Source organism: Brevundimonas sp. TWP3-1-2b1 (assembly GCF_049896165.1).
Lineage (GTDB): Bacteria > Pseudomonadota > Alphaproteobacteria > Caulobacterales > Caulobacteraceae > Brevundimonas > Brevundimonas subvibrioides_B.
In genome coordinates this window covers 55228-138460 of sequence record NZ_JAFCTT010000010.1, presented here as the reverse complement: position 1 = coordinate 138460, position 83233 = coordinate 55228, and the positions used below count along the sequence as shown (strand labels likewise).

The following is an 83233-nucleotide window of genomic DNA, read 5'->3' as shown; positions in this document are numbered from 1 at the left end:
CGCCATTGGCGCCAACGGCATGGCCCGAGGCGTTCCCGCAAACCCCTTCGAACTCGCTCTCGGCAAACCCAGCCGCAGCGGGACCGCCTAATCCCATTTTCGCCGTTCTCGCCAACATCTGATTGGGGGCACAGGTTCTTCTCGACAGAACAGGGAACTGTGAGAATCTGTCGGCCCTTCCCAACATCCATGGAGAACGTTCCTGACCAAGCGAGTGGCAATCTACGCACGTGTTTCCTCCGACAGCCAGACCGTCGAGAACCAGCTTCAGGAGCTTCAGGCCGTCGCCCAGCGTCAGGGATGGATCGTCGTCGCCGTCCACGCCGACGAAGGGATCAGCGGCGCCAAGGGGCGAGATCAACGTCCCGCCTATGACGCTCTGCTCAAGGGGATCGCCCGCAAGGAGTTCGATCAAATCATGGCGTGGAGCGTCGATCGCCTCGGCCGAAGCCTGCCCGACCTCGTCTCCTTCCTGAACGAAGCGCACGCCAAAAACGTGGACCTTTACCTTCACCAGCAGGGCCTCGACACTTCGACGCCCTCCGGCCGCATGATGTTCCAGATGCTCAGCGTCTTTGCCGAGTTCGAGCGGGCGATGATCCGAGAAAGGATCATGAGCGGCCTCCGGCGAACGACCAAGAAGAGCGGTCGTAAGCCCATGCCGGAAAACCGTCTGGAAGCGATCAGGAGGTCGTTGCAGGACGGTCAGGGCATCCGCGCCACCGCCCGGCTCCATCGTGCCTCCACGACCACTGTGACGGCCATCGCACGCACGCTGGGGAAGACGGTTCAGGAAGGCCGTCCGGAGAGCGTTGCGCACGCCTGAACCGGACGTAGCCAATCGACTATGGCTTGCTGAATGTGAGGCCCCCCAGCACGGCAGAATCGGTCGCGAGCGTCGGATCATCGCCAGCCAGAGCGTTGACCAAGAACGCTCTCAAGACGATGGCTGGACGCTTCAGATCAGGGGCACGGCATGACCGACGAAACCAGCCACCCAAACAATCCTGTCGGGTGCGCCACTCTCCAAAACATCGTTGAAAACGCTGCGGTTTTACCGTCTGGGGGACCGTCTTCGGACGATGTCTACACAACCCGTCTACACAATTCGTCCGACAGTCGGGAGCTAAACCCCTCTGATCGTTGGATTAATCGTCCAATCGACGTCTACACAAACCGTCTACACATTGTTCGAACCCACCTCGTCCAGCAGCGTGGTCGGCTTTACTATCGACGACGGGTGCCGGAGGCATTGCGTGAGGTTGTAGGTAAAAAGGAAATTTGGAGATCGTTGGGGACGGACAGCCCCACGGTGGCCAAGCGTAGGGCTGTTTCGGTGTAGAACGTGTCGTGAACGGGGATTCGCCTCGTTCAGACCCTTATGCGAGGCTTGGCTATGTCGGATGAGATCATCCTCTACACGACCGAGGACGGTCGCTCGGCCATTCAGCTTAAGGCCACGAATGGATCGGTCTGGCTTACCCAGCTTGAGATCGCCGAACTTTTCGACACCAGCGTCTCGAACATCAACAAGCACATCAAGGCGATCCTCGACGAGGACGAGCAGCCTGCGGCAACTATTGAGCATTACTCCATAGTTCAAACCGAGGGCGCGCGGAGCGTCACCCGCCAGATCGCTCATTACAGCCTGCCGATGATCCTCGCCGTGGGCTTCCGTGTCCGGTCACCGCGCGGCGCCCAATTTCGTCGGTGGGCGGCGGCCAGCCTGTCGGACTACCTGATCAAGGGCTTCGTCATGGACGATGCCCGATTGAAAGACTCCGAGGCCGACTATTTCGAGGAACTGCTCGCGCGCATCCGCGACATCCGGTCGTCGGAAAAGCAGTTCTACAAGAAGGTCTTGGACATCTACGCGACCAGCGTGGACTACGACCCCAGAGAGGATGCCAGCCAGCTTTTCTTCCAGACCGTGCAGAACAAGATGCACTGGGCCGCGCATGGCCACACTGCCGCCGAGGTGGTCTCGATTCGGGCGGACGCGGCCAAAGATCACATGGGGCTGACCGCGTGGGCCAACCAGACCAACGGCGGCCCGCCGCGCAAAGGCGACGTCCACATCGCCAAGAACTATCTGGCCGAGGACGAACTCGAGGCCCTGAACCGCATCGTCACCGCCTATCTAGAGTTCGCCGAGCTTCAGGCGTTGAGCCGAAAAGCCATGACCATGCAGGGCTGGATCACCAAGCTGGACGACTTCCTGCGGCTGGGCGACCGAGACATCCTGACACATGCGGGCCGGATTTCCGCCGACGTCGCCAAAACCAAGGCGCAGGCCGAATATGAGATGTGGCACGATCGCCAATTGGAACAACCCAGCGCGGTTGAGCGGCACTTCATTGAGGCGACGCAGGCCGCAAAGCAGATCGCAGCCACACGGCTAAAGCCGAAATCAAAGAAAGCATAGCCTTCACATCATGGCGCCTCGGCCTCACCCCTCATGAAGATGAGATAGGTCGAGGCCCGAATATAGAACGCGGTCGATGGCCTCTTTAAGCGTGGCGACGCGATAGCCACTGCCATAGGCATCAGAAACCGAGGTGGCCCCGCTGGCCGTCGTCCACCCACCGAGTGCGAGTGCGATGTCCCGGTCGATGCGCGCCTCCCGTAGGGCGTCGCGAAAGCCGTGGCGGAAGCTGTGAAAGCAGGTCTTCGGTGAGCCTGCTCCGGCTCTGGCGACGAAGCGGCGGAACCACGCGGAAAAGGTCGTGGATCGATAACCGGTGGCACCCATCCCTACTTCACCGAACAGCTTGCTTTCACCAGCGCGCTTTCGCTGACAAACGAAGTCCATGAAGCCGAGGTCGATCAGCATGACGTGGATCGGGACGACTCGCTCGCTCGATGCGGTCTTCAACCGCTTGTCGGTCGTGGCCCCCTCCGACCGCTCGGTGATGGCGAAGCAATCCACATTCTCGATCCGCCGGATGTCGGCCACATCCAGTTGGCAAGCTTCGTTCAAACGAAGTCCGCCGAACATCGACAGCAGCGGAATCCAGAACCGGGCGTTCCGAGGACGTTCCGGGCCGGGCATGGCGTAGCCGTGCCCGGCGTCACGGCAGCCGGTGTAGAGCGGCGCCGAGAAGATCGTCTTTAACTGGTCCGTCGAGAACGGAAGCCGTTTGTCGCGACGGGCGGTCGGATCGGGCACGCGCAATCCTTGGGCGGGATTACGGTCAAGCATCTCCTCCTTCACAGCCCAGTTCAGCACGCCGCCGAGCTTATTCAGGTAGGTGTTGATGTTGGCCGCGTTGATCAGGTCGGTGCGCTCGTCGGCCTTCGCCCGTTCCGCGATCTCGACGGGGCCGAGCTTGGGAAACAGTTTCGATGCATTACGGGGCTGCCAGCGGAGCACCTCAATCATCTCGCGGCACTGTGTCCGTGTGATGCTGCGGATCGGCGTGTTCTTCCCGAGGATCGCCATCACGATCCGCTTGGTCGTCAGATAGGCCATCCGGGTGGTGGGCGACCAATCCCGCGTCGGATCGTTCATGTAGGCGTCGTAGAGATCGCCGAAGGTGATGCCCGGCAGCGGCTCCGCTTCCACGACGGCTTCAGCAATTGGCACCCGTTCGGAAAATCCATCCAGCACGATCTGATCGACGATATGGCCGACCTTCAAACGGGCCACCTCGAACTCATGCTCGACCTTTGCCGCGACTCGCAAAGCCCTACGCTTGGCCACCGTGGGGCTGTCCGTCCCCAACGATCTCCAAATTTCCTTTTTACCTACAACCTCACGCAATGCCTCCGGCACCCGTCGTCGATAGTAAAGCCGACCACGCTGCTGGACGAGGTGGGTTCGAACAATGTGTAGACGGTTTGTGTAGACGTCGATTGGACGATTAATCCAACGATCAGAGGGGTTTAGCTCCCGACTGTCGGACGAATTGTGTAGACGGGTTGTGTAGACATCGTCCGAAGACGGTCCCCCAGACGGTAAAACCGCAGCGTTTTCAACGATGTTTTGGAGAGTGGCGCACCCGACAGGATTCGAACCTGTGACCCCTGCCTTCGGAGGGCAGTACTCTATCCAGCTGAGCTACGGGTGCATCCGCCGGGCCTCGCGGCCGGCCGAAGGGCCTTACAGCAGGTCGCGGCCGGCCTCAATCCCGGAAAGGCTGGACCCGGAACGGCTTGGCGAAGGGCGCGGCCCCGCCTAGCGTGCCGGGGTCTTTGCGGAGTCCGTCCATGGGTCGCCTGTTCCTCGCCGTCCTCGCCCTGCCCCTTCTGCTGGTCGCGGCCTGCGCCACCGCCCCTGCGCCCGATCCGTCCGGCGACGGTCTGGACGCCGTGGCGCGGGACTATGTCGCCCTGATCCTGGAGATCGGCGAGCGCGAGCCGGGCTATGTCGACGCCTACTACGGCCCGCCGGAATGGGCCGCGGCGGCGAAAGCCAACCCGCGCGAGGTCCCGGCCCTGATCCAGGGTGCCGCCTCCCTGACCGGGCGGCTGAACGCCCTGTCGACGCGGGGCGCGGAGCCCGCCGTGGTGCAGCGGAAGGCCTATCTGCTGGCCCATGTCTCGGCGGCATCGGCCCGTCTGCGCATGATCGGCGGGGAGCGGATGAGCTTCGCCGACGAGGCCTATGCCCTGTTCGGCGTCCGGCCCGAGCTGAAGCCGCTGACCGCCTATGATCCGATCCTGGCGCGGATCGACGGTCTGGTTCCGGGAGACGGCGCCCTGGCCGACCGGGTCTCGGCCTTCCGCAACGGCTTTGTCATTCCGACCGACCGGCTGCAGGTCGTGATGGACGCCGCCATCGCCGAGTGCCGCGCCCGGACGATCCGCCATATTCCCCTGCCGGCCAACGAGCGGTTCAGCCTAGCCTTCGTCACCGACAAGCCGTGGTCGGGCTACAACTATTTCCAGGGCGACGCGGCCTCGAAGATCGAGATCAACACCGACCAGCCGATCTTCACCGACCGGGCCATCGACCTGGGCTGTCATGAGGGCTACCCCGGCCACCACGTCTACAACGCCCTGCTGGAACGGACCTTCGTCGCCGAGCGCGGCTGGGTCGAGATGAGCGTCTACCCGCTGTATTCGCCGATGTCGTTCGTGGCCGAGGGCAGCGCCAACTACGGCATCGACCTGGCCTTCCCCGGCGACGAGGCGGCGACGTTCGAGCGCGACGTCCTGCTGCCACTGGCGGGACTGACCGGCGCCCCGGTCGAGGAAAAGGCCGAGCTGAACGCCCTGGTCCGCCAGCTGGCGCGGGCCGAATACACCATCGCCGACGACTATCTGGCCGGCCGCGTCGGTCGCGAGGCGACCATCGCCAAACTGTCAAAATACATGCTGACGACAACCGAGCGGGCGACCCAGCGGCTGCGCTTCATCGAGACCTACCGCAGCTATATCATCAACTACGGCCTCGGCCGCGACACGGTGCAGGCCTGGGTCGAACGCCAGGGTCCCGACCACTGGGACGGCATGGAGACCTTGCTGTCCAGCCAGATCCTGCCGGCGGATATCATCTGAGGCGGAGCCGACTGAGCGCGACTCCAAAAAGCGAGTCGACAGAGTCGACAGAGTCGCGCCGGCCAGGGCGGTCGGGATGGCGATGTCAAAGACCGGGAGACAGTGTCTCACGGTTTTCAGGGGCGCCTGGGATAAAGCTCTAAATCGGGGCCGGGCGTTGATCCGATTGAGGAAATCGGACGATCCGTTGATGGGTATGGTGCGCTTTCCCTCTCCCTCCCAGTCGGGGGAGGGCAGGCGCGTAGCGCCGGGTGGGGGCGGCAAGGCAAGGCCGCGAAAGCCCGCGTCTGGATCGCTCTCCCGCCCCCACCCGGTCTCCGCTTCGCTTCGACCACCCTCCCCCGAGGGGGAGGGAGAACCGCTGCGCGGCTACTGCGCGGTCATGCCGCCGTCGATCTTGAACTCGGCTCCCGTCACGAATTTGGCTTCGTCGGAGGCGAGGTAGAGGACGCAATACGCCACGTCGTTCGGTTCGCCGATCCGCTTCAGCGGGATGCCGCGCGCGAGGCGTTCGTGGGCCTTGGCCTCGTCGCCGCCGGCCATGGCGATGAAGGGATCCAGGATCGCGGTCTTGATGAAGACCGGATGGACGGAGTTGACCCGCACGTTCCAGTCCATCTTGGCGGCCTCGAGAGCGACGGTCTTGGTGTACATCCAGACGCCGGCCTTGGTGGCGTTGTAGGCGCCCATGCCTGGCCCTGCGGCCAGGCCGGCGATCGACGAGATGTTGACGATGGCGGCGGAGCCAGACGCCCGCAGATGCGGCATGGCGTGTTTGCAGCCGAACATGACCGAGCGCAGGTTGATCTCGTACTGGCGCTGCCAGTTCTCTGTCGTGTCCTGCTCGACGAAGAGCAGGACGTCGCCAACGCCGGCGTTGTTCACCAGAATGGACAGACCGCCCATGTCGGCCGCGGCCCGTGCGACGACATCGATCCACTGGGCTTCCGAGGCCACGTCGTGGGCATAGGCGAAGGCGGCGCCCGGGATCTCGGCGTTGATCCGTTTGGCCAGGTCTTTCGCGCCCGCCCCGTTGATATCGGTGATCGCGACCTTCGACCCTTCGCGCGCCAGCATCCAGGCGATGGCCTCGCCCAGTCCCTGGGCCCCGCCCGTGATCAGCGCGGCCTTGCCCGCGACGCGTCCAACCGTGCTCATTGTCATTCCCCTCCCAGGGATTTTGCGGCGGCGTCGATGAAGCGCGCCATCGTCGTGTCCAGTTCGGTGACGCCGCCGGCGTCGTGGGTCGTCAGCAGCACCGTGACCCGGTTGTAGACGTTCGACCATTCCGGATGATGGTCCATCGTCTCGGCCTTCAACGCCACACGCGTCATGAAGGCAAAGGCGGTGTTGAAGTCGGCGAATTTCAGCGTCCGCTCGATGGCGGGGCGGTCGCCGTCGTGGACGGACCAGCCTGTCAGGCCCTGGACGGCGGCTGCGGGATCGAGGGTCGGTCTGGCCATGAATGTCTCCTGATCGTCGGGGGTAGCGGCAGCGCCGCGCCCCCGCAAGGCGCCGCGACGTCAGCCAGCCGGCGCCGGAACAGACGAAGGCGCTGAGGCGTTGGGAGGCGTCGCCATGCGGAACGGAGCTATATCGTGGACAATCTCTGGATCGCTTCGCTGGACGACGCCGACCGCAAACGGCTGGAGCCGCACCTGGCCGAACGGGCTTTCACCCAGGGGCAGGTGCTGTACGACGCGGGCGAGGCTGTGGACCAGGTCTGGTTCCCGCTGAGCGGGGTCGTGTCCCTGATGACCGTCCTGGCCGAGGACAGGATGGTCGAGACCGCCGCCATCGGCCGCGAAGGCCTGATCGGCGTGACCTGCGGCCCGATGAACGCCCGCGCCTCGAGCCGCGCCATCGCCCAGATCGCGGGCTCCGCCGCCTGCTGCTCCTCCGACGTCTTCTCCGATGCCCTGGCAGAGAGCCCCGGCATGCGCACCGCCCTGTCCAAATTCACCGAGAGTCTGTTCGCCCAGGTGCAGCAGACCGCCGCCTGCAACGCCCAGCACCGGCTGGACGAGCGTTTGGCCCGCTGGCTGCTGACCCTGCACGACCGCGCCCAGTCCAACCGGTTCCACCTGACCCAGGCCGACATCGCCGGCATGCTGGGTGTTCGTCGCGCCACCGTTTCCGAAGTCGGGGCCGAGCTCGAGGGCAAACACCTGATCCGGCGCGGCCGGGGCTGGGTCGAGGTGCTGGACCGCGCGGCGCTCGAGGAGGCCGCCTGCGGCTGTTACGCCGCCATGCGCGGCGTGATGAAGGATCTCGGCGTGCCGCGGCCCAGGGCGCCGAACGCCTGAGTCGATGACCCGCGACGGCGAGGCCCGGTGACGCAGGCTTCACGGCGCGCTAGACCGCCCGGATGAGCGCTTCTCCAGATTCCTCTCAGCCTCGGGGCCCGCATTCGTCGGGCGACACCTCCTCCTTCGGTTTCCGCGACGTGGATGCCCGCGAGAAGGTGCGGATGGTGCGGGGCGTGTTCGACAGCGTGGCCTCCAGCTACGATCTGATGAACGACCTGATGAGCGGGGGCGTGCACCGGCTGTGGAAGGACGCGGCCGCCGCCAGGCTGAACCCCCGGCCGGGCGAGACCATCCTGGATGTCGCGGGCGGCACCGGCGACATGGCGCGGCGCTATTCGAAGATGGCGCGGCGGGCGCAGGAGCGGCGCGGTGGAGACGACGCCTCGGTCATCGTGCTCGACTACAATGCCGAGATGATCCTGGCGGGCGTTCACAAGGGTGGCGAGCCGGAGATGATCTGGACCGTCGGCGACGCCATGGCCCTGCCGATCCCGGACGCCTCGGTCGACGCCTATTCGATCAGTTTCGGCATCCGCAATGTGTCGGACATCGCCGTGGCCCTGAAGGAGGCGCGGCGGGTGTTGAAGCCCGGCGGGCGGTTCCTGTGCCTGGAGTTCTCGCGGCCCACGGCCGAGGCGGTCAGGAAGGCCTATGACGCCTGGTCCTTCCACGCCATTCCGCGCATCGGCGGCTGGGTGGCCAAGGATCGCGACAGCTACCAGTATCTGGTCGAGAGCATCCGCCGCTTCCCCGATCAGTCGACGTTCAAGGCCATGATCGAGCAAGCCGGGTTCTCCCGCGTCGCCGTGACCAACCTGTCGGGCGGCGTCGCCGCGATCCACTTCGGGTGGGCGGTCTGAGCTTTCCGGCCGCATATCGGGTCGCGCCCGCGGCCCCGCCGACCGTGGCCGTGCGCGATCCCGTCGGCGCGACCTGGCGGTTGATCCGCTGGGGCGCCGCCCTGGCCAGGCACGACGCCCTGCTGCCGCGCGAGATCACCCCCCTGTTGCCCGCCTGGGTCAGGGTTCTCGCGGGGTTCATCCACCTGTTCGCCGGGCGCGAGGGTCGTGACGGACGGCCGGGCCAGCGTCTGGGTCGGGCGTTCGAAACCCTGGGGCCGGTGGCGATCAAGCTCGGTCAGGTCATGGCCACGCGGGCCGACATCTTCGGCATCGAGTTCGCCCGCGACCTGGGCCGGCTGAAGGACAGGCTGCCGCCCTTCCCGACCGACGAGGCGCGACGCGAGATCGAGCGCTCGCTGGGTCGGCCGGTCGAGAGCCTGTTCATCGATTTCGGCGACCCGATCGGGGCGGCGTCCCTGGCCCAGGCACACCCCGCCTGGCTGGCCGATGGGCGCAAGGTGGCGGTCAAGGTGCTGCGCCCCGGCGTGGCACGTCGCGTGGTCAAGGGGCTGGACGCCATGCGTCTGGCGGCCGGACTGGTGCACAGGCTGATCCCTGCGGCGCGGCGACTGGAGCCCGAAGCCTTCGTCGAGACCGTGGCCCGGTCGATGTATCTGGAGCTCGACATGCGGCTGGAGGCGGCGGCGGCCTCCGAACTGCACGACATCATGGAGAAGGCCCGGGCCGACGGCGCCCATATGACCGCGCCGAAGGTGGTCTGGGACGGGGTCGGCAAACGGGTGCTGACACTGGAGTGGGCCGTGGGCCTGCCGATGACCGACCCGGCCGCGATCGAACAGCCGGGCATGGACATCAACGCCCTGGCCGACAATGTCGTCCGCGCCTTCCTGGTCCAGGCGCTGGACTACGGGACCTTCCACGCCGACCTGCACGAGGGGAATCTGTTCGCCTCGGCCCCCGCCGAGCTGAGTGCCGTCGATTTCGGCATCATCGGCCGGCTGAACCCCGGCGAGCGGCGCTACCTCGCCGAGATCCTGTGGGGCTTCCTGACGCGCGACTATCCACGCATCGCCCGGGTCCATTTCGAGGCCGGCTACGTGCCGCCGCACCATTCGGTCGAGGCCTTCGCCCAGGCCCTGCGCGCCGTCGGAGAGCCGGTGATAGGCCGCGCCGCGTCCCAGGTCTCGATGGGCCGGCTGCTCGGCCAGTTGTTCGAGATCACCGCCCTGTTCGACATGCATCTGCGGCCCGAGCTGATCCTGCTGCAGAAGACCATGGTCTCGGTCGAGGGTGTGGCGCGGCGCCTGAACCCGGACCACGATCTGTGGGCCGCGGCCCAGCCGGTGGTGGAGCGCTGGATCACCCGCGAGCTCGGCCCCAGGGCCCAGGTGCGCGACGGCCTGCGCGAGATCCTTTCGGGCGCCCGGGCCCTGTCGCGACTGGTGCAGGAGCCGCCCACCAGCCAGACGGTCATCGTAGAGAGGGTGAAGACCCCGACCTGGCTGGCCGTCTGTGTCGTCGCCGCAACCGGCCTCTCCGCCGCCGCCCTCATTGTGTCGCTTTGGCCCCGGATTGTGGGATGACACAGTCGGAGTCCGCATGACCGTCTCGATCAAGATCCCCCTTCTCGTCCTCGTCCTGGCCGCCCTGGCCGGGCCCGTGCTCGCCCAGGCGATGCCCCCGGCGCAGCTGGCCCCCCGCGGAGGCGCCGCCGCCACCCTGCCCAACACTTTCGACAACCCGACCGCCCCGGCCGCGCCCGCCGTCCGTGCGCCCGCCGCCCCGGGTGGTCAGGTCTCGGATGCCCAGATGGCCGAGGCCGCGCTGCGCGCCGTCATCGAACAGCTCGCGGCCGGCGACATCGAGGAGGCGATGTTCACGCCGGACCTGGGGCGTCGCCTGAACAGCCAGATGACCACCTTCTCGCCCCTGGTCCAGGGCTTCGGCGACCTGCAGACGATCGAGCCGTCCGGCGTCGACGATGGCGTGGCCCAGTATCTGGTCACCTTCGACAATGCCGCGACCCAGTGGCTGATCGGGCTGGAAGAGGGCGGGCTGATCGCCGCCCTGCTGTTCCGCCCGGCGCCGCCTGAATCGTCCGACCCGCCGTCGCCCGACGCCTGATCCCCTCCGCCCCTCCTTTCGGGAACCCTCCATGAAGCGTCTCGCCCCCATCGTCCTCGGCGTGGCCGCCCTGGGTCTCGTCGCCGGCGGCTGCGCGTCCGGCCCGGGAGGCCCGATCAGAGGCCCCGGCGGCGCGCAGGGACCGGGTCCAGGTCTGTTCGTCAGTCCCTTCGGCGAGCTGTTCTTCGCCGAACCGGGCGAGCCCTGGCCGGTCGCCGGCTGGTTCTCGGGCGCTGATGCCGACAGCGACGGCCGGGTGACGCCGGAGGAATTCACCGCCGACGGGATCCGCCAGTTCCGCGTACTGGACGTGCGTCGCGACGACCGGCTGACCCCCGACGAGATCGCGGCCTACGAAGCGGATCTGGCAGAGGCCCGCGCCCGTCTGCCGGGCATGGCGGGCGGGCCCCGTGAGTCCGGGCGCCGTCTGCAAGGCTTCAGCGGCGGCATAGCCCTGGGCCTGGCCGAACCCGCCCAGCAACAGGGCAGCCGCAGCGCCCCCCGCCAGCGCGCGCCGACCGGCCCGCTGGCCTACGGACCGATCGCTGCGGCCGGGTTCTTCAACTATCCCCAGCCGGTCAAGGCCGCCGACCTCGACATCAACCAGACCGTGACGGCCCAGGAGTGGGCGCAGGCGACGGACCGCTGGTTCATCGCCCTGGATACCGATCAGGACGGCGCCCTGACCCTGGCGACCCTGCCGCGCACGCCGCTGCAGCAGATGATGGATCGTGGTCCGCGCTAATCCAGCGCCGGCTTGCCGCGTCCGCTCTTGATCGTGGCGCGGCCCGACTTGGCCTGGAGGCGGCGTTCCTTCGACGCCCGCGTCGGGCGGGTCGGGACGCGGTAGGTCGGGGCGATCGAGGCCTTGTCGACGAGGTCCTGGAGCCGCTCGATGGCGTCGGCGCGGTTGCGTTCCTGGGTCCGGTGACGAACGGCGGTGATCAGGATCACGCCCTCCAGCGTCAACCGGCTGCCGGCCAGTTTCATCAGCCGCTCGCGCACGGGCTCACGCAGCGAGGGCGAGTTCTTCGCATCGAACCGCATTTGAACGGCGGTCGAGACCTTGTTGACGTTCTGCCCGCCCGGTCCGCCGGCGCGGTAGAAATGAAACTCCAGCTCGCTCTCGGGGATGGTGGTCATCGCGGCGCCCGTTTCGCCATGATCACCGCGCGGTCCAGCGCCTGAAGGAAGGCCGAACGGTCCCTGGGCCCGAACGGCGGCGGGCCGGAGGTGGCGACGCCCATGGAGCGCAGATGTTCACCGACCATCCGTCCGGCGAGGGCCGAGCCGATCGAGTCCGGCGTGAACGGCTGGCCGTTCGATTTCAGCGCCTGGGCCCCGGATTTCAGGCAGCGGTCGGCCAGCGGGATGTCGGCGGTGATGACGATATCGCCCGGTCCAGCCCGTTCGGCGATCCAGTCGTCGGCGATGTCGGGACCGGCGTCGACGACGATCTGTTCGATCCACGTCTCGCGCGGCGTGTTGATCCAGCTGTTCGAGACCACAAGCACCTGCAGGCCGTAGCGGGCCGCCACGCGATAGACCTCGTCCTTCACCGGACAGGCATCGGCGTCGATGAAGAGGCGGGGGGCGGACATGGGGTCGCTATAACTCTCCCTCCCCTTCATGGGGAGAGGACTCCCGTCTCCTCCCTGTCGCGCAGCGACGGGGAGGTGGCTCGGAGCGAAGCGGAGAGGCGGAGGGGTTCTTCGTGCGGCAAGAACCCCTCCGTCAGCTCACGAAGAGCTCGCTGCCACCTCCCCATTCGCCAAGCGGCGAACAGGGAGGAGACTTGGGGCCTAGTTCCCGTAGGCGACCGGCATCCCCCCGGCCTGACGCCCGCCGTTGCGATAGCGGTCGCGCAGGAGGATCTGGCGGCTGGACAGGGACTGTTCCTGGCCGTTGATGAACTCCGCCGTCACCGACGACAGCGGCTCCAGCGGATCGCCGGACCAGACGACCACATCGGCCGCCGCGCCCGCGCGCAGCTCGCCGAACTGGCCCGCCATGCCGAAGATACGCGCCGGATTGACCGTCAGGGCCGCAATCGCCGCCTCGAACGGCAGGCCGTGGGAGACGGCGTTGCCGGCGTTGTAGCGGGCCTCGCGCGCCCGGTGGACCGAGCCCTCGTTGCCCTTGATGGCGATGACCACCCCGGCCGCGTTCAGGGCCGCCGCATTCTCCATCCGCGCGGCCCGGGTCTCGAGATCGCCGGGCAGGTTGGAGATGGGGTTGAGCAGCACCGGCACGTCGGCGGCGGCGATGTCGGCGGCGACCAGCCAGCCTTCCTCGGCCCCGTCCAGGATCAGTTTGACCCCTTCCTCGCGGCCGAGACGCAGGACCTGCTGGATGTCGGCCGCCCGGTGGACGGTGACGATCAGCGGCATCGAACCGTCAGCCACCGGGATCAGGGCCTCGAGATCGGCGCGAGAGATCGACAGGTCGCGCAGGGCCGCGCGGTCGTAGGCGGCCTTGTTGCGGGCATAGAGGCGGACCTCGGCCAGGGTTTCCTTGAACAGGGTGAATTCGGCGCCGCGCGCGCCGCCGGCGACGCCCGCTCCGGCCTCGCCGAACGGAGCGACCATGGCCACGCGGGGCTGGACCAGGATGTCGGTCCCGGCCGCCAGGTGGATCACCGAGGCCGTGCCCGCGAACAGGCCCGGCGTCTGGAAGCCGCCCGAGCCGGCGCCGGCGAAGTCCGAGTCATCCTGATGCTGGTGACCGCCCGAGCCGCCCGGATGGTTGGGGACGACGATGGCGCGGGTGATGCCGCCCAGACGCGCGACCGGAATGGCGATCGACCAGGGGTCGAGGCCGTAGCTGACGTCGAACGAGGCCGAGATGGTGTTGGCGCCGTTGGACTGATCCTCCGACCCCTCGACAGACGAAATCTCGGTCAGGCCGAGGCCGGAATCGACGGCGACGAAACCGGGGGTGACCACCTTGCCACGCGCGTCGATGACGCGGGCGCCGGCCGGAGCGGCCCCGGTCCCGACCGAGACGATACGGCCGCCGGAGATGACGACCGTGCCGTTCTCGATCACCGACGTGCCGGTGAGGACGCGCCCCCCCGTGATGGCGGTCACCTGCGCCAGTGCGGGCATGGCCGACAGCGCCAGAGCGGTCAGGGAGATGAGGGCGAAACGGCGCATCAGCGGGCTCCCGGAACGATGTTGGCGGCGGCGATGCCGAAGCCGGGCTGGCCCAGCTCGAAGTCCGAAACAGGCTGATAGCGCGGGTCGAAGCGGTCGAACGTGAGAGCGCCGTCAATGAAGACCTGATCGGCGCGGGCGTAGACCGAGAACGGATTGGCGCTCCAGATCACCACGTCGCCGCGCAGGCCCGGCGTCAGCGCACCGGTCTCGTCGCCGATTCCGATCGAGCGGGCGGCGTTGGAGGTGATCCAGCTGATCGCGTGTTCTTCGGAGATGTTCAGACCGGCGCGACGACCCGCGGCGAGCGCGGCGGCGACTTCCTGGTTCAGGCGCTGGGTCAGCTGGGCGTCGTCGGAGTGGATGACGGCGCACCCGCCCTCGGCGGCATCGACCAGGGCGGCGTTCTCCTCGACCGCATCCAGAGCTTCCATCTTGAAGCCCCACCAGCCGGTCCACATGTCGGCGCAGACGCCGGCCGCGGCCAGTTGCGGCGCGATCTTGTAGGCCTCGATGGCGTGGTGGAAGGCCGTGACGCGGTAGCCGAACTCATTGGCGATATCGAGCATCACCATCATCTCGTCGGCGCGATAGCAGTGGTTCTGGACCAGGATCGACCCGTCCAGCACCCCGGCCAGGGTCTCGTTCTGCAGGTTGCGGGTCGGGGGCGAGCCTTCGCCCGTCTCACGCCATTTGTCCCATTTCTCGCGATAGTCCTGGGCGGCGATGAAGGCGGCGCGATAGCCGGCGACATTGCCCATGCCGGTGGCCGGCGACTGGTTGCGGCCGCCGTAGACGCGCGACGGGTTCTCGCCGCAGGCCATCTTCACGCCATAGGGGGCGCCGGGGAACTTCATCCCCTGCATGGTGATCGACGGGATGTTGCGCACCGTCACCGAGCGGCCGCCGAACAGGTTGGCCGAGCCGGGCAGAATCTGGAGGGTGGTGACCCCGCCGGCGCGGGCCGTGTTGAACCCGGGGTCCTGGGGCCAGATCGAATGCTCGGCCCAGACCTGGGCCGTGTTGGGGCTGGTCGCCTCGTTGCCGTCGCTCATGCCGCTCACGCCGGGCGAGGGATAGACGCCGAGGTGGGAGTGGACGTCGATGACCCCCGGGGTCACGAAGCGGCCGCGTGCGTCGACGACGCGGTAGCCGGCGGGGACAGGCGTCGAGGCCGGGCCCACGGCCTCAACCTTGCCGTCCGACATCAGGACGACGCCGTTCTCGATACGCTGGTCCGTGCCGGTCAGGACCGTGCCGCCGACGATGGCGACGTTGTCACGCGGCAGAGGCTGGTAGGTCGAGGGATAGGGATCGAGGTTGGTCGAGGCGTCGAGACCGCGCGCCATGGTCCGGTCGGTGTCGGCGCCGCCGCTGCTCGAACCGTCGGCGGCGGGCGGAGCGGCCCCGTCCATGGTGGCGCAGGCCGACAGGGCCAGTGCGCAGGCGACGACGGCGAGGCTGGGCCCCCGCAAGGCGTGACGGATCATGGATGGACGCTCCCCTGTCGCGCCGGCGGCGCGGAACGGGGCGGATTACAAAAGCGTCCCAGGCCGTCCGTCAAAGGCGGAAACATTACATTCCTGTAAGGCGGGCGCGAAGCGCCGCATCATCAAGGCCTTCGACCTCGATCATCTTCAGCCGGGACTGTCCGCCGCGCGCCAGGGACACGGCCGAACGGGCCACGCCCAGAGATTTCGCGAGCAGCAGGATCAGGGCGGCGTTGGCCTCGCCTTCGACCGGTCGGGCGCGCACGCGGACCTTGAGGACCGGCCGCCCTTCCGGGTCGACATCCCAGCCGTCGATGCGATCAGAGGCGGCGCCGGGGGTCAGTTTGATGGCGATCCGGGCCATGGCGTCGCCCCGATCAGGCCGCCTTCGCCCGGCTCCGCAGCGACAGGCAGTAGATGAAGGTCACCGCCATCCCGAGGATCACCGCGCCGCATCCGACCACCATCGCCGTCGTGACGGGCGCGAACACGAAGGCTCCGGCATAGACGAGGCCGCTGATCACCATCGACCAGGCGGCGACCCGCTGGGCCTTCCGGGCGCCGGCGCTGGGGGCGAAGGTCTTGGGTATGCGATTGCCGAACGAGGCGATCATCAGGCCGGTGGCGCCCAGGACGACCCGGATCGTCGTCTCCTGGTCGATGTAGCCGAGGTTGCGGGCGAGGCTTGAAGCCAGCGCCAGCAAGAGGATGCCGCCGCCCCAGGCGAGGCTGTTGATCAGGTCCTTGTTCATTTCGCAGGCTCCTCTTTGGGCGTCGGCGTTTCCGCGCCGAGGCCGAATGAATGGACGAAGCCCAGCAGGGCCTCTTCGAGCACCGAGAGCTTCAGGTGATAGATGACGGACTTTCCGACCTTCTCGGCGTGAACCAGATCGGCCTCCTTCAGCACCGCGAAATGCGCCGACATGGTCGGTTTGGAGACCTCGAACCGGGCGCTGAGTTCGCCGGCGCTCATCGGCCCCTGACGCAGGAGCTGAAGCACTCGCCGGCGGGTCGGATCGGAAAGGGCCCTGAAGACACTGCTCATAATGAGACAATTAGCTAATTATCGAAATGAGTCAACCCGACTTTGCGGCGGGCATGAAAAAGGGCGCGGACCTCTCGGCGCCGCGCCCCCGTTCGAAGCCTCCGAAGGCGTTAGCCCAGAGCGGCCATCAGCTCCGGCACGACCGTCTTGTAGTCGCCGACGATGCCGAAATCCGCGACCTGGAAGATCGGGGCGTCGGCGTCCTTGTTGATGGCGACGATGATCTTGGAGTCCTTCATCCCGGCCAGGTGCTGGATGGCGCCCGAGATGCCGATGGCGATGTAGAGGCCCGGAGCGACGACCTTGCCGGTCTGGCCGACCTGGTAGTCGTTGGGCGCATAGCCGGCGTCCACGGCCGCGCGAGACGCGCCGACGGCGGCGCCCAGTTTGTCGGCCAGGGGATCCATGACGGCATGGAACTCCTCGGCCGAGCCCAGGGCGCGACCGCCGGAGACGACGATCTTGGCGGCGCCCAGTTCGGGACGGTCCGACTTGACCATCTCCTCGCCGACGAAGGCCGCCTTGGCGGCGTCCGAACCGGCCACGGTCTCGACCGGGGCCGAGCCGCCGTCCGCCGCAGGGGCGAAGGCGGTCGGACGCACGGTGATGACCTTTTTCGCGTCCGACGACTGGATCGTCTCCAGGGCGTTGCCGGCATAGATCGGCCGCACGAAGGTGTCTGCGGCGACGACCTCGACGATCTCGGAGATCGGGGCGACGTCCAGCTTGGCCGCAATCCGCGGCATGAAATTCTTGCCGTCCATCGAGGCGGGCGACAGGAACGCGTCGTAGCCGGCGGAAAGGGCCACGACCGTGGCGGTCACGGCCTCGGCCAGCTGGTGGCCCAGCTCGCCGCTCTCGGCCAGCAGCACCTTGCGCACGCCGGTGATCCTGGCGGCGGCGGCGGCGGCGGCCTTGGCGCCCGAGCCCACGACCAGAATGTCGACGTCGGAGGACAGGGCGAGGGCCGCGGTCACGGTCTTGTTGGTGCTGTCGCGGACGGCCGAACCGTCGTGGTCGGCGATGACGAGGACGGCCATTACAGGGCTCCCGCGGTCTTGAGTTTGGACACCAGTTCGGCGGCGTCGGCCACCTTGATCCCGGCCGAGCGGGTCGGCGGGGCCGTCACCTTGACCACCGTCAGCCGGTTGGCCGTATCGACGCCGTAGTCGGCGACCGCCTTCATCGCGATCTCCTTCTTCTTGGCCTTCATGATATTGGGCAGGGAGGCGTAGCGCGGCGTGTTGAGACGCAGGTCCACAGTGACCACGGCCGGCAGGGTCGCCGACAGGGTCTGGTTGCCGCCGTCAACTTCGCGCGTGACCCTGGCCGCGCCGTCGGCGATCTCGATCTTCGCCGCGAAGGTGGCCTGGGGCCAGTCGAGCAGGGCGGCCAGCATCTGGCCGACCGCATTGTTGTCGCCGTCGATGGACTGTTTGCCCATCAGAACCAGGTCCGGCTTCTCTTCGGCCACGACGGCGGCCAGCAGCTTGGCGACGGCCAGCGGCTCCAGGTCGGCGTCGGACTGGATCAGGATTCCGCGGTCGGCGCCCATGGCCAGGGCCGTTCGGATGGTTTCCTGGGCCTGGGTCACGCCGATGGAGACGACCACGATCTCGGTCGCGGTGCCGGCGGCGTGGTGTTCCTTGCCCTCTTTCAGACGAACCGCCTCCTCGACAGCGATCTCGTCGAAGGGATTCATGCTCATCTTGACGTTGGCGAGATCGACGCCGGTCTGGTCCGCCTTGACGCGAGCCTTGACGTTATAGTCGATCACCCGTTTGACGGGGACGAGAACCTTCATGTTTGACTGTCCATAGGATCGCCGGAATGTTGCGGCAGGGAATGGAACGGGCGAAGGAGCCTGTCAACGTAACGCGACGTGAACTTGGGGCGTCGCCGGGGATGAGATTTCGATGAACCGCTTCCTGACCATGCGCCGCCTGTCGATCCTGTTCTTCGGACTGTTCGCCGTCTGCGTCGCCGGAGCCTTCGCCTTCCAGCGCTTCTATGTCGCGCCCGCCGACGCCTGCGCGCAGAGCGGCCGCTGGTGGTATGAGGAGGGGCGCGAGTGCGTCCAGCCGATCTACTTGCCCGACATCACCGGCCGCCCGGCCGGCGTGACGCGGGCCGAGGCTTCGAACGAGCAGAATCGCCAACTGCTGGCGATCGAGGACCGGCTGGCTGCCGAGCGTCTCGCCCGGGCCGCGGCGACGGAGCGCGACCGCGCCGACTACGCCGCCAAGACCGGCAAATGATCTAGACAGCGGCGTCGAACAGGGCGTCGCGCGCGATATCGGGGCGCAGCATCGGGAAGAAATGCGTGCCGCCGGCCACCGTCTCGACCGAGACCAGCGGCAGGCCGCGCGGCGCGGCCTCGACCGCGCAGGTCGAGTGGATCTCCGCCTTCAGGATGCGGATCGGCCGGCCGCAGTCGCGCATCGCCTTCCAGGGATCGTGCCCCTGGGCGCAATAGTTCGAGGCCTCCCATTCGGGCGGGCAGGTCAGGGCAAACCCGTCGCCGTCCTCGGTCAGGCCGGCGCCGAGATAGTCGATCACCATGATGTCGGACCAGCCCTTGAAGGCGCCCCGGCCGCGATAGGCCGCCAGAGCCTGTTCCCGGCTGTCGAACCGCGCACGACGTTTGAGCGCGCCCTTCACCAGCGGGATATGGCCGGGGAGACGGTTCAGCAGCGGCAGTTGCAGCGCCGCCACCATCCAGCGCTTCCAGACGACCGGATCGAGGGCGACGACCTGGGAGACCTTTTCGGGCCGTTCGGCCGTCGCGAGGATGGCGCTGGTCGCGCCCATGGAATGGCCGGCCATGACCACCGGCGGTCCGTCCAGGCTGTCGAGCAGGGAGACGAGGTCGTCGCGGTGATCCTGCCAGCCCTTCCGGCCGGTCGGGAGCGGCAGGGTGGTTGCCCCATGCCCCCTCAGATCGGGCGCGAGGATGCGCAGGGACGACGTCAGCGGCGCCAGAATCGAGCGATAGGTCGCGGCGTTGAAGCCGTTGGCGTGACAGAAGATCAGATCGACCGGCCGTTTCGGATCGCCGAAGTCGAGGACCGACATGTCTCCGGCGCCCCACCGATTGGCGATGGGCACGGTCATGCGGCGGGGCGGGGAGAGCCGGGCAGCGTCCATATCGGGAACCTAGGGAGGCGAAGACCCCGACGCCAGCATCTATCCGCCTATGCGGCGACGCGGCTTCCCGGTCATGCCGCTACACGGCAGGCGGGACAGCGGCCGTGGCCCTCGATCGTGGTCCGCTCCAGCGCATAGCCGGCGGCGGTTGCGGCCTGTTGCAGGGCTTCGCCTTCCGGCGGCGTGACCTCCTCGGTCGCGCCGCAACAGTCGCAGATCAGAAAGGCGGCGGCGTGGGCGCGGTCCCCGACCGAACAGGCCACATAGGCGCTGATGGAGGCGATGCGGTGGGCCAGCCCGGTCTTCTCGAGAAACTCCAGGGCGCGATAGACGGTCGGCGGCTTGGCGGCGACGCCGTCCAGGCCGTAGCGGGCGATCAGGTCATAGGCCTTCACCGCCTCGCCGGCCTGCAGCAGCAGTTCCAGCACGCGGCGGCGCGGCGCGGTCATCCGCTCGCCCTGCTGCACGCAGCGGGCCTCGGCAGAGGCCAGGGCGCGGCCGATCTCTCCGGCGTCGAGGCCGGTTTCGTCGTGCGCGTGATCGCAGTGGGAACCCATGGGCCAGAGCTAAGCCGCGCGAGGCCCCATCGCAACCATCGCGGCTTGACTACGCGTGATGTTATCTCATAACACTTCAGCCTCTTCCTCCCGAGAGTTTGCCATGCGTTCTGCTTACCTGTCCCGTTCCGCCCTTCTCGTGGCCGTCGCCTCGGGCGCCTTGGCCGGCGCCGCCTCCGCCCAGACCGCCCCACCCGCGCAGCAGGCCGATGCGGTCGAGGACGTCATCGTCACGGGCCGTCCCTTCGGTGTCAGCGACAACGCCAGTCTGATCGCCGTCGACGTGCTGGACGAACAGGCTCTGGCCGTCGCCCCGGTCCAGACCCTGGGCGACCTCGTCGCGGGCCTGCCGGGCGTGCGCTCGTCCAGCTTCGCGCCGGGCGCCAGCCGCCCCGTCATTCGCGGCCTGTCCGGGCCCCGGGTTCAGGTCCTGACCAACGGCCTCGGCATGATCGACGCCTCGGCCGTCTCGCCGGACCACCAGGTCGCCGTGGATCCCGCCGAGGCCAGCCGGATCGAGGTCGTGCGCGGCCCCTCGACCCTGACTTTCGGCGGCTCGGCCATCGGCGGGGTGGTCAACATCCTCGATGAACGCATCCCGACCCATGCGGTCGAGGGCGGCGTCGACGGCCATGTCTCGACCCAGTATTCCAGCGTCGACAAAGGCTATGGCCTGGGCGCAGGCCTGGCGGCCAACGCGGGACCGTTCGTGTTCACGGTCGACGGCTTCCGGCGCGACAGCGGTGACTACGACATCCCCGGCCCGGCCCTCTCACAGCGGCTGGCGGCTGCGGAAGGCGTGGCCCGCGATGACGCCGGGACCGTGGTCAACTCCTTCGCCAAGATCGAACAGGTCGGCGCCGGCGTTTCCTATGTCGACGACCGCGGCTTCGTCGGCGTCTCGATCAAGAACACCCGGTCCAACTACGGCACCGTGGCCGAGCCCGATGTCTCCATCGACCTGGAACAGACGCGCTACGACTTCCGCGCCGAGCGCGAGCTTGATGCCGCCTGGTTCCAGTCGTTCAACCTCTCGGCCGGCTATGCCGACTACGCGCACACCGAGTTCGAGGGCCCCAAGGTGGGCACCGTTTTCCAGTCCTCAGGCTATGAGGGCCGGGCCGAACTGATCCAGCGCCAGCGCGACGGATGGCAGGGCGTGGTCGGGGTCCAGGTGCTGGACCGCGAATTCGACGCCATCGGCGATGAGGCCTTCGTCCCCGCGACCTCGATTCAGGAAACCGGCCTCTACACCGTCCAGCGGCTGAATCTCGGCGCCTACGGCTTCGAGGGCGGCGTCCGCTACGACCGCCGCGAACTGTCCGCCACCCCGATCGGCGGGACGTCGGAGATCAATCGCCAGTTTGATAACTGGTCCGCCTCGGGCTCCGTCTTCGTCAAACCCGCCCAGGGCCTGTTCCTCGGCCTCAGCCTGTCGTCGAGCGAGCGAGCGCCGAGCGAGGTCGAACTGTTCTCCGACGGCGTCCACGTCGCCACTGCGGCCTATGAGCTCGGCGATCCGACGCTCAATTCCGAGAAGGTCCTGACCCTCGAGGGGACGGTCCACCTGTCGCGCGGCCCGCTGGACGGCGATCTGCACGTCTATCGGGCGGAATACGACGGCTTCATCGACCAGCGCCCGACCGGCGCTGCTTTCGACTTTGACGGCGAGCCCTTCCCGATCTTCGCCTATGTCCAGACCGACGCGACCTTCACCGGCTTCGAGATCGAGGGTGACTATGCGCTGTGGGAATCGGGCGAACGCAGCCTGAAGCTCGGCGGCTCGGCCGACTATGTGAAGGCCGATACCGACCTGGGTCCGGCCGCGCGCATTCCGCCGTACTCGGTCACCGGCCGCCTGATCTGGACCGACGCCCGCTGGGACACCCAGCTGGAGGTCCGCCACGTCGGCGAACAGGACAAGACCGCCGCGTTCGAACTGCCGACCGACAGCTACACCATGGTCAATCTGTCCGGCTCGATCCGACCGTTCGCGGACCGCAACGTCACCGTCTTTGCCGAGGCGCACAACCTGACGAACGAGGAGGCGCGCGAACACGCCTCCTTCCTGAAGGACATCGCGCCCCAGCCCGGACGGAACCTGCGGGTCGGCGCCACCTATCGCTTTTAAGCGCGACAGGCGCGCCGGTTTGCGGCGGCGGGCCGGTTCCGCTAGAAGGCCCGCCTTTCCGTCATTCCCAGAGCTCTCGCGTCCATGACCGACACCACCGCCTCCAACGACTCCGGCCTCGACGGCAACGTCCTGTTCTACAGCAAGCCCGAGCCGCTCTCGAGCGACCTGCACGGCAAGCTGGGCGTCAACCCGATCGACAAGCCCTACGCCTTCGTCGCCGCCTCGCACGTCGTGCCGCTGACGGTGACCGAGTTCGCCCCGGCCGCCCTGTCCTACCCGGTCGTCTTCCTCGGCGAGTCCAAACAGCCGGTCGCGGTCATGGGCCTGCGCCAGAGCGAAAACCTCTATGTCAGCGCCAAGGGCGAGTTCCGCCCCGAGGCCTACATCCCCGCCTACGTCCGCCGCTATCCGTTCGTCTTCGCCAACGACCCGCAGGGCCAGCGCCTGATCCTGTGCATTGACCGCGATGCGCCGTTCATCGTCGAGGGCGGCCAGGCGCCGCTGTTCGAGGACGGCAAGCCCTCCGAGTACGTCAACCAGGCCATGGAATTCTGCAACAACTTCGAGCAGGAGCGCCAGCGCACCGACAGCTTCATCAAGCTGCTGACGGACCTGGACCTGTTCGACGTCCGCGAAGCCGTCTTCACGCCGCGCAACGAGCGCGGCGAGCCGGGTGAACCCCAGAAGCTGGCCGACTATTTCGCCGTCTCGGAAGAGAAGCTGAAGCTCCTTCCGGCCGAGAAGCTGGCGGAACTGCGCGACAACGGCGCCCTGGGCCAGATCTACGCCCATCTGGTGTCGCTGCTCGGCTGGGACCGCCTGATCGCCCTGGCCTTCCAGCGCGCGAACGACAACGGCGAGATCGCCGGCAACGCCTAAGAGACACGGCCTTCTCCCTCCCCCTCGGGGGAGGGCAGATCGCGCAGCGATCGGGTGGGGGCGGCAAGGCCAGGCCGAACAAGCCTGTGTCTGGATCGCCTGGCCCTTCCCACCCCGTCGATGCTCCGCATCGACGACCCTCCCCCGAGGGGGAGGGAGAGACGTTCACCTACCGTCTGACGAACACCCCCCGCGTCAGGCACGAGAAGACCAGCCGGCCGCCCTCGTCGAGCAGGTCGTGCTGGGCGATGACGATGCCCTTGTCGTCACCCACGGGGTCCTTGCCCATCACTGTCATCCGGCCGCGCAGCAGTTCGCCCGCCGGCGGATTGCGCATGAAGCGCAGGCCGTCGACCGCCAGCAGTTTCGACTGGGCCCAGCCGGCGGCCTTGTCGGCCGCCAGCCGGCTCCACAGCGCATAGACGAGCGCATCCGGCGCGCCATAGGCCGGATCCCAGCCTGGCGCGAAATGCGCCACGAACAGCTCGATCGCCGCCTCGTCCACGGCGCAGGCGCCGAGCTGAAGCACCTGGCCGTTCTCGATGTCCTCGAAATGAACATGCAGCGGATCGCTCATGGTGTCCCTTTGTTCGATCAGGTCGGTTCTTCGGACACACGTACCAGAAGCTTGCCGTCATGGTCGCCGGTGAACAGCCGATTGAGCGATGTCAGGGCGCCTTCCAGGCCGTTGTCGACGTGGACCTTCCACTGGACCTTGCCCGACGCCAGCCACGGCCCGACCTCGGCGATGAACTCCCTGGCGCGCGGCGAATAGTCCATGACGAGGAAGCCCCGCATCGTCATCCGGTGAGTGATCAGGCGGCTGAGATCCGGCGACGGCGGCCGCTTGGTGGCGTTATAGGCCGAGACCATGCCGCAGACGGCCATCCGGGCGTGGATGTTCAGCCGGTTCCACACTGCGACCATGATGTCGCCGCCGACATTTTCGAAGTTCAGATCGACGCCGTTCGGGGCCAGCCGGTCGAGCGCCGCGCCCACGTCCTCGTTCTTGTAGTCGATGGCGGCATCGAACCCGAGCGTCTCGGTCAGCCAGCGGCATTTCTCGGGTCCGCCGGCGATGCCGATGACATGGGCGCCCTTCTGTTTGGCGATCTGGCCGGCGATCGAGCCAACCGCCCCGGCTGCCGCCGAGATGACCATGACCTGTCCCGGCTCGGGCCGCAGCACGTCGGTGACGCCGGCCCAGGCGGTCAGGCCCGTCATGCCCAGGACTGACATGTTCGCCGTCAGCGGCATGCCCGGGGCGCGATGCACCCGGCTCACGCCGCTGTCCGGCACCACGCCATAGTCACTCCAGCCGCCCATGGCCGTGGTGACGAGGTCGCCTTCCTTGAATTTTTCGGACTTCGACTGCTCGATGACGCCGAGCGTCAGGCCGCGCATCACGTCGCCCAGGCCCACCGGCGGCAGATAGCCGACCGCGTCGTTCATCCAGGTCCTGTTCGTCGGGTCCAGCGACAGATAGACGGTGCGGACCAGGACCTCGCCGTCCTTCAGATCACGAACCGGGCTCTCGACCAGTTCCAGGTCGTCGTCCTTGATCAGACCCTGCGGCCGCTGGCGCAGCACCCACTGGCGATTGGTCATGGCCATGGTCGTCATCTCCAGGTTGGTTTCTTTTGCAGACCCATCATGGGCACAGGCCGCGAGCAGAGCAAAGAAAAAGGCGACCCCCTGGGGGATCGCCTTGAAGTGGCATCATCGGGAATGAGGCGCGAAGGCAGCAGGACCAGCTGAGGCCGGTCCGGTCGGGGGGGCGTCGCCGCCTCCGCAGACTGAGAACGGCGTCATTCCATAAGCGTTCCCCGGTTCGGCGAAGTTTTTTCGCCGTTTGCGCGACAGGCCGCCCGAACGGAACGGCCACGCTCGCTGAAACGTTGTCTGACCTGGACGTTCACCGTCGGAAAGCAGCCCCATGACCCATCACGATCCCCATTCCGAAGCCGCCGACGCTGTCCACGAAGGCCGCCCCGTCGATGCCGAGTATGTGCGAGGCGCCAGACCCGGCAAACGCATGCTGGTGCTTCTGATCGTTTCGGCGGGTGCGGCGGCCATCCTCCTGCTGGGGATGTGGTTCGTGTCCAACGGCGGCTTCGCCTCCCAGAACCCCAACACCGGCGCCCAGGCGGTGGACGCCGCCGCCTTCGACAATTCCGGTCCGCCCACGCCCGATGCGCCCACGACCTCCGCGGGCGAGCCGACCTCACCGGCGGCCGGGACCGCCCCGAACGTCAATCAACCCGCCAACTGATCCCTGCACACGAAGAAGCCCCGCCGGAACGATCCGGCGGGGCTTTTCATTGCCTGAGAGGCGCCTGTGGGATCAGGCGACTTCCTTCTGGCGGGTCGGGTGGAAGAAGAGGGCCTGGCTGATCGCCGCCTTCACCGTTTCCGGCTGGAAGGGCTTGGTGATCAGGAACGTCGGTTCCGGCCGCTCTCCGGTCAGCAGGCGCTCGGGGAAGGCGGTGATGAAGATCACCGGCACGTCGAACTTCTTGAGGATATCCTTGACCGCGTCGATGCCCGACGAACCGTCGGCCAGCTGGATGTCGGCCAGGACGAGGCCCGGACGATGACGGGCGACCGCATCGACGGCCTCGTCATGCGTCGTCGCGGTGCCGGTGACGTTGTGACCCAGTTCGCGAACCAGGCTCTCGATGTCGGCGGCGATGATGGCCTCGTCCTCAATGATCAGGACGTCGGTGGCCAGTTCGGCGTCGATCTCGGCCTGGGCGTCGCCGATCAGCCGCTCGACCGAATGGGCGTCGGCCGACAGGATCTGCGCCGCTTCGGACGGGGTGAATCCTTCGAGCGCGGTCAGAAGGAAGGCCTGACGCGAACGCGGAGCGATCCGCATCAGGCGGCTGGACGCATCAATCTGCCCTTCCATGCCGCTGGTGTCTTCCAGCTGGGCGCCGGTCGTGGACCAGATGGCGTGGAACACATGATACAGCGCCACGCGCGGCGTCATATCGGGCGCCAGCTGGCGTTCGCCCGCGGCCAGAGCCTCCAGCGCCACGCGCACATAGTTGTCGCCCGTTGCCTGATCCCCGGTGAGGGCCCGCGCGTAACGGCGGACGTAGGGCAGGTGCGGCGCAAGTCTGGCCAGAAGGCTCATTTAGGAATTCCCCGACAAATCGACGATGCGCCTGTTAATCGCGGCTCGCCTGGCGAACGGAACGTATCACTACCGTCACGGTTCCAACCGTTCTGATTTAGCTTCACCATAAAATGCGCGGCGAACGGAACTCGTGTGCGCGAGCGACGTTGACGGCCTGAACAAGAAGCCCGGCGCGCGGAGCCGGCGAATACTCGCGGATGAGTTTCAACGATTGGCGGCGCAGACATACATGATCGATTCATCGGACTCCGGGCGAAAACCCGCCAATGCCCGGCCTGCAGGCGGCGAGCCGCTGCTTGAGGAAGCGCGACTGCGTCAGCAGGCCATCGGCGTGAAGCTGCGCCACCTGTTCGACGAGGTCGTCAACGAGCCCGTCCCCGACGAATTCCTGGAAATCCTGCGCCGCGCCGACCAGCGCGCTTCCGACGAGAACAAGGCGTGAGCGTCTCAGGCCGTTCGACCGCGCCCAAGCCTCCCTCCGCCGACGACGAGGGGTTCAAGCGCGAACTCGTCCAGTTGATCCCGCATCTGCGCGCCTTCGCCCGCACCCTGACGGGTGACCCGACCGCCGCCGACGACCTGGCGCAGGACGCCATGATGAAGGCCTGGGACGCCCGCGCCTCCTATCAGATGGGCACCAATATGAAGGCCTGGACCTTCATGATCCTGCGCAACCAATTCTATTCGGAGAAACGTCGCTCCTGGCGTTCGTCCCAGCTGGATCAGGAAGCCGCCGAACGGACCCTGGTCGCCGTCGATGATCCCGAAGCGCCGGTCGCCCTGGACGAACTGCGTCAGGCCCTGAACACCCTGCCAGAGGAGCAGCGCGAAGCCCTGATCCTCGTCGGCGCGGGCGGCTTCGCCTACGAAGAGGCGGCCGAGATCTGCCAGTGCGCCGTCGGCACGGTGAAGAGCCGTGTCAGCCGCGCCCGCAAGGCCCTGGCGGCGACCCTGGAGCGCGGCGGCTATGGCCGTGACGGCCGTGCGGCCGGCGACGCCATGCGCTCCATTCTTGCCGACGCCGACCGTCTGAGCGGCGCGCGGCAGGGCTGATCGTGGACGCTCCCAGGCCCGCGCGGGGTCGTATCGCCCGGCGCGCGGCCTCTTCCTTCAGTCGGTTCTGGGCGCGACGCGCAGGCGCGCCCGAAGGCCGGCGGATTCACGTCCAGGGCATCCGCTTCCGGCTGGGCCTGGCCATGGCCATCGCCCTCATGCCCATCCTCCTGCTGGGCGCCGTCCAGGCCCAGGTCGAGTTCCGTCGACAGGCCGAGGATCGCCGCGGCGACCTGCAGTTCGCCGCCGAACGGACCGCCCAGGCCGCCAAGTCCCGGCTGGACTCGGCGAGCGTGCTCCTGAGCGCCATGGCCCCTGAGACGAGCGGACCGGCCTGCGGCCCGCGTCTTGCGGCGCTGGTCCAGCGGCTCGACGGTTACGACGCCCTCTATCGCATCGGCATGGGCGGACAACCGGTCTGCGACTCCAGGCCGACGCCGATGGTCGGCGAGGGGGTTTCCTTCGCCGACGCCCCCTGGTTCCAGCGGCTGCGGCAGGGCGAGGAAGTGACTTTGGCTCGCGCCTCCCCGGACCTTAGCGACACACCGGCGCTGGTGGTCGGGGTGCGTTGGGAACGACCACGCGGCGTCTTCGCCGGAGCCATGGCTGCGATCCTGCCCCTGTCGGTGTTGCAGCCGGACATCGCCGACCCGTCCCTGCCGGACGACGCCCAGGCCGCCCTGACCGACGCGGAGGGCCGCGTCCTGATCTCTACCGACATCCGGGCCTTCACCTTCAACGAAGGCCCCGGCCTGCTGGGCTGGGTCGAACGCGCCCGCGAAGACCAGTCCTCGGTGTTCGCAGCCGACGACGCCAGCGGTGAGCATCGCGACTATGCCGGGGCGGCCCTGGCCGGCCGCGATGTCTATGTGGTCATCTCCGCCCCCTCGCCGGGTCTCCTGTCCTGGGCCCGACTGAACCCGATCGGCGTGCTGATCCTGCCGCTCGCCGCCTGGGTCACCGCCTTCGGGGCCGCCATGCTGGTGTCCGAGCGGATCGTGGTGCGCTGGCTGAACTATCTGGAGCGGATCGCCGCCCTCTATGCGCGAGGCCGCTATTCCGTCCGTCCGGTCCAGGCGGCCCAGGCGCCCGCCGAGATCCGCCGGCTGGCCCAGACGCTCGACGAACTGGCCGAGGCCATCGCCACCCGCGACCGCTCCCTGAACGAAAGCCTGTCGGAGAAGGACGCGCTGATGCGGGAGATCCATCACCGGGTGAAGAACAACCTGCAGATCATCTCGTCCCTGCTGTCGATGCAGCAGCGCGCCCTGAAGGACGAACCGGCCAGGGCGGCCCTGGGCGACACCCGCCAGCGCATCTCGGCCCTCGCCCTGATCTATCGCACCCTCTACCAGTCCGACGACATCCGCCACGCCGACGCGCGCGAGTTCATGACCGAGCTGGTCGGTCAGCTGGTGGCCTCGGAGTCCGGACGCGGCCACACCGTCACCAGTTCGATCGACGCCGACAGTCTGGTGGTCGATCCCGACAAGCTCGCGCCGCTGGCCCTGTGGCTGGTCGAGGCCATCACCAATGCCCAGAAGCACGCCTTCGCCGGTCGCGGCGGGGCGCTTCAGGTCCGCTTCCGCGTCCTTGGCGACACCAGTACGCTGGAGGTTCAGGACGACGGTCCCGGCTCTTCCAGCGAGGCGGGCCGCGGCGGGGTTGGTCGCACCCTGATGGGCGCCTTCGCCAAACAGCTGCGCGGCGAGGCCGAGCTTCTGCCCGCCCCCGGCGGCGGCACGATCGCGCGCATGGTCTTCGCCACGCCCGAGGCCGTCGTGCCGACCAACCCCGACGACCTCAAGCCCAGCGACGCCAGGGTCACGCCCGGAACCCTCAGCCGCACCTCGCGTTGACATCTCACACGGCGAGACCCCTCTCCGCCTCGAGATTTCAGGAGTTCTTCATGCGTAGGATTTTCGTACTGATCGCCGCCGCCGCCGCCCTGACCACCGCCGCCTGCAACACCATCTCGGGTGTCGGCCGCGACACCTCGGCCGCCGGCCAGGCCGTCACCGGCGCCGCGGAAGAAGCCAAGAACTGATCCTTTTTGGGGCGCGATCTCTCGAGACGCGGCCTGGATGAAGAAGGCCCGCCGGTCCCCCGTCCGGCGGGCCTTCGCTTGTCCGCTTGGCCCCCGCGAGAGACGCCGCTAGGCTGAGCGGGAGGCGTCCGGCAGACGACGCCCGGACTCACAGGCGGGGAACGCGATGACCGACACGACCACCGAGCAGGACACGGGCGAACCGGGTCTGAAAACCGTCGTGACGGCCTCGGCCGCGGGCACGGCGTTCGAGTGGTACGACTTCTTCATCTTCGGCTCGCTGACGACCATCATCGCGCGCCATTTCTACGCCGACGTCGGCGAGGCGACCTCCTACATCCTGGCCCTGCTGACGTTCGGCGTCGGCTTCGTCGTGCGGCCGCTGGGCGCGCTGGTGTTCGGCTGGTTCGGCGACAAGACGGGGCGCAAGACCACCTTCCTCGTCACCATCTCCCTTATGGGCGTGGCCACGGTCGCCATCGGCCTGTTGCCTGACTACGACCAGATCGGCATCGCCGCGCCGATCCTGTTGCTGTTCATGCGGGTCCTGCAGGGCTTCGCCCTCGGCGGCGAATACGGCGGCGCCGCCATCTATGTCGCCGAACATGCCCCGCCGAAGAAGCGCGGCTTCCTCACGGGCTGGATCCAGACCACGGCCGCGATCGGCCTGATCATGGCGCTGAGCGTCATCCTGATCACCCGCTGGATCCTGGGGACCGAGGCCTTCGACGCCTGGGGCTGGCGCATCCCCTTCCTGCTATCCTTCTTCCTTCTCGTGATCAGCCTGTGGATCCGGTTGAAGCTGAACGAAAGCCCCGCCTTCAAGCGCATGGTGGCCGAGAGCACCGAACGACAGGCGCCCTTCCGCGAAAGCTTCGGGACTTGGAAGGTCGGCAAGTTCGTGCTGATCGCCCTGGTCGGTATCATGTTCGCGCAAGGGGCCGTCTGGTACGCGGGCTATTTCTACACCCGGTTCTTCATGGAGCGGGTGCTGAAGGTCGAGGTCGCCACGGTCGACATGATGATCCTGGCCATCACCGTGGCCTCAGCCTTCCTCTATGTCTTCTTCGGCTGGCTGTCGGACCGGGTGGGGCGCAAGCCTGTGATGATCGGCGGCATGGCCCTGTTCCTCATCGCCATCTTCCCCGGCTTCCACGCCCTGACCCAGGCGGCCAACCCCGCCCTGGCCATGGCCCAGTCCTCGGCCCCGGTCACCGTCATCGCCGACCCGGCGACCTGCGCCGTGCAGTTCGATCCGGTCGGCAAGACCGCCTTCGCCTCATCCTGCGACCTTGCCAAGACCGTGCTGTCCAACGCCGGGGTCAGCTACGACAACCTCGCCGCCGAGCCCGGCTCGCTCGCCGCCGTCCGCGTCGGTACGGTCGAGATCGCCTCGGTCGAGGGCGCAGGCCTCGATGCCGCCGCACTGAAGTCCGCCCGCGCCGACGTCGAGACTCGCGTCAAGGCGGCCCTGACCGAGGCCGGCTATCCGGCCAGGGCCGATCCCGACGGGATCAACCTTCTGGCCGTGTTCGCCATCCTGATGGTCTTCATGGTCGCGGCCACTGCCGTCTACGGCCCCCAGGCCGCGGCCCTGGTCGAGCTGTTCCCTACGCGGGTCCGCTATACGGCGATGAGCCTGCCCTACAACATCGGCACCGGCTGGGTCGGAGGCCTGCTCCCCGCCGCCAGTTTCGCCCTCGTGGCCTGGTCAGGGAACATCTATTTCGGCCTCTGGTATTCGGTCGGCTTCACGGCCGTCGCGGCGGTCGTGGCCCTGCTGTTCCTGCCGGAGACGAAGGGCCGCGATCTGCATACGATCGGCGATTGAGGCGTTAGATCAGATAGCGGCTTCTCCCTCCCCCTCGGGGGAGGGTGGCTGAGCCGAAGGCGAAGTCGGGTGGGGGCGGCAAGGCAACGCCGCACCTATGCGTTGGATCTCGTTGCCTTGCCCCCCCACCCGGTCGCTTCGCGACCACCCTCCCCCGCGGGGGAGGGAGACGTTCGAGGATTAATTTCATGAACACCGCCGCCCGCAACGCCGGCCTCAAGCTCCTGCGCGAGCACGCCTTCATCGCCGGTGAGGCCATCCCCGCAGGCGCCAACGGCATCGCCGTCGACGACCCCGCGACCGGCGAGATCATCGGCCATGTCCCCGACCTCGGCGCCCGTGAGACCGGACGCGCCATCCAGGCCGCGCATGACGCCTTCCCGGACTGGTCACGCTCCGACCCGCACAGGCGCGCCAAATTCCTCCGCGACTGGGCCGCCCTGATCGACGAGAACACCGAGGAGCTCGGCGCCCTGATGGCCCTGGAGAACGGCAAGCCGTTCGAGGAGGCCAAAGGCGAGGTGACCTACGCCAACAGCTTCCTCAAATGGTTCGCCGGCGAGGCCGAGCGGATCCTCGGCGAGACCCAGGACAGCCCGCTGGGCCATGTCATCCTGACCTTCCGGGAGGCCGTGGGCCCCTGCGCCCTGATCACGCCGTGGAACTTCCCGGCCGCCATGCTGACGCGCAAGCTCGGCCCCGCCTTCGCCGCCGGCTGCACCGCCGTGGTCAAGCCGGCCAGCCAGACGCCCTTCACCGCCATCGCGCTGGCCGAACTGGCGTACCGGGCCGGTCTGCCCAAGGGCGCGCTCAGCGTCATCACCGGGGACGCGGCGACCATCGGCGGCGTCCTGACCGCCTCGCCCCTGATCCGAAAACTGTCCTTTACCGGCTCGACGCCCGTGGGCCGCAAGCTGGCCGAGCAGTGCGCCTCGACCCTGAAGCGGGTGTCGATGGAGCTGGGCGGCGCCGCCCCCCTGATCGTGTTCGAGGACGCCGATCTCGATCTCGCCGTGGCCGAGACGATCAAGGGCAAGTTCAGGAACTCGGGGCAGACCTGCGTCTGTCCCAATCGCGTCTATGTCCAGGCCTCGGTCGCCGAGGCCTATGCGACGAAGCTCGCCGAGGCGGTTTCGAAGATCCTCGTCGGCCCGGCCTTTGAGGACGGGGTCAAGGTCGGCCCCCTGATCGAGGACAAGGCCCTCGCCAAGGTCGAGGATCACCTCAAGCGGGTTCAGGCCTCGGGCGGCAAGGTCCTGACCGGCGGCGCGCGCCACCAACTCGGCGGCCGCTTCTTCCAGCCGACGGTGACCCTCGGCGGCGACGACGAACTGTTCCGCCACGAGGAGACCTTCGGCCCCCTGATCCCCGTCTTCCCGTTCGACACGGAAGACGAGGTCCTGGGCAAGGCGAACGACTCGGAGTTCGGCCTCGCCTCCTACCTGTTCACCCGCGACCTCGACCGCGCCATGCGCATCGGCCGCCGCATCGAGGCCGGCATGATCGGGATCAACACCGGCCTGATCTCCACCGCCGTCGCCCCGTTTGGCGGGGTCAAGTCGTCCGGCTACGGCCGCGAAGGCTCGACCCACGGCATCGAGGAATATGTCGACATCAAACAGGTCACCCTGGCGCTGAAGTGAAACGCCGCCGCCTGAAGCCGCTGGTCTGGCCGCTGGCCCTGCTGATCGCGGGCGGTCTGACCGCGCTTCTGGCCGATGCGACGACACGGTCGGTAGAGATCGTGGCCCTCTACGGGATGGTGAAACTGGTCAGCGATCTGGTGCTGGTGATCGGCGCGGTCTGGCTGGTCGTCGCCCTGTTCCGGGTCGTCACACCGGCGAAACGCTAGACCTTTTTCAGCCGCTCGATGAAGGCATGCACGTCGGGAGCTTCCCAATCCGCGCCGTCCCACCAGAAACTCGCGAGCGCCTCGTGGTTCAAAGCCACCCATTCCATGACCGACGGGGCCATCTTCTTCAGATCGCGATCATCGAGGCTGTTGGCGACAACTCTCGGGTCGGAGGCTACGGCGACTGAAAAGCTCGGGTTGTGGCGACCTGCCTTCAAGAAGTATTTCACCCGAGGGCCATGGCGTCCCATCACGGTGGTGATCGTCACGATCCCGACGATGCCGGTCTGCGTCTCCACCAGATTCGCCATATCGAAGATGTCCTCGTCGTCCAGCGCACCGATTTCTTCGTCGAGCGTCGGCTCACGATCGGTCCAGACGGCGATGTTGTCGCTAAAGCTCATGATGCGGATAAAGCGCGCTGTGAGGGGCTCGAGTCAAGCCTGTATTCAATCTATGCCTGTGTTGAAACGCCGTGACGCCGGAGCAATGGTAGCCGCTGCGGGCATTTTACACGCCAAGGTTACCGGACAAGCATGGGGCACAAGTCCGGTCAAACCGGCAGGGCCCCGCGCTTGACCACCGTCCGCATCGCCACGCTGGAGGACACCCGCGTCACCCCGGGGATGGTCGTCAGGGCCTTGGCATGGACCCGCTCGAGATCGTCGACGTCGCGCACCACCAGCCGTAGCAGATAGTCGGATCCCCCGGTCATCAGATAGCATTCCACCACCTCGGGCACGCCCGTGATCGCGGTCTCGAAGGCGGTCAGGGCGCTCTCGGCCTGGGACGACAGGGTCACGGTGACGAAGACGCTGATCGGAAGGCCCACGGCGCGCTCATTGATGATGGCGGCGTAGCGGCTGATCACCCCCGCCCCCTCCAAAGCCCGCAGCCGGCGCAAACAGGCGCTTTCCGACAGGGCGACCGTTTTGGCCAGCTCGGTGTTGGTCATCCGCCCGTCCGTCTGCAGCGCCCGGAGCATCTTTCTGTCGGTCAGATCGAGGGTGACGGCGGAAACGGTCTTCATGAAGCATCCAGCGCAAGTTTCTGCGACTTTACGTCGATCACTCTCGAAAAAGAACAGGAACCTGCACGACGGCCCTCGCTAGAAGATGGAGCCATCGCCCCACCGGCCGTTGCGGAGCGGGGCCTGTCTGAACCGGAGAGATCTGATGCGTGTCGGCGTTCCCAAGGAAATCAAGAAGAACGAACACCGGGTCGGCCTGACCCCCACGGCCGTTCGGGAATACATCGCCCACGGCCATACGGTCACGGTCCAGACGGGCGCAGGCCTCGGCGCCGGCTTCACCGACGACGCCTTCGTCAAGGCCGGTGCGACCCTGGTCTCCGACGCGGCCACGATTTTCGCGACCTCGGACATGATCGTGAAGGTGAAGGAGCCGCAGAAGGTCGAGTGGGAGATGCTGCGCGAGGACCAGATCCTCTACACCTACCTGCATCTCGCGCCTGACCCCGAGCAGACCAGGGGCCTGCTGGCCTCGAAATGCGCCGCCATCGCCTATGAGACCGTCACCGATGCGCGCGGAGGCCTGCCCCTGCTGGCGCCGATGTCAGAGGTCGCCGGCCGCATCGCGGTCTTCTCGGCCGCCGAGACCCTGCTCAAGCACAACGGCGGCATGGGCCTGCTGTTCTGCGGCGTGCCGGGCGTGGCTCCGGCCCGCGTGCTGGTCCTGGGCGGCGGTGTCGTCGGACTGAATGCCGCGCGCATGGCCATGGGCCTGGGCGCCGAGGTCGTGGTGCTGGAACGTTCGATCCCGCGCATGGCCTATATCGACGAGGTCACCAACGGCCGCGTCATCACCCGCTATTCCTCGATCGGCGCGATCGACGAAGAGGTGGTCAAGGCCGACGTCGTCATCGGCGCCGTCCTGGTCCCCGGCGCCGAGGCTCCCAAGCTGATCAAGAAGGCGCACCTCAAGTCGATGAAGCCGGGCTCGGTCCTGGTCGACGTCGCCATCGACCAGGGCGGCTGCTTCGAGACCAGCCGCGCCACGACCCACGAGGATCCGACCTACGTCGTCGACGGCGTCGTCCACTACTGCGTCGCCAACATGCCGGGCGCCGCCCCGCGCACCTCTTCGGAAGCCCTGAACAACGCCACGCTTCCGTTCGGCCTGGCCCTGGCCGACCACGGCCTGGAAGCGCTGAAGAAGGACCCGCACCTGGCGCGCGGCCTCAACGTCCTCAAGGGCGAGATCACCTATCCGGCGGTCGCCGAAGCCATGGGCCTGAGCTGGTCCGATCCGTTCGGCGTCTGGGCCAAGGGCTGACGGCTACTCCCTCTCCCCTTGCGGGACCCTTGCGGGAGAGGGATCAGCTCGCGTTCGCCAGCCGCACCAGCTTGCCGTCGTCCTCGTCGGTGATGACCCAGACCGCGCCGTCCGGCCCCACGGCGACGTCGCGGATACGCTCGCCGAGGCCGGTCAGCAGCCGCTCCTCGCCGACCACGCGGTCGCCGTCCAGCACCAGCCGGGTCAGCGACTTGCCGCCCAGCCCGGCGATCAGCAGGTTCCCCTGCCAGCCCGGGAACATGGCGCCGGAATAGAAGGCCTGGCCGCCCGGCGCGATCACCGGATCCCAGTAATAGACCGGCTGCTCCAGACCGGCCCGCGCCGTGATTCCCTCGTTGATCGGGGCGCCGCGGTATTCGACGCCATAGGCGATGATGGGCCAGCCATAGTTCCTGCCGGCCTGCGGCCGGTTCAGTTCGTCGCCGCCGCGCGTGCCGTGCTCGATGGTCCAGACCGCGCCGGTGCCCGGCTGGACCGCGACGCCCTGCACGTTCCGGTGCCCCAGTGACCAGATCTCCGGCAGGGCGCCGGCCTGACCAACGAACGGATTGTCCTGCGGGACCGACCCGTCCGCATTAATGCGGATGACCTTGCCCATATGACTGTCGAGCTGCTGGGCCTGGGGCCGCATCGGCGCGTCGGACCGCTCGCCCAGGGTGATGAAGAGATGGCCCGCCGGGTCGAAGGCAAGCGAGGAACCGAAATGCTTGTCCCCGTCATAGGTCGGCAGGGCGCGGAAGATGACCTGAACATTTCCGACGGAAACGCCGTCGTCCGCCAGCACGCCGCGCGCGACCGAGGTGGCGTTGCCGCCCTCGCGCGGTTCGGCATAGCTCCAGAAGATCGTCCGGTCGGTGGCGAAGCCCGGCGACAGGATTACGTCGAGCAGCCCGCCCTGACCGCGCGCGTCGACAGCGGGCAGACCCGTGATCGGCGCCCCGACCTGACCCTGGGCGCTGACGATCCGCAGGCGGCCCGGACGCTCGGTCACCAGCCAGTCTCCGTCGGGCAGCAGGGCCATGCCCCAGGGATGCACGAGGCCAGACGCCACCACGGCGTGCCTCAGCGTCCCTTGCGTCTGGACGCCCGGCGCGCGGGTCTGGCCGGCGAAGGCGGGGGTCTGGTCGGCGCCGTTGGCTGGGCGGGTCTCGACGGGCGCTCCGGGCGCGGCGGCCTGTCCAGTCTGGCCGTTGGCCCCGCAGGCGGCGCCCAGCATGAGTAAGGATGAGGCGGCAGCGAGGACGATCGGGCGCATGGGAACTCCGGGTCTGACAGGGCCGCGACCGCCCTGAAACGGCGCACAAGCTCCGCCGTTCCTGCCCCGGCTTCCACGTGACAGCAAGTCGCAGAACAAACCGGCTGTTCAACTCACTTGAACCCGAGGGGCCGCGACGATATACGCACGCCTCTCGCGTCATCCGGCACCGGCCTGAAGACGACCGATGCGCTGGGCTGGGTAGCTCAGATGGTTAGAGCGGTGGATTCATAACCCACAGGTCGGCGGTTCGATCCCGCCTCCAGCCACCAGCGCATTTCCCCTATCTGCGGACCCTGAGCTCGGCGGGCGCCGCCCGGACGCCGATGAGCCTGGCGCTTTCGATCAGGGCATCCAGGCGCTGGACCAGCTCGACGCCGGCCTCGGTCAGATAGAGGTGGCGCGACACCGCCTCGCGCCCGTTCGACGCCATCAGCAGCCAGCCGCGACCCGGCGCCCGAGCGCCCGGTTCGCCCGCGTCCAGCAAGGACCGCGACGCGCGGGACGCCGTCGCCTCGGTCGTCTCCATCAGGGCGGCCAGTTCCTTGACCCGTACCCCTGGATTCTCGGCCACATAGAGGAAGGCCAGAATCTCCGACTGAGTGATGTCGGGCGCCAGTTTCTTCAGCAAGACCAGTCCGGCCAGCAGCGTGTTTCTTCGCCGGCCGCCGGTCTCAGTCATCGGCATAGGGCGAAACCACCAGAGCCGGCGCCGTGGCGCGGCGACCGGCGCGGGGTTTCCGGCGCTGGAAGACGAGGGCGGCGGTCGGGTGGACGCGCTTCACCATCTCGAACTGGCCGCGAACGGCCTCCGACTGGCGCCCTGCGTCTTCGGCGTCATGGGCGTCGATGTTGATCGTGATCGTCGCGCGAAGGCGCATTGTCTGCGCCGGACTCCGGGCGGCAGGGGTGTTCGCGATCGCAGCAGACGGCGCGACCGACCTGGCGGCGCGGGTCGCCAGCACGGCCCAGCCGATACTGGCCTGGATCCATTCCAGCAGTTCCGCTCGTACAGGATTGATCATGCAGGATCCATCTTTCCGTGTTCGGCCACAGCGGCAGATCAGGTCGAAATTGTGTTCCCACAATGTCGAAAATCATACTTCGTTGAAAGGTTTAGGCGCCGCTATCAGGTTTCGTCAGGATTTTGACTATCTGCAGTGGATTCCCCCTCAAAGCCCCTGCCTGCGGGACGGGAGCGCCAGGCGGCCAAGCCCGGCGTCTGCCCTTGCGCCGAAGAGCCGCAGCCCCTGGCGCCGCCTGCGCCAGCGTCAGCCCGTCGGCTGACCGACCAGAAGCCCGGCTATGGCGAGGATCACCAAGGCTCCCGGAATCAACATGAACGCCGGCCTCGGTTCAGTTGGCCGTAACCGCGCCTCTGGTGCTTCGCCGCGCCATCGCCGCAACCGATCATGGCGACCGGCGTTGACGGCAAAGGTTCAACGCTGTCCGAGGGCTCCCCTATGACCATTCGCATTCCGTCGCTTCTGGCTGTCTCCGCCATTGCCGCCCTGTCGCTGGGCGTCGTCGCCTGCACCGAGGCTGAACAGGAGAACACCGAGGCCAAGGCGGAGGTCGCCGCCGACAACGCCGGGGTCACGGCCTCGGAGGCCGCCGACAGGGCTGGCGTCGCCGCCGCCCAGGCCGGTGAAGTGATCGAGTCCGGCGCGATGAAGGCGGCCCAGGCCGTGGAGACCGGCGCCGGCAATGTCGCCGATCGTCTGGAAGCCAATCAGGCCGAGGCCGCCGCCGATGGCCGCCCGGGCGCAGTCAACCCGACGACGGATCAGCGGGTGCCGGCCCCGGCGCAGTAGCCGTCCCGCAGCGAGCGACAGAGACCTAGGAAGACAGCGGCTCCGCCAGCACCGCGTCGATCAAGGCCTTCGCCTCGGGGCTGTTCCAGTCGGCCTCGCCGGCGAAGGCGGCCCGGATCCGCCCCTGACGGTCCAGCAGGATCGTCTGGGGCATCTTGCCCTTGCCCGGAAACTCGAACGGCAACTGGAATTTCGGATCGCCGTAGAAGGGCAGCGGCTCGTGCACGTCGATAAAGCTCTTCGCGTCGGCCACCGGGTCCGCGCCCGTGTCGACATTGATCGGCAGAACCACCAGATCGCCGTCCGGATAGGCCGAGGCCAGGGCCGCGATCGTCGGCATCTCGGTGCGGCACGGGGCGCACCACATGGCCCACAGATTGACCAGAACCACCTTGCCCCGGAAGTCGGCAAAACGGACGTCGGCGCCGTTGCGGGTCTTGAAGACATAGTCGGGCGCAGCCTCCAGGGCGGCGGGCGTGTCCAGGGCGGCCAGCGAGCCGACCGCGAACCGGGCCAGTTCGCTCTTTTCGGCCACCGCGGGCGCCTCGGCTTTGAAAGGACCGGCGTGCATGGCGTATAGGGTGCCGACCGCTCCGCCGGCGACGACTGCCAGCGCCGACGCTCCCACGATCCAGACGCCCCTTTTCGAGCCGCTCATGCCCAACTCCAAAGACCCGGCCCACACTACGGCCCCGGCCGGGCAGACCCTATGGGGCGGACGCTTTTCCGCCAAGCCCGCCGACATCATGCAGGCGATCAACGTCTCCATCGGCGTCGACCAACGCCTGTGGGCACAGGATCTGCGCGGCTCGCGGGCGCATTGCCGCATGCTGATCGACCAGGGCATCGTGACCGCGCAGGACGGCGCGGCCATCCTCGGCGGGCTCGACACGATCCAGGCCGAGATCGAGGCCGGGACCTTCCCCTTCCGCGACGAATACGAGGACATCCACCTGAACGTGGAGGCCCGGCTGTCGGAGCTGATCGGCGAGCCGTCGGGCCGTCTGCACACGGCCCGCAGCCGCAACGACCAGGTCGCCGTCGACTTCCGCCTGTGGGTTCGGGACGCCTGCGACCGGTCGGTGGAACAGCTGCAGGCCCTGCAGCGCGCCCTGCTGGCCCGCGCCGAACAGCATGCCGGCGACCTGATGCCCGGCTTCACCCATCTGCAGACGGCACAGCCGGTGACGCTCGGCCACCACCTCATGGCCTATGTCGAGATGGCCGGTCGCGACGCGGGCCGGTTCTCCGACGCCCGAACCCGCATGAACGAGAGCCCGCTCGGCGCCGCCGCCCTGGCCGGCTCGCCCTTCCCCATCGACCGCCATGCGACGGCGGCCGCGCTCGGCTTCGACCGGCCGATGGGCAATTCGCTGGACGCCGTGTCGGATCGTGATTTCGCGCTGGAGACCCTGGCCGCCGCCTCGATCACCGCCGGCCACCTGTCGCGTCTGGCCGAGGAGATCGTGATCTGGATGACGCCGATGTTCGGTTTCGTCTCCCTGCCCGACGACCTGACCACCGGCTCGTCGATCATGCCGCAGAAGCGCAACCCCGACGCCGCCGAACTGGTCCGGGCCAAGACCGGCCGGATCATGGGCTCGTTCGTGGCCCTGTCGACCGTCATGAAGGGCCTGCCGCTCGCCTATTCCAAGGACATGCAGGAGGACAAGCCGCCGGTGTTCGAGGCCATGGACGCCCTGGACCTGGCCCTGACCGCCATGACGGCGATGGTCAGCGCCTTCCGTCCGAATACGGAACGGATGGCCGAGGCCGCCGGCTGGGGCTTCTCCACGGCGACCGACCTGGCCGACTGGCTCGTGCGCGAGGCCGACCTGCCGTTCCGCCAGGCGCACCATGTGACGGGAGCCGCCGTGAAGCGGGCGGAGCAGCTGGGCGTGGGTCTGGCGCAACTGCCGCTCGCCGAATTGCAGAGCCTGCATCCCGGAGTGACGGAGGCCGTTTACAAGGTGCTCACGCCTGAGGCTTCCTGCGCCAGCCGCCAGAGTTTCGGGGGAACCGCGCCGGAACAGGTCCGCGCGCGCATCGCCGATTGGAAAGTCCGCCTCTCATGACCAAGGTCCTCACCCTCGGCGCCCTCGCCATTCTCGCTGTCGTCGCCGCCGGCTGCGGCCGGATGGCCGACCTGGAGAGTCCGGCCCCGCGCGAGACCGAGCGCGCGCCGCGCGACGCCCGCGCCCCGGCCCTGCCCGACCCGGCGACGATCAACCGTCCCTCCAGCCAGATGCCGATCGACGGCGGCCCCTCAAACCCCATCGGCGGCACCGCCGCCGGTCGCGAGCCTCAATAGTTTTCAATCCTCCCCCATCGGGGGAGGGGGACCCCGAAGGGGCGGAGGGGGCCGGCCGGAGACGCCGGTGTACGCGGTGAGCCCCCTCCGTCCCGTCGCGAAGGCGCGGCGCGCCACCTCCCCCGACGGGGGAGGATTTTCTGGATAGGCCTTTTGGATCACTTTGATCTCGTCAGTGGCGAACTGCACGCCGAACAGGTCGCGCTGACCACGCTCGCCGAGACCGTCGGCACGCCGGTCTACGTCTATTCGAGCGCCACCCTGACGCGGCATTACCGGGTGCTGCGCGAGGCGCTGGACGCCCATCGGTCGGTGCTGGGCGACAGTCTGATCGCCTTCGCGGTCAAGTCGAATTCCAACCTGTCGGTGCTGGCGACCCTGGCCCGTCTCGGCTGCGGCGCCGACACGGTGTCGGAGGGCGAGATCCGGCGCGCGCTCAAGGCGGGCATCCCGGGCGACCGCATCATCTTCTCGGGCGTGGGCAAGACCGACGACGAACTGGCCTTCGCCCTCGAGGTCGGGGTGCGCCAGATCAATGTCGAGAGCGTGCCCGAGCTCGACCGGCTGATCGCGATCGCAGCGGACAAGGGCGCCAAGCCCGACGTCGCCATCCGGGTGAACCCGAAGATCGGCGCCGGTGGTCATGCCAAGATCACCACGGGCGGAGAGGGCGACAAGTTCGGCGTCCCGGCCGACGAGGCGATGGCTCTCTACGCCCGCGCCGCCGCCAGCCCGCACCTGAACCCGGTGGCGCTGGCCTGCCATATCGGCAGCCAGATCACCGACCTGGCGCCGCTGGAGGCCGCCTTCAGCCTGTTGCGCAAACTGACCGAGACCCTGCGTCAGCAGGGGCTGCCGGTGACCCGCATCGACCTCGGCGGCGGCCTGGGCGTGCCCTACACCGGCGGAGCGAAGACGGCCTCGCCCGTCGACTACGCCGCCATGGTCGCCCGAGTGCTGGACGGCCTGAACGTCGAGGCGGCGTTCGAGCCAGGCCGCCTGCTGGCCGCCAATGCCGGGGTCCTGCTGACCCGGGTCATCCAGGTCACCGAACGGGCAGACGGCCGAAAATTCCTGGTGCTGGACGCGGCCATGAACGACCTGATGCGCCCGGCCATGTACGACGCCTTCCACGAGGTGAAGCCCGTGGTCCCGCGCGAGGGCGCCGAAGTCGTCTATGACATCGTCGGTCCCGTCTGCGAGACCGGCGACACCTTCGCGCGCGGCCGCTCGCTCGCCCCGCTGCAGGCCGGCGACCTCGTCGTCTTCACCGGCGCCGGCGCCTATGGGGCAGTGATGTCGAGCGAATACAACTCCCGCCCGCTCGTGCCCGAGGTGCTGGTCGACGGCGACCGCTGGGCGGTGGTCCGGGCGCGGCCGTCGTATGAGGAGATGCTGGCCCGCGAGACGACGGCGGAGTGGCTAGCCTAGAAACCGCGTCACCGCCGCCAGGAACCGCGTCGGCTGGTCGATCATGACCATGTGTTCGGCGCCCTCGATCCGTTCGAACCGGGCGGGCGCTCGCAGGTTGCGGTAGCCGGCGGCGAACAGGGCATCCAGATGGGCGCGCGGCGAGTTCCCGTCTGCGCTCCAGCCATAGACGACGGTCACCGGCGCCGCGATGTCCGGCAAACGACTGCGCAGGTCCGTGGTCATGACCTCGTAGAGGCCCTGGGCCAGAACCTGACGGTCGCCGCCCTGCCAGCCGAGCGTCCCGAACACGCTGTCGGCCGCACCGCCGAGCTGTTCGCCCAGCAGTGTTCCCTGCGTCCGCAAGGCCTCGTCGCCGAGAAACAGCAGGGCCTGATAGGCGATCTGGGCCAGGGGTTCGACATCTCCGACGGTCGCGCCCGGACTGATCAGGGAGGGGAAGAAGGGGGTGGCGTCCACCACCATGACCCGGCCGACCTGGGGCCCACGGCGGTCCCGCCCGGCGTCGGCGGCGGCCCTGAGCGCCACCAGCCCGCCCATCGAATGACCGATGACCGCAGGGCGTCGCAGGCCCTGTGAGGCGATGTAGCGCCGCAGCTCCGCCGCCACCGGCGCCACCAGCGCCCCGTCCACGTTCGCCCCGGCCGGGACGTTGCCGAAGCCCCGGATCGACACGAGGTGCACCCTGTAACGATCATCGAGCCGGTTCGCCGTCCGCGCCCAGACGTCACTGGTCGAGGCCAGGCCGGGGATCAGGATCACGTCGGGCCCCTCGCCCCGGACCGTGACGACCAGCCGGTCGGATCGGAACGACCCGCTCGACTGCGCCTGGGCGACAGCCGGGAGGAGGAACATGGCGAGTGAGATGATCAGGGCGCGCAACATGTCAGGACCCTGAACGGGGAAGTGGGCAAAGGGTTGACCGGTCGACCCTTGATCTTCGCTTCGCAACGGCGCGAAATATGGCAGACAAGTGTCCGTCTGGGGAGGCGACTATGACTATCCGGAAATACGCGATCGCGACCGCCATGGTAATTTTCGGGGCCGCTGCGGCGCAGGCCCAGACGGCGCCGCCTCAGGAAGAGGTGCTGGGCGGCGCCCCCGCGCCGGTTCAGGAAGCCACCGGGCCCGAGTGGTGGGCCTTCTCTCGCGCCGAGGCGAAACACTATCTGATCGATGTGAACAGCGTCGTCCGGACCGGCGACGAGCTGACGGTCATGGTCGCCCGCGTGCCGATGGACACGACCGCCGGCGACTATTCCCATACGGTCGACCAGTTCGGCATCCGCTGCAGCGGCCGTCAGTCGCATGTCGCCACCTCGAGCGACGCCTTCGCGGATGGCGTGCCCGAGGAACCCTACGACACCGAGGAGCCGTGGGAATCGATCGCCCCCGACAGCTTCGATGACGCCATCCGCGAGATCAGCTGCGAGGACATGCGCCCCTCGCCGCCGTCCTATGCGAGCGTGAAGGCCTATGTCGACGCGGGCCGGCCCTGAGGCCGATCCTGGACGTCGCCGTCAGACGTCCACCGCCGCGTCCAGGGCGTTTTCCTGGATGAACTCGCGGCGTGGCTCGACCACGTCGCCCATCAGCTTGGCGAACAGGTCGTCGGCGTCATCAGCGTGGTCGACCTGGACGCGCAGCAGGGTGCGGGCATTGACGTCCAGCGTCGTCTCCCACAGCTGTTCCGGGTTCATCTCGCCCAGACCCTTGTAGCGCTGGATCGACAGGCCCTTCTTGCCGGCGTCGAGCACGGCGTTGAGCAGGTCGAGCGGACCCCGGATCGTCGTCGACTTGTCCTTGCGGCGATAGGTGGCGGGCGCCGCGAACACGCCCTCGAACGCACTCGCCCGTTCGGCCAGGCGACGCGCGTCCAGCGAGCGGATCAGCGCCTCTTCCAGCACGATCGTTTCCTGCACCGCACGGCGTGATCGGGTGAAGACCACCGCGCCCTGCTCTCCGGGCTCGCCCGTCCACGCCCCGTCGCCTTCCTCGGCATAGAGGTTCAGCCGCGCGGCCGCAGCGGCGGACACCCCGGCCATGTCGGCCTCATCGGCGAACAGACCGGCCAGGGCCGCCTGTTCGATGGCGAAGGCCGGTGCGCGCTGGCTCAAACGGTCGACGCTGGCGCTATAGGCCTTGGCGTCACGCACCAGGGACTGCAGATCGAGACCCATCCGGCGTTCGCCGTTCGACAGGTCAAGCTCGGCCTCCGACGACCCTTCCTCGATCAGGTAGGAGTCCATCTCGGACTGGTCCTTGAGGTACCGGCTCTGCTTGCCCTTGGCGACTTTGTAGAGCGGCGGCTGGGCGATATAGACGTGGCCGCGGGTGATCAGCTCCGGCATCTGGCGATAGAAGAAGGTCAGGAGCAGGGTCCGGATGTGGGCGCCGTCGACGTCGGCGTCGGCCATCAGGATGATCTTGTGGTAGCGCAGCTTGTCGGCGTTGAAGTCGTCACGCCCGATGCCGGTGCCGAGCGCCAGGATCAGGGTTCCGATCAGTTCGGACGACAGCATCCGGTCGAACCGGGCGCGCTCGACGTTGAGGATCTTGCCACGCAGGGGCAGGACGGCCTGGTTCTCGCGGTTGCGGGCCTGTTTGGCCGAGCCGCCGGCGCTGTCGCCCTCGACGATGAACAGTTCGGACTTGGCCGGATCGCGTTCCTGACAGTCGGCCAGCTTGCCGGGCAGGCTGGAGATTTCCAGCGCCGACTTGCGCCTGGTCAGGTCGCGCGCCTTGCGGGCCGCCTCACGCGCCGAGGCCGCCTCGATGATCTTGCCGACGACCTGTTTGGCCTCCAGCGGATGTTCCTCGAACCATTGCGCCAGCCCTTCGGAGCAGAGCCCCTCGACCGCCGGCCGCACCTCGGACGAGACCAGCTTGTCCTTGGTCTGGGAACTGAATTTGGGATCCGGCACCTTGACCGACAGGACGCAGGTCAGACCTTCGCGCGCGTCCTCGCCGGTGACGGAGACCTTCTCCTTCTTGCCGGCGCCGGAGCTCTCGATATAGGCGCCCATGACGCGGGTCAGGCTGGCGCGGAAGGCCGAGAGGTGGGTGCCGCCATCCCGCTGCGGGATGTTGTTGGTGAAGCACAGCATGGTCTCGTGGTAGGAGTCGTTCCACCACAGGGCCAGGTCGATCTCGATATTGTCCTTCTTGCCGCGAATGACGATGACGTCCTTCAGGATCGGGGTCTTGGACTTGTCCAGGTGGCGCACGAAGGCCTCCACGCCACCCTCGTAATGCAGCAGGATATTGACGGCTTCGGCATAGCGATGGTCTTGCAGCTTGATGACCACGCCCGAGTTCAGGAAGGCCAGCTCCCGCAGACGGTGCTCCAGCGTCTTCAGGTCGAAGTCGATGTGGGCGAAGGTCGTGATCGAGGGATAGAAGGTCACCTGGGTGCCGCTCAGAACCCTGCCGTTCTCGCGCATCGGGGCCTCGCCCGTCACCCGCAGGCTCTCGACTGTGTCGCCGCGCTCGAACTTCATCTCGTGGCGCTGGCCGTTCCGGAAGATGACCAGCTTCAGCCAGTCCGACAGGGCGTTGACCACCGACACGCCCACGCCGTGCAGACCGCCGGAGACCTTGTAGGAATTCTGGTCGAACTTCCCGCCCGCGTGCAGCTGGGTCATGATGACCTCTGCGGCCGACACGCCTTCCCCGGCGTGGATATCGACCGGGATGCCGCGCCCGTTGTCTGTCACCGTGACCGAGCCATCGGCGTTCAAGATCACCTCGACGAGATCGGCGTGACCGGCCAGGGCCTCGTCGATGGCGTTGTCGACGACCTCGTACACCATGTGGTGCAGGCCGGACCCGTCGTCAGTATCGCCGATATACATTCCGGGGCGTTTGCGCACCGCGTCCAGGCCCTTGAGAACCTTGATGGATTCCGCGCCATAGGCGGCCTCTTCGGCCGTGTCTTCGGTGCGTGCGCTCAGGGGTTCGTCGGTCATTCAATCGTCCGGAGACGCGGGCGTCGCGGACCGCGCCCTGCGCCGTCCAACCCGCTGAGAAATGGCATTTGCCTGGCGACCGATTCAGGCCGCCCGGGTGCGACGTTTATATAGGAATTCGCAGGCGAAAAGCGAGCGATCAGGACGTTTTGCGGCCTTGTCCCTCGCCGGTTGAGACCCAATATCTGGCGCTCACCCATCGAGAGAGACACCAGCCCTATCCGGGAGCGCCGATGCCGCATGCCGACAGCCTGATTTCCACCCTGGTCGGGGGCTTCGTACTGGCCTTTGTGTTCGGAATGCTGGCCAATCGGCTGAAGCTGTCGCCTCTCGTCGGTTATCTGGTTGCGGGCATCGCTGTCGGTCCGCACACCGCCGGGTTCGTCGCCGACACCACCCTTGCGCCCCAGCTGGCGGAGATCGGCGTCATCCTGCTGATGTTCGGCGTGGGCCTGCATTTCTCGCCTGCGGACCTGATGAAGGTCAGAAAGGTCGCCATTCCGGGGGCCCTGGTGCAGATCGCCTCCGCGACGGCGCTCGGCTGGGCGCTGGGCCGGTTCGCCATGGGCATGTCGGACATGGAGGGATTGCTCATGGGGTTCGCCCTGTCGGTCGCCTCCACCGTCGTCCTGATGCGGGCGCTGGAGGAGCGCTGCCAGAACAAGGGCGAGGTCGGGCGCATCGCGGTCGGCTGGCTGATCGTCGAAGACCTGGTCATCGTCATCGCCCTGGTCATGTTGCCGATGATCATCCTGACCAAAGGGCAGGTCGTCGATCCGGCCGCCCTGGCCCTGAATGTCAGCTGGACCCTGCTGAAGGTCACAGGATTCGTGGTCGCCATGCTATTGGTCGGCGGCAAGGTCCTGCCCTGGATCCTGGTGCGGATCGCCCACACCCGGTCGCGCGAACTGTTCACCCTCGGCGTCCTGGCCATCGCCCTCGGCATCGCCTGGATCGCCTACTATCTGTTCCATTCCTTCGCGCTCGGCGCCTTCCTGGCCGGTCTGGTGTTGAACGGCACGCCACTGGGCCACAACGCGGCGGAGCGATCCCTGCCGTTGCGCGACGCCTTCGCAGTCCTGTTCTTCGTCTCGGTCGGCATGCTGTTCGACCCGATGATCCTCGTCGAGCGCCCCCTGTCGGTGCTGGGCGTCCTGGGCATCGTCATCGTCGGCAAGACCCTCGCCGCCCTGGCCATCACCCACAGTTTCGGCCTGGACCGGGCCACCGGCCTGACCGTCAGCGCCAGCCTGGCCCAGGTCGGGGAATTCTCCTTCATCCTGGCCGCGGCCGGAGTGTCGCTGGGGGCGTTGCGACAGGAGACCCACGACCTCATCCTGGCCGCCGCCCTGCTGTCGATCTCGCTCAACCCCCTGGTTTTCATGGTCATGGACAGGCTCGGGGGCAAGCCGCCCAACCCGCGCCTCGCAGGGGAAGCGAACCCGGCGACGGCATAGCCTCACCCTCGCTTCCTTCCTTTCGTCATCCTCCGGCAAGCCGCCCTTGCGGTGCAGACCGGGGGATGACGAAAGAAAGCAGCGAAAAAGGAAAATATTCTTCCCTTACCCTTGATCTTAACCGTGACCGCTCCCACCTCCCAGACAGGTCTTTGAAATCCTGGATACGGCGGCGTTCGTCCGTCTTGTCCGTTTCGTCACCCTGTTTTCGACGGACGAAACGGACGCGTCATCCCGGCGTCAGCGCCCCGCCCTCGACCCGCACGAAGGTCGCCCGCCCGACCAGCGGTTCGAACAGCTCGGCCTCGGTCCCGGTCATGAAGGCCTGCAGGCCCAGGGCCGTGATCTCGTCGAACAGGGCCGCCCGCCGATGGGAATCCAGATGCGCCGGCGCCTCATCCAGCAACAGGACCGGCGCGGCCTCGCCCCCCGACAGCCGCCCGACCTGGGCCAGGATCAGGTTGAGAACGAGGGCCTTCTGCTCGCCCGATGACCCCTCCGCCGCGGGTCGGTTCTTCTCCCGGTGCAGGGCGGTCAGGTCGGCCCGATGCGGCCCGTACAGCGACCGGCCCGCCGCCCCGTCCCGGCTCCGCGCCCGCGCCATCCCCTCGCGGATCGAAGCCGCCAGAGCCTCCGCGTCAGCGCCGCCCTCGGCCAGTCGCTCCGTTTCCCCGACCAGGGCCAGATCCGCCTGGGGGAAGGGCCGTTCCGAGCGTGCGTCGATCGCCGCCTGCAGCACCGTCAGCGCCCGCGCCCGCGCCGTCGCCGCCCGCGCCCCGGTCTCGGCCAGTCGGGCCTCGAGCGCATCGAGCCATAGCGGGTCGGCTTCCCTGCCCTCGGCGCCGTCGATCAACAGCCGCAGCCGCTCGCGCAGCGCCTTCTCGTATCCCGCGACCGCCGCCGCATGGCCGGGGTCGGCGGCGAACACCAGCCGGTCGAAGAACTTCAGCCGCTCGGCCCGCGCGTCGGAGAACAGCCGGTCCTGCTCCGGCGTCGCCCAGACGGGCCGCAGATAGTCCAGCAACCGCCCGGGCTGGGCCGTCTCACCGTCGATCCGCACCATCCGGCGCCCAGCCCCGGCGACCTGAACCCCGGTCCCGAGCCGGACCTCGTCGCCGTCGGCGCCGTCCAGCGTCAGGGACACGGCCCAGGCCCGCCCGCCGGCCTCGCCCGGCTCGCGGCGTCCCATCTCCTGCGCCGTCGCCCCACGCAGGCCCTTGCCCGGCGTGAACAGGCTCAAGGCCTCCAGCAGATTGGTCTTCCCCGCCCCGTTCGGCCCATGCAGCACCACCGGCCCCGCCGGAATGGGCAGGGCCGCGGACGCGTAGGACCGGAAATCGGTGAGGGTGAGGGAGGTGATCACGAGGGGCGAACCCGCCGCCTCGGGCTTAAACCCGCAGCGGCATCAGCACATACTGGACGCCAGGATCGCCCGGATCGAGCACCAGCGTCGGCGAGGCCGGATCGGCGAACAGGAAGGTGGCGTTCTCGCCGGTGATCTGGCCGGCGACGTCTAACAGGTAGCGGGCGTTGAAGCCGATCTCGAACGGGGCCTCGGAATAGCCGATCTCGACCTCTTCCACGCCCTGGCCGGCCTCCATGTTGCGGACGGTCAGGGTGACGCGATCCAGCTCGAAGGCCAGTTTCACCGAGCGGCTCTTCTCGGCCGAGATGGTGGCGACCCGGTCGACGGCGGAGGCGAAGACGGCGTTGTCGATGTCGGCCTGTTTGTCGTTCCCCTTGGGGATGACGCGCATATAGTCGGGGAAGGCGCCGTCGATGACCTTGGAGGTCAGGGAGGCCTGGCCGAACTCGAAACGGATCTTCTGCGGCGAGACCTGGATCTCGACCGGGCCCGAGCCGTCGTCGAGCAGGCGGCGCACCTGGTCGATGGTCTTGCGCGGCACGATCACGCCGGGACCGCCGGCTGCGCCTTCAGGGGCCGGGGTCTCGGCCAGGGCCAGGCGGTGGCCGTCGGTTGCCACGGCCCGAAGCAGCGGAATGCCGCCCTCCGACACCGTGTGCAGATAGAGGCCATTTAGATAGTATCGCGTCTCTTCGGTCGAGACGGCGAAGCGGGTCTTGTCGATCAGACGCGCCAGATCTTCCTTCATCAGGGTGAAGCGTGTGCCCGAGGTCTCGGTCGACATGACCGGGAAGTCGCCAGCCGGCAGGACCGGCAGATTGAATTTGGACCGGCCCGCCTGGACCGTCAGTCGCGGATCGTCGCCGTTGTAGATCAAGGCGACCTCGGCCCCGTCCGGGAGCTTGCGGACGATCTCGTAGAGGGTATGGGCCGGCGCGGTGATCTGGCCCTCGACCTGGACGGTCGCATCGGCCTCGTCGACCATCTCCATGTCCAGATCGGTGGCGGCGAAGCTCAGCTTGTCGCGCCCCGCCGACAGCAGGACGTTGGACAGGATCGGAATTGTGTTCCGGCGCTCGACCACGCTCTGAACGTGGCCAAGGGCCTTCAGGAGCGCGGAACGTTCGATGGTCAGTTGCATGTCGTCTCAGGGCCCGGGGCGAGGCTGAATCAGCCGTCGCCTAAACTTGCTTGGTTCCAGACACTAAAGGATTGGCGGCCGGGAGCAACGGGAGCTTTACGCCTCTTCGTCCCCGGCCAGACCCATCATGTGGAAGCCCGCGTCGACGTGGATGACTTCGCCCGTAGTCGAGAAGCCGAGGTCCGAGCACAGCCACAGGGCGGCGCCGGCGACCCCTTCCATCGAGGTGTCCTCCTTCATCGCCGACATGGCGCGGCCCTGGGCGATCATGCCCCGGCCGCCGGAGATGCCCGCCAGAGACAGGGTGCGCATGGCCCCGGCCGAGATGGCGTTGACGCGGATGCCGCGCGGACCCAGATCGCGGGCGATGTAGCGGGTCGCCGCCTCCAGCGCCGCCTTGGCCACGCCCATGGTGTTGTAGTTCGGGATGGCCCGCTCGGAGCCGAGGTAGGTCATGGTGATCATCGACCCGCCGTTGGGCATGATCTTCGACGCCCGCCGCGCCACATCGACAAAGCTGAAGCACGAGATGTTCATGGCCAGCAGGAAGCTGTCGCGGCTGGTGTTGTCGATGAACGAGCCCTTGAGCTCGTCCTTGTTGGCGAAGGCGACGGAGTGGACGACAAAGTCGATCGTGCCGAACTCGGCTTCCAGCGCCGCAAAGGCCGCGTCCATCGAGGCGTCGTCGGTGACGTCGGCCTGGATCAGCAGTTTGGCGCCGACGCTTTCGGCCAGCGGACGCACGCGGCGTTCGAGCCCCTCGCCCATATAGGTGAAGGCCAGTTCGGCCCCCTGCGCGGCCAGCTGGGAGGCGATGCCCCAGGCGATGGAGTTCGAGTTCGCGACCCCCATGACCAGGCCCTTCTTGCCCTTCATGAGTTCGCCTGCGGGCAGGTTCCAGCCGCTCTCGCTCGCCATGGTCGTCTCTCCTTCAGGCCCGGCGGTCAGCCGAGTCGTTCGTCACGCGGAGGGTTAGCAGGGGCGGCTCTCCCCTGCAAAGACCGGCCGGCCAGTCGCTCCAGCAGCGCCATCAGCGGCGTCGCCGTGATCCCGTGGACAATGATCGACACCAGGATGATGAAGCCTGTGATCGCCCAGAGACGCTCCGAGTCGCCGAAATCCCCGTGGCTGAGGCCGTAGGCCAGGTAATAGACCGAACCCAGACCCCGGATGCCCAGCCAGGCGAGCATGATGCGATCACGCTTCAGCAGCGGCGATCCGATCAGCGACACGTAACCCACGACCGGCCGGACGATAAACAGAAGCGCCAGGCCGATCAGGGCGTCGGTCCAGGTGAGGGCGTCCAGCAGGCCGTTGGCCAGGGCTCCCCCGAACAGCACCAGCACGAGCATCATCAGAAGCCGTTCGATCTGTTCGGCGAAGTCGTGCATCTCTTCGTGGAAATCGTCCTCGCGCTCCGAGGCCCGGATCGTCAGGGCGCAGACGAAGACCGCGAGAAATCCGTAGCCGTGAACGATTTCGGTCGCCGCATAGGCGATGAAGGTGGCCCCGATCGCCACCAGTCCGTCGGCGTGGCGCGAGATGCCGTTGTTGTGGGCCTGGAAGATCAGCCAGCCCATCGCCTTGCCGACGGCCCAGCCCATGGCCGCCCCCGCGACCAGCTTCCAGACGACATCGACTGCGGCCCAATGCGCCAGCCCCTGGCCTGTCCAGACCGCCGCCCCCGACAGCGAGACGAGAATGGCCAGGTTCACGAACGGGAAGGCCAGGGCGTCGTTCAGCCCGGCCTCGGCGGTCAGGTTGAAGCGGACCTCGTTCTCCTCGCCCGATTTCGGCGGTCCGGTCTGGACGTCGGAGGCCAGGACGGGATCGGTCGGCGCCATCGCCGCGCCCAGCAGCAGCGCCATGGCCAGGCTGAACCCCAGACCTGCGACCCCCAGCCAGGCCGTGGCCGCGATGGTCAGCGGCATGGCGATGGCGAGCAGCCGCCAGGTCGGTCCCCAGCCCTTCAGGCTGACCGGTCGATCCAGCTTCAAGCCCGCTCCCATCAGGGAGATGATGACGACCAGCTCCGTCAGCCGCTCAGTCAGCGTGTCCCAGGTGCGCGGATCCGGATCGAAGGACAGCACGTCCAGACTGAAGATCGCAACGCCCAGCCCGACACAGATCATCGCCAGCGAGATCGGGAATCGGCTTAGCCCCTTTGGAGCCCAGGAGACGAGCAGAACCACCGCGCCAAGGCCCAGAAGGAAGAGGATATAGGGGTTGGGTTCCAGGGTTTCGTCTCCAGCGGTCCCGGGGGAATGCCGGCGCGTCCCGGTCGCGTCAGACCTTCGAGAGGATCAGCGTCCCGTTGGTGCCGCCGAAGCCGAACGAGTTGGACATGACGTGCTTCAGCTCGCCGTCATGGCGTTCGCGCAGGATCGGCATGCCCTCGAACTCGGGGTCGAGGTTTTCGATATGGGCGCTCTCGGCGGCGAAGCCGTGCTTCATCATCAGCAGGCAGTAGATGGCTTCCTGCGCCCCGGCCGCGCCGAGCGAATGGCCGGTCAGCGACTTGGTCGAGGAGATCATCGGCATCTGGTCGCCGAAGACATTGCGGACCGCCCCCATCTCCTTGGAGTCGCCCACCGGGGTCGAGGTGCCGTGCGGGTTGAGGTAGTCGATCTTCGGATTGCCGGCCATGTTGAGCGCGATCTTCATGCAGCGCTCGGCGCCCTCTCCCGACGGGGCGACCATGTCGTGGCCGTCGGAATTGGCGCCGTAACCGGTCACCTCGGCATAGATGGTCGCGCCGCGCGCCACGGCCCGCTCATATTCTTCCAGCACCACGATTCCGGCCCCGCCGGCGATGACGAAGCCGTCGCGGTCCTTGTCATAGGCGCGGCTGGCGCGGCCCGGCGTTTCGTTGAAGTCGGACGACATGGCGCCCATGGCGTCGAACATGTTGGACATGGACCAGTCGATGTCCTCGACCCCGCCGGCGAAGACCACGTCCTGCTTGCCCCAGGCGATCTGTTCGGCGCCCGCGCCGATGCAGTGGGCGCTGGTCGCGCAGGCCGATGAGATCGAATAGTTGATCCCCTTCAGCTGGAACCAGGTCGCCAGGACGGCCGAGGGGCCCGAAGCCATGGCCTTGGGCACGGCGAACGGGCCGATGCGTTTGGGCGCGCCTTTTTCGATCGTCGTCTGAGCCGCCTGCAGGATGACCTGGGTCGAGGGGCCGCCCTCGCCGACGATCAGGCCGATGCGCTCGGACTTGATCTCTTCCGGGGTCATGCCGGAATCCTTCAGCGCCTCCTCGAAGGCGATATGGCCCCAGGCCGTGCCATTGGCCAGAAAGCGCGCCGCGCGACGGTCGACCAGCGGGGCCCAGTCCTCGGCCGTCACGCCCAGCGACGGGGGCGCCCAGACCTGCGAGCGGAAGCCGTATTTGATGTGATCGGGGGCCGAGACCACGCCCGACCGGGCATTGCGCAGGGAGGCCGTGACCTCCTCCTGGCCCGTGCCAATGGAGGAGACGATGCCCAGACCCGTAACGACGACACGCCGCATAGTGTTTCCTTTTGCCTTGTCCACGTTGGTCGCGGATTATGTCGATTAGCCGACTTCGGACGAGCCGCCGACCGGTTCGGGGGCGGTCTGACCCGCCCCGAACAGGCCCACGCGCATGTCCGTGGCCGTATAGATAGGCACACCGTCGGCTTCCATCACCCCATCGGCGATTCCCATCACCAGACGACGGTTGATGACCCGCTTCAGGGTGATCTTGTAGGTGACCTTCTTCACGTTCGGCTGGACCTGGCCGGTGAACTTGACCTCACCGACGCCGAGGGCGCGACCCCGGCCGGGGCCGCCGATCCAGCCCAGATAGAAGCCGACCAGCTGCCACATGGCGTCCAGACCGAGGCAGCCGGGCATGACCGGATCGCCGATGAAGTGGCACTGGAAGAACCACAGGTCCGGATGGATATCGAGTTCGGCCTCGACGTAGCCCTTGCCATGCTCACCGCCGTCGCCGCTGATCTCGGTGATCCGGTCGAACATCAGCATCGGCGGAGCCGGAAGCTGGGCGTTGCCCGGCCCGAACAGCTCGCCCCGGCCCGAGGCCAGCAGGGCGGCGTGGTCGAACGACGACGGGTATTTCGAGGCGGTCAAGGCGATTGCGACTCCGTGGTGTTGCGCCGGGGTTACACGAGGGGAGCGGGCGGCTCAACTGGTGACGGGGGCAAGCTTGGCTGTGAAGGCCACCCATTCCGAGCATCCCCGCGAAGGCGGGGACCCAGTGCTTTGGGCGACAGGCGGCGCCGATGACCTGTTCACGATGATCACAATCATCTCGCCCTTGGCAAAACCTGGGTCCCCGCCTTCGCGGGGATGCACGGCGTCTGGGTGCAGGCAAGCGTCATCGCTCTTCCGCTGTGAACGGGTGGGGAAGTCGACGGAGCCCGGGCGGTCGCCCGGAACCGAGATGGCCCCCTGCTTTCGCGTTACGGGGACCGGATGAGAATTTTCGGCTCGCGCCAGGGCTCCGTCGCGCTCGATTGGACGTGAGCAGTCAATGGTGGGCTTCGAAGCGGCCTGTCGGGTGTGCCTCTTGCGGCCCCGACGCTTGGCGCCGTTTAATCCCAGAAAGACTTAAGCCCACGACGGGCGGAGGGTTTCAGGCCCCTCCGGGCTCCACGGTTTTACGCCCCATGGACAGTCCCGCATCGCTTCCGGTTCGTGCCTCCACAAGTCCAGATTCTACGCCGGACATGGGTCCTCGGTCGGATCCACAATGCGGTTTCCCGCTCGATCGCGCCCCGCCGCACGTCCGGGTCCTGGGCCCAGGACGCCTTCCCCTCGCGACGGGACGGGAGAAGTGTACGCCCGTTTCGGACGGCGCCTGGTAAAAGGGCTCTCAAAAGTTCCGGGCATTGAAATCGTTGGGCAATTCCGGGCGTCCGTTGATGGGTATGATGGTGTTTTCCTTCTCCCCTTGCGGAAGAGGGCAACAATCAGGGCGCTTCGCCTGCCGGGCGTGACACGTCGCACAGGGGACGGGCGCCGGCGCCGAAGATCGACCCTTCCGCCACCCAGCCGCGCAGCTTGCGGGCCCGGACCTCGCACCAGCCGTCCTTGCAGTCGTCCAGGGCGACCACGGAGCGCGGCGAGAACCGGGCCTTCACCGCCGCGTCATCAGAGCGACCGGTGCGGATCGGGACCTCCTGCAGCGAGGCGTTGAAGGCTCCGCGTCGGGCCGAGACCACGCTGCGATGGACCCAGGCGACGGAGCCTTCAGGATCGCAGATCTTTCGCCATTCGCGCGTCTCGGCGATGACCTGCACCGGCAGGCCGGCGGCGCGATATTCCCAGAGGATGCGGTAGTCGAGGCCCGGTCCCATGCGGGCGCGCACTTCCGAGGACTTCAGCGTCAGCCAGCGCGGCACCTCCAGCCCCGTCGGCGTCGGCCGCCCGTCGGGCATGGTGGCGCTCGCTCCGGCGAGGACCGCCAGACCCAGCAAGGCCGCCACGCCGCCGATGCGACGCGAGAGGCTTTGGAAGCGGCTGCGAGACTTGCTAGACCCGAACTTGCTAGTCACTGGCATCGACCCGGCGCACCCGGGCCTGCCCGTGTGGCGCCCGTGAATAACCCAAGGTCCCTATGTCCAGCCCCAGGCTTAAGGTCGTCTTAACCAGAAGATTGCCCGACGCAGTCGAGACTCGCATGCGCGAACTGTTCGACGCCGAACTGAACCTGAAGGACATCCCGATGGACCGGGCGGCGCTGGAGGCCGCCGTCCAGCGCGCCGACATCCTGGTTCCCACCATCACCGACGAGATCGACGCCGCCCTGATCAACGGCGCCGGCGCGCAGCTGAAGATGATCGCCAATTTCGGCGCCGGGGTGGATCACATCGACATCGACGCCGCCGTCGCCCGCCAGATCATCGTCACCAATACGCCGGGCGTCCTGACCGAGGATACCGCCGACCTCGCCATGGGTCTGATCCTCGCCGTCAGCCGCCGGATCGTGGAGGGGGCCGAGGTCGTGGCGGCCGGCAAGTTCGAGGGCTGGACCCCGACCTGGATGTGCGGACGCAAGCTGTGGGGCAAGCGGCTGGGGATCGTCGGCATGGGCCGGATCGGACAGGCCCTGGCCCGCCGGGCCAGGGCCTTCGGCATGCAGGTCCACTATCATAACAGGAAGCCTGTCTCGGAACGGATCGTCGAAGAGCTGGGCGCGACCTGGTGGGACGACCTGGACCAGATGCTGGCGCGAATGGACGTCATCTCGCTGAACTGTCCGGCGACCCGGGAGACGCATCACCTGCTGTCGGCCCGGCGGCTGGCGCTGCTGCCGCCGCACGCCATCCTGATCAACACGGCGCGGGGCGAACTGATCGACGAGGCGGCCCTGGCCGAGGCCCTGGCGCGCCGGTCGCTGTCAGGCGTCGGGCTGGACGTCTACGAGAACGAGCCGGTGATCCATCCGGGCCTGACCGGCCTGCCCAATGTCGTCCTGCTGCCCCACCTGGGTTCGGCGACGCTGGAGGCGCGTCAGGATATGGGCGACCGCGTGATCCTCAATGTGATGACCTACCAGAACGGCCACCGTCCCCCGGATCGTGTCATTCCCGCGATGCTCTGAGGCCGGAATCCGACGTGATCCGGCCGATACTGGCGCAGAAAAGGTCATTTCCGGGCGACTGAAACAATCCGTAACGGATGTGGTTAGGTCCGTCGGCGGGCGCTCTTGTCCCGTTCCATCAAGCGACAGAAACATGATCCGCAAGACAGTTCTTCTGGCCGGCGTGACCGCTGCTTTCCTGACCGCCGCCCCGGTCCTGGCCCAGGACGCCATGGCTCCGGCCGCGCCCCAGACCGCGCCGACCGCCCAGGCCGAGGGCTCGCTCCAGCTTCAACCGGGTTCCAGCGTCACGGGCTCGGACGGCACAGTTCTCGGCACCCTCGAAGGCGTTCACAGCAATGCCGCCGGCGAGCAGGAGCTCACTGTTCGCGGCGCTGACGGCGATCTGCGCGGCGTCCCGCTGGGCGGCCTGACCCAGCAAGGGGCCAATGTCGTGGTCGGCATCAGCTCGGCCGAGTTCAACACGGCTCCGGTGGTCGAAGAGACGGCTGCGACCGGCGAGAGCGGGACTGTGCCCGCCGCCGGCGATCCGGCCGCGAATCCGAGCCCGACCCCGGCCCCGGCTGAACCCAAGACGACCGACGACGCCCGTGAGCCGGACGGCTCGACCCCGCCGACTCCCCAAGGCTAGGGCCTCGTCAGTCCAACGAAAAAGGGGCGGCCCGTCGGGCCGCCCCTTTCTTGTGTCCGCTAACGGCGGATCAGCCGCGACGCTTGACCAGACCCAGCAGGAACAGCAGCAGCACGGCGCCGCCGAACGCGACCAGCAGGGTCACCAGGTTGAAGCCGCCGACGGCCAGACCGAGCAGGTTGCCGGCGATGAAGCCGCCGAGCAGGGCGCCGACGACGCCGACGATCAGATTGGTGACGAGGCCGTGATTACGACCCATGACCTTTTCCGCGAGCCAGCCGGCGAAGATGCCGACTACGATCCAGCCGATAATTCCGAGACCCATGGTTCCATTCCTTCCAAAGCTTAGGTGGCCTGAATAATGCGCTTCGGCGGCAGAGGTTGCCTGTCCATAATCGCGGGTTCCTCGACCTGCGTTCGCCATCGCTCGCCCGTCACGAGAACGCGGCATGGTCGTTGCGGCGGTTCAGGCGAGCCGTGCCGCTTTGGCACAGCCCGCTAGACAAAGGGGACTGGGCAATGGCCACCGATATCGACCTTCACCTGGGGCGCCGCCTGCGCCGTCGTCGTCGCCTGCTGGGGCTGACGCAACAACAGCTGGCCGTCCAGGTCGGCATCCGCTTCCAGCAGATCCAGAAATACGAGTGCGGCGCGAACCGCATCTCGGCAGCGCGCCTGTGGCAACTGTCCGAAGCGCTGGAGACGCCGATCAGCTATTTCTACGACGGCCTGGCCGAAGCCATGGAACGCAAGGAACAGGCCGGCGCCAATGGCGGCGAGATGTTTTCCCGCAAGGAAACCCTCGACCTGATCCAGGCCTACTACCAGCTGGGCGAGCGTCCGCGCCGGCGTCTGCTGGACCTGGCCAAGTCGCTGCACACGGAAGGTGATGTGGTGGCCTCGTAAGACTGTGATGACGCGGGGGGGCGGCGTCTGTATGCCCTCCGCTCATGACCGAGTTTGAATCCTTCGCCGTCGAACTGGCCGCCGTGGCCGCCAGGGTGACCCTGCCCTTCTTTCGCGGCGACTACGCCGAGGAGAACAAGGCGGGCCCCGGCGCCTTCGATCCGGTCACCCAGGCGGACAAGGAGGCGGAAGCCGCCATCCGGCGACTGATCGCCAGCCGGTATCCCGACCACGGGGTCGTCGGCGAGGAGTACGGAGAAGACCGGCCGGACGCAGACCACGTCTGGATCCTGGACCCCATCGACGGGACGCGCGCCTTCATCGCCGGCCTGCCGTTGTGGACGACCCTGATTGCACTTTCGGTCGGTGGACGACCCACCGTCGGCGCCATCTCCCAGCCCTACATCGGCGAACTGTTCCTGGGCGGGCCTTCGGGCGCCGTCCTGATGAGCCGGGACGAGACCCGACCGATCAAGGTCCGGGACTGCGATAAACTGACCGACGCGGTCATCGCCACGACTGCGCCGGAGATCTTCACGGGCCCCGAACTGGGCGCCTGGACCCAGGTGATGGCGGCGGCGCGCCTGGCCCGTTACGGCTGCGACGCCTATGCCTACGCCATGCTGGCCATGGGCCGGATCGACATGGTGGCCGAGACCGGCCTGAAGCTGTGGGACTGGTCGGCCCTGATCCCGGTCGTCGAGGCGGCCGGCGGCCAGGTCACCGACTGGCGCGGCGGGCCGGTCAACGGCGACGGACGCATCATCGCGGTCGGCGACCCCCGGGTCCGCGAGCAGGCCCTGGTGGCGTTCCGAAGGGGCGCTCAGTAGTCCGAACTTGTCATCCCGGCCGTAGCGAAGCGGAGAGCCGGGACGCTGGGGCGCTGATCATTGGGCTCCCGGAAATCGCGTCAGCGATTGTCCGGGAAAAGGCTGGATACTTCTCGACTGTCTCCCGGATAGCCGCTGCGCGTCTTCCGGGAGTGCACATCAGGGGCGTCTGCCGTCCCGGCTCTTCGCTGCGCTTCGGCCGGGATGACAAGGCGTCTGCGAGATCAGAACGGCAGCAGGTTGCGCTGGCGGCTGTAGGACATGGTGCCGACATTGGCGCCGAGACGCAGGCCCACGCCGGTGCGGACCGGGGCCAGGACGATGCCGTCGGCGCGCTGATAGTTCACGCCCAGGCCGCCGATCAGATAGGCCGTGCCCTCGATGCCGGGATAGCGGCGATAGATCGCGTCGGGCGCGTAGAGGCCGTAGACCAGGGTGAAGACACGGCTGGCGTTGCCGCCGATGTCCCAGCCGATCGAGGTTCCCTGCCAGAACACGTCCTGCGAGGCGGAATGGTCCTTCATATGCAGGGCGCCGCGGCCGTAGCGCAGGCCGATGACGGCGGCGCCGGCGCCCTCTTCTCCGGCGATATAGGCGGTGGGGGCGTCGCCCTGGTCGCGGAAGATGCGTTCGATGGCCGACCCCATGGCCTCCGCCGCGATGCCGAGTTCGCGCGAGCCGGCGGCGACCAGTTCGTCAGCCGTATAGGCCTGGGCGTTGGCGTCGGAGGCGATCGGATAGTTCGGCTCGGTCGGCTGGCGCGGGCTGGTGGCGCAGGCGCCCAGCGCCGTCACGGAGGCGGCGGCGAAACCGGTCTGGATCAGTTGGCGGCGGTGCATGGCGGTGTCCCGAATTTGGAAGGCTCGTCCCCGCGAGCCTGTGACCAGCATCGCCGGGTTTTGCGTCAGCCTTGGGGCGACGAGGTTAACGAGAGGTTGCCGTTCGGGATCGCTATAGTGGGTCGATGGAATTGCCCCTGATCCCCGGCCGCGAATGCGGACCCTGCGTCGAATGCTGCCGGTTCATTCCGCTAGACCTGCCCGAGCTGTCCAAGCCGACGGGGCGGCTGTGCGCCTATTGCGTCGACGGGGCCGGGTGTTCGGTCCATGCGGTGCGGCCGCAGACCTGTCGCACGTGGTTCTGCGTCTGGCGGGTCGTGGAGCTGTCGGACGACTGGCGGCCGGACCTCAGCGGCATCATCGTGCGGCCGGACGGCCTGCTGACCGGCGAGATGACCCTGTATGTCGTGCGGCGGACCGACTTCCTGCGGTCGGCGCTACTGTTCGACACCGTGGCCCAGTGGCTGTCGGAGGGGTTGCGGCTGGCGATCAGCGTGCCGGGACCGGTGGGGACGCTGCCGGTCCGGGCGGAGGTCACCGACTATCTGCTGCCGGCGGTGGCGGCGGGGGACGACGGGCTGTTCCAACGGCTGGTGGAGGCGTGCCTGGACAGTCTGGACCGGCATGAATTCGAGGCGGACGAGATCGAAGAGCGGTACGCCGTCACCTGATCCCTCTCCCTCCCGGAGAGGGGCCCTAGTGTTTGTCCGTCTTGCCGGTCAGCCAGTCCATCAGGGCCAGAAGCACCCCGGAGGTGACGAAGGTCAGGTGAATGATGACGCCCCACATGGCCTCGACCTGATTGATCTCTCCGCCCTCGGAGAAATGCATGAAGAACTTCAGCAGCTGGATGCCCGAGATCGCCACGATCGAGGCGATCAGCTTCATCTTCAGGCCCGAGAAATCGACGGTGCCCATCCATGGCGGCCGATCGGTCTCGCCGTCCAGATCCAGCTTGGAGACGAAGTTCTCGTAGCCCGAGAACATCACGATCAGCAGCAGATTGCCGGCCAATGACAGGTCCACCAGCGACAGGACGGCCAGGATGACGTCGTTGGAGCTCATGCCGGGTCCGCCCGCGAAGGCCTGGGGCAGGTAGTAGAAGAGCTCGCGCACGAAGACGACGAGCAGCATCAGAAGCGCCGCCGCCAGACCGATGTAGAAGGGCGCCATCAGCCAGCGCGAGCGGAACAGCAGGCGTTCGAACGCCGTCTCGAGTTTCGGCTTGGGCATACGGTCCCCCTCAGTCCCGTCCGTTCTGGCTGAAAGGGCGCGAAGGTATCAAGGCCTAACCTGACCTCCGTCATCCCTGGACGAAGCACAGCGGAGATCCGAGGACCCAGTTTCGCGGGCCTTAAAGAAGCCCCGACGTCAACACCGGACCGCTGGGTCCTCGGGTTCGCTTCGCGCCCCGAGGATGACGGATAGTGGGACGGTCAGCTCCGCAGTACCGCACCCAGCTTTCCGGCCGCAGCGACGACCCGGGCCGACAGGGCCTCGATCTCGACCTCGGTCAAGGTGGCTTCGCGGGGCTGGAGGACGACCTCAAGGGCCACCGATTTCGAGCCCTCCGCTACGCCCGCCCCGCGATAGACGTCGAACACCCGGACCTCGGCGATCAGGGTCTTGTCAGCGCCCTGCACGACGCGGACGAGGTCGCCCGCCGCCCTGTCGTCCTCGACCACGAAGGCGAAGTCGCGGGTCAGGGGCATAAGGTTGGGCAGGTCGGCGTTGCCCCGGGCCTTGGTCGCGCCGGCTTTCGACCGGGGCTCCGGCACGGCGTCGAGCACGATCTCGAACGCCAGCATCGGGCCGTCAGCGTCGAGCGCCTTCAGCACGCGCGGATGGACGGCGCCGAACTCGGCGACAACGGTCTTCGGACCCAGCTGAAGGCGGGCGGAGCGGCCCGGATGCCACCAGTCGCGGTTCGAGCCTTGCGCCAATTGCAGCGAGGCGGTCGGGGCGCCGATGGCGTCGAGCACGGCGATCAGGTCGCCCTTCAGCGCGAACAGGGCGTCGTCGCCGGAGCCGGCCCAGTGGCGGGCCGACCACTCTTTTGAAGAATGGGGGCTGATCAGGCCGGCGATGACGGTGCGCTGATCGTTCGGCTGGTCGCCGAGGTAGATCGGGCCGATCTCGAACAGGGCGACATCGCCGTGTCCGCGCGCAGCGTTGCGGGCGGCGGCCTGGATCAGGTTCGGCAGGGCCGAGGGCCGCATGCAGTCGAGGTCCGAGGCGATCGGGTTGTCGACGATCAGCCTTTCGTCGCCGCCGCCGAACAGGGCGGCGGTCTCCCGACTGGTGAACGACCAGGTGACGGCTTCGGAATAGCCGAGCGAGGCCAGGGCGCGGCGGGCGATGCGGACGCGGGCCTGGCGCGGGTTCAGCACGCCCTTCGACGGCGCGCCCTGATCCGGCAGAGGCGTGTTTGGCAGGTTCTGGAAGCCGTGGATGCGGGTGACCTCCTCGACCAGATCGGCCTTGCCCTCGACGTCGCGACGCCAGGACGGCGAGGTGACGATCCAGGGTTCGGCGGAACCGGCGGGCGCGGCCTGAACCAGGAAGCCGAGCTGGCCCAGGATGGCCCCGATGCGATCGTCATCGAGCTCCATGCCCGAGAGTTGCTTCACATAGGCCGGGTCGAAGGCGAACGGCAGCGGATTGGCCGGATGCTCGCCGGCCAGCACGATCTCCGACGGCTCGCCGCCGCAGAGGTCGAGGATCAGGCGGGTGGCCAGCTCGATGCCCGGCACGACCGAGGCCGGATCGACGCCGCGCGCGAACCGGTACTGGGCGTCGGAACTGATGGTCAGGGTCCGGCCGGTCTGGGCCGTGACGATGGGATCGAACCAGGCGCTTTCGAGGAAGACGTCGGTCGTCTCGTCGGAACAGCCGGTGCTTTCGCCGCCCATGACGCCGCCGAGGCCGATGGGGCGTTCGCCGCCCGCGTCGGCGACGACGCACATGGTCGGGTCGACGGCGTAGGTCTTGCCGTCCAGGGCGATCAGATGCTCGTGCTCGCCGGTCGCGGCCGAGATCTGGCCGGCGCGGACGACGATCCCGGAGCCGACCAGCCTGGCCATGTCATAGACGTGCAGCGGGCGAGCGCGGTCGTAGGCGATCAGGTTGGTGACATCGACCAGACGGTTGATCGAGCGCAGGCCGATGGCGGTCAGCCGGGTCTGGAGCCAGGCCGGCGAGGGGCCGTTCTGCACGCCCCGGATGACGCGGCCGGCGAAGACCGGGCACATCTCCGGCGAGTCGAGCCGCACCGAGATCGGCGAGGGGAAGGCGCCGCGCACCGTGGCGACGTCATAGTGTTTCAGGTTGCCGACCCCGGCGGCGGCCAGGTCGCGGGCGATGCCGGCCACACCCAACCAGTCGGGGCGGTTGGGGGTCACCTCGAAGTCGATGACCGGCTCGGCGCCGAACAATTGGGCGACGGGCGTGCCGACGGGGATCTCGGGCGGCAGTTCCTGGATGCCGTCGCTTTCGTCGGAAAGGTTCAGCTCGGAGGCCGAGCACAGCATGCCGTTGGAGACCACGCCGCGCACCGGCTTCTCGACCAGGGTGACGCCGAGCCCGGGCACCCAGGCGCCGATGGGAGCATAGATGGTGGTGAGGCCCGCCCGCGCGTTCGGGGCGCCGCAGACGATCTCCTTCATGCCGTCGATGGTCTCGACCTGGCAGACCTGGAGCCGGTCGGCGTTCGGGTGCCGGGTCGCCGAGACGATCTTCGCCACCGTGAACGGGGCCAAAGCAGCAGCCGGGTCGGCGACATGCTCGACCTCCAGCCCGGCCATGGTCATGGCCTCGGCGATCGCGTGGACCTCGGCGTCGGTTTCCAGATGGTCCTTGAGCCAGGACAGGGTGAATTTCACGGGATCAGGCTTTCCTGGGCGTTAACAGATCGATGAAGGCATCGACGAAGGCGTCGTCGCCCGCGAAGCCCACGCCCATGAAGATGCAGCCGTCGAAATGGCTGTCGTTCAGAGGAACGCCGCCGATAATCATCGGTCCGGCCGCGCGCAGGAACAGGTTGCGGACATCGCCGGCCACGTCGCCGAGATTGCAGTTGTCGAACTTGGTCTCGTTGGCCGGGATGACGACGCAGGGCCCGTGCACCACGCAATCGACGAAGCGGCGGCCCTTCAGCGTCTGGCTGGCGACTTCCAACGCCTCAACCAGTTGAACCAGGGGGACGCGCTCCTTCTCGAACACCAGGCGCGTGCCGAGGTCGTCCGGGATGGGGCCGGTCGTGTGCAGATCGTACATCAGCCGACGGCCTTGATGGCGAGGATTTCGCTGAGGATCTGTTCGTTGCCGGTGAAGCCCAGGGCGTGGAACTCACAGTTCTGGAAGGTGCAGTTGATCACCGGGATCGCCCCGATGGCCATGTTGCGCACAGGGCGCAGGACCAGGTTGCCGATGTCGCCCTTGGACTCGCCGAAATTCACCGCGTCGAAGGTCGTGCCTGGCAGGATCAGCATGATCGCCGGGCCCTCGATGCGGCAGCCCGTGAAGCTGATGCCCTCGATCATCGAACGGCCGTGGCGAAGGTGGAAGGCGAACAGGTCGTAGAGGGCCATGTCGTCGTTGACGAAGGCGCGCTTGCCGAGGTCATCGGTGATGTTCAACGGGCGGCCGAGGCCGGTCATCGGCAGGCCTTGCGCGGGATCGATGAAACTCATTGGCCGGACTCCTGAAGGCTGGACAGGCTGGGCACGCCGGCGGCGAACATCTCGCGGAACGCCTCGGGACCGACGAAGCCGACATAGAGGAAGCGGCAGCGCACGAAACGGCAGTCCGCCACGCCGATGGCGCCGGTGACCAGGTCTCCAACCGGTGCCAGCAGCAGGTTCTGCGGGCTCGAGGCCGTGCCCATGTGGCAGTCCTCGAAGACCACGTCCCCGGCCGGCAGCATGACCGCCGGACCCTCGATCAGGCATTCGGTGAAGGTCTTGCCGCGGATCGCGTCATGACCGGCGTTCAGGTGCTCGACCGAGAGGCGCGGCAGCCAGATCGATTCGCCCTCGAACGCGGTGCGGGTCACGTCGGGCGACGGGGCGGCTGCGGTAGACGGGTTGATGTCGGTCATGATGTCAGCTCAGGCCAGAGGCCGGGTTGGGGGCGGCGAAGGCGGAGAAGCCATAGTGGGCCAGCCAACGGATGTCGGCTTCGAACATCGGCCGCAGGTCGGGCACGCCGTACTTCAGCATGGCCATGCGATCGACGCCCATGCCGAAGGCGAAGCCCTGCCACTCGTCCGGGTCGATGCCGCAGGACCGCAGGACATTGGGGTGGACCATGCCGCAGCCGAGGATCTCCAGCCAGTCGTCGCCCTCGTTCAGCACCAGCTTGCCGCCGGAGCGGTCGCAGCGGATGTCCATCTCGGCCGAGGGCTCGGTGAAGGGGAAGTGGTGCGGGCGGAAGCGGGCATCGACGCCGTCCAGCTCGAAGAACCGCGCCACAAAGGTTTGAAGGGTCGTCTTCAGGTGACCCATGTGGATGTCCTTGCCGATCACCAGCCCCTCGATCTGGTGGAACATCGGCGTGTGGGTGGCGTCGGAGTCCTTGCGGAAGGTGCGGCCGGGCGCGATGATGCGGATCGGCGGCTTCTGCGACAGCATCGTCCGCACCTGCACAGGGCTGGTGTGGGTGCGCAGGACCTTGCGCTCGCCCGTTTCCGGGTCGGGCTTGAGGAAGAAGGTGTCGTGCATCTCCCGCGCCGGGTGTTTGGGCGGGAAGTTCAGGGCCGTGAAGTTGTGGAAGTCGTCCTCGATGTCCGGGCCTTCGGCGACGGCGAACCCCATCTCGGCGAACAGGGCGATCATTTCGTCCATCACCTGCATGGTCGGATGGACCCCACCCTTGCGGCGCGGCCGGGCCGGCAGGGTCAGGTCGATGTGTTCCGACTTGAGGCGGGCGTCGAGTTCGGCGGCTTCGAGCTCGACCTTCTTCGCGGCAAGGGCGGCGGAGACCCGGTCGCGCAAGCCGTTGATCATCGGCCCCTGTTCGCGACGCTCGTCGGGGCTCATCGCCCCCATGCCCTTGAGCAGGCCAGAGACGGTCCCGGCCTTGCCCAGGGCCGCGACGCGCACGGCCTCGACCTCGGCGACGGTGGTCGCGGAGCCGATGGCGTTGATCAGTTCGAGTTCGAGGGTCGCGAGATCGGTCATGGTGCGGATCGTCTAGCGGCTGATGCGCGCGGCCAAAAGCCCTGACGGGCCGGGAGCGCCTTTTCCATCGTTGGAGCGGCGCCCATCTTATGCCCTCCCCTTACCAGACCGGAGCCATCCCATGGCCAAGCGCGACGCCGTCTTCCCCGCCAACCCCCACGCCCTGTACGAGCAGCACCGCTATTCGCCCGCGATCCGGTCGGGCGATCTCCTGTTCGTTTCCGGCCAGGTCGGAGCCCGTGCGGACGGCTCGCCCGAGCCCGATCTGGCGGCGCAGGTCCAGCTGGCCTTCGACAATCTGAACGCTACCCTCAAGGCCGCCGGAGCCGACTTCACCGACGTGGTGGACGTCACCCTGTTCATGGTCGATCCGGACGCGATCTTCGAGACCGTCTGGCCGGTGCTGGGCTCCAACTGGGGCGAGAAGCCCTGGCCGAACATCACCGCCGTCGGCGTGACCTGGCTGGCCGGCTTCCGGTTCGAGATCAAGGTGATCGCCCGTATCCCGGCCTGACGCTCAGAGGCCTGCCGTTCCCGCTGCGAGCGCGGCCGCCAGGTCCTCGACCGTGCCTTCGTTGGCCGCGACGATCCAGGCGGGCGGGTCGGGTTCCCAGCGGATCGGCCGGTCGTCGGTGACAGTCCAGCGGTGCAGCCAGGATATCCCGTTGCGGCGGACATAGGTGTCCGGGTGGGCATAGATCGGGTCGGCCAGCGCCTGTTCCAGGGTGACGAACTTATAGCCGCGCGCGCGAAAGAGGGCGTCGATCGCCGGATACCAGTCGCGGTTCAGGGTCGAGGCGTGCAGCAGGAGCACCTGCGCCGGTTCTCGCCCGCCTGTGATCTCCGCGCTGTAGGGTTCGAAATGGTCGAGCACCGTGGTCATGAAGGCGACATAGGCCTCGCCCACCCGCCGCTTCAGGGCGGCGTCGCCCAGTTGTTCGGCCTTGCGGTAGACGTCGGCGAACATCCAGTCGACGTTGTCGATGGTCACCGGGGCGATGACGTAGCCGCGCGCCGCCAGGCCTGCCGCGATGGCGTCGTGTTTCTCCGGGCTGTCGCCGGTGAACAGGTAGGGATGGCGGAAGTAGCGCAGCGTCCCGCGCCGCGCCTCCAGCGCCGACCGGAGCGCAGGCGCGCCCGCGTCGACGTCGGCGAGGTATTCCTCGGGCGTGATCCGGTGGATGTTGACGTGGTTGGCCGTGTGGTTGCCGAGATCGAGGCCCGCATCGAGCCAGGCGTTGAGCACTTCCGGCAGAAGGGTGGCCTGCTGCGGCTCGCACACCTTGCCGGTGTTGACGAAGGCCGTGGCGTGGCTGTCGAGCGGTTCCAGCATGGCGAGGAAGTCGCGGGTCAGCGCCAGGGCCTGGACCGGATCACACAGTGCTTCCGAGCTCGCCTGATAGGGCAGGTCGTCGAAGGTGACGGCGACGGTGCGCGTCTGGGCCAGCGCAGGGCCGCCCATCAGGGCGGCGGCGCAGAGGCTGAGGATCAGGCGTCTCAGGATCATGGGCGCACTCCGGATAGGCAGCGATCCCTAGCGCGCTCCGGCGCAAACGAAAACGCCCGCCCCGGAGACCGGGACGGGCGTTTCGAAAGTCTGTGACCTGAGAGGTCCTACTTCAGGGCTTCGCGCACCTTGGCGGCGATGTCCGAGAAGCCGACGCCGTCCATGGCGATCGCGGCCAGGACCTTGCGGTCCAGCTCGATGCCGGCCTTCGACAGGCCGTGGATGAACTGCGAGTAGGTGAAGCCTTCCTGACGGGCGGCGGCGTTGATGCGCTGGATCCACAGGGCGCGGAAGTTGCGCTTGTTGATGCGGCGGTCGCGGTAGGCGTATTGCCCGGCGCGATCAACGGCGGCCTTGGCCGTGCGGATGGTGTTCTTGCGGCGACCCGAAAAGCCCTTGGCCTGTTCGAGAACCTTCTTGTGACGGGCGTGCGATACGACGCCCCTTTTTACGCGAGCCATGTTCTAGTCCTTCAAATTCTTTGCGATGAGATCAGTCTTGAGCGCGCGCCGATCAGGCGTACGGCATGTAGGACTTGATCTTCTTGGCGTCGGCGTCGGCCATGACCTTGGTGCCGCGGTTCTGGCGGATGTATTTGGAGTTGTGGCTGATCAAGCGGTGACGCTTGCCAGCAACCCCGGACTTCACCTTGCCCGTCGCAGTGAAAGAGAAGCGCTTTTTGGCGCCCGACTTCGTCTTCAGTTTCGGCATTTTCCACTCTCTTTTGGGGCTACCGTCCGGTCGGACTGCTTGAGCCCGAGGGTGGATGGTGGCCGGGATTAGGAACCGCCCAGGCATGCCTGTTAGCCCGGCGGTTCGTTACGCGAAGGCGCGGCTAGTAGGGGAACCGGTGCTCAAAGGCAAGCGGAGTCTACTCCGCGGGGACCCCGGCCGTCGTCTGGCCCCGCCGCAAGGCCCGCCCCGCGTTGATGGCGATGATCGCCGCCGGGACCGTCAGGGCCGCACCGACGAGGAAGGGCCAGTTGTGGCCGAGGCCCGAAAACAGGGCGCCGGCGACGAGCGGGCCGAAAATGCGGGCGATCGAGCCCGTGGCCATGTTCAGCCCCAGCATGGAGCCCTGACGGTCCGGCGGCGTCGCGCGCGAGATCATGGCCGAGATGTTCGGCATGGCCATCGACATGCCGCAGGCCCCCAGGGCCATGATGATCGGAATGCTCCAGCCCTGGACGACCGGCAGGGTGAAGACACCGAGGTCGAGGGTGACGGCCGGGAACCAGGCGACGGGGGCGATGACCTGCAGCACCAGCGAGCCGCCGAATAACAGCATGCCGGTCGCCAGCACTCGGGTCTCGCCGAACCGTTTGGCCAGCTTGCCCGTGAAGACGCCCTGGTTCAGGGCCGAGACGATGCCCACGATCATGAAGCTGAGCCCCACCTCGCGGGCGCCCCAGGCGTAGCGGTCCTCGGCCCACAGGCCGAACACGCTCTCCATCGCCGAGAAGCCGGCCATGTAGATCAGGGTCACCAGCAGGACGCGCGATACGACGGGATCGGCCCGGGCGTCGTGCAGGCCCGACATGAACCCCGGACGGGGCACGGCGGGATCGGCCCGGGCCCGGCTTTCCTTCAGGAACACCACCACGCCGACGGCGGCGAGCGCGGCCAGGGCCGAGGCGACGAAGATCGGCAGTTGGTAGCCGATATGCCCCAGTTGCGGCTGGGTCAGGATGCCGCCGAGGCCCGGCCCTACGATAAAGCCCATGCCGAAGGCCGCGCCGATCATCCCCATCCGCCCGGCCCGCTCGGCCGGCGGGGTCACGTCGGCGACATAGCCCTGCACCGTCGAGATGTTGCCGGCCCCCAGCCCTGTGAACAGCCGCACCGCCACCGCCAGCCAGATGTTCGGCACGAAGGCGAGGGCCAGATAGCCGATGGCGTTGGACACCAGGGTGATCAAGAGAACGGGCTTCCTGCCGATGCGGTCCGACAGCCGGCCCCAGAAAGGCTCGGCGAAGAACTGGCCCAGGGAATAGGCCGAGAACATCACCGTGATCTGCCACGGCTCCGCGTTCAGGCTCTGGGCGAAGAAGGGCAGCAGCGGCACCACCAGGCCGAACCCGACCAGGTTGATGAAGACGATCAGGAACAGCATCGCCAGCGCCGGAGCCTTGGCTTTCGGAGCGGGAGCGGCGGGCGGAGAGGACATGCGGCCTTCTATCCGAGCCGTCGCCGGACCGCGAGGGACCTGATGCCAATACCGGCAAGCGCGCGATTCACACACTCCGCCCACGGTCAGATTGCTTTGAAACTGCTGCAAAAAATTCAAGAACGGCAAAGCCTGCATTAAGCCGCGCCCCCTATCAGCGGCTCCGCAAGGAGTGCGCATGGCCCGTATCGGCGATTTCGTGGACGCAGTGGAGCCGGTCTCGCCAGAGACGCCGGGCTCGGTGGTGTTCGACCGGTTCCAGAACGAACCCAACACTCTCCCCATCGCGGTCGTCGATCCTGAGGGGCGACCGCTCGGCCTGATCGAGCGCAACGCCTTCACCCTGAAGATGGCCGCCGAGTTCGGGCGCGCCCTCTATGCCCGCCGGCCCGTGTCCAGCCTGATGGACGCCAATCCGCCCCTGGCCGAGGCCGGGGCCAGCGCCGAGACCTTCTTCCATACCGTCGACGCGGCCGAACTGAACATGCTGTTGCGCGGCTTCATCGTGGTCGAGAACGGTCTCTATGTCGGCGTCGGCGCAGGGGTGCAGATCCTTCAGGCCGGGGCGGCCCTGTACCGGATCAAGGCCGAGGAGATGGGGCTGCTGGCCCGGAACCTGGCGGTCGCCGAGGCCGAGGCCCGGGCCTCCAGCCGCGCCAAGTCCGAATTCCTGGCGGTCATGAGTCACGAGATCCGTACGCCGCTGAACGGCGTCCTCGGCGTCGCGGGCCTGCTTCAGCGCAAGCTCGAACAGCCGGAACTGCGGCCGTATGTCGAGACCATTCTGGATTCCGGACAGACGCTGCTGAGGCTGCTGACCGATGCGCTGGACATGTCGCGGGCCGCGGCCGGCATCCTGAGCGTGGACCCCGCGCCCCTGCGCATCGACAGCGTCGGCGCCGATCTGGAGGCTCTGTGGCGGCCGCGCGCGGAGGAAAAGGGGCTGATCCTGACCGTCGGCTGCGACACCGACGGCGCCGACTGGGTCATGGCCGACGCCATGCGGATCAAACAGTTGCTCAACAATCTGATCGGCAATGCGCTGAAGTTCACGCAAGGCGGCGAGGTCGTCGTCTGCCTCGCCTCGCGCCGGGTCGATGGCGCGATCCGGCTCGACGCGATCGTCGACGACAGCGGTCCCGGCGTGCCGGACGATGCGGCCGCGACCATCTTCGAACCATTCAACACCGGTCAGGCGGGGCGCGAGGGCGCCGGCGCCGGGCTGGGCCTGGCCATCTGTCGCCAGATCGTCGAGCGGATGGGCGGGACGATCGGCCTGACCCGTTCGCCCCAGGGCGGGGCGCGGTTCCGGTTCTCGCTCGACCTGCCCGACTGCGGGCCCGAGACGCGCGCCGCCGCCGAGGTCGTGGCGGAGCCGACGCCGCACGAGACCCTGCATGTGCTGGTCACCGACGACAACGCCACCAACCGCTTCGTCGCCACCCGCCTGCTGGAGATGTTCGGCTGCACCCACGAGACGGCCGAGAACGGCGCCGAGGCGCTGGAGGCGGCGTCACTGCGGCCGTTCGACCTGATCCTGATGGACATCAAGATGCCGGTGATGGACGGCGTCACCGCGACCCGGGCCATCCGCCGCCTGCCCGGCGCCGCCGGGCGCACGCCGATCCTGGCCCTGACCGCCAACGCCGATCCGCGCGACGAGGCCGACTATGTCGCCGCCGGCATGAACGGCGTGGCCCAGAAGCCCATCCAGCCAGACACCCTGCTGAACGCCATCCGCCTGGCGCTGGGGTCGACTGTCGTCGAGGCGGAAGCGGCCTGAAACGCAAAACGCCCCGGACGATGCCGGGGCGTTGGAAGCTGTCGTGACGCCGGAGCCTACTTCGGCGCCAGGATCATGATCATCTGGCGGCCTTCCATACGCGGCGCGTATTCGACCTTGGCGATCTCGTCGAAGTCGGCCTGGACCTTGTTGAGCAGCTTCATGCCCAGTTCCGGGTGAGCCATTTCGCGACCGCGGAAACGCAGGGTCACCTTGACCTTGTCGCCCTCGTCGAAGAAGCGCGTCATGGCCTTGGTCTTCACTTCGTAATCGTGGACGTCGATGTTGGGGCGGAGCTTGATCTCTTTCAGCTCGACGACCTTCTGGCGCTTGCGGGCCTCGGCCTTCTTCTTCTGCTCCTGGAAGCGGAACTTGCCGTAGTCGAGAATCTTGGCGACGGGCGGCTCCGACGTCGAGACGATCTGAACCAGATCCATGCCCGCCTCTTCGGCGGCCTCCAGCGCGGCGGAGGTCGGCATGACCCCCTGTTTCTCGCCGTTCTGATCAATGAGCAGAACGCGCGGGGCGCGGATATCGTGGTTCATGGGCGGGCCGTCCTTGGTGGGCGGCTGGTTCATCGGACGGCGAATGAGCGTCGTTTCCTTGTGTTTCTGAAAGCGCAGTGATGTCGCAGGGGACAGCGCACGGCATACCGCCGCGTTCCCTCACGAAGTCTATATGACCGCGAACGGCCCACGCTTCAAGCCGTGGCGGGGTCCGATGCGCCGATCCAGGTGTCGTGCAGCGCGAGGACGGCCTCGAAGACACGCTGGGTCGTCAGGGCCTCGATGGGTGCGAACTCGCCCCGGACCGGGTTGGAGGCCGCGATCGCGGTGCGGGGACCGCGTGGCCCGTACAACCACCATTCGGTCGGCCCGAACAGGCCGAGCGTCGGCTTTCCGGCGGCGGCTGCCACATGCATGAGGCCGGAATCATTGCCGACGAACAGGGCCGCCCGGTCGATGGCGGCGGCCGAGGCGAGGATGTCGCCCTTGCCGACGAAGTCGATGGCCAGAGGTCCTGCGGCCTCCAGGGCGGGGGTCGCGGGCGGCCGGTCGCCGGGTCCGCCGACCGGCATGAAGCGCCAGCCGGCGAAGCGGGGCTCGGCCTTCAGCATTTCCACCAGCTCGCCCCAGCGATCGGCGGGCCAGCTCTTGCCCGGCTGGTGGGCGATGGGAGCCAGCGCCATAATGGGGCCGGGTGCGGTCGCCAGGACCGGGTCGATGACGGCGGCGGCCTCGGCATGCGCGCGGTCGTCGATGAACAGGTCGGGCTCAAGCGGCGGCGACGATCCCATCAGGCGCGAGATCATCTCCACCTTGGGCAGGCCGGTCTCGTGGGTGCGATTGTAGACGACGCGGCGATCAGCGTTCAGCAGGTAGGACAGGGCAGACCCGCGAATGTCGATGACCAGGGCCCAGTGGGTCCCGATGACCTGACGCCACAGGTCGAACCAGTGTCCGGCGGCCTTTTTCTTGTCCAGCACGATGACCCGTTCGACCCCCGGAGCGGAGCGGAAGAAGGGGGCCGGCGGGCGACCGCAGGCGACGGTGATCTCCGCCCCCGGGACCTGCCGCGCGATCTCGCGGATGATCCCCGACGAGATGACGCAGTCGCCGATGCGGTTGGAGGTGACGAACAGGACCTTGTTGGACGGCACGCTTTGTTTCCTCGTCAGCTCTTCTTTCACCGTGCACCCCGGCGAAGGCCGGGGTCCAGATGGAAGGCCGTAACGGGGAAGGCAAGAAATTCGTTTCTCGACACTGGACCTCGCGTCCGTGATCTGGACCCCGGCCTTCGCCGGGGTGCACGGTGGGGAATGAGCGACATCCAACTTCTGACCCGCCCCGACGGGGAGACCCTGGCCTGGCGACGCATCGCGGGCTTTGGTCCGACCGTGGTCTGGATCGGCGGGTTCCGCTCCGACATGGAGGGGACCAAGGCCTTGGCGCTGGAGGCGGCGACAAAGGCGCGAGGGTGGTCCTACGTCCGGTATGACCATTTCGCCCACGGTCAGTCCTCGGGCGACTGGCGTCAGGCCACGATCGGACGCTGGCGCGAGGATGCGATCGCCCTGATCGACGCTCTGGAAGGGCCGATCATACCGGTCGGATCGTCGATGGGCGGCTGGGTCGCGCTTCTACTGGCGCTGGCCCGGCCTGAGCGGATGCAGGGCCTGGCCCTGGTCAACCCGGCCCAGGATTTCACCGAGCGGCTGATGTGGCCGTCACTGCCCGACCATGTCCGCCAGGCGATCCTCAGGGACGGCGAGGCGCTGATCGCCGAGGAGGGCCCCCCTGGGCAAGGATTGGGCGAATACGTCCTGACGCGGCGGATGTTCGAGGAGGCGCGCGACTGGCTGTTGCTGGATGCGGCCATTCCGATCGCGGCGCCGGTGCACATTCTTCAGGGGCGGGCTGACGAGACCGTGCCTGAGTCCCATGCCTTGGCTCTGGTCGAGCGTCTGAGCGGCGGCGATGTCCGGCTGGATCTGGTCGAGGGCGGCGATCACCGCCTGTCGACGCCGCGCGATCTGGCGCGGCTGGTCGAGGCGGTGGAGGGCCTTAGACGCCTTTAGGTCGCAGGTTCTTACGTGGCTCTGGCAGCCGGACGCAGGCCTTCGATATTGGCTTGCAGCACCGTCGGGCGACGCTCGCCGCCGGAGGCGATGATGCGGTCGATGCGGGCCTTCTCGGCGCGGAAGGCGGCCAGCTCGTTACCGGCGAGGACGGAGCTCTCATCCATGCGGATGCCGGACGGATTGATCCGTTGGCCGTTGCGCCAGATTTCATAGTGCAGGTGCGGACCGGTCGAGGCGCCGGTCGAACCGACATAGGCGACGACCTGGCCCTGGGAGACGCGCTGGCCGGCGCGGATGCCTGCGCCGTAGCGCGACAGGTGGCCGTAGCCGCTCTCCAGGCCATTGGCGTGACGGATGCGCAGCCAGTTGCCGTAGCCGCCCCAGCGACGCGCCTCGACGACGACGCCGTCCGAGGGGGCCACGACCGGGGTGCCGGTGCCGGCGGCGAAGTCGATGCCCTGATGCATCTTGCGATAGCCCGAGATCGGGTGGACGCGGAAACCGAAGCTGGACGACACGCGAGCGGCGCGATCCAGCGGCGTGCGCATCATCGAGGAGCGCATGTTCTTGCCGGTGGCGTCGTAGTACTGGGCCTCACGCGCGCCGGCGGGCTGGAAGCGATAGAAGACCACGCCCTTCATCTCGGCATACAGCAGGTCGCCGGTGTCCACGGTGCGACCGGCCTCGGTGACCGAACGGTCGAACACCAGGGTAAACTCGTCGGCGGCGCGGACATCCCGGTCGAGGTCAAAGCGGTGGGCGAACAATTGGTTCGCCTTGCGGCGAACGGCGGCGTCAGCGCCCATGCGCTGCGCCGTGGCCGACAGCGAGCCGCGCACTTCGGATTTCAGAACGACAGTCTCGTGCGTCACGCGCTCCTCGAGCGCCCGCAGGCGCAGCGCGCCATCGAAGCTGCGCGACACGGTCAGCTGGCTGGCCGGGCCGGTGCGCATCGTCAGGCCGATCAGGCGGGCGTCGCCACGGCCGCCGCGCGGACGCGAGATGGCGGTTTCGAACCGGAGGCCGGCGCGCAGCTGGGTCAGGTCAAAGGCGTTGGAAATGGTCGCGGCGACCGCCGAGGCGTCGGCGGCGCCGATGCCGGTGCGGCGGACGGCCTGTTCGAAGGTCTCGCCGCGGCGGATCTGGACGGGAATGGCTTCGGGAGCGGTGAGCCCGGCGGGGGTCCCCGCAGCGTCGAACGCGCGGGCCTCCAGCGAGGCGATCTGCAGGGCGGTCAGTTCGGGAACGACTTCGGCCTGGGCGGGTTGATAGACGCGACCCGCAAGCATGGCCACCGTCACGGCGGCGGCGGCCGTCAGAAGATGCGGAGCGAAGCGCATCGGCTGGCGTCGCGGATCGAACTGGGCCATCGGTCCCCGGCAGAAAACGACGCCATGCGGCGCCCAGTCACACTCAAAGCAAGGATCGCGCCCAAGTCCCCCCGGCCACGAAGCGCGTCCTATAACGCGCCAGCCCCAAGATGGGAAGACGGGTCGTTACAAATGATTAACCGCAGTGATCCTGGCCGGTAATTCGAGGCATTTTTGGGTATTCCGACAGGTCACGGGACAGTCTATCGCGAAGATATGCTCGTCTGTGCTGTCGTTCCTGAATCATTGCGAGACGCTCGCAGCCCTCACTCCACTCAAAGTGACCGTGGAGCCACTCTTTGTGGCGCGTTCGCAACGGTCATGTCCCGATGCGACACCTTGGGGATGCTGATGGATGACTCAGTCCTGATCCGGGACGGCGGGGAGCGCGCGGAATGAGCGATACGCCCCCGGAGAGAAAAAGACAGGGCCGCCTTCGCCTGGCGCGCGCAATCGTGATCGGCCTGACGATCGGGCTCATTGTCCTGTCGCTGCTGGCCGCGGTCATCTGGCTGAACCGGCGGGCGGCGGCGCGCGAGGTGCTGGTCGGCTGGCTGGACCAGCGCGGCATCCAGGCGGATGTCGAGATCGAACGCCTGGAGCTGAACGGCTTCGTCGGCAGCGTCCGCATCGGCGACCAGACAAATCCCGATGTGACGATCCAGCGGGTCGAGGTCGACTACGCCCTGGGCCTGCCCTGGTCTTCGACCGGTCTCGGCGTGACCCCCAGCCGCATCCGCCTGGTCCGCCCGGTCGCGCGGGCGAGGTGGAAGGACGGCGAACTGTCGTTCGGTTCGCTGGATCCGTTGATCGAGGAGTTCATCGGCAAGCCGCCCCGCCCCGACAGCCGGGGCCCTGTCGTCATCGTCGAGACGGGCCGCCTGCGTCTCGATACGGAATACGGCCCCCTGTCGCTGCTGGCCGATGCCCGCATCGACGACGGCAAGCTGACGCGGCTGGCGGCGCGCATGCCCGCCGCCTCGCTGAAGAGCGGTGAGATCGAGGCGCGGGGTCTCGGCGGATCGCTTGACCTGACCACCACGGGCGACCGGGTCGCGCTGGACGTCGATCTCGCCGCCGAGGGGTTCGCTGCGCCAGGCCTGAGCGGCGAGGGCGCCCGCCTGTCCGGGACGGCCGAGCTTCCCTATCCCGACCCGAAGGCGCGTCGGGGCGGCGGACGCGCCACTGTTGACCTGACCCTGTCCGGCGACCGGCTGGCCGTCGGAGATGCGGCGACGACGGGCGCGGTCCTGACCCTGATCGCGGACGGACAGGTCAGCGGCTGGATCGAGACCCTGGCGTTCAACGGAACCGCATCGACCCGGCTGCGCGCGAGGAGCGTGTCCGCGCCGGGCCTGTCCGCCCGCTCGGCGGAGGGTTCCGCGACGGAGGCCCGCGTCGCCCTTCAGCAAGGCGCCGACGGCCTGTCGTGGAGCGTCGAGGGCCCTGCCCGCCTGAGCGCCGCCTCGGGGCAGGCCGGCGACCTGGTCCTGAACGGCGCCGAGGCCACCTCCTCCCGACTGGCGGTCAGCGGCGCGGCCGGCTCCGTCGAGGCCAGCGGCCCGCTGTCGGCCCGCCTGTCGCGCGCGGCCTTCGGCGCCCTGGTGTTGAACCAGGCCGGCGGACGATTCGCCCTCGACTTCGCCTCCAGACGGTCGACCGCGCTGGTGATGACCGGCTCTCTGGCCTCGGCGCGCGGCGCCTGGCCCCTGTTCGGCCCGGTCGCGGCCGACGACGTGCCGGAACTGGCGGAGATGAAGCGGGCCCTGGGCGCTTTCGCCCTCGACATCCCGGCGCTGCGCCTGACCAGCGGCGACGCCGGTCTGGCCGTAACCCTGCCGCGCGCCGCCCGCCTGACGCCCGCCAACGGCGGCGCCCTGACCATCAGCCCGGTCGCCACGCCGATCTTCGTCGCCCGGCCCGGCGAGCGCGGCGGCGGAGCCTTGACTCTCGTCGCCACGCGCGGACAGGGCCTGCCCGAAGCGACCTTCGTCGTCCCGAACTGGCGGCTGACGGCCGGTGGGTTCGAGGCGACCCTCGACGGCCGCGCCGCGCTCGACTTCGGCCTGGCGCGTGGACTGAACATTCAAACCCGGGGCGTGCTGGCGACCAATGCGGGCCGCCTGACCTACGTCGCGTCCGACTGCCTGACCTTTTCCGCCGAGCGGCTGGAGCTGGAGGAGAACGACGTCATGGATCTGTCCGGCGGCCTGTGCGCCTCGGGGGGGCCTCTGGTCGTGTCGCAGGACGGCCGCTGGCGCGCGGGGGGTCGGCTGACCGACGTGGCTGCGTCTGCGCCTTTCCTGGCCATGGGCTTCTCCGCCATCCAGGGCACGGCCTTCGCCACCGGCTCAAAGGCTGGTCTCGGACTGGAGGCCGTGATCGCGTCCGCCGACGTCGAGGACGCCACGCGACCCCGCCGGTTCAACCCGCTGACCGCTTCCGGTTCGGCGACCCTGGCCGAGGAGCGCTGGACCGGCGTCTTTGACCTGGCCCGCAACGACTTCGTCCTCGGCAAGCTGACGCTGGCCCATGACGGAACGACCGGAGAGGGCGGCATCGTCATCGACGCCCCGTCGGTCACCTTCGCCGAGGGCGGGCTCCAGCCCGCCGACCTCAGCCCGCTGGCGGCCGATTTCGTCCAGTCGCCCGCGACCGGAACGGCCGCGTTCAGCGGCCGTCTCAACTGGAGCGACGACCTGCCGGAAGGAACCAGCTCGGGCCGTCTCGTCATCCCCGGACTCGACTTCGTCAGTCCCGCCGGGGCGGTGAAGGGCCTGAGCGGAACGATCGACTTCACCAACCTGGCGCCCCTGACCACGGCGCCGGACCAGTCCCTGCGCATCGCCACCCTGGAGTCGGTCGCCGATTTTACCGAGCTGGACCTGACCTTCTCTCTCGACAAGGCAGCGATCAGCGTGGCGGGCGGGGAAATCCGTGCGGCCGGCGGTACGATCAGGGTCGAACCCTTCTCCGTGCCGCTGGACCGGCGTGCGTTCTCGGGCGTCATCGTGCTGGACCGGGTGCAACTGGGCGAGCTGATCGCGGGCTCGGGCTTCGGCGACCGGGTAAAGCTGGACGCCGTGGTGTCCGGCCGCCTGCCCTTCACCTCTGACCCCGATGCGGGCGTGCGGATCACGGGTGGGACACTCTACGCCGCCCAGCCCGGCCGCCTGTCGATCGCGCGCGATGCCCTGTCGGACCTTGAGGCCGGCGGCGGCGGCGGCGTGCCCCCGAACACCGTCGAGGATCTGGCCTATCAGGCGATGGAGAACCTGGCCTTCGACAGCCTGACCGCCGACCTCGAGTCGCAGGACGAGGGCCGGCTGGGCGTGCGCTTCCACATCATGGGTCGACACGATCCGCCGCAGCGACAGGAGCTGCGTCTCAGCCTGTCCGAACTGATCAGCCGCGAGTTCCTCAACCGGACCCTGCCCCTGCCGTCCGGCACGGGGATCAACCTGACGCTCGACACCACCTTGAACCTCAATCAGCTCGTCTCGGACCTGCTGGCCGTCAATCGGGCCAGAAACGGCCATCCTGGCCCCGAGTCTGGCCCGGAACAGCCCTGACCGTTCAGAGCCCGTTCACGCGACAGGGCGCATCCCTTTTGTAAGTGAGAGCGTTGAAGACCCTGGAGACCGCCCGATGACCCCAACTTCCTCCCGCGCCGTTCGCCTCGGCCTCCTGGCCCTGGCCGCCTCGGCCATGCTGGGCGCCTGCACGCCGACGATCCGGCTGGAGGTCGCGCCGATCGAGATCTACGCCAAGCTGGACGCCGACGTGCGCGTCCGCCTCGACCGCGAGCTGCAGGACCTGCTGGCCGAAAATCCCAATCTGTTCTGATGGAAAAGAGCTTCTCCATGACCTTCCGAAAATTCTTCGTCATGGGCGCCGCCGTCGTCGCCCTGGGCGTTGCCGCGGGGGCCGCCCTCGCACAGACCCCGGCCCAGAAGTCGCTCATCGATGCGGCCAAGGTTGAAGGCGTCGTCGGCGAACAGGCCGACGGCTACCTCGGCATCCGCACCACCGCCGATCCGGAGCTCCGGAGCGCCATCACCGTCACCAACAACGCCCGCCGCCAGGTCTACGCCGCCAGCGCCGCAGATGTCGGCACCTCCACCGAGGTCGCCGCCGCCCGGATGTTCGAGAGCCAGCTCCTGCCGCGCATCGCGACGGGGCAGTGGTACCGCAACGCCTCGGGCCAGTGGGTGCAGCGCTAGGCGATACCTCTTCGGCGCCGCAGCGTTGCTAGCGGCGCCATTTCCGGCTTAGGTCTGCGGCTTCTTCGAGGGGACCGCCCGATGACCGATACGCCCGCCGCCGCCCCCGTTGCCGGGGCCACAAAGCGCGTCGAACTCACTGTGCGCGCCCTGATCCTCGGCTGTCTGCTGGCGGTCGTGTTCACCGCAGCCAATACCTATCTGGGCCTGAAGGTCGGGCTGACCTTCGCCTCGGCCATCCCGGCGGCGGTCATCTCCATGGCCATCCTGCGGGCGTTCAAGACCTCCACCATATGGGAGAACATGACCGTCCAGACCGTGGCCTCGGTCGGCGGAGCCATGAGCTCGATCATCTTCGTCCTGCCCGGCCTGGTCATGGTCGGCTGGTGGCTGGAGTTCCCGTTCTGGGAATCGGTGCTGATCTGCGTCTTCGGCGGCGTCCTGGGCGTCACCTTCTCCATCCCCCTGCGCCGCGCCCTCGTGGTCGAGGCCGGCCTGCCCTATCCCGAGGGCGTCGCCGCCGCCGAGGTCCTGACCGTCGGCTCGCGCGGAGCCGAACAGACCGACAGCGCCGTGCGCGAGAACAAGGCCGGCCTGCTGGTCGTCAGCACCGGTGCGATCGTCTCTGCGGGCTATGCCCTGCTGGTCGCCGGCCGGGTCTTTGCAGGCGAAGCCGCCAGGTTCATCAAGATGCCGGCGGCGCTGGGCGGCGGGGCCACAGGTCTCGGCTTCGGCATGCAGTTCGCCCTGCTGGGCGCCGGCCACCTGATCGGCCTGACCGTGGGCCTGGCCCAGCTGTTCGGCCTGATCGTGGCCTGGTTCATCTTCGTGCCGGTCATGACGTCGCCCGATTTCATCGCCTGGCTGTCGTCGCACGGCATCGCCTCGATCGCCTCGACCGTGCCTGTCGGCGCTTCTCCCGAGGAGCTGGCCGTGACGGTCTGGCGCAATGAGGTCCGCTTCATGGGCGCGGGCGTCATCGGCGTCGCCGCCATCTGGACCCTGATAAAACTGGCCGGTCCGCTGGTCGGCGGCCTGACCTCGGCGCTCGCCGCCAACCGCCGCCGCAACGCCGGCGAGGTTCTGGACCGCACGGAACAGGACATTCCGATCAATATCGTCGCCGGCCTTTCGGTCGCCTGTCTCATCGGCATCGGCGGCATCCTGGCCTGGTTCGCCCAGGGCAATCCGACCCTGGCGAGTTCGACCGTCCTGCTGGTCGCCGGCGGGCTCATCTATGTCGTGCTGATCGGTTTCGCCGTGGCCGCCATCTGCGGCTACATGGCCGGGCTGATCGGATCCTCCAACAGCCCGGTGTCGGGCGTCGGCATCCTCGCTATCGTCATCGCCTCCGTGCTGATGCTGGGCGTGCTGGCCATCGCCGGCCTGCCCGCCGATCCGTCGGTCGTGGCCTTCGCCCTGATCGTGACAGCGGTCGTCTTCGCCGTCGCCGTGATCGCCAACGACAACCTTCAGGACCTCAAGACCGGCCAGCTGGTCCAGGCCACGCCCTGGCGTCAGCAGACGGCCCTGATCGTCGGCGTCATCGCCGGAGCCATCGTCATCCCCCTGATCCTCAACCTGCTGAACAAGGCCTTCGGCTTCGAGGGCGGACCCGCCGGCATCGCTGACGAGCCGCTGGCGGCCCCGCAGGCCACCCTGATCTCGGCCCTGGCGCGCGGCGTCATCGGCGGCGACCTGCGCTGGGACCTGATCGGCATCGGCGCGGTGATCGGCGTGGTCATCATCGTGCTGGACGCGGTGCTGAACGCTTCGACCAAGGGCAGGGTCAAGCTGCCGCCCCTGGCCGTCGGCATCGGCTTCTACCTGCCGGCCGCGGTGACCACGATGCTGGTCATCGGCGCCGTCGGCGGCTGGATCTACGACAAGTCCATCAAGACCACCCGCTTCGCCGACGTCGGTCGCCGCATGGGCGTCCTGCTGGCCTCGGGCCTGATCGTGGGCGAGAGCCTGTTCCTGGTCATGACTGCCGGGGTCATCGTCGGCACCGGCAATGACGCCCCCTTCGCCATGCTGCCGGAAGGCTCGACCTGGCCGGCGATGCTGTCAGGGATCGCGGTTTTCGCGGTCCTGATCGTCGCCCTCTACGCCTGGGTGCGCGGCCGGGCGGCCAGGGTCTGAGTTAGACCTCAGTCGCGAAAGCCTGTGTCAGGAACCGCTTCCAGCCGGTCTTGACCCGACTTTCGACCGTGAAATGGAATCCGGGTTCGCCGTCGTCACGCGGCCAGTAGACCATGCGCGCCAGCCCGGCCTTCATCTGGGCCTCGAAGGCGATCGCGTCCGGATGGACGTCGGTCCCATCCGTCAGCCGCCCGGTCGACCGCTTGCCGTCGTTGGTGAAGGAGTGGAACGCCAGTGTCCCATCCTCGCCCTTTCCGAACAGGGCGACCTCGCGATAGGGCGGGCGGTCGCCCATCCGCCATTCCGCCTCCAGACGGATCCAGTCCTTGCCGAAGGCGGTGAAGGCGCGACTGCACGACATTCCGTGGGCCGGGGTCGAGCCCTCGCCCGCGCCCGTCGTGATCCACGCCCCGATCAGCGGTGCCATGGGGCCGAGCGCGCCCCGCCCCTTCTTCCAGCCGGACACGATCCCTGTCCTACGACCTGTAGGCGTCGTGGCAGGACTGGCACGAGGCCCGCACGACCATGAACTGGGCCTGGGCTCCGGCCGTATCGCCGGCGGCGATCAGTTCCTGGAGACGGGCGGCGGCGGCGGCGTAGTCGCCGGCCCTGGCCTCGAAGCCCGCGCGGTCGGTCCATATCTCGGGTTTGGCCTTGGTCGCGGCGCCGAGCGCGTCCGAACCGGTGCCGGCCGGGAACATTCCGGGCAAGGCGCGCGCCCAGCGGGTCAGGGCGCCCGAACTGAAGCCCATCGACTGGGCCGGAGCCCCGGCGTCGAGCGCCGCCTTGATCGCGCCCATGGTCACGCCGGACATCATCAGGGACGCTTGACGCGCCGCGACGATCTCGGCTGGAGACATTGCGTCCTCCTGAGCCCCCGCCGCACCGCCGGCGCACATCAGGGCCACGGCCCCCGCCACGATCAAACGTTTCATCCGCCCACTCCAGAGTCAGGTCCAAACGCTGCTCCCCGACCCGAAGCTTGTCAAACGGTCGCCATCTTGACCCGCTATGGCGTTTCGGCCGCCCAAGCTGTAAGAGGCGCGCGCTCCCCGCATGACGCCTCTAACGAGCGGCCACCGCATTGTCGGCCGCCTATTCGCATTGAAACAGAATGAACCTTCGCAACGTCGCCATCATCGCACACGTCGACCACGGCAAAACGACCCTGGTGGACCAACTCCTGGCCCAGTCCGGCGTCTTCCGAGCCAATGAGGCCCAGACCGAACGCGCGATGGACTCCAACGACCAGGAGAAGGAACGCGGCATCACCATCCTGGCCAAGTGCACCT

General features: G+C 67.9%; 89 protein-coding genes and 2 tRNA genes (1 of these 91 cut by a window edge). 41 read left to right on the top strand and 50 right to left on the bottom strand.

Annotated features, from left to right (window positions below; translation table 11 throughout):
• The first annotated feature begins 214 nt into the window (after positions 1-214).
• The 3 genes from ACP7AB_RS11510 (at position 215) to ACP7AB_RS11500 (ending at position 2425) form a co-directional block, all read left to right on the top strand.
• Positions 215-826, top strand: coding sequence for a recombinase family protein (locus ACP7AB_RS11510; protein ID WP_425991020.1), 612 nt, complete (start codon positions 215-217; stop codon positions 824-826).
• Between the two features lie 150 nt (positions 827-976).
• Positions 977-1342 (top strand): DUF6538 domain-containing protein, encoded by a 366-nt coding sequence (locus ACP7AB_RS11505; RefSeq protein WP_425991022.1) that lies wholly within the window; start codon positions 977-979, stop codon positions 1340-1342.
• Between the two features lie 54 nt (positions 1343-1396).
• Entirely contained in the window at positions 1397-2425 is a 1029-nt protein-coding gene (locus ACP7AB_RS11500; RefSeq protein WP_425991024.1) for a virulence RhuM family protein, read from the top strand.
• Positions 2426-2449: 24 nt separating this feature from the next.
• On the opposite strand, the gene ACP7AB_RS11495 is transcribed toward ACP7AB_RS11500, so the two are convergent.
• Positions 2450-3829 carry a DUF6538 domain-containing protein gene (locus ACP7AB_RS11495; protein ID WP_426046143.1) on the bottom strand — a complete coding sequence of 460 codons (1380 nt, stop codon included), beginning with the start codon at positions 3827-3829 and terminating at the stop codon, positions 2450-2452.
• Between the two features lie 164 nt (positions 3830-3993).
• Positions 3994-4070 (bottom strand) — tRNA-Arg (locus tag ACP7AB_RS11490).
• Between the two features lie 139 nt (positions 4071-4209).
• Here ACP7AB_RS11490 and ACP7AB_RS11485 point away from each other — a divergent pair.
• Positions 4210-5502, top strand: coding sequence for a hypothetical protein (locus ACP7AB_RS11485; protein ID WP_425991026.1), 1293 nt, complete (start codon positions 4210-4212; stop codon positions 5500-5502).
• Between the two features lie 369 nt (positions 5503-5871).
• Here ACP7AB_RS11485 and ACP7AB_RS11480 read toward each other — a convergent pair whose 3' ends face one another.
• Complete coding sequence (locus tag ACP7AB_RS11480; protein ID WP_425991027.1) at positions 5872-6666, bottom strand: SDR family oxidoreductase; 795 nt, start codon at positions 6664-6666, stop codon at positions 5872-5874.
• Positions 6663-6965 (bottom strand): 4a-hydroxytetrahydrobiopterin dehydratase, encoded by a 303-nt coding sequence (locus tag ACP7AB_RS11475; protein ID WP_425991029.1) that lies wholly within the window; start codon positions 6963-6965, stop codon positions 6663-6665. Before ACP7AB_RS11475 ends, ACP7AB_RS11480 begins: the two co-directional genes overlap by 4 nt.
• A gap of 135 nt (positions 6966-7100) precedes the next feature.
• Here ACP7AB_RS11475 and ACP7AB_RS11470 point away from each other — a divergent pair, with 135 nt between their 5' ends.
• From ACP7AB_RS11470 to ACP7AB_RS11450, 5 genes are all read left to right on the top strand, one after another.
• Entirely contained in the window at positions 7101-7808 is a 708-nt protein-coding gene (locus ACP7AB_RS11470; RefSeq protein ID WP_425991031.1) for a Crp/Fnr family transcriptional regulator, read from the top strand.
• 62 nt (positions 7809-7870) lie between these two features.
• Positions 7871-8671, top strand: a complete 801-nt coding sequence (locus ACP7AB_RS11465) for a class I SAM-dependent methyltransferase (protein ID WP_425991033.1) — start codon at positions 7871-7873, stop codon at positions 8669-8671.
• A gap of 44 nt (positions 8672-8715) precedes the next feature.
• Positions 8716-10257 carry a 2-polyprenylphenol 6-hydroxylase gene (gene ubiB / locus ACP7AB_RS11460; protein ID WP_425991034.1) on the top strand — a complete coding sequence of 514 codons (1542 nt, stop codon included), beginning with the start codon at positions 8716-8718 and terminating at the stop codon, positions 10255-10257.
• A 16-nt stretch (positions 10258-10273) separates the two neighbouring features.
• Entirely contained in the window at positions 10274-10798 is a 525-nt protein-coding gene (locus tag ACP7AB_RS11455; RefSeq protein WP_425991036.1) for a hypothetical protein, read from the top strand.
• Positions 10799-10829: 31 nt separating this feature from the next.
• The gene (locus ACP7AB_RS11450; RefSeq protein ID WP_425991038.1) at positions 10830-11543 is read left to right on the top strand and encodes a hypothetical protein; all 714 of its coding nucleotides are present in this window, start codon (positions 10830-10832) and stop codon (positions 11541-11543) included.
• On the opposite strand, the gene arfB is transcribed toward ACP7AB_RS11450, so the two are convergent.
• From arfB to ACP7AB_RS11405, 9 genes are all read right to left on the bottom strand, one after another.
• On the bottom strand, positions 11540-11941 hold the full coding sequence (gene arfB, locus ACP7AB_RS11445; RefSeq protein WP_425991040.1) for an alternative ribosome rescue aminoacyl-tRNA hydrolase ArfB: 402 nt from the start codon (positions 11939-11941) through the stop codon (positions 11540-11542). The two genes, ACP7AB_RS11450 and arfB, sit on opposite strands and share 4 nt — an antisense overlap.
• The gene (locus tag ACP7AB_RS11440) at positions 11938-12399 is read right to left on the bottom strand and encodes a YaiI/YqxD family protein (protein WP_425991041.1); all 462 of its coding nucleotides are present in this window, start codon (positions 12397-12399) and stop codon (positions 11938-11940) included. The genes arfB and ACP7AB_RS11440 overlap by 4 nt, the downstream gene beginning before the upstream one ends.
• A 201-nt stretch (positions 12400-12600) precedes the next feature.
• A complete protein-coding gene (locus ACP7AB_RS11435) occupies positions 12601-13953 on the bottom strand; it encodes an amidohydrolase family protein (protein WP_425991043.1) in 1353 nt (450 codons plus the stop codon).
• Complete coding sequence (locus ACP7AB_RS11430; RefSeq protein ID WP_425991045.1) at positions 13953-15443, bottom strand: amidohydrolase; 1491 nt, start codon at positions 15441-15443, stop codon at positions 13953-13955. The genes ACP7AB_RS11435 and ACP7AB_RS11430 overlap by 1 nt, the downstream gene beginning before the upstream one ends.
• Before the next feature lie 85 nt (positions 15444-15528).
• Positions 15529-15807, bottom strand: coding sequence for a DUF167 family protein (locus ACP7AB_RS11425; protein ID WP_425991047.1), 279 nt, complete (start codon positions 15805-15807; stop codon positions 15529-15531).
• Positions 15808-15820: 13 nt separating this feature from the next.
• A complete protein-coding gene (locus ACP7AB_RS11420) occupies positions 15821-16195 on the bottom strand; it encodes an SdpI family protein (protein ID WP_425991048.1) in 375 nt (124 codons plus the stop codon).
• Positions 16192-16488, bottom strand: a complete 297-nt coding sequence (locus tag ACP7AB_RS11415; RefSeq protein ID WP_425991050.1) for an autorepressor SdpR family transcription factor — start codon at positions 16486-16488, stop codon at positions 16192-16194. The genes ACP7AB_RS11420 and ACP7AB_RS11415 overlap by 4 nt, the downstream gene beginning before the upstream one ends.
• Before the next feature lie 110 nt (positions 16489-16598).
• The gene (locus ACP7AB_RS11410; RefSeq protein ID WP_425991052.1) at positions 16599-17528 is read right to left on the bottom strand and encodes an electron transfer flavoprotein subunit alpha/FixB family protein; all 930 of its coding nucleotides are present in this window, start codon (positions 17526-17528) and stop codon (positions 16599-16601) included.
• Entirely contained in the window at positions 17528-18292 is a 765-nt protein-coding gene (locus tag ACP7AB_RS11405) for an electron transfer flavoprotein subunit beta/FixA family protein (protein WP_425991054.1), read from the bottom strand. Before ACP7AB_RS11405 ends, ACP7AB_RS11410 begins: the two co-directional genes overlap by 1 nt.
• Before the next feature lie 112 nt (positions 18293-18404).
• Between ACP7AB_RS11405 and ACP7AB_RS11400 the strand changes: the two genes are divergently transcribed.
• Positions 18405-18746 (top strand): hypothetical protein, encoded by a 342-nt coding sequence (locus ACP7AB_RS11400; protein WP_425991056.1) that lies wholly within the window; start codon positions 18405-18407, stop codon positions 18744-18746.
• A gap of 1 nt (position 18747) precedes the next feature.
• Here ACP7AB_RS11400 and ACP7AB_RS11395 read toward each other — a convergent pair whose 3' ends face one another.
• Together ACP7AB_RS11395 and ACP7AB_RS11390 are read right to left on the bottom strand one after the other, a co-directional pair.
• Positions 18748-19635, bottom strand: coding sequence for an alpha/beta fold hydrolase (locus ACP7AB_RS11395; RefSeq protein ID WP_425991058.1), 888 nt, complete (start codon positions 19633-19635; stop codon positions 18748-18750).
• Between the two features lie 71 nt (positions 19636-19706).
• Entirely contained in the window at positions 19707-20192 is a 486-nt protein-coding gene (locus ACP7AB_RS11390; RefSeq protein ID WP_425991060.1) for a Fur family transcriptional regulator, read from the bottom strand.
• Between the two features lie 103 nt (positions 20193-20295).
• Here ACP7AB_RS11390 and ACP7AB_RS11385 point away from each other — a divergent pair, with 103 nt between their 5' ends.
• Positions 20296-22323: a TonB-dependent receptor gene (locus tag ACP7AB_RS11385; RefSeq protein ID WP_426046142.1), complete on the top strand. Its 2028-nt coding sequence runs from the start codon at positions 20296-20298 to the stop codon at positions 22321-22323.
• 84 nt (positions 22324-22407) lie between these two features.
• A complete protein-coding gene (locus ACP7AB_RS11380) occupies positions 22408-23205 on the top strand; it encodes a SapC family protein (protein WP_425991064.1) in 798 nt (265 codons plus the stop codon).
• Positions 23206-23374: 169 nt separating this feature from the next.
• Here the strand turns inward: ACP7AB_RS11380 and ACP7AB_RS11375 are convergent, their stop codons facing one another.
• Complete coding sequence (locus ACP7AB_RS11375; protein WP_303696676.1) at positions 23375-23782, bottom strand: MaoC family dehydratase; 408 nt, start codon at positions 23780-23782, stop codon at positions 23375-23377.
• Between the two features lie 17 nt (positions 23783-23799).
• Positions 23800-24819: an NADP-dependent oxidoreductase gene (locus tag ACP7AB_RS11370; RefSeq protein ID WP_425991066.1), complete on the bottom strand. Its 1020-nt coding sequence runs from the start codon at positions 24817-24819 to the stop codon at positions 23800-23802.
• Between the two features lie 322 nt (positions 24820-25141).
• Here ACP7AB_RS11370 and ACP7AB_RS11365 point away from each other — a divergent pair, with 322 nt between their 5' ends.
• Positions 25142-25477, top strand: a complete 336-nt coding sequence (locus ACP7AB_RS11365) for a hypothetical protein (RefSeq protein WP_425991068.1) — start codon at positions 25142-25144, stop codon at positions 25475-25477.
• 72 nt (positions 25478-25549) lie between these two features.
• Here the strand turns inward: ACP7AB_RS11365 and ACP7AB_RS11360 are convergent, their stop codons facing one another.
• A complete protein-coding gene (locus ACP7AB_RS11360; protein WP_425991070.1) occupies positions 25550-26344 on the bottom strand; it encodes a response regulator in 795 nt (264 codons plus the stop codon).
• Positions 26345-26576: 232 nt separating this feature from the next.
• On the opposite strand from ACP7AB_RS11360, the gene ACP7AB_RS11355 reads away from it, so the two are divergent.
• The 7 genes from ACP7AB_RS11355 (at position 26577) to ACP7AB_RS11325 (ending at position 33130) form a co-directional block, all read left to right on the top strand.
• Entirely contained in the window at positions 26577-26789 is a 213-nt protein-coding gene (locus ACP7AB_RS11355; protein ID WP_425991072.1) for a NepR family anti-sigma factor, read from the top strand.
• On the top strand, positions 26786-27400 hold the full coding sequence (locus ACP7AB_RS11350) for a sigma-70 family RNA polymerase sigma factor (protein ID WP_425991074.1): 615 nt from the start codon (positions 26786-26788) through the stop codon (positions 27398-27400). The genes ACP7AB_RS11355 and ACP7AB_RS11350 overlap by 4 nt, the downstream gene beginning before the upstream one ends.
• A 2-nt stretch (positions 27401-27402) precedes the next feature.
• The gene (locus tag ACP7AB_RS11345; RefSeq protein ID WP_425991076.1) at positions 27403-29259 is read left to right on the top strand and encodes a sensor histidine kinase; all 1857 of its coding nucleotides are present in this window, start codon (positions 27403-27405) and stop codon (positions 29257-29259) included.
• 50 nt (positions 29260-29309) lie between these two features.
• Positions 29310-29447 carry an entericidin A/B family lipoprotein gene (locus ACP7AB_RS11340; RefSeq protein WP_425991078.1) on the top strand — a complete coding sequence of 46 codons (138 nt, stop codon included), beginning with the start codon at positions 29310-29312 and terminating at the stop codon, positions 29445-29447.
• A 166-nt stretch (positions 29448-29613) separates the two neighbouring features.
• On the top strand, positions 29614-31278 hold the full coding sequence (locus tag ACP7AB_RS11335) for an MFS transporter (RefSeq protein ID WP_425991080.1): 1665 nt from the start codon (positions 29614-29616) through the stop codon (positions 31276-31278).
• Between the two features lie 188 nt (positions 31279-31466).
• Positions 31467-32921, top strand: coding sequence for an NAD-dependent succinate-semialdehyde dehydrogenase (locus ACP7AB_RS11330; RefSeq protein WP_425991082.1), 1455 nt, complete (start codon positions 31467-31469; stop codon positions 32919-32921).
• Positions 32918-33130, top strand: coding sequence for a hypothetical protein (locus tag ACP7AB_RS11325; protein ID WP_425991084.1), 213 nt, complete (start codon positions 32918-32920; stop codon positions 33128-33130). The genes ACP7AB_RS11330 and ACP7AB_RS11325 overlap by 4 nt, the downstream gene beginning before the upstream one ends.
• Here the strand turns inward: ACP7AB_RS11325 and ACP7AB_RS11320 are convergent.
• Together ACP7AB_RS11320 and ACP7AB_RS11315 are read right to left on the bottom strand one after the other, a co-directional pair.
• Complete coding sequence (locus tag ACP7AB_RS11320; RefSeq protein WP_425991086.1) at positions 33127-33534, bottom strand: hypothetical protein; 408 nt, start codon at positions 33532-33534, stop codon at positions 33127-33129. The genes ACP7AB_RS11325 and ACP7AB_RS11320 overlap by 4 nt on opposite strands.
• Before the next feature lie 149 nt (positions 33535-33683).
• Positions 33684-34160 carry an Lrp/AsnC family transcriptional regulator gene (locus ACP7AB_RS11315; protein WP_425991088.1) on the bottom strand — a complete coding sequence of 159 codons (477 nt, stop codon included), beginning with the start codon at positions 34158-34160 and terminating at the stop codon, positions 33684-33686.
• Positions 34161-34305: 145 nt separating this feature from the next.
• Between ACP7AB_RS11315 and ald the strand changes: the two genes are divergently transcribed.
• Positions 34306-35424: an alanine dehydrogenase gene (gene ald, locus ACP7AB_RS11310; protein ID WP_425991090.1), complete on the top strand. Its 1119-nt coding sequence runs from the start codon at positions 34306-34308 to the stop codon at positions 35422-35424.
• Between the two features lie 43 nt (positions 35425-35467).
• Here ald and ACP7AB_RS11305 read toward each other — a convergent pair whose 3' ends face one another.
• On the bottom strand, positions 35468-36700 hold the full coding sequence (locus ACP7AB_RS11305; protein ID WP_425991092.1) for a PQQ-dependent sugar dehydrogenase: 1233 nt from the start codon (positions 36698-36700) through the stop codon (positions 35468-35470).
• 195 nt (positions 36701-36895) lie between these two features.
• Here ACP7AB_RS11305 and ACP7AB_RS11300 point away from each other — a divergent pair.
• Positions 36896-36972, top strand: a tRNA-Met gene (locus ACP7AB_RS11300).
• An 11-nt stretch (positions 36973-36983) separates the two neighbouring features.
• Here ACP7AB_RS11300 and ACP7AB_RS11295 read toward each other — a convergent pair.
• Positions 36984-37388 carry a MarR family transcriptional regulator gene (locus ACP7AB_RS11295; protein WP_425991093.1) on the bottom strand — a complete coding sequence of 135 codons (405 nt, stop codon included), beginning with the start codon at positions 37386-37388 and terminating at the stop codon, positions 36984-36986.
• Positions 37375-37725 (bottom strand): hypothetical protein, encoded by a 351-nt coding sequence (locus tag ACP7AB_RS11290; protein ID WP_425991095.1) that lies wholly within the window; start codon positions 37723-37725, stop codon positions 37375-37377. The genes ACP7AB_RS11295 and ACP7AB_RS11290 overlap by 14 nt, the downstream gene beginning before the upstream one ends.
• A 438-nt stretch (positions 37726-38163) precedes the next feature.
• On the opposite strand from ACP7AB_RS11290, the gene ACP7AB_RS11285 reads away from it, so the two are divergent.
• Positions 38164-38514, top strand: a complete 351-nt coding sequence (locus ACP7AB_RS11285; RefSeq protein ID WP_425991096.1) for a hypothetical protein — start codon at positions 38164-38166, stop codon at positions 38512-38514.
• Between the two features lie 25 nt (positions 38515-38539).
• On the opposite strand, the gene ACP7AB_RS11280 is transcribed toward ACP7AB_RS11285, so the two are convergent.
• Entirely contained in the window at positions 38540-39172 is a 633-nt protein-coding gene (locus tag ACP7AB_RS11280; RefSeq protein WP_425991097.1) for a TlpA family protein disulfide reductase, read from the bottom strand.
• Here ACP7AB_RS11280 and argH point away from each other — a divergent pair.
• The 3 genes from argH (at position 39171) to lysA (ending at position 42256) form a co-directional block, all read left to right on the top strand.
• Positions 39171-40589, top strand: a complete 1419-nt coding sequence (gene argH / locus ACP7AB_RS11275; protein ID WP_425991098.1) for an argininosuccinate lyase — start codon at positions 39171-39173, stop codon at positions 40587-40589. The genes ACP7AB_RS11280 and argH overlap by 2 nt on opposite strands.
• Positions 40586-40825, top strand: coding sequence for a hypothetical protein (locus ACP7AB_RS11270; protein WP_425991100.1), 240 nt, complete (start codon positions 40586-40588; stop codon positions 40823-40825). Before argH ends, ACP7AB_RS11270 begins: the two co-directional genes overlap by 4 nt.
• A 153-nt stretch (positions 40826-40978) precedes the next feature.
• Complete coding sequence (lysA, locus tag ACP7AB_RS11265) at positions 40979-42256, top strand: diaminopimelate decarboxylase (RefSeq protein WP_425991101.1); 1278 nt, start codon at positions 40979-40981, stop codon at positions 42254-42256.
• On the opposite strand, the gene ACP7AB_RS11260 is transcribed toward lysA, so the two are convergent.
• On the bottom strand, positions 42248-43141 hold the full coding sequence (locus ACP7AB_RS11260; RefSeq protein WP_425991102.1) for an alpha/beta fold hydrolase: 894 nt from the start codon (positions 43139-43141) through the stop codon (positions 42248-42250). The two genes, lysA and ACP7AB_RS11260, sit on opposite strands and share 9 nt — an antisense overlap.
• A 110-nt stretch (positions 43142-43251) precedes the next feature.
• On the opposite strand from ACP7AB_RS11260, the gene ACP7AB_RS11255 reads away from it, so the two are divergent.
• Entirely contained in the window at positions 43252-43755 is a 504-nt protein-coding gene (locus ACP7AB_RS11255) for a surface-adhesin E family protein (RefSeq protein WP_425991104.1), read from the top strand.
• Positions 43756-43776: 21 nt separating this feature from the next.
• Here the strand turns inward: ACP7AB_RS11255 and gyrB are convergent, their stop codons facing one another.
• Positions 43777-46224, bottom strand: a complete 2448-nt coding sequence (gene gyrB / locus ACP7AB_RS11250) for a DNA topoisomerase (ATP-hydrolyzing) subunit B (RefSeq protein WP_425991105.1) — start codon at positions 46222-46224, stop codon at positions 43777-43779.
• Between the two features lie 233 nt (positions 46225-46457).
• Between gyrB and ACP7AB_RS11245 the strand changes: the two genes are divergently transcribed.
• Complete coding sequence (locus ACP7AB_RS11245) at positions 46458-47681, top strand: cation:proton antiporter (RefSeq protein WP_425991107.1); 1224 nt, start codon at positions 46458-46460, stop codon at positions 47679-47681.
• Positions 47682-47910: 229 nt separating this feature from the next.
• Here the strand turns inward: ACP7AB_RS11245 and recF are convergent, their stop codons facing one another.
• From recF to ACP7AB_RS11210, 7 genes are all read right to left on the bottom strand, one after another.
• Positions 47911-49044 (bottom strand): DNA replication/repair protein RecF, encoded by a 1134-nt coding sequence (recF, locus tag ACP7AB_RS11240; RefSeq protein ID WP_425991108.1) that lies wholly within the window; start codon positions 49042-49044, stop codon positions 47911-47913.
• A gap of 25 nt (positions 49045-49069) precedes the next feature.
• Positions 49070-50188, bottom strand: a complete 1119-nt coding sequence (dnaN, locus tag ACP7AB_RS11235) for a DNA polymerase III subunit beta (RefSeq protein ID WP_425991109.1) — start codon at positions 50186-50188, stop codon at positions 49070-49072.
• 96 nt (positions 50189-50284) lie between these two features.
• Positions 50285-51106, bottom strand: coding sequence for an enoyl-ACP reductase FabI (locus tag ACP7AB_RS11230; protein WP_425991110.1), 822 nt, complete (start codon positions 51104-51106; stop codon positions 50285-50287).
• A 26-nt stretch (positions 51107-51132) separates the two neighbouring features.
• The gene (locus tag ACP7AB_RS11225; protein WP_425991111.1) at positions 51133-52320 is read right to left on the bottom strand and encodes a cation:proton antiporter; all 1188 of its coding nucleotides are present in this window, start codon (positions 52318-52320) and stop codon (positions 51133-51135) included.
• A 154-nt stretch (positions 52321-52474) separates the two neighbouring features.
• Complete coding sequence (fabB, locus tag ACP7AB_RS11220) at positions 52475-53704, bottom strand: beta-ketoacyl-ACP synthase I (RefSeq protein ID WP_425991112.1); 1230 nt, start codon at positions 53702-53704, stop codon at positions 52475-52477.
• A gap of 45 nt (positions 53705-53749) precedes the next feature.
• Entirely contained in the window at positions 53750-54307 is a 558-nt protein-coding gene (fabA, locus tag ACP7AB_RS11215; RefSeq protein WP_425991113.1) for a 3-hydroxyacyl-[acyl-carrier-protein] dehydratase FabA, read from the bottom strand.
• A gap of 842 nt (positions 54308-55149) precedes the next feature.
• Positions 55150-55734, bottom strand: coding sequence for an SH3 domain-containing protein (locus ACP7AB_RS11210; protein ID WP_425991115.1), 585 nt, complete (start codon positions 55732-55734; stop codon positions 55150-55152).
• Between the two features lie 62 nt (positions 55735-55796).
• Between ACP7AB_RS11210 and ACP7AB_RS11205 the strand changes: the two genes are divergently transcribed.
• On the top strand, positions 55797-56783 hold the full coding sequence (locus ACP7AB_RS11205) for a 2-hydroxyacid dehydrogenase (protein ID WP_425991116.1): 987 nt from the start codon (positions 55797-55799) through the stop codon (positions 56781-56783).
• 133 nt (positions 56784-56916) lie between these two features.
• On the top strand, positions 56917-57414 hold the full coding sequence (locus ACP7AB_RS11200) for a superoxide dismutase (protein ID WP_425991117.1): 498 nt from the start codon (positions 56917-56919) through the stop codon (positions 57412-57414).
• 70 nt (positions 57415-57484) lie between these two features.
• On the opposite strand, the gene ACP7AB_RS11195 is transcribed toward ACP7AB_RS11200, so the two are convergent.
• Entirely contained in the window at positions 57485-57739 is a 255-nt protein-coding gene (locus ACP7AB_RS11195; protein WP_425991118.1) for a GlsB/YeaQ/YmgE family stress response membrane protein, read from the bottom strand.
• Positions 57740-57933: 194 nt separating this feature from the next.
• On the opposite strand from ACP7AB_RS11195, the gene ACP7AB_RS11190 reads away from it, so the two are divergent.
• Together ACP7AB_RS11190 and hisN are read left to right on the top strand one after the other, a co-directional pair.
• Complete coding sequence (locus ACP7AB_RS11190; RefSeq protein ID WP_303696644.1) at positions 57934-58320, top strand: helix-turn-helix domain-containing protein; 387 nt, start codon at positions 57934-57936, stop codon at positions 58318-58320.
• 44 nt (positions 58321-58364) lie between these two features.
• Positions 58365-59150: a histidinol-phosphatase gene (hisN, locus tag ACP7AB_RS11185; protein ID WP_425991119.1), complete on the top strand. Its 786-nt coding sequence runs from the start codon at positions 58365-58367 to the stop codon at positions 59148-59150.
• A gap of 224 nt (positions 59151-59374) precedes the next feature.
• Here the strand turns inward: hisN and ACP7AB_RS11180 are convergent, their stop codons facing one another.
• Complete coding sequence (locus ACP7AB_RS11180; RefSeq protein ID WP_425991120.1) at positions 59375-59989, bottom strand: DUF1134 domain-containing protein; 615 nt, start codon at positions 59987-59989, stop codon at positions 59375-59377.
• A gap of 125 nt (positions 59990-60114) precedes the next feature.
• Here ACP7AB_RS11180 and ACP7AB_RS11175 point away from each other — a divergent pair, with 125 nt between their 5' ends.
• Positions 60115-60660: a hypothetical protein gene (locus tag ACP7AB_RS11175; protein ID WP_425991121.1), complete on the top strand. Its 546-nt coding sequence runs from the start codon at positions 60115-60117 to the stop codon at positions 60658-60660.
• 25 nt (positions 60661-60685) lie between these two features.
• Here the strand turns inward: ACP7AB_RS11175 and ACP7AB_RS11170 are convergent, their stop codons facing one another.
• The 6 genes from ACP7AB_RS11170 to pheS form a co-directional block, all read right to left on the bottom strand.
• A complete protein-coding gene (locus ACP7AB_RS11170) occupies positions 60686-61222 on the bottom strand; it encodes a TIGR00645 family protein (protein WP_425991122.1) in 537 nt (178 codons plus the stop codon).
• Positions 61223-61425: 203 nt separating this feature from the next.
• Entirely contained in the window at positions 61426-63870 is a 2445-nt protein-coding gene (pheT, locus tag ACP7AB_RS11165; protein WP_425991123.1) for a phenylalanine--tRNA ligase subunit beta, read from the bottom strand.
• 4 nt (positions 63871-63874) lie between these two features.
• Entirely contained in the window at positions 63875-64264 is a 390-nt protein-coding gene (locus tag ACP7AB_RS11160; RefSeq protein ID WP_425991124.1) for a hypothetical protein, read from the bottom strand.
• Complete coding sequence (locus ACP7AB_RS11155) at positions 64264-64680, bottom strand: hypothetical protein (protein WP_425991125.1); 417 nt, start codon at positions 64678-64680, stop codon at positions 64264-64266. The genes ACP7AB_RS11160 and ACP7AB_RS11155 overlap by 1 nt, the downstream gene beginning before the upstream one ends.
• A complete protein-coding gene (locus tag ACP7AB_RS11150) occupies positions 64677-65087 on the bottom strand; it encodes a hypothetical protein (protein WP_425991126.1) in 411 nt (136 codons plus the stop codon). The genes ACP7AB_RS11155 and ACP7AB_RS11150 overlap by 4 nt, the downstream gene beginning before the upstream one ends.
• A gap of 4 nt (positions 65088-65091) precedes the next feature.
• Positions 65092-66168, bottom strand: a complete 1077-nt coding sequence (gene pheS / locus ACP7AB_RS11145; protein WP_425991127.1) for a phenylalanine--tRNA ligase subunit alpha — start codon at positions 66166-66168, stop codon at positions 65092-65094.
• A 121-nt stretch (positions 66169-66289) separates the two neighbouring features.
• On the opposite strand from pheS, the gene ACP7AB_RS11140 reads away from it, so the two are divergent.
• A complete protein-coding gene (locus tag ACP7AB_RS11140) occupies positions 66290-66682 on the top strand; it encodes a RidA family protein (RefSeq protein WP_425991128.1) in 393 nt (130 codons plus the stop codon).
• Positions 66683-66685: 3 nt separating this feature from the next.
• On the opposite strand, the gene ACP7AB_RS11135 is transcribed toward ACP7AB_RS11140, so the two are convergent.
• The 4 genes from ACP7AB_RS11135 to ACP7AB_RS11120 form a co-directional block, all read right to left on the bottom strand.
• Positions 66686-67675 (bottom strand): polysaccharide deacetylase family protein, encoded by a 990-nt coding sequence (locus tag ACP7AB_RS11135; RefSeq protein ID WP_425991129.1) that lies wholly within the window; start codon positions 67673-67675, stop codon positions 66686-66688.
• Positions 67676-67782: 107 nt separating this feature from the next.
• Positions 67783-68136 (bottom strand): 50S ribosomal protein L20, encoded by a 354-nt coding sequence (rplT, locus tag ACP7AB_RS11130; protein WP_303696636.1) that lies wholly within the window; start codon positions 68134-68136, stop codon positions 67783-67785.
• A 52-nt stretch (positions 68137-68188) separates the two neighbouring features.
• Complete coding sequence (gene rpmI / locus ACP7AB_RS11125) at positions 68189-68386, bottom strand: 50S ribosomal protein L35 (RefSeq protein WP_131250811.1); 198 nt, start codon at positions 68384-68386, stop codon at positions 68189-68191.
• A gap of 160 nt (positions 68387-68546) precedes the next feature.
• Positions 68547-69842, bottom strand: coding sequence for an MFS transporter (locus ACP7AB_RS11120; RefSeq protein ID WP_425991131.1), 1296 nt, complete (start codon positions 69840-69842; stop codon positions 68547-68549).
• Positions 69843-70020: 178 nt separating this feature from the next.
• On the opposite strand from ACP7AB_RS11120, the gene ACP7AB_RS11115 reads away from it, so the two are divergent.
• Positions 70021-71625 (top strand): ATP-binding protein, encoded by a 1605-nt coding sequence (locus ACP7AB_RS11115; RefSeq protein WP_425991132.1) that lies wholly within the window; start codon positions 70021-70023, stop codon positions 71623-71625.
• A 56-nt stretch (positions 71626-71681) separates the two neighbouring features.
• On the opposite strand, the gene infC is transcribed toward ACP7AB_RS11115, so the two are convergent.
• Positions 71682-72203 carry a translation initiation factor IF-3 gene (gene infC / locus ACP7AB_RS11110; protein WP_303696632.1) on the bottom strand — a complete coding sequence of 174 codons (522 nt, stop codon included), beginning with the start codon at positions 72201-72203 and terminating at the stop codon, positions 71682-71684.
• A 122-nt stretch (positions 72204-72325) separates the two neighbouring features.
• Positions 72326-73285, bottom strand: coding sequence for a glycosyltransferase family 9 protein (locus ACP7AB_RS11105; protein ID WP_425991133.1), 960 nt, complete (start codon positions 73283-73285; stop codon positions 72326-72328).
• Positions 73286-73444: 159 nt separating this feature from the next.
• Here ACP7AB_RS11105 and ACP7AB_RS11100 point away from each other — a divergent pair, with 159 nt between their 5' ends.
• Positions 73445-74203 (top strand): alpha/beta fold hydrolase, encoded by a 759-nt coding sequence (locus tag ACP7AB_RS11100; RefSeq protein ID WP_425991134.1) that lies wholly within the window; start codon positions 73445-73447, stop codon positions 74201-74203.
• A gap of 11 nt (positions 74204-74214) precedes the next feature.
• On the opposite strand, the gene ACP7AB_RS11095 is transcribed toward ACP7AB_RS11100, so the two are convergent.
• Complete coding sequence (locus ACP7AB_RS11095) at positions 74215-75576, bottom strand: peptidoglycan DD-metalloendopeptidase family protein (RefSeq protein WP_425991135.1); 1362 nt, start codon at positions 75574-75576, stop codon at positions 74215-74217.
• Between the two features lie 395 nt (positions 75577-75971).
• On the opposite strand from ACP7AB_RS11095, the gene ACP7AB_RS11090 reads away from it, so the two are divergent.
• From ACP7AB_RS11090 to ACP7AB_RS11075, 4 genes are all read left to right on the top strand, one after another.
• Positions 75972-79148 carry an intermembrane phospholipid transport protein YdbH family protein gene (locus ACP7AB_RS11090; RefSeq protein WP_425991136.1) on the top strand — a complete coding sequence of 1059 codons (3177 nt, stop codon included), beginning with the start codon at positions 75972-75974 and terminating at the stop codon, positions 79146-79148.
• 76 nt (positions 79149-79224) lie between these two features.
• The gene (locus ACP7AB_RS11085) at positions 79225-79422 is read left to right on the top strand and encodes a YnbE family lipoprotein (protein ID WP_425991137.1); all 198 of its coding nucleotides are present in this window, start codon (positions 79225-79227) and stop codon (positions 79420-79422) included.
• 17 nt (positions 79423-79439) lie between these two features.
• The gene (locus ACP7AB_RS11080; RefSeq protein WP_425991139.1) at positions 79440-79799 is read left to right on the top strand and encodes a YdbL family protein; all 360 of its coding nucleotides are present in this window, start codon (positions 79440-79442) and stop codon (positions 79797-79799) included.
• Between the two features lie 81 nt (positions 79800-79880).
• Positions 79881-81941 (top strand): OPT family oligopeptide transporter, encoded by a 2061-nt coding sequence (locus ACP7AB_RS11075; RefSeq protein ID WP_425991141.1) that lies wholly within the window; start codon positions 79881-79883, stop codon positions 81939-81941.
• 1 nt (position 81942) lies between these two features.
• On the opposite strand, the gene ACP7AB_RS11070 is transcribed toward ACP7AB_RS11075, so the two are convergent.
• Positions 81943-82407 carry a hypothetical protein gene (locus tag ACP7AB_RS11070; protein WP_425991142.1) on the bottom strand — a complete coding sequence of 155 codons (465 nt, stop codon included), beginning with the start codon at positions 82405-82407 and terminating at the stop codon, positions 81943-81945.
• A gap of 10 nt (positions 82408-82417) precedes the next feature.
• Positions 82418-82876, bottom strand: coding sequence for a c-type cytochrome (locus tag ACP7AB_RS11065; RefSeq protein ID WP_425991143.1), 459 nt, complete (start codon positions 82874-82876; stop codon positions 82418-82420).
• A gap of 179 nt (positions 82877-83055) precedes the next feature.
• Here ACP7AB_RS11065 and typA point away from each other — a divergent pair, with 179 nt between their 5' ends.
• Positions 83056-83233 carry the start of a translational GTPase TypA gene (gene typA, locus ACP7AB_RS11060; RefSeq protein ID WP_425991144.1) on the top strand. 1655 nt of this gene lie beyond the right edge of the window, so only the first 178 of its 1833 coding nucleotides appear in the window; the start codon lies at positions 83056-83058; its stop codon lies beyond the right edge, outside the window.

Excerpts from the sequence above, each read along its gene's own strand:
- ACP7AB_RS11505 (WP_425991022.1), top strand. The coding sequence starts at position 977 with ATGACCGACGAAACCAGCCACCCAAACAATCCTGTCGGGTGCGCCACT.
- ACP7AB_RS11500 (WP_425991024.1), top strand. The coding sequence starts at position 1,397 with ATGTCGGATGAGATCATCCTCTACACGACCGAGGACGGTCGCTCGGCC.
- ACP7AB_RS11485 (WP_425991026.1), top strand. The coding sequence starts at position 4,210 with ATGGGTCGCCTGTTCCTCGCCGTCCTCGCCCTGCCCCTTCTGCTGGTC.
- ACP7AB_RS11480 (WP_425991027.1), bottom strand. The coding sequence starts at position 6,666 with ATGACAATGAGCACGGTTGGACGCGTCGCGGGCAAGGCCGCGCTGATC.
- ACP7AB_RS11475 (WP_425991029.1), bottom strand. The coding sequence starts at position 6,965 with ATGGCCAGACCGACCCTCGATCCCGCAGCCGCCGTCCAGGGCCTGACA.
- ACP7AB_RS11465 (WP_425991033.1), top strand. The coding sequence starts at position 7,871 with ATGAGCGCTTCTCCAGATTCCTCTCAGCCTCGGGGCCCGCATTCGTCG.
- ACP7AB_RS11455 (WP_425991036.1), top strand. The coding sequence starts at position 10,274 with ATGACCGTCTCGATCAAGATCCCCCTTCTCGTCCTCGTCCTGGCCGCC.
- ACP7AB_RS11450 (WP_425991038.1), top strand. The coding sequence starts at position 10,830 with ATGAAGCGTCTCGCCCCCATCGTCCTCGGCGTGGCCGCCCTGGGTCTC.
- arfB (WP_425991040.1), bottom strand. The coding sequence starts at position 11,941 with ATGACCACCATCCCCGAGAGCGAGCTGGAGTTTCATTTCTACCGCGCC.
- ACP7AB_RS11440 (WP_425991041.1), bottom strand. The coding sequence starts at position 12,399 with ATGTCCGCCCCCCGCCTCTTCATCGACGCCGATGCCTGTCCGGTGAAG.
- ACP7AB_RS11435 (WP_425991043.1), bottom strand. The coding sequence starts at position 13,953 with ATGCGCCGTTTCGCCCTCATCTCCCTGACCGCTCTGGCGCTGTCGGCC.
- ACP7AB_RS11430 (WP_425991045.1), bottom strand. The coding sequence starts at position 15,443 with ATGATCCGTCACGCCTTGCGGGGGCCCAGCCTCGCCGTCGTCGCCTGC.
- ACP7AB_RS11425 (WP_425991047.1), bottom strand. The coding sequence starts at position 15,807 with ATGGCCCGGATCGCCATCAAACTGACCCCCGGCGCCGCCTCTGATCGC.
- ACP7AB_RS11420 (WP_425991048.1), bottom strand. The coding sequence starts at position 16,195 with ATGAACAAGGACCTGATCAACAGCCTCGCCTGGGGCGGCGGCATCCTC.
- ACP7AB_RS11415 (WP_425991050.1), bottom strand. The coding sequence starts at position 16,488 with ATGAGCAGTGTCTTCAGGGCCCTTTCCGATCCGACCCGCCGGCGAGTG.
- ACP7AB_RS11410 (WP_425991052.1), bottom strand. The coding sequence starts at position 17,528 with ATGGCCGTCCTCGTCATCGCCGACCACGACGGTTCGGCCGTCCGCGAC.
- ACP7AB_RS11405 (WP_425991054.1), bottom strand. The coding sequence starts at position 18,292 with ATGAAGGTTCTCGTCCCCGTCAAACGGGTGATCGACTATAACGTCAAG.
- ACP7AB_RS11400 (WP_425991056.1), top strand. The coding sequence starts at position 18,405 with ATGAACCGCTTCCTGACCATGCGCCGCCTGTCGATCCTGTTCTTCGGA.
- ACP7AB_RS11395 (WP_425991058.1), bottom strand. The coding sequence starts at position 19,635 with ATGGACGCTGCCCGGCTCTCCCCGCCCCGCCGCATGACCGTGCCCATC.
- ACP7AB_RS11390 (WP_425991060.1), bottom strand. The coding sequence starts at position 20,192 with ATGGGTTCCCACTGCGATCACGCGCACGACGAAACCGGCCTCGACGCC.
- ACP7AB_RS11385 (WP_426046142.1), top strand. The coding sequence starts at position 20,296 with ATGCGTTCTGCTTACCTGTCCCGTTCCGCCCTTCTCGTGGCCGTCGCC.
- ACP7AB_RS11380 (WP_425991064.1), top strand. The coding sequence starts at position 22,408 with ATGACCGACACCACCGCCTCCAACGACTCCGGCCTCGACGGCAACGTC.
- ACP7AB_RS11375 (WP_303696676.1), bottom strand. The coding sequence starts at position 23,782 with ATGAGCGATCCGCTGCATGTTCATTTCGAGGACATCGAGAACGGCCAG.
- ACP7AB_RS11370 (WP_425991066.1), bottom strand. The coding sequence starts at position 24,819 with ATGGCCATGACCAATCGCCAGTGGGTGCTGCGCCAGCGGCCGCAGGGT.
- ACP7AB_RS11365 (WP_425991068.1), top strand. The coding sequence starts at position 25,142 with ATGACCCATCACGATCCCCATTCCGAAGCCGCCGACGCTGTCCACGAA.
- ACP7AB_RS11360 (WP_425991070.1), bottom strand. The coding sequence starts at position 26,344 with ATGAGCCTTCTGGCCAGACTTGCGCCGCACCTGCCCTACGTCCGCCGT.
- ACP7AB_RS11355 (WP_425991072.1), top strand. The coding sequence starts at position 26,577 with ATGATCGATTCATCGGACTCCGGGCGAAAACCCGCCAATGCCCGGCCT.
- ACP7AB_RS11340 (WP_425991078.1), top strand. The coding sequence starts at position 29,310 with ATGCGTAGGATTTTCGTACTGATCGCCGCCGCCGCCGCCCTGACCACC.
- ACP7AB_RS11335 (WP_425991080.1), top strand. The coding sequence starts at position 29,614 with ATGACCGACACGACCACCGAGCAGGACACGGGCGAACCGGGTCTGAAA.
- ACP7AB_RS11330 (WP_425991082.1), top strand. The coding sequence starts at position 31,467 with ATGAACACCGCCGCCCGCAACGCCGGCCTCAAGCTCCTGCGCGAGCAC.
- ACP7AB_RS11320 (WP_425991086.1), bottom strand. The coding sequence starts at position 33,534 with ATGAGCTTTAGCGACAACATCGCCGTCTGGACCGATCGTGAGCCGACG.
- ACP7AB_RS11315 (WP_425991088.1), bottom strand. The coding sequence starts at position 34,160 with ATGAAGACCGTTTCCGCCGTCACCCTCGATCTGACCGACAGAAAGATG.
- ald (WP_425991090.1), top strand. The coding sequence starts at position 34,306 with ATGCGTGTCGGCGTTCCCAAGGAAATCAAGAAGAACGAACACCGGGTC.
- ACP7AB_RS11305 (WP_425991092.1), bottom strand. The coding sequence starts at position 36,700 with ATGCGCCCGATCGTCCTCGCTGCCGCCTCATCCTTACTCATGCTGGGC.
- ACP7AB_RS11295 (WP_425991093.1), bottom strand. The coding sequence starts at position 37,388 with ATGCCGATGACTGAGACCGGCGGCCGGCGAAGAAACACGCTGCTGGCC.
- ACP7AB_RS11290 (WP_425991095.1), bottom strand. The coding sequence starts at position 37,725 with ATGATCAATCCTGTACGAGCGGAACTGCTGGAATGGATCCAGGCCAGT.
- ACP7AB_RS11285 (WP_425991096.1), top strand. The coding sequence starts at position 38,164 with ATGACCATTCGCATTCCGTCGCTTCTGGCTGTCTCCGCCATTGCCGCC.
- argH (WP_425991098.1), top strand. The coding sequence starts at position 39,171 with ATGCCCAACTCCAAAGACCCGGCCCACACTACGGCCCCGGCCGGGCAG.
- ACP7AB_RS11280 (WP_425991097.1), bottom strand. The coding sequence starts at position 39,172 with ATGAGCGGCTCGAAAAGGGGCGTCTGGATCGTGGGAGCGTCGGCGCTG.
- ACP7AB_RS11270 (WP_425991100.1), top strand. The coding sequence starts at position 40,586 with ATGACCAAGGTCCTCACCCTCGGCGCCCTCGCCATTCTCGCTGTCGTC.
- ACP7AB_RS11260 (WP_425991102.1), bottom strand. The coding sequence starts at position 43,141 with ATGTTGCGCGCCCTGATCATCTCACTCGCCATGTTCCTCCTCCCGGCT.
- ACP7AB_RS11255 (WP_425991104.1), top strand. The coding sequence starts at position 43,252 with ATGACTATCCGGAAATACGCGATCGCGACCGCCATGGTAATTTTCGGG.
- gyrB (WP_425991105.1), bottom strand. The coding sequence starts at position 46,224 with ATGACCGACGAACCCCTGAGCGCACGCACCGAAGACACGGCCGAAGAG.
- ACP7AB_RS11245 (WP_425991107.1), top strand. The coding sequence starts at position 46,458 with ATGCCGCATGCCGACAGCCTGATTTCCACCCTGGTCGGGGGCTTCGTA.
- dnaN (WP_425991109.1), bottom strand. The coding sequence starts at position 50,188 with ATGCAACTGACCATCGAACGTTCCGCGCTCCTGAAGGCCCTTGGCCAC.
- ACP7AB_RS11230 (WP_425991110.1), bottom strand. The coding sequence starts at position 51,106 with ATGGCGAGCGAGAGCGGCTGGAACCTGCCCGCAGGCGAACTCATGAAG.
- ACP7AB_RS11225 (WP_425991111.1), bottom strand. The coding sequence starts at position 52,320 with ATGATCTGTGTCGGGCTGGGCGTTGCGATCTTCAGTCTGGACGTGCTG.
- fabB (WP_425991112.1), bottom strand. The coding sequence starts at position 53,704 with ATGCGGCGTGTCGTCGTTACGGGTCTGGGCATCGTCTCCTCCATTGGC.
- ACP7AB_RS11205 (WP_425991116.1), top strand. The coding sequence starts at position 55,797 with ATGTCCAGCCCCAGGCTTAAGGTCGTCTTAACCAGAAGATTGCCCGAC.
- ACP7AB_RS11200 (WP_425991117.1), top strand. The coding sequence starts at position 56,917 with ATGATCCGCAAGACAGTTCTTCTGGCCGGCGTGACCGCTGCTTTCCTG.
- ACP7AB_RS11195 (WP_425991118.1), bottom strand. The coding sequence starts at position 57,739 with ATGGGTCTCGGAATTATCGGCTGGATCGTAGTCGGCATCTTCGCCGGC.
- ACP7AB_RS11190 (WP_303696644.1), top strand. The coding sequence starts at position 57,934 with ATGGCCACCGATATCGACCTTCACCTGGGGCGCCGCCTGCGCCGTCGT.
- hisN (WP_425991119.1), top strand. The coding sequence starts at position 58,365 with ATGACCGAGTTTGAATCCTTCGCCGTCGAACTGGCCGCCGTGGCCGCC.
- ACP7AB_RS11180 (WP_425991120.1), bottom strand. The coding sequence starts at position 59,989 with ATGCACCGCCGCCAACTGATCCAGACCGGTTTCGCCGCCGCCTCCGTG.
- ACP7AB_RS11175 (WP_425991121.1), top strand. The coding sequence starts at position 60,115 with ATGGAATTGCCCCTGATCCCCGGCCGCGAATGCGGACCCTGCGTCGAA.
- ACP7AB_RS11170 (WP_425991122.1), bottom strand. The coding sequence starts at position 61,222 with ATGCCCAAGCCGAAACTCGAGACGGCGTTCGAACGCCTGCTGTTCCGC.
- ACP7AB_RS11160 (WP_425991124.1), bottom strand. The coding sequence starts at position 64,264 with ATGTACGATCTGCACACGACCGGCCCCATCCCGGACGACCTCGGCACG.
- ACP7AB_RS11155 (WP_425991125.1), bottom strand. The coding sequence starts at position 64,680 with ATGAGTTTCATCGATCCCGCGCAAGGCCTGCCGATGACCGGCCTCGGC.
- ACP7AB_RS11150 (WP_425991126.1), bottom strand. The coding sequence starts at position 65,087 with ATGACCGACATCAACCCGTCTACCGCAGCCGCCCCGTCGCCCGACGTG.
- pheS (WP_425991127.1), bottom strand. The coding sequence starts at position 66,168 with ATGACCGATCTCGCGACCCTCGAACTCGAACTGATCAACGCCATCGGC.
- ACP7AB_RS11140 (WP_425991128.1), top strand. The coding sequence starts at position 66,290 with ATGGCCAAGCGCGACGCCGTCTTCCCCGCCAACCCCCACGCCCTGTAC.
- ACP7AB_RS11135 (WP_425991129.1), bottom strand. The coding sequence starts at position 67,675 with ATGATCCTGAGACGCCTGATCCTCAGCCTCTGCGCCGCCGCCCTGATG.
- rplT (WP_303696636.1), bottom strand. The coding sequence starts at position 68,136 with ATGGCTCGCGTAAAAAGGGGCGTCGTATCGCACGCCCGTCACAAGAAG.
- rpmI (WP_131250811.1), bottom strand. The coding sequence starts at position 68,386 with ATGCCGAAACTGAAGACGAAGTCGGGCGCCAAAAAGCGCTTCTCTTTC.
- ACP7AB_RS11120 (WP_425991131.1), bottom strand. The coding sequence starts at position 69,842 with ATGTCCTCTCCGCCCGCCGCTCCCGCTCCGAAAGCCAAGGCTCCGGCG.
- ACP7AB_RS11115 (WP_425991132.1), top strand. The coding sequence starts at position 70,021 with ATGGCCCGTATCGGCGATTTCGTGGACGCAGTGGAGCCGGTCTCGCCA.
- infC (WP_303696632.1), bottom strand. The coding sequence starts at position 72,203 with ATGAACCAGCCGCCCACCAAGGACGGCCCGCCCATGAACCACGATATC.
- ACP7AB_RS11100 (WP_425991134.1), top strand. The coding sequence starts at position 73,445 with ATGAGCGACATCCAACTTCTGACCCGCCCCGACGGGGAGACCCTGGCC.
- ACP7AB_RS11095 (WP_425991135.1), bottom strand. The coding sequence starts at position 75,576 with ATGGCCCAGTTCGATCCGCGACGCCAGCCGATGCGCTTCGCTCCGCAT.
- ACP7AB_RS11090 (WP_425991136.1), top strand. The coding sequence starts at position 75,972 with ATGAGCGATACGCCCCCGGAGAGAAAAAGACAGGGCCGCCTTCGCCTG.
- ACP7AB_RS11085 (WP_425991137.1), top strand. The coding sequence starts at position 79,225 with ATGACCCCAACTTCCTCCCGCGCCGTTCGCCTCGGCCTCCTGGCCCTG.
- ACP7AB_RS11080 (WP_425991139.1), top strand. The coding sequence starts at position 79,440 with ATGACCTTCCGAAAATTCTTCGTCATGGGCGCCGCCGTCGTCGCCCTG.
- ACP7AB_RS11075 (WP_425991141.1), top strand. The coding sequence starts at position 79,881 with ATGACCGATACGCCCGCCGCCGCCCCCGTTGCCGGGGCCACAAAGCGC.
- ACP7AB_RS11065 (WP_425991143.1), bottom strand. The coding sequence starts at position 82,876 with ATGAAACGTTTGATCGTGGCGGGGGCCGTGGCCCTGATGTGCGCCGGC.